Below are 115343 nucleotides of genomic sequence, written 5' to 3' on the forward strand. Positions count from 1 at the left end.
AACCACCCAGGAATACAGCCGAAGCCAGTCCAGCGATGATAAACAGGTTCAGGAACTCAGCCAGGTAGAAGAAACCGAAGCCCATACCCGAGTACTCAGTGTGGTGACCGGCAGTCAACTCACTCTCAGCCTCAGCCATATCAAACGGACCACGGTTAGCCTCGGCATTACCAGCAATCAGGAACACTACAAAGGCGATGATGGCAGGGATATGACCCTGGAAAATCAACCACTTAAAGGCACCTGTCTGAGCCTCAACGATACCACTCATCTGCATGGTACCTGTCAGGATCACAGCGGTAATCAGACAGAGGCAGAGCGACATCTCGTACGAGATCATCTGAACAGCAGCACGCATGGCCGAAACCACCGAGTACTTATTGTTCGAACCCCAACCAGCCAGGAAGATACCTACCACACCAATCGATGAGATAGCAGTTACCAGGAAGATACCTACATTAAAGTCAAGCACTTGGGCACCATTGTTCCAAGGCAGGAAGCTGAAGGTTCCTACCGACGCAATGATTACCAGCAGTGGAGCTACAGCATACAGCAGCTTATCAGCACGATCCACGAAGAAGATCTCCTTCACGAGCATCTTCAGTACATCGGCAAAAATCTGCAGGGTACCGTGGAAACCTACACGGGTAGGTCCCAGTCGGCACTGGAAATAAGCGCATACCCAGCGCTCCATCATAATCATCAGCATGGCAATCAGCGCATATCCAGCCAGGATACCAGCGCCAACCAGCACGCATTCAATCAATATCGACCAGAAATCTCCTAAGCCAAGTGTATCGCGCAGGAGAGCGTCGAACCATGTTGTAAATATAGAAAAGTCGAACATAATCTTTACTTTTTACATTATTACATTTTTACATTTCGACTATCTGTCGATATCAGGAATTACAACGTCAATAGCAGCACAAGTCGCAATCAGGTCGGCAATCTTCTGACCACGCAGCATGGGGTCGAAAGCACCTACCAGCGAGAGTCCCATGGGTCGCATCTTCATGCGGTATGGACTCTTGTCGCCACGCGAGTCGAGATAAACACCAAACTCACCAGCCACACCCTCAACCGAGTAGTACCACTGTCCCTCGGGCACCTTGATGATAGGCTTCTGCTTCACGTAGAAGTCACCCTCAGGGATATTGTCGATGAGCTGCTCGATAATGTTCAAGCTCTGGTACATCTCGTTGATGTGAACCAGGTAGCGGTCCATAGAGTCGCAACCAGTCAGTGTGCACTGCTCCCACTCTACCTTGTCATACATATCATATGGGTGGTTCTTACGCACATCACTCTTCCAACCCGAAGCACGTCCGGCAGGACCGGTCACTGCATACGAGATACAGTCCTCCAGGCTCATTGGTCCGCACTTCTCCAGTCGGTTGTGTGTAATCACGTTATCACCAAACACATCCATGTACTCCTGAATCATGGGTCGCAGGTACTTCACCAGTGCCTTTACGTTCGATACAAAGTTAGGATCGATATCATCCTGCAGTCCACCTATTCTATAATAGTTCTGAATCAGGCGTCCACCGGTGGTCTCCTCCATACAGTTCAGCACATGCTCACGATCGCGCATACCATACAGGAAGGCAGTCAGAGCGCCCAAGTCCTGAGCCACACACGAGGTGTACAGCAGGTGACTGTCCAAACGCTGCAGCTCATCCATAATGGTACGGATGTACTTAATGCGGTCGGTCAGCTCAACCTCCATGGCCTCCTCAATCACACCTACCAATGCATGACGATGCTGCATGGCACCCAGGTAGTTCAGTCGGTCGGTCAGAGCCAGTGTCTGAGGATAGGTCATACCCTCCCACATCTTCTCGATACCACGATGAATATAACCAAAGTGAGGATAGATGCGCTTCACGGTCTCACCGTCCAGCACAGTCTGCAAACGCAGCACACCATGGGTAGCAGGGTGCTGGGGACCAATGTTAATCACATAGTCGTCGGCCTCAAACAGCTTGTTCTGCTTGCACTGCAGCTTACCCTCCTTGTCCAGATAGTACTCCAGACCGTAGTCAGGCTCTACGTCATCCTCCAGGGTGTACTTGTCGTTAAACTCCCAGTCCTTACGGAAGGGGTGACCCTTAAAGTCGGTACGCAGGAACAGGCGACGCATATCCTTATGACCCAGGAACACGATGCCAAAGAAATCGTAAACCTCGCGCTCCAGCAGGTCGGCCACCTTCCAGATATCTGATACAGTAGGGATATAAGGCGTGTCGTTTTGAGTCTGGGCCAGCTGCTTCACAGCACAACGCTCGTGGGTGTTGGTATTCTCAAGGATATACACACAACCCAGACCTTCTTCTCCACCAAAATCCTCACCTACGATAGTTACAAGATAGTCAAAGCCTTTCTTGCTCTTCAAGTTCAGCATCTCCGAGGCGAACTTCTCAAAGTCGAATGATAAAAATTCTAATTTCATGCCTTGTCCTCCCCTTTGTTAGATTGAACATTGACCATTGAACATTGACCATTATTTGCAGCACCACTGACCTCCGAATGGTCAATGGTCAATGGTGAATGGTCAATGGAAAAATCCTCGGGTACATCTGTTACAACGATGGGTTCTCTACGATGATCACCCAGGTTGTTACGGAATGTCAACTCCTCGTTCGATACACCCAGCTCGCGCTCCTCAGCGTCCTGCTTGTGGTTAGCACCTCCAAAGAATTTCTCTACCTTCACCTTACGCTGCAGCTGCATCATACCATACATGATAGCCTCTGGACGTGGGGGACAGCCAGGGATGAACACATCCACGGGCACAATCTCCTCGATACCCTTTACCACATGGTAGCTCGACTTGAAAGGACCACCGCTGATGGCACATCCACCAACAGCTACCACATACTTAGGCTCAGCCATCTGATCGTACAAACGCTTCAGGGCTGGGGCCATCTTGTGGGTGATGGTACCTGCACACATAATCAGGTCGGCCTGTCGTGGTGAGTTACGTGTTACCTCGAAACCAAATCGGGCAAAGTCGTAACGTGAGCAACCACAAGCCATAAACTCAATACCACAGCATGATGTAGCAAAGGTCAGCGACCACAGTGAGTTACTACGTCCCCAGTTAATCAACTGGTCGAGCGAACCTGTCACCACGTTTACGCCACCCTCATGCAGCTCGTCGATAATCTTCTCCAACGACTCGTTGTCGTTCCACTCCTCGTAAGGAATGCTCTTGATGTGGGGCTTTCTTACTTCCATTCGAGATCTCCTTTCCGCCAGGCATAAGCCAAGCCTAATACCAGAACTACTAAGAAGAAGCCGATGCTAAGCAGAGCCATTGCGCCGAACTCCTTCACTACCACAGCCCATGGATACAGAAACACCGTTTCCACATCGAACATGAGGAACAAGATGGCAAAGAGATAGAAACCTACCGAAACAGGCAACCATGAGCTGCCGCGGGTAGGAATACCGCTCTCATACGGCTCACCCTTGACCTTTGCGTAGGACCTTGGTCCCAACAGCTTGGCCAGCACGTAAGCCGCTACCACCAATGTAATAGCCGTCACCAAGACGGTAATTAACAAAGTAAAGTTCATAAAAAGCTAACTATAATTATTTATTAATGTTTTAATTATTCCATTATCAAGTAGTTACTCACCCATCACCTCTGTAATAGGCTCACCCACACAGGCGTTTGGCTGCTGTATGTGCAGCTTCTGGCACACGGTAGGTGCTATATCGGTAATATGCACTTCGCGACTGGTGGCCCCATGCTTCACCTGCCAACCGTAGAACAGCAGGGGGATATGGGCATCGTAGGGATTCCACTCGCCATGAGTGGTGCCGATGGGCGACGAGCCCTTGCCAAATCCGTACCAGCCTGGCTCCAGCATAAAGATGATATCACCCGAACGGTCGTGATGATACCCCTTCAGGGCACGCTCTTTCAGCATCTCAGGCACGGGAGCTGTGGCAGCCTTCTTGAAATCAAAGGCGAAAGCAACATGTGGTGTCTTCAGTAACTCCTCTACCACCACCTCGCGCACTTTCTCCTCGTCGAGCCCCTGCTCACGGATAGCCTCTTTGTCCAGCACCAGACGGTAGTCCAGACAGTCTTTGATGATATTCTTAGTCAGGTGCAGTCGCTCCTGCAAGCGCTTAGCAGCCTCGCCGCTATACATCTCGTCGAACATAAACGGACCTCCGCCCAAACGGTGGTCTTCCATGAACTTAAAGTTATGCGCAGCGCCATGGTCGGCAGTCAGGAATACCAGGTAGTTACCCTCGCCCACCTGTTCGTCGAAAGCCTTCAGCAGTTTGGCGATATCCTTATCCAGCTCCAGGTAAGCCTCGTCGGTATGCTCGCCACGGGTGCCGTACTCATGTCCGATCACATCTGTCTGCGAGAAGCTGATACACAGCATATCCGTCTCTTCGCCCTTACCAAGCTGTTCGCCTTTTAAAGCAGCAATGGCCATATCAGCAGTGATATGACCACACAATGGATACAGTCCGACGTTCTTACCTACCTTCTGTAGCTCTTTGTTTTTCTTCAGCTGGGCGTTATACTCCTTGGCCCATTTAGGCAGTTCCTGCATATACCAGGTGCTGCTGATAAACTGTCCGGCCTTGGTATCAATCCAATAGGCAGCATTGGCACTTCGTCCGGCAGGCAGAATGGCTGCACGGTCCTTGTAGCTCACACCAATCACCTTCGACTTAAAGTCGGTATGCAGTCGCAGCTGGTCGCCAATGGTGTTGGCCAACAGGTTTACGGGCGACGAGGCATCTTTCTTGTTACTACCCACGGTCGTTACGTCGTGATCCTCGCAACTGCTGATCTTCACGCCGTTCTTGTAAAAGGCGTTACCGCAGATGCCATGAAAAGCGGGAGTTGTACCTGTGTAAACGCTGGTATGTCCGATGGCAGTTACGGTGGGCAGATAATTAATAAGGCAGTTATTACATGAGTATCCTTGGTTAATGAGGCGCTTCAGTCCGTCCTCCTGATACTGATTGTAATATCTGCCCAGATAATCCCAACGCATCTGATCAACTACGATTCCTACCACGAGCTTAGGGCGCTCGTTAAACTGCGTTTGTGCCTGACTGTCAACAACATAGCACAACGCCAATGCAACGAATAGTATCAATCTTTTCATAATTGGTTGCAAAGGTAAGAAAAATCCGCCAAAGTTCCAAATTCTCTGGCGGATTTTTTTATCTCTCTATGATTTCTAGACACATGCGCGAATTGTGATACGGACATTTCCAGAAACCGGCTTTGTCATCTTTTGTGTTCAGCAAGCCGTTGGCATGCCTGCTCCAGTACCACTCACCGTGTTCGTAATCAATCAGCTGTTTTTTGATATAATGCCAGCATTTTTCAGCACGATTCAGGGCCTCTTCATCGCCGAAATGCTGCCAGATATTATACCAGCCCACCACGTTCTCGGCCTGTACCCACCAGTGCAGATCATCATCCACATAGCCCGTATCCAGATTAGCCTCGTGTATCAGCGAACCATCGGGTCGCAAACCCTTCGCCGATGCCTGTGCAACCGCTTGTACAATGGGTTCCACCTTGTTCAGCACCTGCTGGTCGCCCAGCACCAGAGCCGCCTCGTGCAACAGCCACGAGCACTCGATATCATGACCGTAACTCTCCAGGTGGCCGGCCCCACGCGTCCAGTCCATTCCAAAGAACAGATCCAGGTGATTGGTCTCCTTGTTCAGTATCTTCTCTGTAAAGATATCTACCAAGTTTCTCAGTGCCCCTTCCACCTCGCTGATGGTCTGTGGCGGCACACTGATACCCACAGGCAGCACAGAGCCGATGGCCGACACATAGTCGCACGACTCCTGCACCTGCGCCTCTTTCAGACATCTCAGCAGGTTAGTATAAGGCTCGATAATATGCAAGTGGGTGTTCTGCGATTTGGGGTAGTTGGCATCCAGGTCCGACAGACGCATATCCGCTATCTCGCCCCACTCGCGCGTGCAGGCCTCGATATAGCCGTTATGTTCCCTGTCGAAGGCATGTTCCTCGATACAGTCATACAGGTCCAGCGCATAGTCCAGTGCCTCTCTGTCGCCCGTTGCTCGGGCATATTCCGTCAGTCCGTAAATCATAAAGCCGATGGCATAAAACTGCTTCTTGGTGTCCAGCGGGTTCCCCTCGCAATCTACGCTCCAGTACACGCCTCCATACTCCTGATCGATAAAATGCTCAATGATATAGTCCTTGGCTCTGGTAGCCGCTTCCAGATACTCCGGATGTTTCAGCACACGGAAAGCCGCCGAGAACGCCCAGAGGATACGGGCATTCAGGATAGCCCCCTTCTCGGCCTCGGGATGCAGTTCGCCGTCATGGGCCATGCGCCCGTAAAAGCCCCCATGCTCATAGTCCATCATCTGGTCGAGCCAGAAACGCAGGATGTTATTCTCCAGCACGTCCTGCATCTCGCGCTTCATCATATCAACACGTTCGTTCATTTCTTAATCGGATAAATCCAAGTCAGTACAATAATCAATCCTGCGATGATAGCAGGGAACAGCGAAAACAGGCTCCATACCATCGAGAGTACCGAACTGGTAATCGAGGCAGGGTCAACCATGGTGTTACCCATCTCATCCGTAATCATACTGGCACCAGCCAGACCTAAGAAGAGGGCTACCAGCGAGCCCGAGATGGCCGTACCGAACTTCTGCGCCATGGTACCCGACGAGAAGATCAAGCCAGTCGATGACGTACCGTTTTTCTCCGTAGCATAGTCGGCCACATCAGCATACATACTCCACAGCAGGGGCGAATACAAGCCGATGCCCACCGATGTGAGCACCACCAGTGCCACCATCACCCAGATATAGGCGGGATCCATGGGCACGAAGAAGAAAGCCACCGAAAAAACTACACAAATCAGCGCAGCCGCCATAAAGGCATTACGCTTCGAGCCAATCAGTTGGGTGAACTTTGGCGACACACCACCGAAAATCATACAAGTCAGCTCGCCAAAGGTCATAAACACGGTGTAGTTGATAATCAGTCCGCTCACCGTTACATCCCCATGCAAGCAGTATTCCAACAGATAGCCAGCCACAGCGTAGCGGAATCCGTTAAAAAAGTTTGTACAAATACCAATCAGTGTCAGGATAATCCAAGGCTTGTTCTTAAACAAGTCGCCAAACTGCTTAAACGAGAATTTCTCGGCGCGTACCGGCTTCAGACGCTCCTTGGTCAGGAAGCCGCAGGCCAGCGTTCCGGCAGCTGCCAGCACACCAAAGAAAGCACCCAGCACCGCATACTGGTGCTGCTCGGTGCCACCCACCAGACGCTGCAGGTAAGGGAACGACAGCAGGGTCACAAATCCCATGGCATAGGCACCCACCATACGGAAACTCGAGAACTGGTTCTTCTCGTTGTCGTCATCCGTCATCACACCCAGCAGCGAGCCATAAGGCACGTTCACGGCAGTGTACATCGCCATCATCAGCAGATACAGACTGTAAGCCCAGATGCGCTTGCCCGTCAGTCCGAAGTCAGGCGTATAGAGCAGCAGGGCAAACACCAGTCCGAAGGGGATAGCGCCAAATATCAGCCAGGGGCGATAGGTGCCCCATTTGCTCTGTGTACGGTCGGCGAGCGATCCCATCAGCGGGTCGGTCACCACATCAAACATACGTGCTATCAGCATCAGTGTCGCAGCATCAGCAAACGTCAGTCCAAACACATTTGTAAAAAACAGCGGGAAGGCAATCGACATAATTTTCCATGTAATACCACCAGCAGCCGCATCGCCCAAGGCGTAACCTATTTTCTCCTTTAAACTAGCCATATAATTAATAATTAATGTTCAATGCTCAATGTTCAACGCTCAATGTTCAATGTCTTTCTGTTTTTGTCTATCAACTTGTTGATGGTCAAAACAGAAGCCGCGGTATAATAGCCATCCTCAGGGGTGTTCATACAGTAATCGATCAGTTTATCGATGGTCGATGTAGCCACGTGCATACGGGTGTCGGCCGAGGCATAGTAGATAAACACCTTACCATCCTCGTCGGCAATCCAACCATTCGCAAAAGCCACGTTCATCACGTCGCCATAATACTCGTTACCCTCAGGCACCAGGAAATAGCCACCAGGACGTGCGATTACCTTTGTGGGGTCGTCGAGGGCAGTCATATACATATACAGCACGTAGCGCAGACCGTCGGCAGTGGCACGCACACCATGCGCCAGGTGCAACCAGCCCTTCGGTGTTTTGATGGGGTGCGGACCCTCACCGTTCTTCACCTCGGTGATGGTGTGGTATTTGCGCTCGTAGATAATCTTTTCTTCCTTAATCTCTGCGTGCGTGATGTCGTCCACCAGCGCCCAACCGATACCGCCGCCGCTACCAGTATCAATAAAACCATCCTGCGGACGGGTGTAGAAAGCGTATTGCCCAGCCACAAACTCAGGGTGTAGCACCACATTACGCTGCTGACTCTTGGTTTTCAGGTCAGGTAGTCTATACCAGGTTTTCAGGTCTTTGGTACGGGCGATGCCAGCAGTGGCTGTGGCAGCACTCAGGTCGCCAGGCTGCGAGTCGTCGTGACGCTCAGCACAGAACACGCCGTATATCCAGCCATCCTCATGCTGTGTCAGTCGCATATCATAAACATTGGTAGCAGGCACCACATCATCCGGCATGGTGATAGGCTCATCCCAGAAACGGAAATTGTCGATACCATTCTCGCTCTCGGCCACGGCAAAGTAACTCTTGCGGTCAGCCCCCTCAACACGCACCACCAGACAGTATTTCCCCTGCCATTTAATGGCACCTGCGTTCAGCGTGGCATTACACATAATACGCTGCATCAGGTAAGGGTTGTCATGCTCATCAAAGTCGTACTTCCACTCCAGGGGCACATGTTCAGCCGTCACCACCGGGTTCTTGTACTTCTCGTAAATACCATTTCCCCACTCCAGGGGTTCGTTCTTTCTCGCAAGCAGCTCCTCATGATGTTTTCTCAGAGCCGCTACCTTCTGTTCAAACTCGCTCATATAATGTTTAATGCTTAATTTTTAATGTTTAATATCATTTAAGAACATCACGTTTTTGGCCTCCTTAAACGCTTTGCGGTAGTCATCCCCACAGGGTGTGCCCGGCACTGGTCCGAACCATTCCTTCTCGTAGTTACGCCACAACAGGAAATAGCTGATGGGATATTTATCCATCTGCGGTTTCAGCACTCTGCTGAACCATGTGGCGTCAGGGATATTCTTAAAGCCACACTCCGTCATCGCCAACAGTTTACCGTTATTCTTGGCAAACTGTGTCAGGAATGTCAGGTCGCTGTTCACGGCCTTGATAAAATCCTGCTCCGAGCCCCACTGATAGGCATCCTCACCTATCAGCGTCACGCGGTCGTTACCCGGGTAGCGCTGCATAAAGCGCTCCAGTGTCCAGCCACCATCCAGATTAGGTGAGTAGCTCCACAGCAGGTTACTGAACCCACGCGCGTTCATTTCATCCTGTAGCAGGTTCCAAAGCGCCATGAATTCACTGTCGCTGCACAGTTTCTGTCCCCACCAGAACCACGAGCCGTTGTTCTCGTGCCAGGGTCGGAAGATGATGGGCACTGGCTGTCCGGTTTCATCCTTCAGACTTTCGAGGAAGTCGGCCAAGCGGGCCATCCACACTTTAAACAAGTCCGCCTTCACACCACCAGGCAGAATGCTCTTCACCACCTTGTTGCTGGTCACATCCCAGGCCGTTCCGCCCGTCAGCGGGTTACGTGGATGCCAACTGATAGTCACCACGCCCCCACGCTTCACATGGGCCAACAGTTCATCGTGTATGCGGGTAAAGGGCACGCTGTCCAGGTTCTTCTCGTCACCCATCTCTATGCCACCCAGCTCAAAGCCCATCACAGCAGGATAGTCGCCAACGGTCAGCTTCACATCGCTCTTTCCATCCTCGTAGGCCCAACCGATACCGTAGAACGGATCGTCCTGATGCCCGGCCATGTAACCTTTCTGTTGCAGACTCGTCAATCTGTCGGCCAACTGCGTCGCAGTCGTCTGTTTCAACTCTTTCAGCAACCAAGCCTCCCAGGTGTCCCACTGCTCCTGATGCCAGAAGTGCCAGGTAGCCTGATAAGGCTTTATCTCCTTCGGACCTTTCACGATATTATAGGTAGCCCAGGCACTGGTAGGTGGCACCACATCATCATTATAGCCAAACGAGAACCAGCCCTTCTGCCCCTCATCAATCAGCCGCGCAAAATTCACCCCATCATAATATCGAGAAGTAGTAATTTTTGTATCATCTAATTCTTCAATTTTTACATTTTTCCATTTTTTAATTTTTGCATTTTCATAAAAGTAGTGCGGCCATCCGCAGGCAGCCCCTTTCAACGAGTTGGTATGATCGCAAAGAGCCGCATGCACAGGTGCATAGCAGGTGATGCGTTTATCCAGTCCAGCTGTCACTAAGGTCAGGAATCCCCCTTGACTCGATCCAGTCACACCAGCCTTCTGTCCGTCCCAGGGTGTGTACTGCTCGATATAGTCCATCGCACGGATACAGCCCATAATCACATGGTGATAGTAGTGCTTTTCGCGGTTGTCCATATTAAACTCCCAGTACCCCTGCAGGGCGCCATTGCCCAGGTTGTCGTACACCCCTTGCTCCATCGTCACAGGAATGCCGTGGATACCAATCTCCAGGGTTATCACACCTTGCGAGGCCGTATATACATCGCCACCATAGGGTCGTACGCCAGCACCAGGCACACGCAACAAGGCCGGATATTTCCCTTCGCGCACAGGCACGCACAATATACCATAGGTACGCGAGCCCCAGCGTTCGTTGTTAAAGCTCACTTCGTACACGTTTACGTCCTTCGTACAACGCTCAGGCAGCAAACGCTTGGTAGGGTTCAGGTCGGTTTTTCGTGCTTCGGCAATGCTCTTTTGCCAGAACTGCTCAAAATCCTGTGGCATCACGGTCGATGGTTGCAGTTTCTCCGGACTAAACGCAGCGCCGCATGCCCCGCGGTAATCCTTGCCATTCACATGGGCAGTCACATCCAGTCGGTAGAATCCCGGTTTCGCCATCGTACCCTGCAGTTTCAGACTACCGTCTTTCAGGGTCACGCTTTTGCGAATGTCCTGATACATCTCAGGTCCCATCGCATAATCTATAGCAACGTTTTTAAGTAATGTACCCTCCTGGCGCACCTCTACAGTAAAGTTCACCTTTTCGCCTGTGTTGTATCGCCAGTCAGCATGGTCAGGTTCAACAGTCACCACCACACTATTTCCACGAATCTGTGCCTGCAGCATCACCGCAGTCGCCACACAAAAAAAGAAAGTAAGCAGTCTTTTCATTTTTTAATTATCGATTGTCGTTTTATTTAATTTTAAGTTTACGGCTGCAAAGTTACGACATCTTTCTTAAACTGCAATACTTTTTTTTGCTCAATCATTACACTTTTCCACCAATCCCCGCTCGTCGGGGCTGTCTGCCCCTTGCCGCTGGGCGTTCCCCGAGTGTTTTAGCATGGTATTAGATAAAGGCCCTATGGGCCGCTGCTCAAAGAGCAGCATAAACAATATAGGCCGAAGTCCCGGCCTACCAAAACATAGCATGGATTTGGGTCTTCCCAAATCCAGGATTTAAGCCCCTTGCCAAAGATTGGCGAGGGGTTTGGAGAGTGGTTTGAAGCCCTCCTTAGGATGAAGGAGGGTTGGGTGGTTGTGAAAAAAGGGGGTGGGGATTGTATCCCCTGGCAGAAATTATCCAAATCGTTTCTCGATAACCTGCCAGTCAATAATCTGCCACAAGGCAGCGAGATGATCGGGCCGACGGTTCTGATAATCGAGATAGTAGGCATGCTCCCAGACATCGAAAGTAAGCAACGGTTTCAAGCCCTTCTGCACAGGGTTGGCCGCATTCGTTTCCTGCGTGATAACCAACTTACCGTCTTTATCAGCAGAGAGCCACACCCATCCAGAACCAAACAACGTAGCCCCGGCTTTCTGGAATGCCTCCTTGAAAGCCTCAAACGAGCCAAAGTCACGAACGATTGCCTCTGCCACCTTTCCGACAGGCTGATTGTCAGCCTTTGGCGCAGTAAACTGTCCGAAGTACAACTCGTGATTCAGTATCTGCCCAGCATTGTTAAGGATACCACCCGTTGCCTGACAAACGATTTCTTCTAATGCCAGGTCGGCCATCGGATTTCCTTCCAGCAAACCATTCAGGTTATTCACATAAGCCGCCAAGTGCTTCCCGTGATGAAAAGCAATCGTTTCGCGACTAATCACCGGCTCCAAGGCCTCAGGCGCATACGGCAGCGCCATTAATTCAAACTTTCCCATATCGTTTCCATTTATTGGTTTCGGTTGCAAATATACGAATTAATTTCTATCCACCAAGAGATTTAAGAAATCTTATAAAAAAATTGAGCCGCAAGCATTTCTGCCTGCAGCTCAATTCCTTTTTCCGCGGATGTCAGGGACCTGTCCCCTAGCAGGGGAATTAGAAGTTGTAGGTGACATCAACGGTTTGACCGGTGGTGGTGAGGGCAACCTTCGAACCGGAGCCTAAGAGTTTGTCACTCAGGTACCAAGCCAGCTCTGCGGCACCGTAGCCTACAGCAGCACCGGCAACTACGTCGTACCAGTGGTGCCTGTCGTTAGCCACGCGCTCTATGCCTACAGCTGTGGCTGCAGCATAACCAGCTATGGGAATCCAAATGCTCTCTTTTCTGAATTCTTTATCAATCGAACGGGCAGCGGCAAACGCCATAGCAGTATGCCCCGATGGGAACGATTTGTTATCCGAATGGTCAGGTCGCTCCTCTTTTACCATCGCCTTCAGCGCTGTTTTGCCAATATACGCCACACCTACCGATGCAATCGTGTTCACAGCAAACCTGGGCCAGTTATGTCCTGCTACAGGCTGTGCATACGCCTTTTTCTTGGTCTCTTCATCACGATAGAACTTGTTTCTGCCCAAGTCATATCTCACACCAAAGTCGATGTCAAAAAAGCCATTACTACCAGCCGACACATCCATGCCCGTGGTACTTACGCCCATACCTTCACTGGTAGATACCTGATACCCAGCTGCACCAAACAGGCTCCATTTATCATTCAGTCGGTAGGTTTCTTCAAGTCCTACGCCCATCAATGGCGATCCCGAGCCCTCCACAAACTGCGTAATAATACCAGCTCTTACATAGCCAGTAGTATGCCATTTCCTTTCGGGATCATAGCCAGTTATCACGTTCGTCAGATTCAGCATGGCATCAATGGCGATGGTAGCCAGTCCACCTTTCTTGTAGTTCTGTCGTGGATCCTCCACAGGTGGCACCCACTCCACGCTGTTATTCGGAATCAGTCCATTCTCCCACTGCACGCGTCCACGCAGTCCGTATTCCGGTGTAAACCATTTTCCCAGTGCACCATTCAGTCCAAACGTCATGCCCTTTGGAATCACCTTACCAAAATTGCAACCGTAAGGGTTCATCAGACTCATATCCATGCCCGCCTGTACAAACCAGTTGTCCCAAATCCCGTTCGAAAGCACCGAAAGGTCATCTTGCATTTTTGCATTTTTCAATGCTTTAATTTTCCCCAGCTCCACTTGTGCGCCAATGCCAAACGTCAGATATCCGTTGCTATTCGATCCTGTACCGGTATCCGCCTTCGACTCCTTTCCCACGAATCCGCTACCAGTCATGATATAAGCAACATCACCATACACGCTCCACCTGTCACTGATGCGATACGTGTTCAGCAGACCGATGCCCGCCAACAGCGAGCCTTTGCTTACACCAAAGTTATAGTTGATGCCAATTCGCGGATACAAACTCGTGTTCCATTTCCTTTCTGGACGATACACGCCAAACAGATTGTGCAGATTCAGCAGCGCATCACCATACACAGCGATGTAACCACCTTTGCGGCGATTCTCACCAGGCTGATAAAATGGTGCCAACCAGTTAGCATGTCCATTCTCCAACAGCGGTAATTTGTTTTCCCAATTAAACTTTCCGCGCACACCCACCTGATGGGTAAACCATTTGCCTACCGCCAAGTCCAGTCCGAACGATTTTCCATTGGGGAACACTTTTGAGAAGTCATATCCGTATGGGTTCTGCAGCGTCATGTCCAGTCCCATCTGCACAAACCAGTTCTCCCAGAACCCCTCCGTTCTCACCGTTCTTGGTTCCTCCCCCGGCTCAAACACCTGTGCCTGGGCACCAATGGTCGTCCATGCCAATATTATCGCAAATACAATCTTCTTTATCATTCGCTAACTGTCAATTATCAATTGTCAATTATCAACTTAATAAGCATTCTTATCATGAATAAATATCGTTTTAGCTGTTAACCAGATAATGCGGATGTCTAGCCAGATGCTCCAGTGCTCCATATACCAGATGTCACGCTTCACGCGACCTTCCATCTGCCACAATTCCTTCGTTTCGCCGCGGAATCCCGTTACCTGTGCCCATCCTGTCAAGCCAGGTTTCACAAAATGGCGCACCATATACTTATCTATCAGTGCCGAGTACTGCTCTGTATGTGCCAGCATGTGCGGACGCGGACCTACAAAACTCATATCGCCCTTCAGCACATTCAAGAACTGCGGCAGCTCGTCGATGTTCGTCTTACGCATGAAGTTGCCGAATGGGAATTTGCGCGGGTCGTTCTTCGTTGCCTGCAGTCGGTCGGCATCCTTATTCACGTGCATCGATCTGAATTTCAGCATCATAAATGTCTTGCCGTCGATACCTGTACGCGCCTGTTTAAAGAAGAGCGGACCTGGGCTCTGAATCTTGATTATCAGCCAGATAAATGGGAACATCAATGCCGTCGGAATCAGGAACACCAGCGAACACACGATATCAAACAGTCGCTTCACTGCTCTGTTACAGATATTCTCCAGAGGATTCTCGTAGGTGGTAAACACCTCCATATCATCCAGCATCTCACGTTTCAGGTTCAAGCCGATATACTCCACGCTCACAGGCACATAGTAAAACCTGATCACCTTATGGTCGCAGAATCTCGAGATACGTTTGATGATATCTCGATCGCGACGCGACAAGCTCACATACATCTCATCCCCCAGCTTCAGCTCCTCAGGGTTCTCTTTCATCAGTCGCATAAAATCCTGCAGCGTGCCCAGATGTGTCAGCGTCTTATTCTTATCCTCCTCTACTGCGGCATTCTCATCGGCCTCTATTCCACTATCTTTTTTGTGCGAGTGCGTCCAGTCGCCCAATGGCTCATCGGCATAATAGCCCAGCACTTTATATCCCATGGTCTGGTCGCTGATCAGTTTCCGGTAAAGGTTCACCAGTTCCGGGTCGTTACCCACCAGCGTCACTATTCTGGTGTTTCTACCCGCCTGGCGGTATAACTTCACAAACCAGCGTTCTGCAAATCGTTTAAAAAGCAGACATACAAAGAAGGCCGTTCCAAGCCAGAACTGCAGCCATCCTACAGGCAGATGGTAGTCAAACACCCTCACCAGCACAAAAGCAAGCACACACTGCAGTGCCGATAGTCCTACTGTTCGTTGCACAACATCTCCACTACTCACCAGTCGTTGATGAATGATGGTACAATATCTCAGTTGGCTCAATATCAGCGCAATATTGTTCACAAGGATAAATATTTCCAAGCCTCTGTCTGGCCAATGCTCAACCCGCCAAGAGTGCCATGCTCCTGCCAATATAATCGCGTTCAGCAACACAAAGTCGCCTATAATCACCAGCCACTTGATTAATTCGTTTGATTGATTATTACTTCTCATTCTTATCCCTAAAAGTTTGCTTTAAGTTATTGGCGGCAAAGGTACTGCTATTTTTGCGAAAAACTAAATTTTCATTAAAGTTTTTCCATTATTTAACCAAACTTCGACTGAATTCACCTAAAAATTGTTTAAATCACACCAAAAAAGCCAAAAATTAAGCGCCTGATGGTAGCCTCAACGCTACTCACCAGGCGCTTGTTATTACTCGTACTGGTTCTTTCGCTTATGATGTCACGAACCTGTCCCTTGGCTTTTTGACTCATCCTTTTTCAACAACTCTATTAATTTATATACCCCAGTGGATGGGTTCTGCAACTCCTTAAGATTCATTGCCCTTGCAGTTGCTGTATCAATATTGCTCTTCAAAAAAGCTTCTTGCGTATCAGTAAAGTCCGTCTTCGAATAATTCCTCCAAACAGTCGCACTCTTCTTTAGTTCTTTAATGAGCGCATCTGTCGAAATAGCACTCTTTTGATCTTTTGCATGAAGCAGTATCCATATCTCGAAACAAGGATTACTAAGCAGCATCTCAGCTTTGCATGCCAATAATTTCTCATTAATAGATGGTACATCCATGTCATACATCAGGAACGTGTGTACCTTATCATATTTTGAGAGCTTGAGTTCCCTAGTGCGATTGTCTACAAGAGACTGCGTAATTTTAGTTCCTTCAATATGCGACACGATTCTAATTGGCGACTTATACCACTTCTTCAGGAGGTTTATATAGCGTTCTTCTGTTTCGCCCTCGCAGATTACAAGAGCAATTTTGCGCATCCGCATGGATGGGGATGGTTCTCTTTTACTTGCCATAGTCAACCTTCCAATAATTGTTTGATACTAGAAACCGATGAATCTACATATGGTACAGCATCAAAACGCCCCTGCAAATAGCCCTTTTCGGCATCCATATTCTCGCGAAAATCCTTAAAGTCGTATAGTGAATATACATCTGTCGCTCCCTCTTCAGTCTTATTCACAAACACAATCTGGTCACGTCTCAACCTCCTTACATCAATTAGGTTCGTATTGTGCGAGGTAAACAGTAATTGACTACTTTCGGAAGCGTGAATCAAATCCAGGATAAAATCAGCAAGGCGAGTATGAAGTCCCATATCAAACTCGTCCATGATAATGCCTTTCTTATTCTTCACAACATCCAGCAAACGGATAAGAATCTGGAACAACTTTCGTGTACCATTAGATTCTTCCATATCCATGTCGAACATAACATCCTTCTGATTGCGGTGGAATGTCTTAAATCTAAGTACATCCACTAACTTATACGACATCTCTGGTTGCCCAGGAATAGCTACAGGGGCAGGTACCTGTTCCTTTCTTGCCTCTATATCAGTAATATCTGTATCGCTTATCTCCAGAGCCTTAAGGATAACCTTTTTGTAAGTATTAAAGCTATCCAGCATCATCATATCATTTACATTCACAAGTCCAAGAAGGAACTGATTCATGAAATAGCGATAAAGCTTTTGAGCAATCTCACGATTCATAGAACTGGCACGACTAAGGAAAAGATTCTTCACGCTCGTATTAGTGGCAACATCCGAAGGCTTTACCATTACGCCGGTACCAAAGCTATATTTCCCCTCGGCGTCACGAACAAAAACTTTTGCCCTCCTACCAACAGGATAATAATACAGACTTTCACTAAGAATACGCTCGCGAGTAAGTTCAAAGGAATATTCGTATTCCACATCCTCACATACAAAATCAATCAAGAATTTGCTTGGTTTATTCTGCCATCCATCAAACTTAAATGGCTCGAAATTAAAGGTCACGCCCTCATTATGTAGGTGCGACTCAAGAATCATTCTACAGCAAAAAGTGATAGCTTTCAGGATATTTGACTTACCTGAAGCATTAGGGCCAAACAGCCCAATCGATTTAAGCACAGGCACACCTTTCCACTCCATAACATTGTGACTCAGCTCTCGAGCAAGTGCTGTATTAATGCTTGCAGCCCTAAAGTCAATCCTGATTCTGTCTCTGATAGAGAAGAAATTCTCAAATTCGATTTTAAGTATCATTACATCATTGATTTTGTAGATTTTCTGCAAAAATACAACTTTAATTTGATTTTTGTACAGTTTTACATAAAAAAGTAGTTACAACACACCTATTTTTAACAACGGTTAATAATTCAACAATATTTTTTATTCATATTGATTCTTACGTTTATACTCTTCCATTAGCGACAAGAGTCTTCTAAACATTTCAAGTCGTTCTGGTTTCATTTTACCAGCATTAAGAGCCTTCCTATTCGCCTTTAGCCAGTTAAGCATATCATGATCTTCAATCCGATGGCGGGATGGATTGCGGTGGTTGCTATCTATGTAATCAACCACCTCATTGTATCTTGTCAACCAACGTTCGTCTTGCGTCATACTTCAAACAATCAACTTCAGACTTCTAGCTAATGCCCCCTTAGCTACGTAGACTTCTGAATTGACCGTTTACTCAACTTTAATTAGCACCCTCTTTATCTGAAGATTTATATAATAGGTAATACTTGTTAATTCGTCGGACTTTAAAAAACACAATTATTATTGTTGGCAATAAACCAATTGCCAATGGAACGCTTAATCCTAATAAAAATGACATAGAACGAAGATTCATCCGCTTATATTGAAATACAGGAACATACCGTTTTCTAAATTCATCAATATTAATTTTTTTCGGTCGTAATTCAAGACAAAAATCTTTTATTGAACGACTATTAAGTTCTATCATATTATCATCAGAAACCATACATGAATATTCCATTCCTGTTTCGCAATCTTTATAAATCACATCATCAGAATTATCGAATAGCAACACGCCTCCATAAAACAAAGACAAAACTATTACATTTGCTAAAACTAACAAATAAAAACGTCTCATCGGGATATAACTACGCAACTCATCCCCTTTTTCAACATCACATGTATTTTGAATACGATGAGAAAAAGTAATCTTGCGATGTAAGTCATTTAAGGAAGACAATTTCTTCTCATTCTCATATTCCACAAGTGCTTGGAGCTTTATATATTCATTAACACGAAATAAACCAAAACACAAAGAGGCATTTCTGTTGGTTTCATTTGTTATCGAGAATTGAGCATCAACACCCTCGGAACAAGAATCTATCTTAACATCTAACCACTTATAACCTTCTGGAAGACACATATGAACCACGTTATTACTTCCTGTCAAATCGGCATCACCATTACAAGAAATGATTCCACTCAGTAATATTACATTATTTCTTATTGGTTTGTCATTCTTAAGGACCTCTATACTATCAAAACCCTTGATCAAGTTCCAATATATATTGATTGTTTCAGAAGGATAATATGTCAACTTGCATGGTCGACGCTTTCTCTTAAACAAATCAATAGATAAAACTCCAAAAACAATTGTCGCAATTAAACCAAGTATTCCAATAATCATTTCCATCTATTCAGATATTAATACTATTAATTTAAAAAAATGCTACTAAATCAAAATGAAAGAACCAGCCCCTAAGGCATCTATAAGTACCTGTATCATATCCGTAAATCCAAACATTCTCATTATTCGTAATACTCGTAGTCCCTTATTGATTTCCGATATCAGAAACTCTCCTCCATCCATCTCCTAAAGAGAGGAAACGGCCATCATTTCTCATAATACCCCTTTTCGCTATACTGAGACCAGCGGAGGTACATCTCTTGATAATGTTCCTTGATAAACTCAGAGATTTTGGAAATCTCACGGTCATTGAGAATGCCGCGATTCTGGAGAACGGTATCACCGTTGTTCTTAACGAAGAATTTTGCTGATCCACCCTCGGTTAGCTTACTGTCACTAGCATGCACATGCATACACTCCACAACACAGAAAGAAGTAAAATACAAGTAATAACCTGCCACTTTAAAATCATAGTACTTCGGCATCGTTCAGTCCTCCATAAATTTAAGATTCTGTTTGAGGTAACGACTGGCTATGGATAGTTCGATATCGTCCATAGTAGTTTCCAGCACCTCACCATCCAAACTGAACACAACAGCCTTATCAGGACTGTTCAGGTTAAGCACATGTATACAATCATCCTTGCGGGTAAATGCATACCCATTAACAATTATATCTGCCCCATCGGCAATGCTCTTAATATCAGGCATAAGCTATACGTACTTTTTTTATTGGTTTTAAAAAGGTTTCTGAATCGATATATAATCCCTCGAGAATTGGCTTCAAGTCAATGTACTCCTCCTCGGGTTCTGCATTATGGATATACTTGGCCAGCACCACCAGATAGCCATTATCCCACTTCACAACATCCACATACCTTTCCAAGCTATATGGTGCTTTGAAACGGATATGATACCCTCCAAAGCAGAAAGCAGTAAAGCCATCCGAATTACTAAGAATAGCTTCATTACTACAACTGGTAGAGTTTTTTGATATCGATGTTGTTACCATAACAATATTAGCCTTTCGTATTATTTTCGTCGCAAAGATAATAATTTATTCTCAAAATTATAGCATCTTATATTCAAAATACGCCAAAATTATATCAAATTATATTAAAAACATCAAAAATTATACTAAAATTATAGTAGGTTATCCCATTTTTAGAAGTTCACTTATATTTCAAACACCCCGCAAAAAAGAAAACCAGCACTCATGCTGCCTTTCCTTTATTCAATTCGTATTGAATCTTCCGTTTGCGCCTTGGCATCCAACGATTTTCTTGCATCATAGAAAGAGAGTATCATTATAACATTTGTAGATTGTTCGTCTCATTCAATACACGCATTCAGAAAAAGTCTGCCAAAAGGCGTTAAGCGAATAAAACTTTCCTCAACATCTATCGATTTAAACTTTTGGGGAACAAGTTCATTTCTTAAATCGTCTAACCCATTTTTCTTATTAATAGCATCATAGTTTTCCCTGTATATCTTATATTCACCAGACATATCTACGAGAAGCCCCAGGCTTATAAGATTATAAATATACGCATTCATATTTTGGGGAAATGTAATTTTCGCATTATCATCCAGCAATGTCAAATGTTCTTTCAGTTTAACAAACCCTTCAGCATCATTCAAATTTGCATTGTAAGAACAATATTCCCAATCTCTTTTATACTGAAAGCATCTCATTATCCTCGCTTCATCTGGAGAGATTCTCTCTATAATTGATACAAAAGATGGGTGTGCAGTATTAACCATATCCACACTTGAAGCATTAGCCAACAAAGTTGTAAACATGTCGGCAATTTCTTCATTTGTTGTGTAAGTAAGCTTCTCAATAATTGGTGTTCCTAATTGGGGATGAACCTTACATCTCTTTTCCTCAGGAATCTTTTCCAATTTTTCTTTATAATCATCAAGATTCTTTTTAAAAGTCATTTTCAACTTCTCATTTTTCAACTTTAAAGGTAACAATATTGCAGTACTAAACTCAAATACAGTACCTAAAGCATTACCAATGGCCCTCACACTTGGCTGTGCCAAATCTTTATAGATCTCTCCCAGAATATTTGGGGTTGCTTTTACTATGTCAACTATTTCATTTTCCATTTTATATTTTATCTCTATTGTTGATTGATTTTTTTACTGAATCTGGTAAGATTTCGTACAACGACTCGATTTCTTTTGGTTCAGAAATCATACGTTCAGTAATCATATTAATAAGGTGCATTAACGTAATTGCAGTATTCATATCATCAACATCGAAAGATATCACACCAGGGTGAACAGCTTTATTACCCACAACACGGACTACATCCAATGCTTGTTGAATGATCTTTGGAAGCCCTTTCATAACAAGAGCACCAATATTATTATTAATATCTCTATCTACTTCTCCAAGCTCATTACATAGTCTATCTATCGCCAAACGCAATAAAGCGCAAGCAGCCCTAGGAGACTTATTATATATAAGTCCAGCTTCATTGTAGAGTTGTTTCACCCTTTCGGGCATATCAACATTAGGTTCTTCAGCAATAATATCAGGATACACATAGGTATTGTTAACCCAGATAATCTTTTTCCCACAGCTAACACATCTTGCTATAGATAGTTGATTACTGTATTCTACTATATTACCGTCCTTTGTAAAGACATTACTAGTATCCTCATTAAAATAATGAGTAGCCCAGGTCATTAATGACAAAGTATGGCAATGAGGACACGTAAAGGATTTCTTCCTTTTCTCTGGTGCGACATATAAATTTCTCATATCACAAATGATTACAATCGCAAATTAAAATCACAAAAAGCATCAAATCATCCCAAACAACTTTTCAGCCAGTCTCTTATTTGCTTCCTTCTGACCTATTGCATCCAAGTCATCATTATAATTTTTCTTTATCCATACCAGTTCGGCATTTATACTCTTGGCATAATTATCCAAAGCCTTACGTCCCCTCCCCTTTGTTCTTGTAACAGTAAAAAGGATATCACAAGGATTCTGCTCAACAAACTGAATATTTGCTTTAACAATATCATCAGTATCTCCAGGAGGACATATATCCACAACGATTCCATGTCTATCAACAGACTCACACATATCCTTATCTTTACCGAACTTCACTTCTGCATCAGAAATATTAATACCATGAAGCAGACTTCTAAGAAATATTCCTAGCGTCTCACTTTTCCCACATTTCCCTCTACCGTATAATCCAATAATCTTCATATATTTTTTGTTTTTTATCATTCTATTTTCCGAAGCAAATTTAAGAAAAAAAACCTATACTTCCAAATTAAATGCGCGAAAAATTGCTAAAATACGGCATAATATCGCTCCATCCGGGGCTTTTACTCTAAAATTTACAGCAAATTAATCTCGATTACAAAGAGAATTCACCTTTTATTATTAAAAAAGCATTATTTTTATCCACAATCGCGAAGAATCTGAAGATTTTTATGTAATTTTGCAAATTGATATGGAATCATGGTTGAAAGACATATTGCACAAGATGCTACTGACAGCAAGTCCGTCAGGCAGCGAAGAGCAAATCACAGCGCTCTTTGCTGAGCAGTTACGTCCCTTTGTAGATGAAGTAACCACCGACGTCAATGGCAACTGCATTGCCCACAAACAGGGCACTGGGCCAAAAGTTATGATCATGGCGCATGCCGATGAGATTGGCTTAATGATTAGTTACATTGATGATCGCGGTTTCCTATATTTCAAAGAAATTGGCGGTATCGACACAAATCTTCTCCCCGGTCAGCGTGTAAATATCATGGGGCAGCAAGGCCTTGTAACAGGCGTTATAGGCAAGAAGCCCATACATCTTCAGGACAAATCCGAGAACACCAAGCAGCTCGAACCAGAAGACCTTTGGATCGATATTGCCGCCAAAGATAAATCAGAAGCACAATCCAAGGTTCAGATTGGTGATGTAGCCACTCTCCAAGGAAATCCTGTACAACTTAATGACACCCTTCTCATGTCCCGATCACTAGATGACAAAATCGGTTTGGCAGTCTTGATGGGTCTGGCACAGAATTTGCAGTCCCTGCAAACAGATAAGGACATCTATTTAGTGGCCTCCGTACAGGAAGAATTAGGTGCACGCGGTGCAAAAATGATAACTGAGGCTATACGCCCAGATATAGGCATTGCCATTGATGTAACCCATGCCACTGACTATCCCACCATGTCACCCACAAAAGATGGTGACATCAGCCTAGGCAAAGGTGCTGTCATCCCTATGGGGCCTAACATGAGTAAAGGTATCAACCAGCAGCTCATCAGCTTGGCAAAATCCAATGGCATCCCCTATCAGATAGAGGCCATTGCCCGCCCCACAGGCACCGATGCCCGCGAGATACAGGTTGCCGGCACTGGCATCCGAACAGGATTGATCAGCATTCCCTGCCGATATATGCACACCCCTTCGGAAGTTGTATCATTGGCAGATGCAGATAGTGCAATAACCCTATTGTCGGCTTATTTGCACACTCGAGAATAGATAACATTATGTCAAACTAAAAAACGATTGAAAAGATGAAAGAGAATTTTTCTATTTCTTTCGATTGGGAAGTTAAGACAGCTGAAGATACAGAGCGCATAGGCGCCATGTACTGCTTCAAGCGCTGCGACGTAAACCAGAACTAATCCCCTGATCAAGGATTAGCTTTACCAGCAGCATTATCCCAATTGGGTTGAGGTGACAGCAGAGACTGGTGTCACCTCAATTATTAAATTTGAACCACATGACATGAGGCAGCATTCTCAACTACAAAGCACCGACCACCTCATCTTTCCTGATGAGATTATTTTCCGACCATGCGATGAAGGATGGTTGGTTATTTCTGTGCTTACTGCCAACTGGTTGGTCATAAAATCTAACTTTCAAAAACATCTTCTACAACAGTTGATTAATGGCCACTCTATTGGCGAAGTCTATACATCTTTGCAAACCCAAGACGAACAGACTCAATTCAAGCAACTTCTGGCTGCTATCACCGCCCGTAGTTTCGCAGGTATCAACACTGCCCCAGTTTCTCAGTACTTAGAGGGTTATCGCATGCTTAACATCTACCTCACCAATGCCTGTAATCTGCGATGCGAGCACTGTTTCATGCGCTCAGGTAAGCCATTAGACAACGAACTACCAAAGACAGAGTGGCTTCGCATCCTTACCGAGTTTCAACACCAGGGAGGTAAAAGTGTAACTTTTTCTGGAGGAGAGCCTCTGATGAACCGCGATTTTAACGACATCCTTATACATGCATCAACACTTGGTTTAGAAACCACAGTGCTATCTAATGGCATCCTTTGGACCGAGGATCGCATTAATCAGCTCGCCCCATATATCAGTCAGATACAGATTAGCATAGATGGTTTCGACGAGGCCTCCAATGCCAAGGTGAGAGGTAAAGGACATTTCGACCGAATTGTGCATAACGTCATACTCTTCGCTAACACAGGTGCCCGCACATCTGTAGCCACCACCTTTACATTCCAGAATCTCCAGTACGATGCAGCCGAGCGTTATCAGCAGATGGTTAGTTACATCAAGAACCAATGTCAGCACTCAGTATTCTTCAAACTCAGCAAGAAGGTACTTCAAGGACGCAACACTCACTACACTGAAGCTCAGAACAAGGAGTTTTTCATGCGTATTATGGAAATTGAGCACGCCTTAGATCCTGATGCCAAGTATAATAACTTCATGGAAGGTCATACCCCTAATCTAATTGAGCGCAACTGTGGCTTTGGCGGTATCTCCATAGGTGCCGATGGCGAGGTGTATTATTGCAATCGCATCTCTGAGGTCGATAGCTATGGTAATATCAATGGCAGACCGATAAAACCATTTATGGAAAAAGGCCATCAGCTCCACCTGCAAACTTCGGTCGATAATCTCATCCCCTGCCGTACTTGCCATCTGCGTTTTATCTGCTGTGGTGGCTGCCGCATTGACGAATGCAACTTCCAAGGCAAGCTTCAAAACCATACTGGAGCACTTCGACAGGTAAAATGTAACGATGACCAAATACACCGTATGGAACGCAAGATGATAGATAGTTATTTATTTTATTACAAATTCTAGACCTATGATATATCGGTTACTTTGCATCTACGAAACATACGGAAACAGCACCATCCCTCAACTCCGTATCGAAGTCAATCTGGATGGCAAGAGTTCCTCTTTGGCACCTTTCCAACGCAAGGTAACACTTAGCGACCTTCTGGCCGATGCATCCACAAATGGGCTCCACCCCTCAGCGCTATGCCAACTAATAAACCATGCAGGCCTTATCAGCCAACCATTCTGTATTGACAGCAGGCTTGTTTGTCACCCGCTTGTTCAGCGCATACTCCAGGATCATCCCTATTCTTATGTTAAAGCCACCCCAAAATCCAGCCTCAAGCGCATCGCTAATCCACCTTCTTTCATCCATCCATCGTCTATCGTTTCAAATCTCGCATCATCCGTTCCATCAGGAGTTCTCTATATAGATAATCCCGCTTCGTGGCACCGCAACATCAAAGTACGTTTTCACTATAACGATGCACTCAGTGATTTCTATCCCACATACTCACCTCTCCCATATCTTTCTAGCTTAGGTTCGCTCATGCAGCGCAACGAACAGGCAGAAATCGAGCTCTTGAATATGTTAGGCGAGGATTACAATTCTGCCACAGCCACATTATCATTTAAGGATACAGATACCGAGAGTCTCGCAGAACTCACTAAAAAAGGCTGGACACTCTACGTATCCAGCCCCAACAAAGCCGCATATAGGCTGTATTACCATCACGAATCATCAGGCATCAACTGGTTCTCTACCGATCAAGATGTTGACCAATCCGAGTTTGCCCATCAACTCCTTGATGGCTATCTCCATCGTCGCAACTATCATGAGTACGATGGACATATAATATTGTTCAAGAAAGAGGATGCCACGATATCTGATGACAAGACATTGGCTCAGCAGTTAGATGCTTCCTTCGATGTACGTCAACTATATGCCGATTCCCTACCACTCACTAATGCCGAGATAAATGACATTAAAACGACTCTTACTAATCAGCTACACGCAACACTGCGCCCCTATCAACTTGATGGAGTTATGTGGTTGCAGCAACAACGTAAAAACAATCATGGTTGCCTCTTAGCTGATGAGATGGGCCTTGGCAAAACCATTCAGATTATTGCCCATCTATGTTGTTTGGGTAATGATAGACAGCACCTGATAATTGCCCCCACCTCTTTAATATATAATTGGCAGAACGAGGTTAGTAGGTTTGCGCCGCAATTATTACAACAGCTCACCTTTGTAAGTTACGATATGCTGCGCATACATCTTTATGAATATCTGCCAGTGTTTTACGATACAATTATAATCGACGAGGCTCAAGTGATAAAGAATCGTCAAACCAAGAAATATCAGGCCATTAGCCAATTACATTGTAAACACAAGATAATCCTTACAGGCACTCCTATCGAGAATTCCATTGATGAGCTTTGGTCGCATTTCATCATGCTCATGCCCCCTATGCAGTCACTCTATCATCACTTGCATGCATTGGGTATTCAAGCTGTGCCCGAGGTATATATCACTCTATCCAGCAAGTTTCTAAAGCCTTTCATACTTCGTAGAGAAAAGCAAATGGTACTACAAGATTTGCCAGACCGTATTGAGAAGACTGTATATATTGAACTTAACGAATCCGAACGAATCAAATATAAACAGGTGCATGCCACTATACTCCAAGCATTCGCTTCAGGAATAAGTGGCCGTATTAGTAGTTTGGCCTTAGAGGGCCTTCTTCGTTTACGCCAGGCTTGCATCGCTCCTAAGTACCAAACAGTTATCGACTATATTGAGACGTTTCGTTCTGAGGGGCGCAAGGTTTTACTTTTCTCTCAATTTGTCAGCGCACTTCACGAGTTAGAGGCACGTTTGTCATCAGCAGACATTCACTTTGTAACTCTATATGGAGACACCCGTAATCGCGACATCCCTGTACGCCAGTTCCAAAGCGATTCTTCTATCACTGTATTCCTTATCAGCCTTAAGGCTGGTGGTTTCGGCCTCAATCTCACCTCTGCCGATCGAGTTATTCTTTTAGACGACTGGTGGAATCCTGCAGTCGAAGACCAAGCCATGGCACGTGCTCATCGCATCGGCCAGAAGAACAATGTTCTTGTTCTCCGATTAGTCTGCAAAGACACTGTCGAAGAAAAAATTCTTCAACTTCAAGCTCAAAAGCGCCAAACCGTCGATCTCTTCAACAACACCTCAGAGAAGCTAACTTTAGAAGAGATTCAAGCCCTGATTACCTAGATTACAAATTCTCCTTCACATAGATTGCCACACTGATTCGTTTATTTTCATCAGCTTTTTCATCAAAACGACAGACTTTACATAGGAACAACTTATTATCATTCCATCCTGCCTCTAAAAACTTCTTAATGTCTATCGCATCATTTTTATTCAGAACGCCAATTTTTTTTGCATCCTCCGGATTTTGAGCTTGAGTGTAAAGTGACACTTCCTTCCCGTCTTCATTAACATCCAATTTGAAAAGAAAATTTGTTCCTAATTCTTTTATTTCCTTTAAAACCTCTAGTGCCTGGAACTGGTTAGTTTTTTCCAAATAACATTCTTTCAAATATATATCCATAATTTCAATAATTAATGTTTAAACCTTTGCTCTAATGACATTTGACGTACACGATCAAGCCAGTCAACGATAGCCCTGGGTGAATTCTTATGATTCTCTGTCTGATTCCATTCTAAAGCCAATGCTAATAAAGAATATTCTCTTTCCAAAGATGTTGAAAACACGCCCTGATCATCAGTATTAATGGACACTGCAATATCGTGACGAGGATAAGGTGTAGAAAGCCCATAGTTAAAAAACTTCACTATAGGATGTTCATCGTAACGTTCTATCTCGCCAATCTTGTAGTTGGATGAAGGATTGCATTCGATGGCAATATGCCTATTTTCAATCTTTTCTAACAATTGTTCCTGTATTTTTTCAAGCAATCTTACCCACTCTTCCCTATAATCTAGAGGAATTGTTAGAGTATCACCAACATTCCCCTTATCTGCATATCTATCAGAATGATATGCATCGTAAAGTCGTTTTGCGCGTTCGTTGCGTAGTGCGACCTCAGTCCATTCATGATGATTGATGGCTGCCTTAACCCAAAGATAATCAATACCAGTCAAACTATTAAGATTCTTTGGTTCTAGATCCACACCAATTTTAGGAGAATGGCCTCTTAACAACCATGATAAGTAATAGTCCCGTATATCATCCGATAGTTCATCTTCATTTTCTTCTGTAAAAAAGGAATCAATGATGCTCTCACCTTCTTCCTCGTGATTCCTGTATATTTCTGTAAAATACTTCAAGAACATAATCTCTAACCACCCACATAGCTGTGTATATCCTGTCAAACGAATGCATTTATGGTAAAGCCAAGCAAGATTATCCAACACGACCTGTTTACTTGCACAGATAGAGAAGCTACGCTTTGTATAATACTTAAGCACATCTGTTCCAAGAACAAGAGCGTGGCCTAATCTGTCTCCATTCTTCAAATTTAGGAATATAAGCGCTTCTTCCACTGCTCTTAATCCATCTGCTATATCCATAAAATCCTCACCTATATGATAAGTAACGTTTAGGTCGTCAGGATAACTATCCACATTATTATCATTCTCGATTTTATGAGATCTAAGAAATCTAAAAGCCTGCGCATACACTTCTGGTCGGCAGAATATCTCAGAATTGGCAGCATCTAAGCCAACCACTTTACCTACCAGACAATTACCGTCTTTCCAATTATCCTTGTTACACCTAAACTGATATATAGCATAAGCCTGTCTTTTTATTTGCTGGCGCAGATCATAATGCCTATATGATTTGTTTTTCCTCTCATCTCGCTGTTTAATAAAATGGAATATAAAATCATAGTTATCAGTATATTTAGGATCTATCTCTTTACATATATCATTAAGCATTTTCACTATACCTGCTTCGGTTTCTTTGGGTACAATTCTAGCCTCCAAATGTCGCTGGTTATTTTTATCCTTTTCCAAAAAGCCTTCTATGGCAGCTTTGTATAGCAGATGATAATATTCATCTTGTATGAAATCTGTTTTCTTCTCTTCATAACTGGCAAAGTTAGCAAAGCCTACACGTTCATTAAGCTGCAGAATGTCATTTCTAAAGTAATTCTTATATGCCAAATATGCAAAGAAAAGAGTCGCAAGGTCCTGCTTTTCATTCGTTTTATCATTAAATAAGGTTTTAAATACCATATACATTAATTTTCTCTCCGAAGCAAGAACTTTGTTTTCAATAGACTCACCACTATAATGACTAATAGGTATATAATCTAGGACGTCTAATTCAGTCAGATTATCTTTAATGTTGGGATTTGTTTTCAACTTATTAAACTCCTCAATACTTTTCACTTGATTGCATTTCCTTGCTTCACTAACTAACCCAAATACATCTACCGGCTCTTGACTCTTAGTTTTATCGTAGGTAACGTTATTCAACTCATTACATAATTGGCCTAATGTAATTATCTCTTTCACACAGCCTACGGCTCCTGCCAAATAATAGCGGATAAGTGCCGCCTTTCGCATCTTCTCATATAAGTCCTTATCGCTATCTCTATATTTATGGAATGGATACTCCTTCTCAAAGTGGCGCTGCATACACCAAATATTATTCATCATGCATTGCCAACTCAAATCGAAATTAAACGACGAACCCTTCAAATGCATATGGAGTTCCGCCATAGGCTTTTCAAAAAGGAAGTTAAGTTCTTTGCTGTTATGGCCCAAGAATGCATCCCAATCAAAACTCTTACGTTCATATTCTATGGCCAAGTCTCTTGAAGCCAAGAAAGAAGTTGTCAGTAAATCCTCCCCGACCAACGTTGTTAGCAGATGCCATCTTAGCAAATAATCATAATTTACAAGAGGATCACCCGTTTTTACCAATAAACATTTGGACGTAAAATAGAGTAGCAAGTTAAATACCGATGGAGTCTCATGAAAGTTGAGAGTCATACAGGATTTGTCTTTCTCCATCCATTTAAATTCTACAATCTGGCCTAGCATTGATATTTGATCAATCGTTCTGCCTGCATCCACTTTTAGCAATCTGTTTACAATCATAGACTCTTCAATTTCAGAATCAATATGCAAAGGATTTAGACAAGCAGATTTATCTTTCCACAAATAGCCAGCTCTTTCTAATATTTCATCTCCGCTTATTTTAACGAATATCGCTTTAATAGCAGTGCTTATATTTTCCATTTCTTTTTCCGTGAAGATTTAGTAATAATTATTATGTATACGGGAATTTATATAAATTTCCCTTTTAAGTTTGCAAATATAATAAAAATCTCATTACCACCAAACAAAATGCGCGAAAAATAACAGAAATGAGGTATATAACCATTCTGCTGACAGATTTGACTGTCTTAATTGAATGAATATCCCCCGATTTTGCGAAATAAAAATTTAGAAATACTATGAGTCTGAAGAAAATTGCGTATATTTGTCGGCAAAAAATAAATGCAGATGATGGAGTTTGAAGAGGTAATCAATGATGAAATTTCTGTGGTAGTAGGTATAGTAACTGCCATATTGGGTATATCGTATCCTTTACTCTTGCAGGTGATTGAGAGAATCGATACAAAATATAATTCGCGTGCCATAATATCCCTACTATGCAGATCCTATCAATACAGATTGTTTGTAGGAATACTCTGCCTAGATGTTATGCTTCTATTTATATCGGTAATCTTACAAGAGTTTGCAGAACTAGAACTGATAGGAAATACACTTAGATATGTTTCTATGGGAGGCTCTCTACTGTTAGTAGTATGCTTCTTCTCTCTTTGCAAAAAGATAATGATGTTTTATCGTGCAGATAAGTTAGCTGCCTATTTTGAAAAAAGCGACCATTATAAGTTCTCTATCATAAGGCTTCTAAATAACAAACATCATAAGCCATGTAGGTTGGCAAGAATTTGGCTAGCAAGGAATCTTCTTCTAGAAATTCCTAAAACGGAATTGGCTGCATGGACAGACTTTATGAAGTATCTTATTTCAACAGATTCTGGTGATTTAATTGTTGATAGCTATCAATATCTTTACTCTCGAATACGCCTCTATCGTTCTTGTTATGACAAAAAAGAACCTATTGTTTACAACAAATACATTAACAAGGCAGTAGTTGCGATTAATTCTGCTATATGTAAATCATCAGAACGTCAATTCTCGTTTACAAACTCTGTAGCTATGTTGTCAGGTTATAGTGGGCAGTATGATGGAAAGATAAATGGTGTTGAACTGAGGAATACCTGTTGGAGATGTCTTATAGAAATGATATATACCGACCGCATGGATTTGCTGTACGATTATTGGGAGTATGCCGACCAAAGATTAAGCCTATTTCTCAAAAGGAAACAAGGCAGTGAGAGTGATGAAAGATACATCGCGAAATATAAGGAGTTCTTTATATTCTTATGTGCGCATTTGTTATATAGCAAAAAGCACGAAGCGTTATCTAGATTGTTGTTTTATAGTCATAACATACCTCCTATGTACGATATGCTACCTAATAATTTTGTTGAGGTATTCAGGTGGTATACCAAACTTTACCAAGATTCTTTTCGTACAGGATTCATATACGAATCTCAGTACACATTCTATGATGACAGAGACCCATTAAGTTCGGGTACTACAAGAAATGCAGCCTTGGACTATCTTGCAGTTCTTACCATGAGATTACTGTATATCCCTCCGATTTATTTCAATGATAATGTTTTTGTTTATAATGAAGAATACGAAAAGACTCCTATAGGTGTGAAGAGCTATATTGATGCGTGTAATGATTTGATTATAAGAGCGGAAGCATTGGATCAAAACATCCTTAATAAATTATTCTCTAAGTCTCAGTATAAAAGCAATATGGTAGTTGTTGATTTCCTGAAAGGATATTTGCAGCATCTGAATTCTCAGGCTCAAATAATAGAGAAAACTCAAGAGATAAGCCCTGATATCATTAAAAAGGACAAGACTATAGTCGCGGCTCATTTGGAGCGATATATTTCCGAGTTTAGTGTATTTCTGACATCAAACACAATAATGCCGGAATTTGATGCGGAGAATGTTACTGATGCTTTCCACAAGTCGATACAAATGAATAGTTGTACTAGCAAGCAGATCTATCCTTCGAATTATTTTAAGGAAGGCCAGATTGTTGGTATAGCCAACTTTGCAGAAGCCATTTCTGATGAGATTAATTATAATTTTGTTAGAGGTATTGATACATGGTTTATGGCACTTGGTGGCAGCCCTATAAATATTTCTAGTCAAAATATGTATGAGGCAATCTATAAACTGTGCCCTGATGTGGATAATGATGTGCTTTTATATTTTGGTTATAAGGAGTCCTTTGTTCATCTAATGGGTAATCATTATAAAGAGGATGGTGGCGTGTCTACTGTTGATGACAGAGTGATATATTTCCTTCCGGATATTATTCCGTTCAATAACAGGCTGATAGTGGTGGATAAACGAAAAATGCCCAAACTGGCATTACGCGAACCAAAAGAAGATACAAGGAGACTTTTCCAATATGAAAGGATATCTGCGAATTATCCTATATATTGGGGATTGGTAGACCTAAAAAATGATTCTGTGTTACGAAAAGAACTATTGAATAAAAACTATGATATTAATGATTTGAAATCACAAAGTTATTTAAGTATATACCTATATGCTGATTTCTACATACCTAGTGATTCCATCAGATGCCATATTGCAATGATTGATTCTTACTCATCAGAGAAAGATGAATTGGATAAAATCAGAAAGATAAAGTTAAATAATTAGATTTTGACAATATTACTTGCTTTATTACGCAAAAAAAACTTATTAATTAAAAAAAATATTGATTAATTTATATAATAATCAAAATAAAAATGTAACTTTGCAGCAAAATTGTAGCAATAATTCATTCATTCTAAGGCTATTATGGGAAAAATGTCTATTGTTGATCCCGCATTAAACAAGGGGTACGGAATGCTTAGCGTTCTAGAGCAGAGTATTTCTCCTGCTGAGGTAAGGCGCTTGGAACGTTTGGGGTATATTGAAAATGCAATATCTCCACAAGGAGCAACATGGCGACTTTCTGCAAAAGGAAAGCGTATGCGTAAGAATCTCATGAAAGGTAATTCGTTTGCCATGCGATGCAGTGATTTCTTCTTCAAGCATGTGTTACGTTATAATGTGAGCTTGGAGTGAAAACGTATTATGTTTTATGGGTGCCCACATTGTCGGAACTAAAGCACCCCTTTTACTGCAGAGAAGAAGTTAATCATAAGTTAGAAGATTCAAAATGTCTTGGTGGTTATCATTTGAAGGGGCGAATAGATTCGTCCCTTGATATTGAGATAGAGTACCGTAGGACGGGAGTCTATGGCCTATGGGAAAAGTTTATAGGCAAAAAGCCTGGTGTTATAAGACTGCATAAAGAGTCGGATATACTCAAAAGGGGATTTGTGCAGTATTCGAGTGAATTGCCAGAAACTGAACTCGATGAAATTCAAAAAGGATTGTGCGGAGTCCTAAAGTCGCCTATCTATCATTTTATAAAAGAATTCTTCCATAACCACACTCACCATCATGCTTCACAAGATAGCTTGTTGCAGGCATACGCAAGCCAGGAAATGGTGGATTTGAATTCTACATATGAAGAAATAACGCTTCACTATATCCATCAGTATCGGGATTTATTGATTGACTTCAATGAAGAGACTTCAGAACAGATTGTCCTTCTAAAAAATCGATTAAACCATGCTCGTCAAGTTAAGCAAAGCATAAATGCATTAGGCGATATCGTTAAGGCCGGCGACGACCTTAAGGGACAATTGGGTTATATGGATTTCCTGATACAGAGACTTGCTAGACCCTATAGCATACCGAAGGGATTGAGAAACGAGATTGAATTATTAAGAAACACAACTCGACAGATATTAGATGATGCAAATACCTCATATAATGTGTCAACGGCAGCCTTGGGGATTAAATACGGCATTCAGGGTATTAGATTTGGATGTTGGGGCATAATTGTTAGCTGTGCGCTTTTTGCAATTTCTACCTATATCACCTGTAGCAACCATACTATTGAGGATGCTGTTGAGAGAGCTAAGCAGGAAATCATTAAGAGAGATAGTACTAATTATAAGCAAGTTACGGATTCAATACGAAACGACGTAAGCAAGGTAAAACACAATATTGATAAACTACAAAAGGAGGTCAGAAAACAAAGAAAGTAATCTTCTGGTGCAAAAAACGGTCGATATCCACTCCACCCAATTAGCTAAATCGGAGCATGTTTTTAGGAACGGCCTCTGTCCTATACAAAAACAGATAACGGCCAAAATTTTCTTCTGTTATTGCTGCCATTGTACTTAAATATTTAATTCGGCAGCCGCTCCAGCTATGCTGGCTTCGCTCGTCAAAGAAAGGTAATCACTTTATTCAGCCCCTGCCGCTCGGCTATGCCGCTTTCATAAAGAAAGAATACGTCTTTTTTTCATGCTTACGCCATTAGGATGAACTAATCAGAAAAGTGAACGGATATCCCCGTTTTGGGTGGGTGGATATCGACCGTTTTTTGCAAATGGACACCAACACACGTCTGGCCATGCTGCAGATACTAGAAGAAAGGTATGAGAGGAAGTCCGTTATCATCGTCTCTCAGCTGCCTATTAATAAATGGTATGACTACATTGGAGATCCCACTCTGGCCGATGCCATCATGGACAGATTGGTGTCAAATGCGAATAAAATTGAATTAAAAGGTGATTCTATGCGTCAGAAAAAGAAAAAATAATTATCTTTGCACCCAGTTAGGCAGAGTCGATGATCATGGTACCGTTTGCAGCGATACGGACGGTACCGATTACAGTGTTACACTTGGTACCGATACAGCGATATCAGCATCTAACTTCTCCCACAATATCTCTTTCCCCGTCCATTTCAAACTTTCCACGTTCCTTAAACCTTATATAGCAGGCATTAAACTTCTCCTTAGGCATCTTCTTTTTCAGCAACTCAAAGAAGTTCAAATCATGTGTAGTCATCACAATCTGTCTATCAAGCGAGAATGCTACATTCCTCAGCAGGTCTATCATCGACAATATATTAATGTCATCCAACGCCTGTATCGGGTCATCTATAAAAACGCACCCTACATCCTGTCCGTCATCTGTCTTCGCAAATAGAGCCTTTGCCATAAATATACAGAACGAAAGAATATTTACCTGGGCTGTACTAAAGTATAACGTCGGGACAATAGTATCGTTCCCTTCCGTCTTATTTCTCATATAGACGTTCAGTCGTGGCTTCGTCAAACTAAAATCACATTCAAACCGTATCTCTTTATATTCTGGATGTGGGTCTATCGTATTATATAATCGCTGAATTTGATCAACTTGGAAAAAATTGGCCACATAGTCTTTGAGATATTGCTGGAGTCTCTCAATTTCATCTGATACAGCCTCATGATTACTCTCACTCTGAGATATTCTTTCCTTCATCTCCTTGATATCTTTCTTCACCTGTTGCTGCTGGTTATATTTCCTCGCAATTCCTAACATCGTCAAATATTCGCCCAGCATTGTCAGTTTCTTCTCAATCAAAGCCGATTCCTGTCGAAGCTTTGTCTTGTTTTCTTCAAACAACTGCACAATATCCCCAGCCGCTGTATCACTCGTAATTTCAGCGACTTTACACTCTTTTTTTAAGAACCGTAGAGTCTTGAAATATCTTTCTGCCAGAATCTCTCTTTCTTTATTCTTTTTATCATACTCTTCTTCTAACGCCACTTCTTTACTCAAATCAGCATGTTGTTCCTCCTTCAACGTCTTGCATTCGGCATTTGCCTCATTGATTTGTTTGTCATATTGGGCTATCGTTTCCTTCAAGTCGTGTATACGCGAACTCCAAAAATGCAGCGTCAAATCATCTGCGGTATCGTTTCCCAAAATCCGCTGATACTCCAGATAATCTTCTTTATTCTGCGTCTCGCTTATTACTTTCTGAGCCTCTATGCGCTTCCCTTCTTTCGCTTTCTTTTTTCTCTCAAGCAATTCAAGCGCCTTATCATTTTCTTCAATAGACTTATCCCTCTCATGGATTTCTTTTGCCAACATCTCCTTACTTTCAGCATACTGTTTCTCAACCTGCTCCTTTGTCAGGTCTTTGAATCTTGAGTACTCCCCATCCACCTGTTCTTGGTTCATTCTGATGACTTTGTCTGCTTCTCGTAAGGCAGCGTTCACCTTTTCTTGCTCCCCATTCAAACGATTCAATTCCTGAACAGCATTTGCCACAGCTTCATCGATGACCTTATCAAATTGTTGATACCATACCTCTCTTTCTTGATGGTCACGTTTATTTGCCTCTTTCAATTCTTCCCTTTTGGCAATAGCTTGTGCAACAGCTTTAGGCACCGCTTTGTTGTCTTCAATACTCCTCAACAGATGTTCCACATTGGCGTAGTCATGGCCGCACAGTGGGCATACGCCTGTCTTCAACTCACTCACCATTTCTCTCGAACGATTCACGAGTTGGCTTACCTGGTTCTGAAATGCAGTCTGCTGATCAATACTTTTGGTCAATTCCGCAATTTCCATGTCACGACCGGAAATTCTCTGGCTCAGAACCACTACGCGTTTCGATTCCTCTTCAAATCCTTCAATCTCAGCATCCACTTTCCTGCCATACACTTTCTGTTGTATGCCGCGTAGGCGGTTCATCTCTTTATTCTTTGTATCAATGCTTACCTTTTTCTCTGCAATTATTCCCGACAGTTCTGTTTTTTCCTTCTGTTTCAGGCTAATCTCTTTCAGGCAGCTTTGATATTTTGCATAGTCTGTATCTAAACATTTTTTCTTATTCTCAACGATATCTAACTGTGCCTTCTGTTTCTTTCGAGTTTCTTCTATACTGCTGCGTTCTTTTTCCAGCTTAGAGATTTGCTCTGCTAATGTAATCAGTTCATTGTCGCATGCGGTTATTTCTTTTTTCTTGGTATCAATCACTGTCCACAACTCCCTATACTGAGGGTACTTTTCCACCAGTTTCTGTAGTCGCGTCAGTCCGTTTACATGGTCCTTCCGTTCATTTCCGAGTTTTTCAACAAGGGCCAACAATTCTTTCAGTCTGACAATTTGATTCAATTGTGTCCGCAGAATGGATATTTGTTTATCAATCTCTCCAATGGCTTTCAAATGCTCCGAAATATGATCCACAGCTATCAGACCATCATACTCTCTTTCAATCTTTTCGCAATTTTCTAGAGCGTCATCTACCTGTCTCTTCGTTGCGTTCTCCTTTCCGGTTTTCTGATCGACTTCCATCGCAAGTTTTGCCAGGTTGTCGGCATCTATCTTCTGCTTCCAGCCTAATTTAACGCCCAAACTATTAAGGTCTGCCGCCATCTTGTCAAGGCGCTCAACTATGTGTTCATCTATATCGTTCTGCAGTTGCTTTTTCAGGTTATTGAGTTCTCTCGTCAGCGCACCTTTCTCTAGGGCCAGAGATTTTAACTTGGTTTTCAATTGCGAATGATAGTCCAACAGGTCTTGCGACTCATGAAAATTTTCCATAAACAACTTAAACCTCGTCTCTGCATTATTTACAGAGAGGAATTCTGAAAACCAGTCCTGCGACAGGATAGCCTCCGAGAAAAACTTATTATGTCCTTCGCCTGTTAGCAGACTCTTCTCCTCATCCTTTGAGATGATTCTGTCCACCACACCGTTCTTGTATCCTTCTATGTCTAGTCTTATATGAATATCCTCTTCAGGCAGTTTCTTGTTGTGTATAAAACTGCTGAATTCCGATAGGCGGTTCTCGTTCTTCATATTCTCACTGAAGTTACTCAACTTCAGGCGGCGAATATTACTAGTCATTCCGAACTCGATGGCGTCAAATAGTGAGGTCTTTCCAAATCCATTGGGCGCATAGACCGACACGAAGTTGGCACAACCCTTGTCTGCAAAACGTTGGTTTACAAACGAGAGTTCCACATCATCAAACAGGCGGAAAGCCTTGATTTTTATTCCCTTTAGTTTCATGTCAGCCTTTATTTATCAGTTTCACTATCTTTGAACTCTTCTTGAAATCTTCCAACTCCATATAAACACTATCATCAAATGAATATTTGATATAGCGGCCTATCACCTCTTCAAAATCACCCATGCGATAATCCTTGGTTGATATGACTATCTTTCGCGACGAGACGGTGTCGTGTTCTATCTTATATTTTAAGGATATATCGTTCGCTGCATCCTCTTCAGCAAGATAGAATAGATAGTGGTTCCAGCGTTCAAACTCGTCTTCTATCATTCGCTGGCGTTCGGCTATGTCATTCCTGATGTCTTGCCATTTATCCCGCAAATCATCATGATTCAATGGCTTCGTGATAAACACATCTACCTTCGACTGGATGTCAAACACATCCTGATCAAACATTTCGTAAAACTCTGTTATATTCATATCTTGCTCGTTATCAAATTTCTGTAGTATTCCATCTTATCACCGTCATAATCCCTGATTTCGTCTGTAAACGCTACCATCGCATCCTTAAAAAAGTGAGCATTCACATATACAAAACCTCCCATGTTCTCTCTGCCGTTCCTCGCTATGTTAAACTCTTGTTTGGGCTCTAATCCTATGGCTATATCCAATATATCCTTACCCCTTACGTCCTGCTTGTATCCCTTGGACTGTATGCCTCCTACCACAAACACTACGTTCACGTCACTCACGGTTCCAAGTACACTCGGGTCTAGTGCACTAGGCGCTGAGTAGATATCAAAGTCTTTTTCAGACTGCACATACTGAAATCGGGGAAACACTTCATCCAGATTGTTGGCAGCATCCAATCCCCATACGGCTTTCAGTGCTACAATGAACTCTCCAAATTTTACCCAATCATCTTTCTGTAGTTCTGAACCCAACAGATAATTATTAGTTTTGCGGCTTTTCTGAAAAGCATCGTAGCATTGCAGTGGTGATAAGTCCAACATTCCTGCTCTATAATGAGACATCATCATGAGTAGAGTTTTCAGTTTCTCTTTGGCTCCAAGATTGTTGTCGAAATTGAACATCTCATTCATGAATACCTCAAAATTACACTGGTATATTGTTGGTAATCCATTCTCTGCTATCACTCGTTCAAAGCAACTCCATGGTATCATCACGTTCTTGCCCAGTTGCTCTTTTTCTTCGCTTGCTGCAAGTTTCATGTGTACGCCCAACAAGTGATGGTTGTCGTCAAATATTCCACCACCCGACATACCATTCAACTCTTCTTGCTTGATATGATTCGGATACTTATATTCCTCAAAGTTATGGTCATACGTTCCTAACCATGTATTAAAGTCATGCAGTTTACAACTATTGGCCTTACCATAGCTGTTCTGGTTGTTTGGATAGCCAGTATGCCAGTGGACAGCACCGTTTTGGCGGATGTTACTTGGCACAAACTGCACTATCTCACTATCATCCTTTTCTACAATGAGAATAGCAGCATCAAGTTCTTCATTATAAATGATTCGTTTAGCCTTGACGGTCTTATTTGTGAATGGGGATGTGGATAGGAAGTCGAAGATTATTTCGTCAACAGTCTTTCCTTTCACCACATGATATGCAGTCAATATATAGAAACAGTCATCAGCCAATGGCTTTATGATTACGCCACTGCCATTGGCTACTCTGACCGTTACTGATTTCATCTCGTCCTGATAATTCATCATTCAAAAGTACCTTAGTCGCTCCGCTAAGTCCGGATAATCCTGTTTATCTTGTTCAGTAAATATCTTCTCTGCCCTTTCAGGATAGTTAAACCACAGTTTGGCATCGGTCTTACCCACTATATACGATATCACTTCTTTATCAGGGTGGCCGAACTTCAAGCCATTAGTTGAGACAATATAATTCTCTGCCACTATCTTCTCTAATAGTTCTGGGGAAAAGTTGTTTTTGCTGCCATGATGCGACAGTTTTAACCATTTACATTTCAGAGGTAGCTCTATTCCTGCTGTATGTTCCAGTGTGTCCATCACTACATCTATGTTGGCATCTCCCAGCAGTAAGCAGTTCTCGCCGTCCTTTGTTTGAAGCAGGAAAGCCATCGAAGCATCATTCTCTGGTGTGCAGGTGCCTCGTTCGTATGGCTCTTTCAATAGCTTTTTGATGTCCTCATCATAACGGTCATTTGTAGTGTTATTCAGTTCGTCACCAATGTCCTCCGCTATTTTGTTATGGGCTTCCGCCGTTGGTGCCAGAGCTATAAGTCTTCCCCATTCAAACTGAAATACTCTTCCTTTGACAATCTTATTTTCAAACGGCACATTGTTTTCTTCCAGTATTTCCTTTAGCGAAGCCACCTGTGCGGAAGTATTCTCCAATCCCTTTCCGATGTTTACTTCTACATCGTCGTTCATCCAAATCTGCTTCACGAACTCCGATGATGGAATTTCTTCATGGTACCACGCCAATACGCCTCCCACATGGTCATCATCTACATGTGTAATGATTAGCAGGTCTATAGCCTTACCTGCTTTTTTCAGTTTTTCCAACTTTTGTTTCAGATTACCATCCTCTGTTCTTCCATATCTACCACGATGGATATAGGTCCTAGGAGTACCACCATCTATCATGATGATATATTCTTTTCCATCATAACAGATTGTTACGAAGATACAGTCTCCGTAATATGCCTTTATCACTTCTATATCAACTGTTATCATACTATTTCCCTGCAGGCTCTTCTTGTCTTGTTTGCCGCTATGTCATAGCGTCCCATTTCATTTCTCTGCCGTTCACGGCTAATTGCTGATATCGCTGTATCGGTACCAAGTGTAACACTGTAATCGGTACCATGCTAGCGCTGCAATCGGTACCGTCCGTATCGCTGCAAACGGTACCATGATCATCGGCTCTGCCTAACTGGGTGCAAAGATAATTATTTTTTCTTTTTCTGACGCATAGAATCACCTTTTAATTCAATTTTATTCGCATTTGACACCAATCTGTCCATGATGGCATCGGCCAGAGTGGGATCTCCTATGTAGTCATACCATTTATTAATAGGCAGCTGAGAGACGATGATAACGGACTTCCTCTCATACCTTTCTTCTAGTATCTGCAGCATGGCCAGACGTGTGTTGGTGTCCATTGGTTGCAGTCCAAAGTCATCGAGTATAAGCAGGTCGTTCCGCTCAAGTGAAGTGATCATTTTCAGGAAGGTACCATCGAGCTTGCTGAGTGCCACCTTCTCTACGAAGCTGTTCATATTGAGGTAAGCCGTCCTGTATCCTAACATACAAGCCTGGCGCCCTAAGGCGCAGGCAATAAAAGATTTTCCACATCCGCACTTGCCCTGTATGAGCAAGTTCTCATGGCGACGTATAAAGGAGCAGTCTGCAAATGCTGCAAGATCGTCCTTCGTAAAGTTACGGTCCGTGCCGCAGATAACGTCCTCTATCAGTGCGGTATATCTTAATCGACTAGTCTTGAGATACATCTCTGTCTTGCGGTTCCTTCTGTCCTGAGCTTCTGCCTCTGCCAGCCTGGCTATAGTTGCTTCCATTGCTGGGCGGTTCTGTACTGGCAGACTGAGGATTGACTCAAAAGCATCTGCCATGCCCTTGAGTTTGAGTTCTCTGAGTTGTATAACGGTTTCTTGTGAGTTCATAATTATAATTTTGATGTTAGATATTAAATGCTTCTGCTCCCCTTACGTAGTCGTTCTGGGGCATCTGTGATACAGGTTCCTGATCGCCTGCCATGTCGAGGTTCTTCTCCAGGATATTCTTTATCATCGTATAGTTGACAGACCTATATCCAGCAAGCCTTTTGCAAGCATTCTCAAGTCTTATACTGCCATATCTGCGATTCAGACTGAGTACGCCATGACATGAGCCATAATTCTGCTCTACATGTCTGCTACGCTTAAGAATCGCCTCCATAGCCTGTCTTGTATAAGGCCCGATTTCTTCCGACTTTTCCAGGAAGTAGGCTGCATTGCACGCCTTTGTACGCATGTATTCCAGATGCTCGGGAGGCATATCTTCATCATGGGTAAAGGGATCCTTGATGCCATAACGGTCGTGCGTACTGATACGTGTATTGCCAGCGTAGACCTCCACAGTGTCGATATCCCATACGACGGTAAGATGTTGTCCTACATACTGATATGGCACGCTATATTTACGGCCTGCCACTTGTACATGATAGTTACCTGACAGCTTGACCTCTTTGCGATAACGGAAGCGGAAAGGAGTATCAGGCAGTTCTCCAAGAGATGGTTTCTCTTCTGCCTCAAAAATGTCAAAACGACTTCTGCCTGTAACTTTCGATGGTTTTGAGTTAAAATCATCCAGCAGTTCTGAAATACGGCTGTTCATGCTGTTCAGGTCACTGATAACCTCATCATGAAGAGGCGCATAGATAGCGTTGTAGATTTTCCTGACTGCACCTTCTACAGAGCCTTTATCGCGAGGTTTCCTTACGCGACACGCTTCAAGCGTTGTGTCGTAGTATGCAGCCCATTCTAGCGCAGCGTCAGTGAAAACAGGTTCGTAACGGTCGTTCTTCTTTACCCATTGCTTCATGTTGTCACTCTTGGCTCTGCGCACTGTCCCTCCAAAATAGCTGAAGGCATCAGATAAACCTCCAAAGAAATACTCCATAGAGGCGTCAGGAAGTGCCTTTGCATAAGCCATTCCACTGAAAGGAAGCGTGCAGACTAACACCACTACGCTGGTGATTTCGCCTGTCAGAGGGTCTGTTAGCCACAAGGCATCACCAGCAAAGTCAATCTGCATCTCTTCACCAGGCATATAGGTGTTATGAAAACTCAAGTTGTGGGCATACTGATAGTCACGGATAGCTTTCTTAAACTGAGTGTAACCATAGCCGTCGGGATGTTCACGCTTATAGTTCTCATGGAGATGCTGTATGGTCAGATAGCGGTTATGGGCCAGATCTGACACATAATCAGGAATCAGACCATCGAGGACAATTCTGGCATCAGATGGTGCTGATTCGGGTCTTGTTGACTTGAGGAACGACTCAAGGTCGACCTCGTTCATGCGGCCTCCATCTGCATACGACAGATGTCTTTCATCAGCCGCCTTCTTGTACTTGGCAAGTACGCCACGTCCCATGTGCAGTTGTCCACAGATTTCGCGGTGTGGGATGCTTGCCGCCAGCATTTGAAATGCTCTTTTTAACTTGCTCATTGTTACATTTTGGTTTGCCATATCTCGCTAAAGGTTTTGTATTTCCTTCGGCAAAGATAGTAATTAAACTTCAATGGCAGAACCGAAATGAACTTTTGGTACCGATTCGAGCGCTACAGCGGTACCGATTGGTGCGCTACGCTGGTACCGTTTGGAGTGCTATGATGGTACCGATTCAAGCGCTGCGGTGGTACCGATACAAGCGCTGCGGTGGTACCGATACAAGCGCTATGATGGTACCGTTTCGCCGATATTATCAGCTAATCTCTCTGTACCGTATGCCCGATATCATCACGTCCTCCCCCATCTTCGCCCAAACACCAAAGAACACAAAGCTCAAAATCCCATTTTATAGTGAGTCATCGCCTCTATCGCATAAACGCGAGCCACCCCTTTGCATAGTAATTTTCCGCAAGGTGGATCTTAAGAGATTAAGATTCAACACTTTACGATACATTTTTAGTTTATTCACATTTATGTACTCAGGGTGATTTCAGATGTCGACATCCCTTTCCGTTGGCAAATATACGAAATATATCTGTAACGCCAAACAAAAACAAGAAAAAATAGAATTATTACCAAATATCTCAAAAATAACAAACCGCTAACCAAGCGTTTCTACTTAGTTAACGGTTACCTTTCAATTTCTGGGTTCACTTCATACCTATCTCTTGGCAAGAGGCAACGCTTCTTTCAACAAGCGCCTTTTCTCTTCATCGTATACCATTGAAATCTTACCAACCGGTTTTCCTCGGCCTTTTACATTTTCAAACAATTCTATCACAACATCTTCGGGCGAATAAATAATAAAGGCTCCTAACAATGTTCCATATACACATTTCAATTCCTTTCTAACAGGTTTTGGAGACACAAGAGACTTTAATCGAACTCTATCCTCATCGCGGTTTTTGAGGTTTTTCTTTTTCTTCATTTCAACAGCCAGGTAATTTGGCGCTTCACCTCTGCTTTGTATCAAAAGATCGCTCACCATATCTTTTGGCAGATGTTTACTATTCTCGTATCTCTTAATTTCTCCATTACCCATACGATTATATTCTACATCTGCATAATACTTAGCAAAAAATGGTTTTTCTTTTCTCGCATCATATCTACGCATAATGTTCTCCATATGAAGAGCCAATCTGGCGCAGATATTTCGTTCCGACACATCAAATTTGATATTCTCATAATCAAACTCATAAAGATACTGCAATGCTGGTATCAATACCTCATCAAGAATAATCTCTTGTACGCTCTGTTCTCTAATTTTTCTTTCTTCCATAATTTTGATTTTTAGTTATTGAATATCAATTATTCCTCACCTTTGCTTTTGTTAAGCAGGCCCCACTTGATTGATTGTATGAGAGTCATCCAAGTGGAGGCCTGCGTTATAACGAACTTTTTATATTGATATCTCACGACATCTCGTACCTTGATGCCACGAACCCGTCCCCTATCAGGATGGCGTGGTTACTGGGTTTATCTAAGTATTCCCATATCGCCACCTTTGGCAATTGAACCCTGTAAGCTTACAGAGTTCAACATATTCTACAGAGATTGCCCATCAAAAGGAACAAAATCTATATCATTAAAGTCACTGATAACGATCCTTACATTGGGAGTATCAGAGTGTTCTTCCACAAAAGTGTTATGACCTTTTGTTCCAACATATTCTCTAACAGCATTGTCCATCACAGCATTGATTGCCGCAATATTACTAGGATCACATGGCACATTAGCCCTAAAAACTGCAATCTTAAAACATTTGCCACTTTCTTGTTTGATAACAGTTTCAAATACATCAATTTTCTCCATAGTTGTACAGTTTTAGTTAATAATTATTGTAATATAAAAAGCCGATTATATTGCTTTTTGTTTGTGAATTTCTTCGATTCTTTTTCAAGGTTATTACATTTTACTTCTCCTCCTTAAAATACAACTTATAGTATTTCATTCCTTTTTCTTCATCATAGCCTTTTTCCAGGAGATTCTCCCCACCTCGGATGCTGATGCCAAAATTATCATCCAGCTTGATGTTTGTCATATTGCCGAACGAGAGCTTCTTTAATGCCAGTGGTTCCGTTTTAAAATGGTCCACCACGCCATTACCATCCTCTGTGATTGCATCTTGATTATACTTCAAAAAGCCCTGCGCGGTCTTTTCATCATCAAAAACACAGCCAACCATCTCTTTCAAGTCAAAATCGCCTCTTTTCAGAAAGTCCGTCAACCTATTGAGCATCATTGCCCTTTCATTCTTATCTACACTCTCTGTTAGCGACTTCACATAATCCTTACATACATTAATGGCCCTTTTCGTCTGATTATAACCATCATTTCTTGGAACCACATGCAAGAAGTCATCAATCCAGTATTTAGCTTCAGCACCACGTTTTGTCCTATCTACAACAGCCACAACATAACCATGTTCTTTTTCTATATTAAATATCAAGCAGCCTTTATCCAGTTTTTGCACATTTACCCCCATATCAAAATCAACAGACACATCGTCCTTTTCGTGCTTCACCTTCAAAAAACGTTCTTTATTCTCTGCTTTAAACAATCCTATCGCATCCACTAGTTTATGGTCTACTTCGCAGTTTTTAAACAGTACCACAAAAAAATCACCTCCATTAATTTTTGGATGATTACTATGCTCATATAAACATCCTGCGATATCTATCGACTTCTCTACCAGAGTATTGTTGTCATCAAAGATAGCAGAAACATGAGAATAAACCTCATTCATCTTTAACTCAGCCTCATGGTAGAAGTGGCAGAGAGCCTCAAGTTTAAATGGAGATAGGAAATAATATTTTAGCATATTCTCCATCGCATCATCTATATACAACGAGTGGGAAGAGGTCTTTATCCCCTCTTCCGCCACTCTATTACCAACATAATGCACTATAGCGTTTGCTATTTTTATATTCTCATTCATATTTATTAAGATGATTTTTTAATACTCCAATTACCGCTTCCTTAATATCTTTCCACAAGCCATCCTCCTCATTCTTGGTCATTTCTATATCCTGTCTTACGCAAAAATGAACAGTCTGCCCATAAGTAAAAAGATTCACAACCGTAGAACACAATAGAAGCATTGAAAACAGCCCAAAGAACAGAAGTGTAATATATATAAAGAAGTTTAATATTAAACAAACACATTCATTATCCACTGTCAGTTTCTGTTTCACAATCAAGTGAACACAAAACGCCAGTATCAAAGTAAAACATTGTATCAAAACCGATGATGCAAACACACAACTTGTGGTCTGAAAAAAACTCAGTTTCTGTTTGGTGCTCTTTAATGGTTCCGACATACGTCCAATCAATTTCAAATCCGAAACGCCAATAATAAGCGCATACCCAGCAAGACTAAATCCTAGCAAACTAGGAAATGTTGATAGTACGGTCGAGGCTAAATCATCTATATACTCAAATATCCGATTAGCCTCCCTGTTAAAAAAGAGCAAACATCCCCCAAACAGACAAGTTAAAATCAAACCAAACTTAAACACAAAAGACTTTCGTATTTTGTCGATAGTATATCCATTACGGAATATCCCATCAATACTCACTTTGTGTCTCGTTCTCAGATCATTATCATCATCCATTACCATTATTTCTAAATAAGTTCACCACTTGCGTCACTATATTCTTACGTAGAAGTGTCTCCTTGCATCTAATTGCAAGTGTTTTGGGGTGCCAATCTGTAACAATCTTAGATGATACACCATCTTTTATAATTGAGGCCGTAACCTTTCCATAATGCTGAGCCAATCCGATAGCACCTTTAAGAATTCTCACATTAACATCTATGTTACCGGTATTATCTGGAGTACCTTCTATTTTCAATCGTTTCATATGAGCAGCCTTCATCTGGTCATCCATAAATTCCATCGCTTCATCGCCATTGTCCTGATTACTATACGATACGTCAATCTCAAGTTTCTTTACGATATCAGCCTGGAATATCTGTTCAAAGTCCGACTCATCCTGTTCTTTTGTCACCAAGAAATCCTCCCCTTCTTCTATAACCTGTGCTACAGCCTCATTTAAGAACTTCTCTACAGCATTTGCGCTGAAGCCACTTTTCATCACAAAAGCCATTCGGTGTGCACCTGGTACAAAGAAGAAATCAGATTCCTTCAGATTGGGGAATGTATTTCTTGGAAGGTCAACACTCTCCACCTCCATATTCTCCAGATTAATCCAATCCTTGCCATCGATCACAGTATATGTTGAGATGCTTCCATACAATACGTCCCAGTTTCTGCCATTCACTTCAACCACATTATTAAACAGCGTACGTAAAATCATATGCCTATCCCCTCTAATTGGGATCGAAACCTTTTCCTGGTTTATCTTCTTAATAATGTCAGTATAAGCAGCATCACCAGTACGGCTGTCCGACATCAACTTTACGTTAATCATCTGAACTTTATAGTTCAGTTCTCTAATTTTTCTTTCTTCCATAATTTTGATTTTTAGTTATTGTACATAGATTATTCCTCCCAGGTTTTGCTTTTGTTAAGCAGGCCCCACTTGAGTGATTGTATGAGAGTTATCCAAGTGGAGGCATGCGTTATGACAAACTTTTTATATTGATATCTCACGACATCTCGTACCTTTGATGTCACGTACCCGTCCCCTGGCAGGGAGGCAGGGCGACATCCTAAATGCTGTTTACTCCAAGCACTGCTGCTTGTTGTCCTCATACCAATCTGCTAATGCTTCTTCGAATGTCCATTTCATTTGATAACCCGACGAAGCCATTTTCTTGCCACAGATGTTGGTTGAGATCTGCAGTTTCTTTACTCTTGCGGGACAGATGCCCATGGGGCTACCTACCATCTTAGCACAAACTGCCATTGGCATAATGATACTATTGGGGATATATGGCACTGATTGCGACAGGCCTGTTACCTTTTTCATTGCCTTTACTATCTGCTCGATGGTATAGGCTGGTTCAAAGGTGCAGTTATAGATGTCAAACGATGTCTTACGCTCCTCTACATTCCATAGGATAAAGCGCACCAACTCTTTTACATACACACAGGCCTTGATGGTATCCTTACGACCAGGATAGGCAAATGTATGTTTGCGGATGCCCCAATACAGTCGAGAGAAGTTGCCGTTTTCGCCACGACCGAATACCACACCTGGGCGAACGATTGTTAGTTTTCTGCCTTCACCCCCCTTCTGCCATGCCATATGAATCTTCTCTGCCACCAGTTTCGATATACCATAAGGTGTGTTTGGTGTAGGCAGCGTATCCTCAGTCTTCAGTTGTTCAGAGGCGCCATATGGTGCTATGCTCGATGTAAACACCATATTCTTAATGCCATATTTCTCAGCAAATGCACACACGTTCTCAGCTCCACGGATATTCGTTTCAAAATACTCTATATCCTCGTGACCAGGTGTACGATGCACAGCTGCGAAGTTAAATATCACATCCTCTGCTGTCGGCGTAAAAGACAGTTCTCCTATTGGTTTCCTGATATCGCACTCTATATAAGTTGATCCCAGCTGCTCACCATCCCTAACCGCAGACTTATAGTTCTTCACTACAGGGTTAGGAGTTCCAGGCTTTACTATATCCAGATTCCACACCTTGGCCTCTGGATGTACTTCGTTCAAAAGATTCGTCAGATGGGTACCAATAAAACCGGTACCGCCAGTAATAATATAATTCATGATTTAAACTCCTTGTATTTTTGCTCTACAAATTCTTTAATTTCTCTCTTAAAACGTTCTTCTGAAAAACCCTCAGCCCACTCTCTACAAACTCGTGGTGAGAAAGGCTGCTCACCCATACTCTCAAAATGCTTCACTGCCTCCATAATTGCCTCTGGCGTTTGCTCTTTAAAGAATAATCCTGTTTTACCATCACTTACAGTCTCCAGCGAGCCACCGTGACCATAAGCTATTACCGGTGTTCCGCAGCTCTCTGCTTCAATGGGTATCATACCAAAATCCTCGTCTGGTGCAAACACAAATGCTTTGGCATGCTGCATTTTCTCTTTTAATACATCAAAGGGCTGATAGCCCATTACTGTTACATTAGGGCCTGCAAGCTTTTTGTATTCTTCCAAATTAGGGCCACCACCTATAACCACCAATTTCTTGTCTGGCATCTGATTAAATGCCTCTATAACAGCATCGATCTTTTTATATGCCACCAACCGACTACTGGTTAGGTAATAGTCTTGTTTATCCTCACATAGTTCAAATCGTGAGATATCAATGTTAGGGTGTATCGTCACAGAATCTCTACGGTAAGTCTCCTTAATTCGACGACCTACGTAGTCAGAGTTACTGATATAATAGTCCACACGGAAACTGCTCAGCATATCCCATTTTCTGATTCTATGCAACAGGTATCTTACCAACCAACTCTTTAAGCCCTCGGTCAAGTTCGACTCTTCCAGATACTCATTATACATATCCCAAACATAGCGTATCGGAGAGTGAACATAACTGATATGCAGTTGATCCTCCTTGGTTAAAACACCTTTTGCCACACAATGCGATGAAGAGATAACAACATCATACCCGCGGAGATCAAACTGCTCAATAGCAAACGGGAACAACGGCAGATAAGCACGATGTTTCTTTGCACCAAATGGCATCTTCTGTATAAAAGATGTATGTACCTTTTCCCAAGGGATGCCCAATTCATCACAAATCTCTTTTTTGGCTACAAGCGTAAATATATCTGCATCAGGGAATACGTCATATATCGCCTTCACCACTTTATCAGACCCACCAACCGTAACGAGCCATTCTTGTATGATTGCTACTTTCATAATACCATTAATTGATTAACTTCTCATATTCATCCATCAATGCATTTAGCATCTTCTCTTCTGTAAAATTGCTCTTAAAGAAATCCATAGATGCAGCAGACATTGCCTTATAACACTCCCTATCGGCCATAATGTTTTTTATAAGCTTTATTGCCTCTGTCTCGTTTTCAAATAAAAAGCCGTTATATCCATCTTTAACTACTTCGTTGTTTCCTTTTACATTAGAAGCCACTATTGGCAATCCCACTGATGCAGCTTCAATCAATCCATAAGGTAGCCCCTCAAATCGCGATGTAGATAAATACAAATCCGATGATAATAGATATTTCATAGGTTCAGTTGTAAACCCGACAAAGTCAATTGGTACATTTTCCTCTTTCGCCAGTTGTTCCAATCTCGTCTTATCCTCGCCATCGCCAACCCACACAAATCGTACATCCTTTGAACCAGCCCAATGTTTAGCAATCCTATACATACTATCCATATTCTTCTGATAGTCAAAACGAGATAATGTTACTATTGTCAATGGGCTGTGCAAAGCTTCATATTTATTATCGTATTGCGGAGCAGGGATACCATTGTATATAACAACGGTATTATTACTTCTGGAAAACCTTCTGTCAAGAGCCATTTGCTTCTCGCCATTTGAAACACAAACATACAAATCAGCCAAAGGCGACAGCAATACACCAACTATTTTTGACAAATAGAATTTTAGTATTGAACTATATACATCCGATATACCATGATATGTATGTACTACTTTCACTTTTGGATACAATACTTTCAGCATTCTGCTATACATCCCAGCTCCATTACCATGCGAGTGTATAATGTCTATTTTATTAGCCTTAACAAATCTCTTAAGCTCCAGCAAAGCCTTAACTGAGAAACTCCTGTACGGAATAAAAATTGTGCCCTTTATTCGCTTATCTGTCTTCCATAGTTCAGCATACGGATCGCCAACTTTAGGATAAGACATGTAAATTTCAACATCTGTTGGTAGATTCTTTACCAATTGATCTACATGCCGAGGTCCTCCGCCAAAGTCAGAGCGAACGGTAACAAATAGTATTTTCATATCATTATTCGATTCCTATTATTTATATCTAGAGTACCTCCCCCCAATATACAAACCACTAGCAGAAAAGAAAGTCCATAAAATAAAAACAGCTATAACTCAACTTGCATTTTTTTTATATCCCCGTCATTAACATTTCCTTTCAAGCGGCCTAGGAACCTTCTTCCTGATTCTTTATAATCAAAGAAAACTCGAGATAGGGGTGTTTGCCAGAAATACATAACAAAAGCCGCAATGAACTTCCTCTTAGAAAGTCCTTTCAGGTTAAACAGTGGCCCTAAACGATTCATCCAATACTTTGTACTAATACCGTTTTCTTTCAAGAATCTGTTAACCGTTTCTACTACAAAAATGCGTGCCTCAACAATATCCAAGGTTAGTCTTGTGCATATTGAGCCTCGCCTCACAGTACAACAATAAACCGCATCAGGGCAAAATTTAACCTTTTCTGCAAAGACCCCAGCGCACGCAGCAAAGAATGCATCATTAGAAGCAGCAACTTCCTGAAATTGAATTTTATGTTTTCTAATCATTTCGTGACGAAACATTTTCCCCCATACAGTATGATGACAATAACGTAGTATATTCTCGTCATAACGTTCCTTAAACATACTAACAATATTTTCCCTATTTTCAACAGGGGCAAGAGTGTCAGACAAAACAGAATTTGTATCAAACACTATCAAATCAGCATCCGAACGGGTATATTCATCAATAAAGTCAGAAAGACCTTTATTAAAGAAATCATCGGAATCTGCAAAGAGTATCCATTCTCCTTCTGCATGTCTTAAACCTACATTTCTGGCACCGCCCCCCCCCAAATCCTCTTTTGAAAACACATGGAATACGTTTTTCCTGCCTTTACCAGGAAAGTTATCGAAGTCTACAGAATTACGATCACTGTTATCATCGACAATTACAATCTTGATATCATCCCTATTGGGAATTGAATCAATACAACGTTGAAGCAATGATGGAACGTTCTTGTGGGGTATAATAATTGTTATCTTGTACATTTCCTAAAAACATATAATCTCGGACATAACGCATACAAATTTTGTATAAGAAAAACTCTCAATGCCTTGCAAACACCTAGGTGTCTCTTGCAAAATAAAAAAGACATTATTGCAGAGTATTTTTTAGAATAGAGTAAGTTTATCCTTTCGTGAAGCCTATATTTCGAATTAAGAAACGGTTCTATATCATGATCATGCCGTTCAGTAATTCCAACAAAATTAGTAGACAAAAAAACATTAAAGCCTTTTTTCAATGCTCTACACCCGTAGTCCCAATCTCCAAATGAATGTGAAAATGTACCATCTATAATACCAATACGCCTCACTACTATAGCAGGAATAAGTACGAGATTTCCATTCATTAAGAAAATAGGTAGCATATTCCCATTAGGGGATAATAATCGGTTATCTTGGTCTCGACCACCATATGAAGCTTTGCCTTCCATGTCACAAAAGGCCCCACTAATAACAGAGCCTCCACCTGATTTATAATAAGACTCGAACATAGTCACCAAGGCCCCTTCATATAAATCAGCATCATCATTAAACCAGAGAAAAAAATCATAAATTACACCTGATTCTATTGCCTCTTTCCAGGCCAAACGCATGCCGCCACTCCAAAATAAACTACCATTCCCTTGAATAATATGAACTGTCGGAAAACCATTAGCTACAGCTTCACTCGTACCATCTGTGCAACCATCATCTACCATATAGATGTCAAAACTATAATCACCACCCAAGTAATCAATCGCATTGAATAACGATTGAAGTCCTTTGAGCGTAACCTCTCGTCTATTGAAGACTGTTAACAATACAGCAATTTCGTTTCTCTTCATGCTCAAGACTTTAATAGAAATCGTATTATTTTGGCAAGCGAATCTTTATTTTATTCATTAATTCTTCTCTTTCTCTATCACGTTCTTTCTTTGCATTTTTATTAACAACATAAGAGAAGATTTCACTAAAACTCATTTTGAGAAGTTTTTTTATCTGCTTTTTTTTATTCATTAAATAAAAAGACATATTATAAGGGAACATCGGCTGATGAAAAATTTCAAAAGAAGCCATATCCAAGTCGAAAGACATCTCACGCAAATGCCTATCAGAAATATTCCGACCAGCGATAAATCCCGCTTCTCGAAATGTATTTAAATGCCTTGGTTTATATGCTGAAGGATGTTTGATAGCACAATAGTTTCCATATGTTTCAAATTCAGAAAAGGTTGGCAAAGGTGTACTGTAGTCTCCCGCTGCCATTATTTTTTCCACCCAGTCATCTCCTGCAACATCTGAAGAATCGATTGCCTGTAACAACTCACGCATATATTCCGAAGAGAACATCATCGATTCTGAAATAAATGAATTGTCAACAACTTTTCCTATGCCCAACAATTTCTCCATCGCAACAAAGTAATTGGGATTATATTCCGATTTCGGGTTATAAAGGATACTTTCCTCATCAAAATAAGATATTGGAGCCAAAGGCAATGTATCACTATCCCAACTAAGATAGAATTTTCCACATAATGAAGAAACAGAAAAACCCATTTTAAGAAATTGTTGGAAATACCATCCTGTCCTATTCACCCTATCAGGAGCGTATTTCACTAACAATTGTTTGACTCTGTCAAATGATAAATTGGGAATAAGATGATCTTCATCTATTATTTGACATTGTTCATATAAACTCAGTTTTTTCCCTACATAAGTTATATTTTTATTAGCAGTAATAATATATATATTGTTTATATTAACCAAGCAACGATTTATATATGAGACGACACGTGATATAAAACTAATATCATCTGGCCCCAGCGGTATAATAACGTCAAATATAACTTGAGAATCTTTTTGCTTACACATACTTTTTACATATTAAAATATTGACAAAATATCAAATATCACCTTTTATATAAAGGAATTGATGGCAATAAAGAGTTAAACCATTTTTCTATTTGTTTATCAGACAAATATCTAAATCGCTTTGAATAACACATCGCAATTAGCAACCATAAATCAACATCATAAATAAGAAAGTTATTAACATCTTCAATCCAACCAAAAGACCATCTAAAAGCTACAAAACAACCTATCATTGGAACTATTTTATTTCTCGACTTATATAATGCCAAGTATGAACCTCTCATATATATTAGCGAGAAAAGGATTAGTCCAATAATCCCGCACCATAAGAAAATATTTGCAAGTACCATCTCATTTTTATGACGTTCACCTTTATTAAAAGGATTATAACTATTATAACCATATTCAATCAATACCCAGCTGTAATTAACCTTAAATCCACGAGCCGGGCTGCACCCCCAAAGAATCTGGTTATTATCTTTCATCGATTGTATAATATCCACGTATAAGAGGCTACGTGTATCCTTAAATTCATATTCTCTACTTTTATTATTATCTATAGATACCCAAGCATATGACCGACCTGTTAATGCATCCCATGTATCTGAAAAAGCAAATAGAAAGATAAATGCAACCAATAAATAACCAATCAAATGAGAAACCTTTAATATCCGTTGATAATATATATATGATCTAAAACATAACCCTAATCCGATTGTCAACGCGACAAGTCCTTTAACAAATTGAGCACGAGCTTCAACAGCATTGACAAGCATATAAACCACACCAACAATTATTATAACATACTTTATCTTCCCTTTATATAAAGGAAATGTACAAAATAACACAAGAAGCGGTGAGAAATAAAACTGAGTAAATTGGCAAGAGCTCCCGAACAAGACAAAATATAATAATATGGCATATGAATACCAACATCTAAAAATAGAGCCTGCAACCTTCGGATTATAAAACAAATATATATAAAGAGGCATCATCATGCCTATAGTTCCTACTGCCAATTGTTTATATTCACGTTCATTATCAGCCACTATAAAACCTCTAATTACCTCAAAAAACACCCAAATAAACCATATCTTAATTATTAACGGTTGTTCTCTTTTAGGGCACAGTGTATCTTTAAATATGACGATTAAAATAATTATGGGGATTTGAACTGCAAATTGAACAGCCAAAGACGCCTCTCCTCTAATATTTAATGCCGATATTAGCGAAAGGAGAAGTATCAATATTTCGAAATAATAAACGAGTTTTCTATTTCTCATAAAACCAATTTTACCAATAACACCGTTATTCTATAGAAATGCAATACAAAAACTCACTGCTTTAGTATCTTATAATATACATTCATAACATCATTCACAATTGTATTTGGATTGTGTCTATTGATTGCGACCTTACGTCCTTCTGTTCCTATTCGTGTAGCCAAGTTCTTATCTGAGAATATATCTGAAACGTATGATGCAGACATATAAGGATCATTGGCTGGGAGTAAAATTCCATTCTCCATATGCTTGATTAGAGAAGACACCCCACCAACGTGATTTGCTATTACAGGTATACCCAACACTTGAGCCTCACAGACGGTATTTGGACTATTTTCAATATAGGAGGGGTGCACAAAAACGTCTGCGTCAGTCACTGCGTCTACTAATCCTACCGCATTAATAATGCCACAAATACATATATTTACATCTTTGGCTTTAATGCCACACAACTTTTCCCAGACCTTCATGTCTTTCACACCATAGACCTTCCATTCAAAGTCAGCAGCAATATCTTCTTTCAATATTTTTGCAGTCCTCAATATGACATCTCCGCCTTTATAAATCGGTGCAGATATTACACTTACAATAATCTTTTTACTCCTGTCATGATAAGTCCAGATCTTGGGAGAATGATAAATCTCAGGTCTTAACATCTCACTACAATAGAAATACTTGCTGTCTGGAGACAGAATCGCAGAAACTCTTTTATCCATCTCTGTTCGTCCCATCAAAAATTTACAAGAATTGAGTATGCTTTTTTCTGTGGAACACCGATGCTGAATATATGCTCTCTCATTCCAATGTTTGGGACACATTCTAATATACTTTCCCCATGACATATTTTGTGGCAACCATGCTCCATAAAGGAAGTTCATTATCCCCTGAAGGTGGAGAACAACTGGTATTTTAGTTACAGATGCAACCATCCCCCCCGTGTGTTCGGAGCCAAAGACATGAATAATATCCGGTTGAAATTTGTCTACGATTTGTCTCATTACAAGTATCTGACTTTTCAATTTCCGTTGATAGCCAATACTTTTAAGCTTAATGGTAGGAATGCCATAAATCTTTACGCCCCCTATTTGGTCTTCAAAATAATCCTTCCAAGGTATAGCCATCGCCAAATCCATTTCTGGGTGTTTCGCTATTAATTCTCTAGCTAATGCGCCAGTCCAGCCTCCACCATTATATTTATTATCAGAAGCATATATTGCTCCATTACCAGGAAACCAAAGAACTTTCATAAATTATAAGAACAAAACCAATTTATTATACAATTTCCATATTATATAGGACATAATCCATGTTAAAAGAAGCCATGCTATAACACTATTAATTCCCGCGTAAACTATTAGAGTATAGCAAATCCGAGCATGTAATAAATAGAAAAAATAGCTCATACCTCCTAAAAGCATAATGCTTTGACCTTTAACAACAAAGTGTCTATTAATTATTGCCCCCCCCAACAATAAACTTATGGCCATGAAGGAACCGAACAACATTATTTTGCTTTCCATTAATAAAGTTGTACAAAGCATAAAAGACATCAGCAGAGGAACCCACTTGTTCCTATATGTTTTCCATTTTGCAATAACATGACTTACAAAAAATATCCAACAATATCTAAAGAAGTGCCCTTCTGGTCTACCAAAATAATAGAATGCCCAAACATAATAAAGACACATCAGGATGAAGAGGTATGTGGTTTGATTAAACCTAGTGTATCGCTCCAGCAACAGTGATAAATAAAATAAACTGTAAAATATTATAATGCATAGCACATACCAATCTTTCCATCCAAGCATATGAGGCCATATATTGTTTAGGCTATCTAATGATAGATGATGAAGATAATAGATGTCTTTAGACACCCATAGTTGTTCAAACTCGTCAAGCGAATATACTGATGGTAAAAATGCATACCCTATAGTGCATATTATACAACAAAACAACAATGGCAAGTAAACTTTCTTTATTCTTCTTAGCCAAATAAAAATAATATTTTCATTGTCTTTCATCGTTTTCAAAGACAACCCATATCCAGAAAAAAACATAAACCATACCAATGCAATAGTTGCTAAAAAATGCTGAATTGCCCAGGAGACCCCCAAAGGCTGTTCCGTAACAAAACGTCGCTGCCCCCAATGTCCCATTAATATCATGACACATGCCATGCCTTTCATGGCCTGTGACATATTGATATCTATAGTGAATTCGCCTTGCAATGCCACTGTTCGCTTTGAGAGCGAACAAATAAGAAGCACTGCAAATACAGCAATAATCAGCAGATATTCTATATCATAGAATGTAAATGTATACATAATATTGATATACAAATGGAATTAAGTGTTTTTATATCTGCGGGTTAAATTATCACCCACGTTTTCCCATGAATAGTTTTTCTGAATGAAAGTAGCCAAAGGAGTATTAGTCTCACTACTCATCGTTCGGATAATAGATGATAGTGATGCTTCAACCTTCATAGGACATAGCGACACGTATTGCTCTGGAATATAACTATTATCTTGGAAATCCGACGAAATTACGATATTACATCCACATGCAGAAGCTTCTAAAAGTGAATTATTTGCCGTATACCGTTTTAACGGCAAAAACAGAACTGAGCAACGTTGATATAAGTCACGAAGCTCATCGTCTGATATCCCTGAAAGACACTGGATGCGAGAATCCTTCGTTAGGCATTCCACTCTTTTAGGCATTGCTACCACAACTATCTTCAGTTCACTATCCTGCTTGAGCAATTGTTGATAGACTTTGTCTGCAAACTCATAGTCGCGAAGCCAATTGCCAACTGTTAACAGCATTCGCTCTTTCTTAATCATAGAGTCAGGACAATAGAAGTCTGTTCTGATGCCATGTGGGATAAACGTTACAATACCGTTACTGACAAGTTCACGGAAACCGTCAAGTTCGCTTTTCCCCACAAGAACAACTTCATCCATTGATTTCAGTCTCTTTTTCCAAAGGTTATTCTGAAACCATTCCAAGGGCTGATGTAATGTGCATACTATTTTATTACCTTTACGGATAAAAGGTTTAATGTTGTAATAGATGTTTTCACCGTATATAAAATGAAATGTTACATCGTTTCTTTTTATGCCAAGAATGATACATTTCAAAAGGAACCATGGTATTACAGGGCGAGATGTAAATTTCCATACAACATGCCTGAATATCCTATCGAAAATATTCTTAGGTTTTCTGCTAACATGTTCAATGAAACTACTACAGTCTATCTTAACATCATAATCAACATAGTCAGCTATCTGATGATAGCCTGCATGTGTTCCTTTATGATGCTCAAACGGAAATCCTATGTATACTAATTTTCTCATATATATTTAGTTTTTACCGGTAAACTGTCAATTTTGACGTCCTGGCATGAAAACCACCATTGACTATTTGTCGAAACTGCTTGCGTTCGCATTGTCCTCATTCTTAAAACGAGACCTCATCGTTTCTTTAGTACGCTTCGCTCGTCGAAGAAAGGTATCATTTTCCCACTTCATACACAAGACGTCAAAATTGACAGTTTACATTATTTCTGCGAAAAATTCAGGAATCGCGTCAACTTACTAGTAATATTTCTTCTTAAATATAACAAAACTGTCTTTCTTTCGATTGTATTGAGGCCGATTATATATATAGCAAGAATGCTAGTAAAAAAACATGCAACACAATTGATCACTAACCTTGTAATACTTTCCCCTACCATATAACGTATAGATATTGGGATAATAGCTACAACGCCTGTTGTAAAAAAACATCTTATAACAACGTCAATGATGTACTCCTTAAAAGGAAATCCCGTTTTATCATTAACAACATAAAACCTCACAAATATTAGAGAAAATGATATGACAAAAGCAATAACAAAGCAGGTTATCGCCGGCATTCCATGATAAAATGCGAACCATGATAGTGGGAACAACAAACTGTTTACCGCAGACGTTATTATTTGGTATTTTTTTATATCCCCATGTGCCATCTGTATATAGTACAAAATATTGGATATCACAGTTGTTAAACTTGCTGCTATAGTCCAGCGTACGAACGGCACAGATTGATCAGGTGGGTTTTTTAGCCATATTTTCAAAATTATATCCGTTTCTGCCATAATCGGAAACGCGAGTACAAATGTTAAAAAAAAAGCAAATTTAGAACTCATGCATGTTAGATTGAATGATGAATTTATTTCTCCAGAGGCGTATGACTTCGTTATCTGAGGTTGTGCCGCCATCACAAAGTTCGTAACAAATTGTTGTATTACGTTATTCACTTGCACCGCTATACCGCGTGCAGCGTTCACGGCAACTCCGAAATATACATTGATGAGTAGATTAATTCCTTGATTATTAATATATACCATACCGTTTCCCATAAAATTCCATCCTACGAAAGATAACATTTCTTTTAAAAGTGGTATATCTATCGAAAACTGGTATTTGCATTCATCAAAATGCTTAGTACAATAATGTCCATATACTATACGAACTAACAAGGCTACAATTAGAAGAAGAACAGAATATGTTTTTAATTTATCGAAAGGTGATATGTATAAAGAGTATGTGATAAGTAATCTTAATAATGCTTCTAATATCGAAATGTAAGCGAATGCGGACATCTTTTCATGCGCTATTATTAACGAATTATACGGAACACTTATTAGTCCAATAATAGAAGCAATAATGGAGCAATGTAAAACCCAGAATGCCGCATTTATTCTGGCAGGATCTACATTCATCTTATAGTTTAAAAACCAATATCCTATTAATTCCGCAAGTATTAGAACTAATATTGACATTCCCATTTGAGCATTAACACTAATAGAAAACAAGTTTTTAAGTCGATTTAAATCACAACTTCCTATTGAGACTTGGAAAAACCTGCTTATCGCATTTGCTAACGAGCCCGATAGAATTGAAAACATAACAACAAAACCACTGACCACGTTATATATTCCGAAATCCTCCACCCCAAGTACTTGTAAAATAATTCTACTCGTAAACAAGCCAATAAACATCAACAGGAACATCCTAAAGTATAGCAAAAGGGTGTTTTTGGCTAATCTCCTAGTGTTAGAATTTTCACCCATATCAATTTAATTGTAGGCTGTCCTTGATATTATTGACAATATTTCTCGAAGCTGAATATCCATTTTCTGGTTTAATATACTTATTTAGAACCGCTTCACGAATTGTCATCATATCGTCTTTACCATCACAAACAATATCTTGTAAAAATTTCTCTATATCCACTTTTTTATAAGCATGATAGTGGGCATTATAGGCATCGGTGCCATCTTCCGCTGTTTCCACATTTAATTTTCCTGAAAAAGCGATATATAGACAAGGCTTTTTAGTAAACATATAGTCAAGTAAAAAAGAACCGCAATCGTGTATTAAAGCATCTGAACTTTTAAAAATTTCATACGCATTCCCTTCATTTATAGAAGTGTTTGGCATTGACCTCCAACGATTATAATAATCATCGGCTTTTTGTTGCCCCCATTCTTGACATAAAGCAGGGTATAAATGAGGATGGGGTTTGAATACAAATTCTATCTCTTTCTCATATTTTTTAACCAAATCGATCATATATTCGTATATATCAAGAAAACAAGACAAATGAAGCCACCCTTTAGAAGCTATTGAATGGTGAGGCGCCCATATTACATGTTTTTTGTTTGAGCTTTTCCAGTGATATTCTTTGCATTTGCAATATGAATCATACCCTGTATATCCCAAGTAATACAAATTGTTATAACTTGGATTGAACTCTTTAGCAACCCTAACAGAAACTGAAGTTGGCATAAAATTTTTCCATGCAATTAAATTAAGTACAGATAAATAATTATGCTTAGTATAAGAAATCAAGTACCCATATGGAGTATAGCACAATAGAGAATCCTTGAGTTTGTCATAATAGTACTCCTTGCAGCATATCCTTGTATATGGTTGTGAGTAGAAGGCGATGTCAATATTGTATATTGAAACATCTTGACCTATGTTCAAATATTTATTTTTTAGTTTAACATAAGGGAATCTATTATCCTTACAATACATTTCCATAGCAGACACTTCATTTAGAAGATTTTTTATATTACCCTTTCGTGGTGCTATAAAGAAAATAGGATTAAAATATGGGTCTTCTTGCATAATTCGAAATACCTCTTCATATTTAAACATAGGTACGGACATACAGAAGAATGCCACATTAATTTGTTTTTTATGACGAATCCTTTCATATACTCTAGATAAATCTCTCTTTTCAAAAAGAGTTATGACAGCTTCGTCAGAAGGATATTCTTCTCTATTGCAGAAGGAATTCAATTTATTAACAAGTTTGTTAACAATCTTATAGGCAAGCGATTTCATATAAATATCTACATTTGTTTAATCTGTTCTTTAAGCCAAGAAGAACTTATACCCTCCGTTCGCCCAAGAACTACATGTTCCTTTCCGTGATTTTTACACCATTTGATTGCATCCTGGAAGCCTGAGTGTATCTGGTCTGGTCCCGTAACAAAAATATCAAAATCTGCGACTTTTACAATTTCATCGACGCCTTCGTATGTAATAACGTCATCTACAAACCTAATCGATTTTACCATATACATACGTTCTTCTGTCGAATACACAAGCTTCGCTTGCGGCTTATACTTCAGAACCACTTCCGATTTTTGTACAGCAACCGTCAATGAATCACCCAGTGCTTGTGCTCTCTTAAACAAATTAACATGACCTATATGAATCATGTCATAAACGCCAACAGTTAATACTTTTTTGCCACTTTTTTTTGTAATTTCAGAATCCATCAGGATTCTATTTTTTTTATTACTATTCATATTTAATTTATCTGTTGTTATTAAATCAACTCCTTGACAGAACATCTTGTCTGCTTCACTTTTTTCATTAATTGTAGCACATTTCATTATGAACCCTAGAGATTTTCCATACTCAATAATAGCTTTATAGTCTTTATCAACAAAACCAGGAAACCACTCTGAGGAAATAATTAAAGAGGCTACTTTCTTTTTCTTTTTTAATTCATCTAATTTAGCAAAACTCCATGTATGGTCTATCTGATAGATAAGACTGTTATCAATCGATGATATAGAATAGAAATCAGAAGGTGACACTTCCCAAATAACCATATTGAGCATTTGGTATCTTTTCACCAGCTCATAAAGAATTTTATATTTTCGTCTACCAAGAAACTTCTTCTCAAGATCTAGTTCTATACATATTGAGTTCTCTTTACACAACGATAACAATTCTTCGAGTGTTGTTACTTTAATCGTCCTTTTATCTGTTATGCTAAAATTATATTTTATAATTTCTGAAAAATCTATAGAATCGATCTTAATATTAACAGAATTACCAAAGTCATCTTTAGCAAAATTGAGAAGATTATCATCATGACATAATACTGGCACATTGTCTTTTGTAAACATTACATCACATTCAACAATTTTAAAACCTTCATTTATTAAATAGTCATATAAAGACAGAGAATTATTTGGGTACTCACAACTCTCAAATCTTCCATGTGCAACGTACTGTTTCTTATAAAAAATATCTGATGGTGTTCCGCCATTACTTAGAGGTGGACATACTTTAGATATAAAAAGAGATGTTACTTTATGAAGAGTAAATGTAAATCTTTTAGACAACCATAAAAAGATTATATACATTTCTTTTAAAGATTTCCTTATTATCATAAGAAGACAACTATATTAGACAAACTCTAGCTATACATTAAAATTCTAAACGGCGGATCATAATCTTTGCTGATTAACATCCTGACAGCCATTCTGACCGCTCTCGGCACAAATTCGTGCATCAGTGAATTCATTAATTCATGTAAACTGTCAATTTTGACGTCCAGACTTGAAAACCACCTCCAAAGATGGAAGAGTAACTTGATGTAAGAAGGAAGATGTAAGACGTAAGAGACTATTGATGGAAGAAGGAAGAGGGAACTGATGACCGTAGGGAATCTGTGTCTGAAGCGTTATTGTTCAACCTCAAATTGAGGTTTTGCTAAATTATACTCAAAGTTTAATCCTTGACCAAATAGGTCTTTCAACCATACAACATATTCATTTATTGCATTGGAACAGGCTCTTTATGGATCAACGGCTCTTTTACAAGGCTCAAAGCCTTCGTTTTAAGTTCCATTGTTTGTTGCATGTAATAAGAGTTGTGTATATCATTTTTGTCAGCTTCTTCAACACAATTTTGCGATTGCCTTAAAGTAATTGCTGCATTGTGAGCCACTGTTACTATCTCGGCAACCAACAAGGAACAGTTATCTACCAAATTTGATATTACATTTTCTTTTTCAAAGCCCTCATACTCTGCAAAGAGTATATGGAACTCATGCGTCATTTCCAGAATAGTATCATTAGTCCTATCAATCAAAGCATAAAGTGCTTTGTATTCAGACGCGCTATGCGCATAGAGTTGTAAGCTATTTTGCCCGTTTGATATCTTCTCTGCATAGTAGAGAAGGTTAAATAGGTGGCGCTTACGCTCCACTATATAGTCTTTCTTACGTTTTGTAGTAAAAGATATTTCGTTCTTTACTGTCTCAATTTGCTTTGTTATATCCTCTTTTGTGGCATAGTTCTTACCTTTTTCGGCTTCGTAAGCCATTTTTCGTTCTGTGGACAAATCTGCCATACGCTTAGCATGGCGCTCTAAAAATACACATAGAACACCTATGCAAAGGGTTACAATAAGAGATATAATTTCTAAAATTGTCATGCTATCACCGATAAACTATCTTATCTCTTCATAGTAGTGATAAACACGGCTTTTTATAATCTGAATGTGCCAGCAAGGCTCTTTTAGATTACTTCTCGCCTATCCTAGTATAGACAAACCCCAGTTCCTCCAGTTCCTGACGATCGTAGATATTACGACCATCAACAACTACATTGCCAGTCATTACTTTCTTGATGACATTCCACGAAGGCATGCGGAACTGGCGCCACTCGGTCATCAGGGCAAACACATCAGCACCATCGGCAGCATCGTACATATTAGTACAATAAGTAACTACATCACCAATGCGGCGTTTACATTCGTCCATCGCAATGGGGTCGAATACTCTAACCGTTGCACCATCTCTCAGCAGTTTATCAATAACCACCAAAGCAGGTGCCTCGCGCATATCGTCGGTTTCGGGCTTAAAGGCTAAACCAAGGATAGCTATCGTTTTACCTTGAACTTCACCTACTGCCTTGATAATCTTATCATATACTATCGATTTCTGCTTTTCGTTAACACGTTCTACAGCCTCGATCACCTCCATGTGGTAGCCATTATCCATACCGGTATGTACCAAAGCCTTAACATCCTTTGGGAAACAGCTGCCGCCATAGCCACAACCAGCATAAAGGAACTTGGAACCAATACGAGAGTCGGTACCGATGCCCTTACGAACACTATCCACATTGGCGCCAACACGCTCACAAAGGTTGGCAATATCGTTCATAAAGCTGATTCGTGTAGCCAACATGGCATTGGCTGCATACTTGGTCATCTCGGCTGATGGTATATCCATAAAGATAACACGGAAGTTATTAATGAGGAATGGCTTATAAAGGCGAGTCATCACCTCCTTGGCCTTCTCGCTCTCGGTACCTACTACCACGCGATCGGGACTCATAAAATCCTTAATAGCTGCACCCTCTTTTAAGAACTCGGGGTTGCTGGCTACATCGAAGGGGACATTGACTCCTCGTTTATCCAACTCTTCCTGAATGACAGCCTTAACCTTCTTAGCGGTACCAACAGGTACGGTTGACTTGGTGACCAGAATGGTATACTTATTGATATTCTGACCAAACTGACGGGCTACAGCCAGTACATATTTCAGATCGGCTGAGCCATCCTCATCAGGAGGTGTACCAACAGCCGAGAATACTACTTCTACATCGTCGAGCACCTCGGTAAGGTCGGTAGTAAACTTAAGGCGTTCGAAACCCACATTACGTTTAACGAGTTCTTCGAGTCCAGGCTCATAGATAGGCATAATGCCATCCTTAAGCTTCTGTATCTTCTGCGCATCAACATCCACACAAGTAACATGTGCGCCCATCTCAGCAAAACAAGTTCCCGTTACCAGGCCCACATAGCCTGTTCCTACTATTGCAATATTCATGATTAAACTTTGTTTTTATTTCAATTTATTGTTATTGGTGCCTCTTTACGCTTTTATATTCTCAATTTGATTTTATTCTGCAGAAAACTCTCTGATTCTTTGTTCCTCACTACGTTTGCAAAGGAGTATCTGGCCATTCTTCTCGCTGAAGATATAGCCATCAAGTCCTTGGAGCACCACTTTCTTGGCATCTTCGGCATGAACTACACAATTATTGCACTCGTATAGCTTTACATTGCCAACTGCTCCGTTGTTATTATCATCCTTCTGCAGTTTATCATGCAATGAGGCCCAGTTGCCAAGGTCGCTCCAGCCGAAATCTGCAGGATGGGTATATACCAATTCATCGGCAGCAGCAGGTTCCATTACTGCAAAGTCGATAGAGATCTTTTCGCACTGTGGAAATATGTTTGCGACATCGCCTGTAGTTGTAATTATTTCCATGTCGGCAGCAATGTTAGGCTTATATTTGGTAATACAATTGGTAATGGTTTCGATATTCCATACAAAGATGCCTGCATTCCAAAGAAAATTGCCTGCCTGCAAATATTTCTCGGCTGTATCATGGTCTGGCTTTTCTTTAAAAGCATTCACAACACAGATTTCGTTGTCAACGACCGCAGAAGTTTCAACATAGCCATAGCCTGTTTCGGGTCGTGAGGGCTTGATGCCAATAGTTACGATGGCATTCTTCTTGGCAGTGAATGCCAAAGCATTTGTTATTACACGTCGGAACTCCTCTGGATTCATTACCACTGCATCGGCTGGGGTTACAACCACATTAGCTGTAGGATCTACCTGTTTAATGCTCCAACAAGCCCACGCAATGCAAGGGGCGGTATTACGAGCTGCCGGCTCTGCCAAAATATGATCAGCAGGAATATCGGGCAGTTGCTGTTTAACGATATCAACGTATTTGGCATTTGTTACCACCCAGAAGTTCTGCATAGAGCAGATGCCTTTGAATCGGTCAACCGTTAATTGAATAAGGGTGCGACCACAACCAAGTATATCAATAAACTGCTTGGGCAGCTCTGGTGTACTCAAAGGCCAAAAGCGACTACCAACGCCACCAGCCATGATTACGATGTGAGTATTCATTATATAATTTTATTTTTATTGTTCCATCTGTCATAGGGACAGGTGTATGACATATTTGTAGTTATAGTGCTTAGGATTATAATATACGAACTAATAATCCATTCGGGATTAATTAGCCCCGCTTAATAATCCGGGGCGGATTATCACACCTCGTATAATAATCGCAGGGGGATTAAAATTCTTGTTGAGATTCCTTAGCGCGGATTAAAATATTTAAACTTAATAGAAATGACATCATACGTTTTCAATCTTCAAAAAAATGTTGAGATATTCATAGACTTTTCATTTTAATGCAGCAATAGCATCTACAACCTTTTGACGTACTACTTTTCTCTCCTCACAATCAACGCCACATCCAGCATAACAATTAACTAACAAGGCAAATAAACTATCCTTAGAAATGGAAGGAACTTTATTTCCATTAATTTTGGAAGACATTTTTTTTAGAACATTTAGCACAAAAGATGTTTGGAAATGACCTTTTGTAATTTGCCTCAGATTTCTACTATCATTATTTATCAATAACCTTGCTTTATCGATTTGATCTTTTGTAAAGTATGGCGATATTGAATTAATTATTTTATCTCTTTTGCTTACAGAAATTTTTACCGAGTGATCTGACTCCAAAATAGGTATACAAGAATCACCACATACAGAGCACCCAATGCCAAATACATTATTTGCTATGTCATATATAACCATTTCCTTAGCCTCATTGAAAAATTCATCATAGCATTGAAGGATCTCATCTATGTGGTCTTCCAATGATCGAGCAAGTTTTTTTAAGCACGCATTTACATTATAAGGACAATACATTACACATTCTATAGAATGGCTCAATGTACAAACAATCAATGGATGATTTTTAATATTCCCTGTATATGATGAGTAATCAGAATCTTTAGCAACAATACATTTTAAACCATGATTTAATATATCATTTTCATAATCTTCAAGATTCTTACAACCATCAACTTTCCTTATCTCAAATAAATTATTATCAAAATACTGAGCCCAAAATACTATATCATCATCCCCTTCTACGTAAACTATGCCAATCTTGTTATAAAAACGAGCCTCAATATTCTGTGCAGGTATTGATAGACTAAAGCCTTCGTTATTCGACATAAGTTGTTGCGTTTTGCATATTAATTAACTTCTTCGGATGATTAGCAGCAATTTCCGGAGCGTGGGTAGCAAAAATAATTTGAGCGTTAGGATTTAAACTTCTTATACTATTCACAAGGTTCCTTTGCCATTCTATATGAAGAGACAACTCAGGTTCATCAGCAATGAATACATAAGGTTTCTTCTGTTGCAGAAGTGTCTCTGTCAAAAGAATCAACAACTGCTTCTCACCAGATGATAACGCATTCATATCCAAGCTACGCTCATTTTTGTTTCCTATCTTAACAATTGGGATTAGACGACTTGACATAGAATCGAACTCAATATGCTTATCCTTAAAATATTGTTCAACAATATCAACATACATTTTAATTGGCTCTAAAATCTGCGCACGTTCTGTTTGATATTCTGCTGATAATTTTAGAATCGCAGCAGTTCTATTCATCAAAGAAATAGACAACATCTCTTCTGCAGACAAAGAATCATCTCTATTATCAATCTTATTTATAACGTCTTTAATTCTCTCAGCATGTACTTTAATATCTTGCGTATGCATTCTAGCGTCACCAAAATAGCTAAAAACCCGATGTAACTCTGTTACAATATTCTCAGTAGTATACCCTTTTAATGTCTGAAATTGTTCATATGTAGGAATATTATCATATGCTTTATTGTACAACATCATAGAAACGATTTCTTCATTAAATTTTCTTGTTCGTTCATTTACCTTTGTTTCAAGTTGCAAACGATAAGAGACAATCTGAGTCATTAAAAGATTCAGCTTTAAATCCACATCGGTTCTATTGGTATCAAGAAGCTTTCTATCAGGTTTTTCAGAATTCTCACTGATTCTGTTAATTGACAACCAAGATACATTAACCAATTCTTCAAGTCTTTCCCTAAGATGTTGGTACAAATTTCGCGAAGTAGACCTTGCACGAAAAAAGAACCTACCATCTGATCTCATATCTATAACCTCTCCATCAGGGAAAATATAACGATATGATGGTGTTACTAAATCATCCATTATACGCTGGATCATTATTGTTTTTTCCTCTTCATCATGAATAGTTATTTCAACTTCGGAAAAAACTATATCATCAATTGCGCCCAAATCCAAATTCAGCAAAGCCTCAACTATACGCAAAAAAGTCGTTTTACCAGATCCATTTCCACCTATGAGAATATTCACATCCTCAAAAAAATCTATGCGAATATGCTTCACATCCCATAACCCCCGTATGCTAACGGATTTGATAATATTTTTCATTATTTGCTATTTAGTTTTAATTTTATATATGGTTTGTCTACTATTTCCTTTTCAGTAAATAAGAATACTACCAATTGAAAAACGTCTATTACGTCGCCAAGTATTGCTTTCTATATTACAGTTCATATCAAAATAAAAATCAAGTTTCTATAAAGAATAACTTCATGAGGTTCCTGGCGCACCTGAACCGCTGTTTTCTCAATTTAATGGGTATATTTTTATATTTACCGTTAAAAAACTTAAATAATCCTTATCTCATTTAACAATGATGACGAGTATACTAGTCATCATGCTTCGTGGCTGAAGTGGTACTTTCGCGGGCGCGAATGCGCGATAAATTGGGGCTTTTTGCCCCGGAAAGTAACATCAAAATTTTTAAGTCACAATGAAAAAATTCAATGCAAAGATTCCCGTTTTGGGAGAGGGTATGGCAAAATTTGCCATGCAGCAGTTATTAACTCAAATCAGACATCAGCATGGGCTGACCAGATTTATTCAACGAAATGGTGTGAACGGCAGATGGCTGCGTGCCGATGAGCCTTACGACATCCATATTTCAAGATTTTTCCAAATTGTACGTATCAAAGCACACTATCAAACCGAAGATGAATTCCTAGATGATTGGAACGAACTCGGAGAGGCTATTCTGGATGAAGCACGTGAGTACTACAAGAATCTCTATCAGAAGATGAACGACTAACCTACAACATGCCATGGACCCAATAACTAATGAACTGGCTCATGCCGGCGAACAACCCAGCGTTACACCAGAGATTCTGGAACTGGAGAATAATCGTATCACCTCTACTAAAGTACTGGCTCCTATGGAGTTCCTGTTTTCGCTGTTTAACGAACCTTGTTTTCCACGACGTGAGCTAGTGGCCTTTACTGGTCGCGCCAAGAGCGGTAAGACATTCGTGATGTCGATGCTGATGGTGCTTTGTGTGATGGCAGAAGTCTTGTCTTTCCGTAGGCTTACGGAGAGCAAGCTTCGGCTTTTATGGTACGACACGGAACAGAGTGACAACTCTACTCAGGACATCCTGAAAAACCGTATCATGCCCCTTTATGAGCGTGTCAACAAAAATGGGGCTCCTTTCCCCGAGGATATGTTTGACATTTTCAATGTTCGTAATCTGGATCGAGAGAAGCGCGAGGCCTATCTCATTGCTGCTATCAATTACTACAAACCCGACTTAGTGATTCTGGACGGTATCCGCGACTTGGTGGGCGACATCAACGACGGCACGGTGGCACAGGAGCTCATCGAAAAACTGATGCACGTGGCTCAGGAAAAAGATTGCTGTATTGTATGTGTGCTGCACCAGAACAAGAGTGGCGAGAGTCGCGACCCGCGAGGCTGGTTAGGAACCGAGCTGCTGAACAAGGCCTTCGACGTGTTTGCTACCGAGAAACTGATGCCGCAGCGTATCTTTAAGCTTGAACAGCTTTACACCCGCAAGTACGATATCGAGCAGGATCTGTATTTCACTGTGGGCGATGATGGATTGCCTTGCATTACCGAGGCGCCTCCTATGGCCTATCAATCGCTGCAGGATGATGATGAGCAGGAGCGCCCACCACTTAACGGCGATTACATAGTGCGACACCTAGACGGTAGCTGGGAGATGGATGTGCAACGTTTGTTTACCGATGCCTTCCAAGGCCATGATTCGCTTACTGGGGCTGCACTGCGCTATGCGGTGATGAACTTAGGTCAGATAGCCACTCGCAATCTCTACATCAAATGCCTTAACAAGGCCATGAGTCTGGATATGATGTTGAAGAGCCACGACAACCAAAATCATGTGATTTATCGACTTAAATCAGCTCCACCTGTAAAGCCTGTTGCAGAACAGATTGAGATATGGTAAAAACCTAACCCCTTTTGAGGCCTCCCCCAAGATTGGAGTACTCCTTAACAGGAGTACGTAAATCTTTAGGGGGAAAGGGCCTCTCCGATCGCCCCCCAAATCATTATGAAGTTGAAAGATCTATTTAAAGACTCGCTCAGAAACCTCGGCCTGTATATGCCAACGCCACCTTTATGGGTGCGGTCGTTATCGGCCAGGAGCTGCTTTTGCCGGGCGGTGGTTGCCAACGGGATGCTTACCAAGCGGCAGATGGTGCATGCATCACTGCGCTATCGGTTAGGCCGATCGAAGAATGATGCCGTCATCTACTGGCAGATCGACCAGATGGGCCGGGTGCATGATGGGAAGTTGATGTGGTATGGTGCCGACTGCCATCGGTTGAAGAACCGCAATGCCACGTGGGCGATGTATCTGCTGAAGAAGCACTTCAAGCTGCCACAGGGCAGTTTTCAGAGCAATCACGTTTTCTTCGGTTTGCATCTGGTTCGGGAACCATGCACGGTTTGTATCGTAGAGGCCGAGAAATCGGCGGTTATCTTATCGGAGCTGTATCCGCAGTATGTGTGGCTGGCGGCAGGCGGACTGTTTGAGTTGCAGCCTCAGAAGTTCTGGGCCTTGCAGCACTGCCAGATTATCTTGTTGCCTGATACCGATGAGGAGCTGAGAGCTTACACACAGTGGTACGGAGTGGCGCAGCAGGTAATGCAATCGTTTTTATGGCCTAAACAGAACCGTATCTACGTATCCGACTTTTTAGAGCGCCATGCCTCGGCCGACCAGAAACGGCGGAAAATCGACCTTGTGGATTATATCCAGGAATCAACTTAGTTTCGCTCCGTAATCAATTTACTTTTTATCTAAAATCAAGTTACTTTTCAACCACAATCAATATGGTAAATTACTACAATAAGCATTTATTTATCAGCAAGACCAAACTGGCCGAACTGGCTGGTGTATCAGACCGTACCTTTTCTCGTTATCTCAGTAGTCGCCAGCATATCCTCGAAGCAATGGGAGTAAGCCGTAAAGCTCAACTGCTACCACCACAGGCCGTGAAGTATGTTTGTGAAGATTACTGCATCGATCTACCACCGGAGCTGCAGGATCAGCGTGTACTGCAGAGTCATCAGCTTTATCAGAAGGTGGTGCGTGAGTTGCAACTGACTACCTTTTTTGACGGCAAGTGGACGAAAATCACAGAAATTCCACCTGATTTCTAATTATTTTTCTCGAAGTCCGCCAAAGTCCGCCAATGCCATCTTAAAAAGCCGTACCTTCGCAGTGTCATTCCGGATGGCACTAATGTTTAATCTTTAATGTTTAATCTAAATTATGGTACGTTACATTTTGCAGCAAATCAAAATCACCGGCAACAAGTGTTTTGGTAAGTGGTTCGCCAAGAACGTGGTTGAAGAGACTATCGACCTGGATGCTTTGGCCGAACACATGAGTCATCACAATTCGCCTTACTCGAAGGGCGTTATCAAGGGTCTGCTCACCGACATGATTGGTTGTATCAAAGAGCTCCTGCTGGAGGGTAAGAACGTGAAGATCGACGACCTGGCCATTTTCTCGCTTGGTATCAAGAACAAGGAGATGGCGGAGAAGGAAGAGGACTTCACTGTATCTAAGAACATCAGCGGTGTGAAGTTGAAGGCCCGTGCCACTGGCGACCTGATGAGTAAGAGTCTTAACCTGGAGGCTACCCTGAAGAAGGCTACCTTTATCAATGGCAAGCTGGCTACTGAGCCAAGTAATGGCGGCGGTGGTAATACCAGTGGCGGAGGTTCTAATACGCCAAGCGGCGGTGGTAACACCGGTGGTGGCGGTAACCATGAGCCTGTCGGTGACTAAATTTTAGGCACGGGCTACACGGATTAACACGGATTAATTTCCTATAGTCCTGTAGTCCGTTGCTAAAAACTAACTCTTAACCCTTAAAATTGTATTCTATATGGTGAAAGTAAACTGGACCAAAGTTGCTAAGGTCCTTAAATTTGTCGCAACAGTTATTACCTCAGTTCTCGGATCCATAGCCGTACAGTCATGCGCTCAGTAAACTTGATTGTTATTCACTGCAGCGCTACCCGCTGCAACAGGCGTTTCACTGTCGATATGCTCAAGGCTTGTCATAATGCCCGGTTCGGCAACAAGGGTATTGGTTACCACTATTACATTGAGCGTGATGGGCATCTGTATCAGACGCGTGATGAAAGCCTTGTGGGCATGCATGCCAGGCATTACAATGCGCACTCGATTGGCATCTGCTATGAAGGGGGCCTTAACGAGCGTGGCCAGGCTGCTGATACTCGTACGCCGGAACAGCGTGCAGCGTTAATTGCCTTATTGAGGAGCCTCAAGGAGGATTATCCTCAGGCCGAGATTCTGGGCCATCGGGAACTCGAAGGGGTTCACAAAGAGTGTCCATCTTTTGATTGTCAGGAGTACCGAGATTACTTCTCGGGCTCTTCTGTCAGAGGGACAGCCTCTTGACATCTTCAGGGATTTGTTTCTGACACAGGGACAGGTCCCTGACACCTTATTAATAAATATAGAAGGTTTTCAACACCTTCAAGTTTCCCTGATTGTCCTTTTCTCTGGCGCAGAGAAAAGAACTAAAAGAGACATTCACCCTTCCAAGGCCTCCCCTCAAGGGGAGGATGCAAAGTCAGGATTTGGGAAAACCGCAAATCCCTCCTACCTTTTTGGCAGGCCGGGACTTCGGCCTATATTGTTTATAGCTGCTCTATGAGCAGCGGCCCAAAGGGCCTACCCTAATACCATGCTAAAACACCGAGGGGTTATGCCGCGCGGCTGGGGGCGAGCAGCCACCCAAAGAGCGAGGGTGGGTGGAGCGAGCTTTATGCGAGCGGGGGGATAACCCTATTTTACTACTTGTGCAATCTCTTTCTTGAAGAGATCACGAGCATTGTGATGCACATTACCTAGATAAAATTCATCGAAAGCTCGCTTCAAACTTTCCTTTACCATCTCCTGTTGAGACAGCACGTTTCTATTCTTCATCGATTGAGCGATATTTGATATTTGCAAGTTTTTATCTTTTATTCGTTCATTTCTTCTGACATCAGAAGAAAAAGAACCAAAGAAGACTGCTACCCCCAAGGCCCCCTTCAAAGGGGGATGCAAAGTCAGGATTTGGGAAAACCGCAAATCCCTCCTACCTTTTTGGCAGGCCGGGACGACGGCCTATATTGTTTATTGGGGCTAGCCTATGGTATAGACGAAGATGACAGCGAGGGCCATGAGGAGGGCGATGATGATCAGGGTGATCTTTAGAACCTTCTCGATGACTTTTTTGCGCTGGATGTTGGCGAGGCTGCGCTGTTTGAACAGGCTGGAGCCGTCCTTTTTATGATGGGAATGGTGATGCTCAGACATTAAAGATTAAACATTAAACATTAAACATTAAACATTCTTGCGACCCTTCTTGCGTCCCTTCGGTAGCAAGCGACCAGAGGTCGAGCGCGGTGGCAAGCGATCAAAGATCGAGTTCTTTACTTCAGGATATTGTAGAGTAACGAGGTGAGGGAGATGAGGATGCTGGTGGCGGAGAACCAGAGGGTGGTGGTTTGACCTACCTTTGAGTTCTGGGCCTTGACATTGTTGGGCTCTACATACACCACGTCGTTCTGCTGCAGATAATAATAAGGTGAGTTAACGATGTTGGCATCGTTGAGGTTCAACGTTACAATCTGCTTTTTACCTGTGGCGTCCTCACGAATAAGCTTTACCTTATCGCGCACACCATAGATAGTAAGGTCGCCAGCCTGGGCCAAAGCCTCGAGGATGGTAATCTTCTCACGTGATACCTGGAAGCTACCGGGACGAGCTACCTCGCCTAATACTGATACCGAATAACTCGACATGCGTACGGTAACAATAGGATTCTCGGTCTCGGCCATATAAGGACGAATCTTCTCGGCAATCATCTTCTCGCACTCCGACTTGGTAAGTCCACCTACCTTCAGGCGACCAATAATGGGATAATTGATATAGCCCTCGTTATCTACCAGATATGGCATCAGGGTACCACCACCACTTGCCATGGTACGGCCCTGCGAGTACTCGTTCTGTAACAGCAGATTGAAAGGTATCGAAGCCTCGGAGGTAGTGGTATTTACCGATATGGTAAGCTGATCCTTTGGCATGATGCGAGCATCATACAGGAAACGTGAATTATCGAAGTTAATACTGTCGCTGTTCTGCAAATAAGCAACATTTTTCACTGTTCCACAAGAACTGAGCAGCAAAGCTGCTGACAAAATTAAAAAATTTAAGAATTGAAATTTTTTCATTTTGTTACATTAAACATTAAAGATTAAACATGAAACATTAAAACTGCCACCAGTGCTTCTTTTTTGGGGGAAGGGAGTGGTGGATGGAAGATTGTGAAACCAACTCATCGACTACATCGTTCCAGGTGTGGCGATGCTTAATCATACGATAGATGGTGCCCCAGTCGGGGAGGCCACCTAAGTTGCGATCGTCGATAAAAACGTCGACTTTGAGTTTGCGCGAGAAATGGGGATTATTATCGGTGGTTTCTTCGGGGTAGTCGCGATTAACGGCATAGAACTCGAGGCCACGCTGGCGACAATATTCTACTGCCTCATCGAGCAAATGACCCTCACGAACCGACCACAGAATGATACGATGACCATCCTGGCGCAACATTTTCAGGGTATCGATGGCGAAAGGAATCTCCTCGCCTATCTCAGGGTACTTATGGGTTACAATTGTACCGTCGAAATCAACTGCGATTAGCATACATTAAACATTAAACATGAAACATTAAACATTAAAGATTAAACATTAAAGATTAAACATTAAAGATTAAACATTATTGTTTAATTGAATCGTCGTTCTTATTAGAATAATGAGATTCGGCGTAGTTGCCGTATGAGCCGTAGTTGCCGTAACCGTAGTTACCGTACTTGCCGTAGCCATAGCGACCGTAACCGTAGCGGCCGTACTTACCGTACTTGCCATAGCCATAGTAGTAGCCGTACTTCTTCTTCGACATATCCACACCATTCAGAATCACACAGGTGTTGGTGAGTTTCTCTTCGGCTACCAAGGTATTCAGCAAACCGATATTGCTCTTCGGGGTGTAGTCGGCACGGCAAACATAACAGTTCACATTACTGTAACGGGCAACCTGCAGGGTATCGGAAACCAAACCAACTGGAGCGGTATCCATAATCACATAGTCGTACTGCTGTTTGAGCAGCTCGATGATGTCGTGCATATTCTGACGGGCCAACAGCTCGGTGGGGTTTGGAGGTGTAGGACCAGCCAGGAGCAGATCGAGGTTCTCGTTAACACCTGATGGGCAGATGGTACTGCGCAGATCGGCGAGCGTAACGGCATCCTTAACCAGCAGCTGACTGACACCAACGGTACGGTCCTTTACACCGAACAGGCGGCCCAGGGCTGGCTTACGGATATCGAGACCGCAAAGCACTACCTTTTTACCCAGCAGGGCGAACGATACCGCCAGGTTGGCAGCGAGGAAGGTTTTACCCTCACCTGATGTGCTGGAGGTGAAGAGAATCACCTGATCGTTCTCCTTCATCATAAACTGGATATTGGTACGCATCGAGCGGAATATCTCGTCAATCTGATTGTTCTTATTGGCCTGTACCACAATGCCGGCAGCGGTCTTTACCGAGTCGCTGGCCACGGGCACATCGGCTACGATAGGCAGCTTAGTGAGGCGTGCAAGTTCGTCGTGACCCTCGATACGGAAGCTGAGCAGCTGGATGAGGTAGAGCACAACGAAAGGTACACCCATACCGGCTACCAGGGCAGCAAGCAGGATGATGGCCTTTTTAGGACTAACCTGACCCTCGGACAGAGGCTCATCGATGAGTTTTCCCTTATCGGCAGTGGCTGCCAGTGAGATAGAGTTCTCCTCGCGCTTCTGCAACAGCAACAGATACAGGCCTGATTTTACCTCCTGCTGGCGACCAATCTGGGTAAGTACACGCTCCTGTTCGGGGGTATTACCGATACGACCCTCGTACTTGGCCAACTGGCGCTGCAGACTTTGGCGCTGGATATCAACCGAGCGGCGTGCCTGCAACAGGGCAGTACGGATAGAGGTCTGGAGATCGTCGAGTGTAGCTGTGAGTGTCTGTACCTGGGGTGCCTGTTCGCTAACGGTTTTGAGCAAGCGGTTACGCTCCTGTACAGCCTGGTTGAACGAGGCAATCAGCGAGGTAGAGGCATTATCCTGCATACCTACGTTTGAGGGGATAATCTTATACTGATTAGCGGGATTATCGACATACTCGCGCAGGTAGTCCATCAGGTGCAGCTGGGCATTGGCCTCGGTAAGCTTGGCCTCGTACTGCGAGCTCTGATTCAGACTCTGGGTGGCATCCATATTCAGCTGGGTTACCGCATTGCGCTTCTTATAGTTCTCGAGGGCACTCTCGGTGGTACCCAGTTCGGCATCAATCTTCTGCAAACGGGCATTGATAAACTCCTCGGTCTTCATCGCAATCTCGTTCTTATCCACATTGGCCTGGCGGTTATAGCACACTGCCAACTGGCGCAGGTAGGCCAAACCACGACGGGTATTCTGATCGGTGAGTGTGAGCTCGGCAATCGAGGTGAGCTTTGAGGTGGGTGCCACAGTGATGGCCTTGGCATAGCCGGTGGCTACAACCATCGGGGGCAGGATATTTACCACATAGCGGTCGCCATTCTCCATAGGCTCTTTACCGCTCTGGGTAAAGGCCAACACACCATAGTCGGTACGGAGGGTGGCAGGCAGCTTGGCAAACTGCTGTGAGAATTTGCCTGTAGGTTTGCCCTGATAGAAGGTTCCACCCTGCACCTCGTAGCCATCATCATGACGAGTGATGGAGAGCTGGATGGATTTGGCACCTTCGAGCAGGCCCTTATCCCACTGTGCCAGCGACACAGAATCGATATCAACACTCACGGGCTGGGTGTTGTAAACCAGCACCTTTGAGAGATGGCCGGCCTTGTAATACTGGGTATAGAGCTTGAGATCCATCACGGCATCGCGAGCCAATACACGCGACTGGAGAATCTCAACCTCGTTCTCGATACCAGCCGAATTACTCATAAATCCGAAGTCCTGCATGTTGGCCAGCATCTGGTTGGCCGAACTGCGGCGACGACTATCATCGTCCTTAATCAGCATCTTGGCCGATACCTGGTAGTTCTTGGTGGCATAGCGCAGGTAGATGAGTGCGCCGCACACGCAGATGAACATTGACAGCAGGAACCACTGCCAGTTGAGCACCAGCATCGCAAAAAGGTTCTGGAAAGAAAACATAGACTGTTCGTCCTGAAGATCGGTCAAATCCTGACCTTCGTCGATCAATTTTGATTCGTCAATCATATTTTGCTGTTCTAAATTATATTATGCTATTGTTTTAAAATGTGATATTCTCGTCGGGAAGCCAGTCGGTATTGAGCAGGAACGAGAAGTTGGAGGTTCCTGGTGTGAACACCGCACCGGTGGCCTTGGTGATTTGATTACGCTTGAAATGTACCTTAGGTAACGTTTTACTGATGAGTACCGACTGGTTGGCATCGAGCGCCTCGATGGTTACCGGCATGGTTTCTTCGTTAGCACTCAGGAACACAATGCTGTACACAAAGATGGTGCCATCATCGTCATCGGGTACTACCCTATTGGTGACCGAAAAGCCTTTATCGTCGGTGGCCAGTCCGGTGGTAGGATTGAAGCTCTTGCTGCCTGCGCCGTAGGTGGTGCGAAGGGTGGTGGCAGCTGATGGTGCCTGATCGGTTGAAAGCAACTGGAACTGTGCCATCACACGATTCATCACCGGACTGATATCCACTGGTGCCGTGCCAGTTACCGTGATGCTCTGTGTGCAGCAGAATGTTTCGCGTGCACGTTCGCTGGTATAGGCAGCCTGCGTAGGACTGGTTATGGTGAACTCGTCGCCTTTACTTCTGCTGCGCGCCACGACTACCATGGTGTAGGTGCCTATGGGCAGACTGCACTCAAACTCGCCAAAGGTGGTGTAGGTGGTAGCATCGTCCTTTATCTGAGTGGCGGCATACACCTGCTTGTTGCCGGCGGCAAAGATGGCGATATCGATAGCCTTAACCGCCGTGTAGTTGTTTGGATCGTCGCCAGCACGCGTTTGGGCATCAGGAAAATTCTCGTTGGAGAATGAGAAATCACTTACATGTACACGCACTGGGGTTTTCACCTCGTCTTGGTTGTTCTCTTCTGCAGCCTTCTGGCTACAACTTTGAGCCAACAGGATTATTCCTGCCAGCATGATTGATTTAATTCTCATTTTTTAAGTTATAGGTTTATTTATAACGTTATTGAAATTCTATGGTCTGCTCACCTTCCCACTCGGCATTGATACCGATGATGATGGTGATGGTTGAGCCATCGGAGCCCGAGAAATACGGACCTGTGAGTTTGGTAATCATGCGCTGCTTGAGCGGCACATCAAACTCGCGATCTTTCACGATGGTCTCGTTGTCGTTGTAGGCTGTAACCTGCAGATGCAGCGTACCCTCGGTGTCGTGAAGAAAGGTGTACAGATCAAAACTGCATGACTGTTGACCTGGTTCGACTGCGAAGGTCTCCTTCTGGGTGCTGTTAACAGAGCCTAAGCCTGTAGCAGCATCAAATGCACCCGAGCCACCTTTATACTGGAACCGCATCTGCGTGACTCCCTCGGGGATGGCATCGGTAAACACTACCCGGCAGAGCGACACGATACGGTGCAAATCGGCATCGATAGTGGTTTCCTTGTCGTCGGTTACCTGGATAATGGCATTATGCAGAAAGGTGTCGGAATAGCCATCCTTGTTGTCAAACCGAATCTTCTGAGGATTGGTCATGGTGGGATTGCCACTACTGCTGTGACCCACTACCACTACCTGATAGGTACCTGGATCTATCCGGAAGGCTACCGTGCCATAACTGGCATCGCCTGTTTTTTGGTTGACTTGCTTAATGAGCTTGCCCGCCGTATCGTAGACAGCGAAATTGAGTCGCTGACAGTAGTCGGTAATAGATGTGCGCGTGAATGGTGTTGCAAACGACTGTTGCTCGATCTGGAATACTGATACTACCAGATTGCCATCGGCGTCGCCACCTATAACGTCTTGTTCAGGGATGAGCGGATGCTCGCAAGATGTAATGATTAATAAGATAAGGTAAAATGGAAGAATTAATCGCCTCATTTTTTGATATCTAGTGAATCTCCTCCTTCCGTGCTGACTAGCATAATATGTTTAAAGTCAGTACGTTATCAAATATTTAAGTTTTCTTAATACTATGGTTTTCGGGATAGAATTGAAATCGATTTCCCTTTTCCGCGGACAAAGGTAAGCCAAATTTGCGAGATGACCAAATAAAAATGCAAAAAAAGACAATTATTGCGTGATTTCTTCGGCTATTTCGTTTTTTTATGCTATCTTTGACTCAAGAATGAGTCGAAGGTACTCCCGTTCGAAAAAAACCAAATAAAATTTGTTTTTCTGCTCACTTATTCGTACCTTTGCACACGAAATAAGATTAAGATGGCAGAAACTGATAATAATGTAGAAAAATGGTATGTGCTGGGATGCTTGAGTGTACACCACGAAGAGAAAGTGAGGGATGCACTGAGAAAGGCAGGATTCCGCAGTCACGTACCTATGAAATATGAGGTAAAAACCGTGCGCCGCCAGGAGCAGCGTACGATGGTGCCTGCCATCACGGGATTGATTTTTGTGCGTGCTACCGAGGAGGCGCTGAAGGAGTATATCCGACATAAGTCGCGCGAAAGCATCTACATGCGCAAATCAACCTTCTCGAACAAGCAGGACTATCTGACGGTGCCTGATTATGCCATGGAGCGATTCATCGAATTCACCAATATCCGACAGGAAAAGATTACCTACTTTAAGCCCGAGGAGCTGAACCTGAAAGAGGGCGAGAAGATTCGTATCAAAGGTGGTATCTATGATGGTTACGAGGGAACCATCCTGCGCTTTAAAGGTAAGCGCAACAAGCACCTGGTGGTACAGATACCGGGGGTGATTATCGCCGCCGTAGAGTTGGAGCCCGAACTGGTGGAGCCCCTGAACAACCCGATAGAACGAGAGATTAGGGAGCGCCCATCGAAAGATGTGGATGGGGATAAGAAATACCTGTTGGAGCTGGCCGAGTGGCTGTTGGAGAACCAGGCGGATAAGGATGTGCCCAAGATGGAGTTCAACTTGAAACTGTATGAGTTGAAGCGCACCCGCGCGCGCCTGCTGAAGTTTAAAGGCTTTACCCCAACCACCGAAGCAGAGCTGGCCCTGCCGATGTATCTTGCAGCGCTTATCCTCGAAGAGGATGTAGAGGCCTATCGCCAGCGCCTTGAAAAGGCCACAGAGCGCCTGAAGGACACCAGCAAGCTGAAAGCGCGCTGCCAGAAGGCGATGGAGATTAAACATTCTTGCGACCCTTCGGTAGCAAGCGAGCATAGCTCGAGCGAAAGATTAAACATTAAAGATTAAAGATTAAACATTAAAGATTAAACATTATAATATATAATTTTAACTGATTATGGAAATGATTAAGCTTGACATTACGAAGGCTGCATGCTTTTTGAAGGAAGGTGCAGTGGAGAGTTTTGAACCAAAGGTAGCTGAGGCACAGAAGGCTCTTGAGGCTGGTACCTGTCCTGGCAACGACTTCCTGGGTTGGTTGCACCTGCCCAGCAGCATTACACCAGCATTCCTGGATGAGTTGCAGGCTTGCGCTGACACCCTGCGCGCTAACTGCGACGCTATCGTAGTAGCCGGTATCGGTGGTTCGTACCTGGGTGCACGTGCTGTGATCGAGGCCCTGAGCAACGCATTCAGCTGGTTGGTTAACGATCCTAAGAACCCCACCATCCTGTTCGCAGGTAACAACATCGGTGAGGACTATCTGTTCGAACTCACAGAGTACCTGAAGGGTAAGAAGTTTGGTGTGATCAACATCTCGAAGAGTGGTACTACCACCGAGACTGCCCTCACCTTCCGTCTGCTGAAGAAGCAGTGCGAGGCCCAGCGTGGTAAGGAAGAGGCTAAGAAGGTGATCGTAGCCGTTACCGACGCCAAGAAGGGTGCTGCCCGTACCTGCGCCGACAAGGAGGGTTACAAGAGCTTTATCATCCCCGATAACGTTGGTGGTCGCTTCTCAGTACTCACTCCAGTAGGATTGCTGCCTATCGCCTGCGCTGGTTTCAGCATCAAGGATCTGGTGGCTGGTGCCCAGGAGATGGAGAAGGCTTGCGCCCCAACCGTACCATTTGCCGAGAACCCCGCAGCCCAGTATGCTGCCGTACGTAACGGTTTGTACCAGAGCGGTAAGAAGATTGAGATTATGGTGAACTTCCAGCCTAAGCTGCACTTCTTCTCTGAGTGGTGGAAGCAGCTCTACGGCGAGAGCGAGGGTAAGGACGGTAAGGGTATCTTCCCTGCCAGCGTTGACTTCACTACCGACCTGCACTCGATGGGTCAGTGGATTCAGGAAGGTGAGCGCACTATCTTCGAGACTGTTATCTCTGTAGAGGAGCCCGAGAAGAAGCTGCTGTTCCCCAACGACGAGGAGAACCTGGACGGCCTGAACTTCCTGGCTGGCAAGCGTGTGGATGAGGTGAACAAGATGGCTGAGCTGGGTACACAGCTGGCTCACGTGGATGGTGGTGTGCCCAACATGCGCATCAGCGTTCCTAAGTTGAACGAGTACTACATCGGACAACTCATCTACTTCTTCGAGATTGCCTGTGGTATCAGTGGTAATGTACTGGGTGTTAACCCATTCAACCAGCCTGGTGTAGAGGCTTACAAGAAGAACATGTTTGCCCTGCTGGATAAGCCTGGCTACGAGGCAGAGAGCGCCGCAATCAAAGCCAGACTCGCAAAATAAAGTATTTAGCAACGGATAACAGGACTATAAGATTTTTGATTTAATCCTAAAGTCCTGTAGTCCGTTGCAAAAAATAATTAGATGATTAGAGCAGTATTATTTGACATGGATGGCGTATTGTATGATTCGATGAAGAATCACGCAGTGGCCTGGGTCCAGTCGATGAAGAAGTTCGGAATCAATATGACAGCCGATGATGCCTACGCCACTGAGGGAGCTCGTGGCGTAGACACCATTCGCTATATGGTAAAGCAACAGCAAGGTCGCGAGATTACCGAGGCAGAATCGCAGCTGATGTACGATGAGAAGACACGTATCTTTCACTCGATGCCAGAGGCGCCGATCATGCCGGGGATTTTATCGCTCATGGAGCAGATACATGCAGCTGGTATTACCATTGGCATCGTAACAGGCTCTGGACAGCGCCCCTTGATTAATCGCATCCTGCGTGATTTTGGCAAATACGTTACCATCGATAACATCACCACAGCCTACGATGTAAAACGAGGCAAGCCCAATCCCGATCCCTATCTCATGGGATTGCAAAAGGCAGGCAATCTGCAACCGAGCGAAGCGATGGTAGTAGAAAACGCCCCCTTAGGTGTCCGCGCTGGTGTAGCTGCCGGTATTTACACCATCGCCGTCAACACCGGTCCCCTTCCCGATCAAGTCCTCCTTGATTCAGGCGCCAACATCCTTTTTCCTACTATGCAAGCCTTAAGCGATTCTTGGAAGGATCTTCCCCCTGTCAAGGGACAGGTCCCTGTCATCTAACCCTGCCAGGGGACAGGTACCTGACATCTGCTGCCCTCCAACCTTTCCCCAAAATTCCCTTTTTCACAACCACCCAACCCTCCTTCATCCTAAGGAGGGCTTCAAACCACTCTCCAAACCCCTCGCCAATCTTTGGCAAGGGGCTTAAATTCTGGATTTGGGAAAACCCAAATCCATCCTATGTTTTGGCAGGCCGGGACTTCGGCCTATATTGCTTATGGCTGCTCCTTGAGCAGCGGCCCATAGGGCCTTTATCTAATACCATGCTAAAACACCGAGGGTATTTGGGGCGAGCAGCCCCTAATATATAAAGAAAATGTGCACTTTTTCTGGAAAAATGATGAGATTGTTTGGGATTTTTATTATTTTTGCAGCGCAAATAAAGAGCTAAGTTTAAATCATAAAACAGAAAATATGCCTAGACAATCACGAAAGGAGTCGGGAACGGGTATTTACCATGTGATGATACGTGGTATCAACCACCAAAAGATATTTAATGATGAAGAGGACTATTTCCAATTCATCGCGACACTCGACAGAATGCGTTTTCGTTACGACGACGAAGGGGCACCATGCGGGAGCAATTGTACTTATTATGCCTATTGCTTGATGTCGAACCATCTGCATCTGCTGATACGTGAGCGCGGAGAGACCGTGGGTGAGACTATCAAGCGCATTGCCGGTAGCTATGTGTTCTATTATAACCGCAAGTACGGTCGCGACGGGCACCTGTTCAAGGATCGATTCAAATCAGAGCCGGTTAACGATATGGGGTACTTTACCACTCTACTCCGTTACATCCACCAAAACCCAGTGAAAGCAAAGCTTGTTGAGCGGGTTAGGGACTACGCCTATAGCAGTTGGGGAGAGTTTGACGGAACTGTAGAGCCGGTGTTTCAAATCTGCGATACGACAACAGTATTGAAGAGAATTCCATTTGACGAACTGAAGGAATGGGTTGACGAGCCGCTGGAGGATGACGTACCTTGTCTGGAAATGGAAGACACGCCGAGGGAGAGACCGTCGGACGATCAAATTATGCTATTGATTAAGGAGCATACCGGTGTTACGAATAGTACTGCATTCCAGCAATTGCAAGATGGTATCAAACGGGAAGTGTTGAAGTTTCTGAAATCAAAAGGAGCCTCTTATCGTCAGTTAGAGCGGTTAACAGGTGTAGGCCGCGGCCTTATCCAAGGCCTGTAGCCCATGACAGGGGACAGGTTCCTGACAGTTCTTCCACATGACAGGGGACAGGTACTCCCTTAACGTTCTACCAATTCCTGCTCTATGAACTGTTGGGGTGTGTAGATTTTCACTTGTCCATCTGTCGACTCCTTATAGTCTGAAATATTAAATGAGACCAAAGCCTCACATCCAACCTTCTGAGCTACTTGATACTGACAACTGTCTTCCAAGTCTTTATACCTTTTATCAGAAACACCTTGTAAAAGGCTATTCTTATCATGCTCTGCAATATCAAACATCTGAAGTATCTTATTCATGATAATCCGAAGACTCTGCAAACACACCTCGCCAACGAGCCCTTGTTCTTTATGTAAGTATTTCAGAATAATGAAATGTATGGTATAGAAAGCTCCTACAGACATGAACATCTGAGCGCCTCTGTTATGGAGTTCTTTTAATAGTTTCTCCGCCACCTCATACTTCTCACGATGCATGAAGTATTCTAGAATGATATTGGTATCAATAAAGACTTTCATATCAGATTCCGTATTTATCGGTTAGAGCCTCTTCAAGAAGTTCATCTGCACTGACACTGCTATCTGCCATAAAGCCACCCAATTTTAAGAAACCCTCAGAATCGTTCTCAAGAGCATTTATCTTCTGTGTGAACTTTTTAGCATCAACAGCTTTTGCTGCTAAGGCTGCCTTTTCCTGTTCTAAAAGTCTTTTGGTAAGTGCAACTCTTACAGCCTTGCTTTGTCCCTGTATTAATGTCCAAAGCGCATCAACAGGAGACACTTCTACTTGATTATATGTTGTTACCATAATCGTAAATTAAATAAATCTGCTGCAAATATAAAACAAATAGTTGAAACTTGCAAGTTTTTCTTTTGAAAAACTCAACTAATACCTGAAAACACCGAGGGGGATGCCGCGCGGCTGGGGGCGGGCTGCCACCAAAGAGCGAGGGTGGGTGGAGCGAGCGTCCAGCAAGCGAGGGAATCGGATGACAGGGACCTGTCCCCTGGCAGGGGCTACTCGAAATGAAGAACTACGTTCTTATAGCCTAAGCTCTTAAACAGATTTGAAACCTGGATTTCGGCATTAACCTCAGCTGTCTTAACATTTTCTTTGGTGAGGCAATGGGTTAGCATCTGGCGGTGGGCCTTTTGGTAGAGGGCCTGGTGGGCTTGTGGGGTCCATTTGCCACTCTCGTAGAAGGACTTGGTTTTGGCTTCGTCGATGAAGTCTTTGTCCAGGAGGGTGACCTTGGGTAAGGTTACCTGGAGGGTGTCGCTTTGGACGCGTATCGCGTCCTCGCTTAGGTTTTGCATGTTGATGCCCAGACGGAGGGTGCCGTAATAGATGCGGACCAACTCATCGTCGGAGAAGAAACCCTTACGGACGGTGTCGACCATCTCTTCGGCAGAGATAGAGAGGAACTCCCACTCACCAATATCCCTGATGCTCTGGATTTGCGTGGGGGTGGGCTCAATCTTGTCGTTAGAACCAATCTCGATATAGTTGCTCTTCAGGACGCTCTTAACCCAGAAGAAAATCGCGATAACAGCGATGACTATAACTGCACCTATGATGATATTAATCTTCTTCATAACTCTAATCTTCAAAGCGTATTAAGCCTTGATACTTGTGACGGAAATCCAAGTCCTTACGGAAGGCGATGGTGATATTCTGCTCCTCGTAGCCCAACTGGGTGAGCATGGGAACGAGGACCTTAGCGGCGTTGGCACGGGCGGTTTCTTCGATACCCATATCGGGGATGCTCTGCAGGATGGCCTCCCTACCCTGCTGCTGATAGTTGGCCAACTCCTCGTCGCTAAAATGCGCACGCGTGAGACCGACGTACTGCTTGACGTTCTGCTGATCAATCTTAGAACTGGTCATCACCACCTGTGGATCGGGGAGGATGATGGTAATCTGATTACCGCTGCGCTCGATGTTCTGTTCGGAGAACTCGGAGAAATCGATATACGCCTTGATTTTGGCATCCATGGGGATGGCAATCTTTCTGTCGGCCAGGGGCACCTTGAGGTTGAACTGCTTGCTCATCAACTGGCCTTTGAGGCGCAAGGCATCGTCGTGGGTGATAATCTTATGTACGCGATACTCGGCGGTGTAGAGTTTGGAGCATTTTTGGACTTGGAGAATGAGCATGGGGACGGTATCGATACTTCTGCCAGGGGACAGGTTCCTGGCATCTGAATCAGCTGCCAGGAACCTGTCCCCTGGCAGAACTGGCAGAAGAAGCTGGCAGCGTGTCAGCAAACCGAACAATACCAACACCAGCAGCGCGGCAGTTGCAATCAGAATGTTACGACGCTGTTTCATTACTCTAGATCCTGATCGCGAGAGATGCCTACCTCGCCGAAGTTGCTGACGGTGACGATTAATGGGATGTACTCATCGGTCTGGGGATGGCACACGCTGGCAGCGAAGAACAGTTGGTTGCCCTCAGCCTTGTCGAACACAAAACCTTCGAGGATACCGGTCTTACGATAGTCGTCGTCCAGACAACCCTCGAAAGCGGCCTTGGTAAAGGTCTTGGTGCAGAACACACTGCCATCGGTACGGATGACCTTGAGGGTGATGCGGTTGTCGACGAACTTCTGTCCGTTCTCGTCCTTCACCATACGCAAAGAATCGTCGGCTGTGCGCGACACCTCAACCTGGTACTGCTTACCCAACCACTGCACATCCTTTACATCTTTATAATCCTGCATACGGATGGGAGCCTGAGGTTTGGGCGCCTCGGTATGCTGTACGATGATATCATCGTGCTGCTTTTTCTGACCGCAACTTGCTAACAAGCAAGGCACTGCTATAAGGGCTAAAATCAAATTCTTATTCATAACACTTTCTTTATTGACGGTGCAAAGATAAGCAATTTTAGGCACGGATGGCACGGATTACACGGATTTTTTTATTATAAAGGAAAAAAAAAGCAAAAATATTTGGTAATTATAGAAAAGTTTGTACTTTTGCAGAAAAGAATACCGACTAACCTAAGATTTATGAATATAGGACGAATCCTTTTGGCTGCAGCGCTATTACTTGGAACGAGTGCCAGCCACGCAAACATAGATTATAAGAAAGACGCGAAATACATAGAACTTCGCGACTCCATGAGCCATGCATTTAACGATGGCGACAGTGCCCGATTCTATACACATCTGACGAACCTGCAGAACTATCTGCTGGAAAATAATGACCTGCACGGCTACTACACGCAGCGGTGCAATGACATTATCTTTGAGATGAACCGCCAGAAGATTTTCGAGGCGTACACCAAAGCCCAGGAGCTGTCGAAGGAGTTGCGCGAAAAGAAGTTGACCAAGGAGATGTATATGGCCGTGAACATGATGGGTCATATCAACCGCTATTGTGGTAACAAGGAGGCTGCCAAGAAATGTTGGTACGAGGTGGTAGAGATGATGGAGAAGAACGGCTACTACGAAAGCATCCCGCCCATCTACATGAATATCATCAATGTGGCCATAGACGATGACGCTCAGGAGGCATTAGACCTGATGGACAAGGCCAAGGAGATAGCCAAGAAATACTCGCCCGAACGTGTGTTCGACATCGAGACCCGAAAGACACTGACCTACTATAACGAAGGTAAGATAGACCAGTTCCTAAAGGGTTACAAGGTGTATAAGGAGGGCGAGCGGAAAGGTCTGTCGTCGGTTCACGGACGAAGCATGGAGGCCTACTATCTGGCTGCTACAGGTAAGGTTGACGAGGCCATCGAATATGCCAAACGCGAGTTGGGTGACGAGGGTGCCGATGCCATCCCGCTGATTTACGAGCGTGCTGGCAGATGGGAGGAGGCCTACAAATCGTTTAAGAAGGAATCGCTGGCCAGCGACTCGATAGATAATGTGGTGCTGACCAATAGTATGCAGGGTATCCAGGAACAGGTAGAGCTGTACGAAGCCGAGAAGAAAGCGGCTACCGTACGTACCACCGCCCTGATGGGTGCTATCCTGCTACTGACACTGCTGATTATCGCCCTGGTATATATCGTGCAGATACGCAAAAAGCACCTGAAGGAACTGCGCAAGGCGTATAAAAAGGCCATGGAGTCGGAGAAGATGAAGACAGCGTTTATTCAGAACGTGAGTCATGAGGTGCGCACGCCGCTGAACATCATCACGGGTTTTGCCCAGGTGATAGCCGATCCTGATTTGGCTGCTGATCCCGAAGAGCGCAAGCATATATCGACCATGATGCAGAAGAGTACCCGTCAGGTGACCATCCTCATCGACGAGATTATCGGCCTCTCGCTGATTGAGAGTACCGAAAAGATGAGCAAGGACGATGTGACGAACATCAACAACCTGTTGCGTGGATTACAGACAGAGTACAAGGAATACGTGACCGACGAGACCGACATCAAACTGGAGACAGAGCTGGCCGACGACCTTACGCTGAAGACCAACGAGAACATGCTGCGCCGTATATTTGCCTGCTTATTGGACAATGCCGTGAAATATACCGAGAAGGGCTGCATTACCATCCATGCCAAACAGGAGGGTGACCAGCTGCAGATGATGGTAACCGATACCGGCTATGGCATACCCGCTGAAGAGGCGGAGCATATCTTTGACCGCTTTGTGAAGTTGGATAACTTTAAGGAAGGTATCGGACTGGGTCTGCCACTGAGTCGCAGACTGGCCGAACAGTTGGGTGGAAAAGTAGAACTGGACACCACCTATACAGATGGCGCCCAGTTTATTGTTACACTGCCAATAAGCGAATAAACCTATTAGCCAAGGTATTTCATCAAGATGCGTGCATAACCACTGTCGTGCAGTTTGGTGATGCTCTTTTCGCGAATCTGACGTACACGCTCACGCGTGAGTCCCATCTCGGCGCCAATCTCCTCGAGACCACGCTCCTGACAGCCAATACCGAAGCACTCCTTGACAATCTTGAGTTCACGATCCTTCAGTACGTTACGCAGTACATTGTCCAGATCGGATGTGAGCGACTCGTAATCCACCAGCTTGTCGGTACGGGTATCCTCGCCACTGCTCAGCATGTCGGCCATTGAGTTGTCGTCGTCCTCACCGAAAGGTGCGTCGATACTCATGTGGTGACTATCGGCCTTGGCAGTCTGCTCAATCTTCGACTCCTCAATCTGTGTGAGCTCAGCCAGCTCGGTAACAGATGGGCGGCGCTGGTGCTGCTGCTCGAACTTATTGATTTCCTGATTAATCTTGCTCAGAGCGCCACTCTGGTTCAGGGGCAAGCGCACAATACGACTCTGCTCGGCAATGGCCTGCAGAATGCTCTGACGAATCCACCATACGGCATAAGAGATAAACTTAAATCCGCGTGTCTCATCAAACTTCTCGGCTGCCTTTACCAGTCCTATATTTCCCTCGTCGATCAGGTCGGTGAGTGTCAATCCCTGATGCTGGTACTGTTTTGCTACAGACACCACGAAGCGCAGATTGGCTGTTACCAGGCGTTCCTTCGCCTTCTCGCCCTCAGGACCGCCACGACGGATGGCCTGAGCCAGCTCAATCTCTTCATCAATAGTGACAAGGGGTTGACGACCGATTTCTACAAGATACTTGTCGAGTGCCTCACTTGATCGGTTGGTAATACTTTTTTGAATCTTTAATTGCCTCATATTTATATCGTTACTCTGAAAAAGTCTGCAAAAGTACAAAAAAAAGCGATACGTTGCAACCAACATATCGCTTTTTTAGACTATTTTAACAAGATAACTTGTGTATTGCTATCTCACAGATTACAACTTGATGGTGATAGCCTTTCCGTTGTAAGAAACGAGCTTACCCGATGGGTTGTCGAGGTTGAGCGGCTGGGGATGCTCTTTTGATATCAGTACAATATTGAACTGACGATTCTTGAGCATGCCAGCGAACTGACCCTTGCGCGCACCAAACGAAACGGTGCGGGTGGCATCGTCGTAGGTGATGTCGATGGTGGCATACTTGCCCTTCTCGTAATTGTAGTTGGTGCCCTCGTCTTCGTAGAGTTGGAACGAGCCATCCTGACCGGCATAGACGTAGAGATGGATGAGCTCGGCGGGCTTCTCGTCGCTCCACTCCATCTCAGGACCGAAGGGGATGATGGCGCCAGCGCGCACATACACTGGTATCTGCTCGTAGGGAGCATCTACCACGAGCCTGCGGCCCGAAGATGAAACATTAAACATTAAAGATGAAACATTAGGTTTGGCATCGATGATCATCTCGCCGGTGTATAAGTCATACCAACTGCACTGGGCGGGGAAATAGACACTGCGGTTGCGGGCTTTGTAGTAGCCTACGGGACAGGCCATGAGAGCGGGACCGAACATCCACTGGTTGCCGATGTTCTCTACTTCGCGATCGCCATTAAAGTCCATCACCAAGGGGCGCATCAGGGTGTAATCCTTGAAGTGGGCCCAACCAGCCAGTGAATAGAGGTACGGCATGAGGCGGTAACGCAGTTTATCGTAGTAAACAAACGACTTATAGGCGGGGTGCTCCTCAGGGGCAATGTTCCAGATTTCGCGCAATGGCCACTGACCATGCGAACGGAACAAAGGAATAAAGGTACCGAACTGGTTCCAGCGGGTCTGCAGCTCGCGCCACTCCTTCAGGTCCTCGTTCTCTACCTTGGTGCGATCGTACAACTGCTGGGCAGCCACATAACGGTTCTCGACACAGAAGCCACCCTGGTCCATACCCCAGAAAGGAATACCAGAGATAGAATAGTTCAAACCAGCCGTCATCTGGGCACGCATATCCTCCCAACGGGTACCGATATCACCGCTCCAGGTAGCGGTAGAATAACGCTGCTCGCCAGCAAATCCGCTACGTGTCAACAGGAATACTCTTGGCTCGTTAAGTTTACCCTTCCAAACAGAACGCTGACCATTGTAGATAGCATCGGCATTCACGGTTGAGTAGGCATTGAAATATTCGGTTGATGTGCCTAAGGCAGTGGGGCCGCTCAGGGCTTTGCGGTACCACATGGGGGTGCAGTCGCGTACATTGGGCTCTGAGGCGTCCATCCACCAAGCGTCGACGCCCTTACCAAGGGCGGAATACAGATTCTCATCCATCTGGCGCCAGAACATTTTTCTTGCACCGGGGTCGTAGGCGTCGTAGAAGCCATTGGTGTAGCCGGGGCCTACCCAGTCGTGGATATCATCGGTGGGGCTCTGGATATACATCCAACCCTTGGCATCGAGCTCCTTGTAGTTGTCGGTATTGCAATAGAACTTAGGCCATACCGAAATCATAAAGCGACCATGCATCTGGTGTACGTTGTCGAGCATCTGCTGGGGATTGGGATAGCGCGATGCCTCGAACTGGTGACTTCCCCACTGATCCTCGGGCCAGTAGTTCCAGTCCTGTACGATATTATCGATGGGGATATGACGCTTGCGGAACTCAGCGAGGGTACCCTCTATCTCATCCTGTGTCTTGTAACGCTCACGACTCTGCCAGAAGCCTAACACCCACTTGGGATAGAGCGACGCCTTACCAGTGAGGGTGCGATAACCGCTGACCACCTGATCGAGGTTGTCGCCAGCGATGAAGTAGTAGTCCATATCCTTGGCCATCTCGCTCCAGATGCTGAGCTGCTCACGCTCCTGCTTACTACGGGGCTCAGCCACACGCAGTCCGCAGTAAGCCTCACCACCATCGGGGCGCCACTCGATACGCAACTGCACACGCTTGCCTGGCTGCAATTCGGTTGAGAACTTATAGGCATTGGGGTTCCAAGCGGTACGCCAGCGCTCTGGGACAACCTCGTTGCCGCCGATGTAGACCTTTACGTAGCCGGAGTAATACAGAATGAACTGGTACAATGGACTATTTGACAATTTACCATTTGACAATTGGGGTTCGATGAAGCCTTCGTAAGTGACGGTGGCGCCCATGAGATTGATATCTTTGGGGAAGTTTTTGATGCCGCCATTGTCGGTTTGCTGGGCAATGAGCGATTTCTCGGGCGTACCATATTCATAATAGATAGAGTCCTCGTCACGGACCAGTTTTTTACCACGGGCATCGATATAGGTGCCGGTGAGATGCCCCTCCTTACCACTCTTATCGTAGAGTTTGAAGGCACGATTGAGTTGCAGGTAATCGTTGGGGTTACCAAAACGACAGTAGCTGTAAGAATCCCACAGCAGACCATAGTTCTTATTAGAGAGTACGAAAGGAATGCTGACCTTGGTGTTATACTGGAACAGATCCTCGTTCTTTCCCTTCATGTTAAACTCCTCGCTCTGGTGCTGACCCAGGCCATAGAAAGCCTCATCGTCGGGACTGTCGAACTTCATCTGCCACGACAGACCATGCTTCTGTTCCTCGGGAACGGTATAGCCCGTCTTCATACCCAACTCGCGCTCAGGTACGGTAAAGTCCCAGAACTTCTTGCCTTCCTGGGCCTCTTTGAGCAGCTGTTTGCCAGAGGCATCGAAGAAGGTAATCTGACCGGTGGCCTTCTGTACCACTGCCTTTACCTTCTGTGTTCTGACCACCACGTTATCGCCCTCGTCGGTAATGGTGTAAGAGCCTTTGGCAGGTGCTGCCACAGGTACCCTGATGAGCGAGGCAGGCTTAACAGGCAACGCATCCTTACTGGTGGCACGCACACGGATAATCTGGTTGTTAATCACCTCAAGGTAAACTACCTTGGCCTGACCACCATCAGGCGTAATAGTCACATTGTTTCCATTGGTCTGCACCACAGCTGCCATCATGGTTGAGGATAGCAGCAAGCCAGACACTAAAATCTTAATTCGTTTCATTTTTTATTATTGGTTGTAATATAATGTTTAATCTTTAATGTTTAATCTTTAATGTTTAATCATCATCAAGCATCACCGCTTCTTCGGGCAGTTGCTCTACGGGCAGGGTGATGGTGAAGATAGAACCGCCACTGGGGTTGTTCTCGGCAGTGATGGTACCACCATGCATCTCGACAATGGCCTTGACGAAGAACAGACTGATGCCCGAGTCGTCGTCGCTCACCATGGGATCGAAGATGGTCTCCTCGCCACCCTCGGGGATACCCACGCCATTATCCGAGATACGGATAGAGCCGGAGGTAGAGGTTTTATCGACAAACACCTTGATGCGGCAGTCGGTTGGTGAGAACAGGGCACAGCTGTTGAGCAGCATCTGTACGGCCTGTGCCATCTGCTCGCGGTCGAAATCGACGGTGAGGTCGTTGGCCAATGGGAAGAACGAGAACTTGACATGTTTTCCAAGCGGTGCCTTGAACTGGGCGCACTGCTCTTTCATGAAGTGCTGCAGGTCGTGAGGTTTCTTCACCGTTTCCTCGATGCTCCATGCCTCGTTGTAGAGTTCCTCGGCCTGAGCCTTCTGATCGTTCTCCTGCTGCTGTTGCAGCTCGGCACGCATCTCGGCCATCCACTGTTTCTTCATCACCTCCATGCGCAGGTAGTCGCGCTCGGTCTTCTCGGCCTGACGCTTGAGGAAGAACCTACGCCAGATGAACACACCTAAGAGTACCAGCCCCAGGAAGATGACCATAATCCAACGGTTACGCAACAGCGGCGGGGTGATGGTAATCTTCAGGATAGCCTCGTTCTCGCCCATGGTGCCATCGGCATTGAGCATGCGCACATGCAGGATATAGTCGCCATGGTGCAACGACATATAGGTAATGTTAGGATCGTTCTCCTCGGTCTTAATCCACTTATCACTGAAGCCCTCGAGCTGATAGACGAAGCGCGACTCGTTGTGCATCTCGCCCTTGTCGGTGGCCAACTGGATGGTGAACTGATTCTCGTAGTGGCGCAGGATGAGTTCCTTGCTGACGTTGAGGTCCTCCTCGAGGATGACGCGACCATCGTAGGCCTCGCCTATACCCAACTGCTGTCCGAAGAGCTTCAGACCGCTGAAGATAGGTGTTTCGTTGTTGTCGATATTGGTAACCAGCTTGGGGTTGATGACATCCACGCCATTCACACCACCTACCAGCACCAGACCGTCCTGGGTGATGCAGATAGAACGCTGGTTGTAAGGGCCCTGCTGCAGACCATCCTTGGTGCTGAAGCTGCGCACATTGAAGGTCCATTGGCCCTGGTCGTCTTTCTTAGCTACCACGTTGGATACGCCATACTCGGTAACCACCCACATGGTGTGCTGCTTATCCTCGGCAATACCCACCACGCTCGAACCAATCAGTCCGCTGTTCATATCCAGCAAGGTCTGCGTATTGTTCTTCCAATCCACAATGCAGCAGCCTGAGGTTGAGCCCTGCCATACCAGACCACGACTATCCTCGAAGACACAGGTAGAAGAAGGCATGGCAGCCTGCTGACCTTCGACGGTAGGAATCTTCATGTTGGCCACCTTACCACTCACGGGGTTGATGAGCGAGTAGTATTGTGAGTGACCCACCATGAGCCAGCCCTTGGCATTCCAGGTGGCTGTGGTCATAAAGTCCTCGGGCATGGTAGAGTTATGTGAGTTGATGGTGCGGAACTGACCTGTTTTGGTAGAGAGGCGCTGCACGCCACTACCCAGGGTACCCATCCAGATGTCGCCCCACTTATCCTCGGTAACCGACCAGATGTTGTTATTGATCAATTTTCCGCTGGTATTCGCCATGGTGTAGTTCCTGGCCTGTCCGTTGGAAAGGTGAATGAGTCCACCATTATAGGTTCCGAACCATACCGAGCCATCCTTGGCACCATAGCTTGATACCATCACATCGCTGGCAAAGCCGCAGCGCGCCTTATCGTACACCTCGATCTCGCCAGTGGCAGGCAGGTATTTGATGATACCACGGTTGTCGGTACCAAACCACCAGTTGCCGGCAGCATCCACACAGGTGGTGTTCACGTCGCCCACCTCTAAGGTGTTGAAGCCCAACAACTTTTCGATATACTGGTTCAGGCCATTACGATAACAGCCAATCCACATGTTGCCCGAGCGGTCGAGCATCAACTTTTTCGCAGTGTTCTCGCTGATAGAGGTGGCGTCGTACTTGTTATGGACGAAGTTCTTGACCTCACCACGCTTCATGTCGATGACAAAGATACCCATGTGGTCGGTAGCCAGCCACATCCAACCGCGCTGGTCCATGCACACATCCCACACCTCGAGACCGGCAGGAAGCGGGGGTACACCATACTGTGCCAGATAATCGTTGAGATGAGCATACCATTTCTTATCCTTCTGGTCGTACACAAACACATGGCCCACGTTCAGCACCCAGTAGTTGCTATGCTTATCCACATAGCAGTTATAAGCCTGACTCGACTGTCCGCCATTCAGCTTCATAAAGTCGTCGCGCTGGATAATCTCGCCCTTCTCGCCATCGATAATCATCAGGTCGCCATCGGTAGAGGTGACCAGCAGCTTATCGTTCCACTCGGCAAAGTTAGAGAAGTTGTACTCCTTGGGTATCTCGTTCTGCTCGTAGCCATATTTGATGAGCTTATAGCTCTTTTTACGCGGGTTATAGCAATACAGGCCCTCGTCGTAGGTCTTCACCCAGAAACGCTTTTGCGAATCGACAAAGAAACGGTCGATATTACCTTTGATACCCCATTGCGACAACACTGATTTAGGGTTGCGATTTACCTGCTCGGTAAAGGGGTTGAACAGACTGTAGTTCATGCCCTGCTTGAGCCACAGCATACCGTCGGCATCCTCCCAGATCTGGTCCACCAGGTTGTTACGCAGCGAGGTGGTATCGGTGGCATTGGAGTAATAGATGCGGAAACGGTAGCCATCGTAACGGTTCAAGCCGTACGAGGTGCCAATCCAGATAAAGCCACGCGAATCCTGGAACAGGTAGTTGATCTGTGAGTTTGACAGACCGTCGCGGGCATCCATACGACGGAACTTCATGTCGGGGATGACGGCTGTTGCCGCACTTGCTGTGAGGCAGAACAGACAGAGGATATAGGTAAGTAGACGTTTCATATATATACTATCAAAAGGATTTTTATTTCTTAGCCGATGTTTCGCGGATGACCAGCTTCTGCGGCACAATCTTCTTGTAGATATGGCTGTCGCCATTGATATTCTTCAACAGCAGTTTGCAGGTCTCGGTACCCATCTCGTAGCTCTGATCGACAATGGCCGAGAGGCGTGGGGTGACATAGCCCGCATGCACATCGTCGGTAAAACCAATGAGCGCCACATCGTCGGGGATACGCAGGCCCAGCTGCTTGATAGCTGTAAAAGCTGCAAACGTGATGATATCGTTGAAGGCCAAAATGGCATCAGGACGGTTGGGCATCTGCAACAGACGGGTAGCCGCCTCCAGGGCCCAGTCGAAATCAATCTTTTCGCATACCACCAGGTCGCGCTCGATGGGGATACGGTTCTCGCGCAGAGCCTCTAAATAGCCATGCTTACGGCGCACCACCATATCCAGGTGGTTAGGACCGCCGATAAAGGCGATGCGCTTGCTACCGGTATCGATGAGGTGCTGGGTGGCCTGCTGGGCAGCAATGTCGCCATTGGCGGTGACACACGAGAATTTATCCGACAAACAGGTGCGCCCGAAGAACACCATGGGTATCTGCATGTTGTAGATCTCCTCGAAGTGACTGTAGTCGCGTGTATCCTGTGCCAGACAGGCAATGATGCCCTCGACATGCAGGTTGATGAAGTTATCGATGGCTTTTACCTCGAGCTCGCTATCCTCGTGGGTGTTGGCGCTGATGACCGAGTAACCGGCCTTGCGGGCCTCGTCCTCGATACCATCGAGCACAGCCGAATAGTAGTGCGTAACCAGGTTAGGCACTACCACACCGATGACTCTTGGTGCCTCTTTACGTAAACTCTGCGCAAAGGGGTTGGGACGGTAATTCATCTTACGCGCCAGCTCCTTCACCTTCTCCTGCATGGCCGCACCAATCTCGGGCGAGCTACGCAAGGCACGACTGACAGTAGCTATACTGACGCCCAATTCCTGAGCGATATCCTTGAGTGAGGTTCTACGTTTATTTGTTACCATTTCTACATTCGTATCATGTGACGTTGCAAAGGTACACATTTTTTTGAAAATCGCAAACGTTTACGTGTGATTTTTTGCGTTAATGTATTGATTTCGAGTATTTTTCTTCGTACCTTTGCACCAGCAAAATCAGAAATGAGTAATGAATAGTTGATAATAAGTTAGTTAGAAAATGGAAAAGCAAGACTGTCGGGATGACACTCTTGCTTTTTATTTTTATACGTGTTTTAAACCGTTTTTAGAACGTGGCTCGCACCATGAAACGCACGCCATGCTTGTGGGCGGTGGGCAGCTCGTTGTAGTTTAATCGGCGTACATACTCTACATGAATAATCTTGAAGATATTGTGCAAACCTAAGCTGAGCTCCATATAGGGGCGCTTGGGATCGATGACATAGCTACCCTCGGGGAAATACATGAGGATAGGATTGCCGATGTTGTGATCCTTGTAGGGATTGTTCTTATCACTGAGTTCGCCCCACAGTACACGGAAGCCAATCCACTCACGCCACTTGAGCTTACGCAACAGGGGGATGCGGTTGAGAATCTTACCGTTCATATCCCAGTTGACCTGTCCCGACAGGAATCGGTCGGTTGGGAACTCCATGTTGTTGATGGCCTCGAAGGTGTAGTCCTGCACGATATACGAGAGGTTGGTCTCAGGCATAATGAGCAAGGGGAAAGGCACCTTCTCCCACTGGATACCACCTTTGATATTGAAGTCCATCTTTCCCCACGACTTGAGCCAGAAGCGCTTATAGATAGAGCCCTCGGTATAGTTGTAGCTATACTGACCGCCCAGCACATCCTTCAAGCCCAGGGTATGACTGACGGTAAACACAGGGGCATCGAGGTTGATAGGCAGGCGGCGCTGCTTGGTGTTGATAAAGGTCTCGCCAGGAGCAAAACGCAACTCTGCACGGAGCTCCGTGGTGCGGATCTTCTGACTGGGTGTATAAGCAGAGGCATCAGCACCTGTGGGAATGGGATTGCTCCAGTTGGTCCAGGTGGAACGATCACTGCTGTACGACATGGGGATGAAGTACAGACCACCAGCAGCCTCGTTCTCCTCGAGTTTCATGGAGAGTGTGGTACGGAAGCCCCAGTCCTCCTCGCGTTCGAAGGTGACCGACTGGCGGTTGTAGAACATCATCTTATCTACCTTGCTCCACTTAAAGGCGGTAAACACATTATCCTTATCGGTGTGCATGAACTTATCGGATGGCGACATCACATCGTAGGTAGATGAGAAGGTGAGCGTGCGCTGCGGGAACTCGCGGGGCAGGTACTCCTTCTTATTGAACGACCAGATGACATCGCCCTTGTAATACCACTTCTTAGAGTTCCAACCACGGGCCACGTAGCCACGGAAGAACAGGTTGGAATCGAGGTTAGCGGTGCTCTGGGCAGAGATACGCGTACGAATACCATCGATGATATTCTTGGTAATCATGGTGTTGATAGGACCGATATCCACCTTGCTGGGGTGCTTCTTGGTACCTGTCTCCACAAAGTTCTCGACCAGAGCCTTCAAACCGAACAGTACCCACTTAAAGCCCTTGACATTCTGCATGCCATTGACAAACTGATCCATCTGACTCTCAGCCTTGGTCAACTCTACCTGGCGATACTGGTTCCAGAACTCATCGCTACGCATCATGGCGTTCACATCCTTCACCTCTTTCTTCGTACCCTTAAACAGCTGTTTGGGCAGTTCGTCGAAGGCGTAATCGTTGATACGGGTGTTACGGATGACAGCAAACTTCTGCAGAAAGTTGGCCAGCTTGAGTTCGGTAAACATATCATCCACGCTCAGCACCCAGTCGCCATCGGGCAACTGCGTGAACTCCTGCACCACCTGCATGTTCTCCACGAAGTTTACATCGCTCTTCTTAGGGATGGTCATCTCGCAGCGCTTCACCTGCCAACTGCTGTCGGCCAGGATATACAGGTCGCCACGGAAGCCAAAGTCCTGCTGGTTGTTGGGCAGGAAGTGCAGATGGTAGCACAGGTCCTTGTCAACCATGAGCGTGTCCTCGATATAATAGCGGTAGAAGCCAATGGCATCCTTGCCGATAGGCGAGGTGAAGGGGTACTGCAACATACGTATCTGATCGTCGTAGATGTTCACATCGGTGAACACATCCTTCATGATGGTGTTCAGGATATCACCCGTCTGGAACAGGTCGTTGATACCCTGGGTGTTGATACCCTTGATGATGATCTTCTCGTCGTGTGGCTTCTTGCGATAGATCTTCTGCGAAACCGTCTCATCCACGCTGATGGGCAGGATGAGTTTGTTGTTATATGGGCATGCCTCAATCTGGTCGATAAGCCACTGTTTCTTCTTATACTTGGGCGAATCGAGCACCTCGGGCTTGAAATCATTGAGTGCCAGTGTAATCTTCTGGTACTTGTTGTACTGATAATAATCGCGGTTGTCGAGATCGGTCTGCTTCTTGGCAGCTATCACCTTACGCATCATCTCAACAGCCGGGTTGTTCTTACGACTGTAGCGACCACGCTTGGTTTTGATGGTGACCTCTTTCAACATCTTATTATCGGTCTTGAGCGCAATCTTGATGACGTTCTTGATACCCGAGTTAATCTGTACCGTGTGGGATACGTAGCCTACCGACGTAAAGGTGAGTTGCCAGCCATTATGACGGACAATCGAAAAGTTGCCATCGATATCAGAAGCCACTCCTACCCCATGACCCAGGTACTGGGCACTGGCAAAGGGGATGGGCTCGCCGGTCTTGGCATCCACAATCTGTCCGCTGATGGTGTGCTGCGCATATGCAGTGAATAGTGAACAGTGCATAGTGAATAGTATCACTATCACCCTCAGTATCCACTGTGTTTTCCAATCAATATTTCTCTTCATTATTTTCTAAAATCTGTGTTAAGTCTGTTATTACTTTCCCGGCGGGGGACTCATCAACGGGATCGTTAGTCCAACCTTCGCCTTTGAACCATACAGTGTGACATCCCGCCTTACCGGCTGGGATGATGTCTTTATCCATACTATCGCCAACTACCACCACTTCATCAGGCTGCATGCCCAGGGCCTCAACGCCCAAAGTAAAAATCTGTGGGTCGGGCTTGCGAACGCCTACCACGGCGCTCTCGATGATGGTATCGAAAATGCCATCCAACTTAAACTCCTTGAGCACGGTGGCGATGTTACCATAGAAATTGCTGACCAGCACCATGGGGTACTGCTGTTTGAGTTGCAGCAACACCTCGCGACTTTTGGCAGTCTCTTTCACAGTTGCCTCGTACAAGCTGTCTGTGAGAGGTTTTAGATAAGAAGAGACAGAAGAAACATAGTTCTGTTCCTTTAAGAACTCCAGCTGGATGCGGATTTTGGTTTCTATCGTTTTGTAGAACGTAAAATCGGGCTGGATGATAGGATTCTTACCCAATGTGCGCTCGGCATGCACATAGGCATCGCGAAAAGCCTCCTCGCTCACAGGCATCTGCTGGCGCTCGTAAGCATGCCAAATTACCTTTCCCCAGTGCTGTCCACCGGTATCCAAGGTCCCACCGTAATCAAATATATAACCCTTGAGCATTTAAAAATGTAAAAAATATAAAATGTAAAAATGTAAAAATTATAATTTAGCACAGAGGGCCTCGTGCTTGTGGTGCATGTACATATACATGGCCTGGAAGACGGTAATCTCTACCAGGGGATATACCCAAGGGCAATTGAGCAGACAGGTGACATAGATGGTGATGGCACGTGCATTGAACGTGAGCAGGTTGGTGTACTTCATCAAAGGACGACTACCTGCTAACAGGCGCTCACGAATAGCCTCAGAAGGCTGCTGCTTCCAAGCGGCAAAGAACTTCTGGAAGTTAGGTGTGCGCTGCTCCTGACTCTTACAGTAGTTGGCATAATTATAAAAGAACACGCGCGAGAGCACATCGCTCTTAGGCAACGACTCGTAGTGCGCACGCTGCTGCTTATAGTTATCCAACTCGCTACCATCCTTACCCAACAGGAAGAAGAGGTGGATCTGACGGTAGTAGTCGGCCAGAGAGCTCTGCTTGGCATGCAGACCGATACCAGCAGCGGCACACAGCAGGAAGCCCCAGAAGCGCCACTCGATATCGGTGCCAGGAATGGTCTGATACCACAAGCGGGCCACAATACCCAAATAGATAGAGGTGAACCACAAATCGCCCGAGAAACCATCGAGCATACGACCAATCAGGGTTTTCTTACCAGTGATACGTGCCATCTGACCGTCGGTAGAGTCGCAGAAGTTAGCGAACATCAGCAACAGTACACCATAGATGTTATGCAGCAGGTCGGTGTAATGAAACATCCAACCAGCGCCCACGCCTAAGAATATCGATACAATGGTAATGACATTGGGGTGGATATCCAGTTTGTTCCACAACAATGCAAATACCAGTCCTATAGGACGTGTGAAATGCACGTCCAACCACTCTTCAGTATCCTCCGATTTAAATGATAATTTCAGTAATTCCTTAAATGTTGCCATTATATTATTTGACTATTTTACTATTATACTATTTTACAATTGTCAATTAGTGCGGCAATCGCACTTGCCGCATCTTGTCGGCAGCGCGAAAAGCTGGGCCAGTCGTTGAAATCAATGACACAGTAGCTGCCATCCTCGCGGATGATGCAGTCGCCACCATATACGCTGATGCCTACAGCCTGTGCCAGCTTCTCGGCATCGGCCTGCAGCGCCTCTACCACAAAGGGATAATGACGGGCGGTACCATTACGCAGTTCGTCGTTGAACTTGGTGTCGCCATCATCTGTGGGATAGTAATAGCGGAAGAAGCCCGTACCAGCCACACCATAGAACTTAACCAGATCGCCAGGCACGTGGGCACTGACGGTATAGGCCGTGATGCCACGCTGCTGGAAGGCAGCTATCTTCTCGTTCAGCTCGGTCTGATTAGCCGCAAACTGCACATCGCTCTTATCCTGTGCAGCCGCATCGCCACGCTTCAGCCAGTAGCCATGAGCCCCCTGGCGTGGTGGCATAGGCGTGCCAATCTGTTGCATGAGCGCCTCTAACTGGCAGCGCGCGCAGTTTGCAATGCCTGTAGAGGAATTGATGGCAGGGAAATCGCGCAGTTTGTCGAGTGTCAGTGGCAGGCGTCCCATCGTAAAAATACGGTGGTAACCGGCAGGATTAAACGGCTGCTCCTCGCTCACCATCTCTACCTCGTAACCAGCCGCACAAAGCTTAGCGCCTACTGCCTCGAGTATCGCCTTGTCTTTCTCAACCGAATTAGGTGAGAACACCTCCGCCTGCTGTACCAATAGTATCTTCAATTCTAAATGTTTAATCTTTAATGTTTAATGTTTAATGTCCAAAAAGGTTTCTGCCTTTTCGATGTCGCTCGCATGGTCGATATCCAGCACCTTTGAGAAGGGGTAAGCCTTGAGCAGCAAGCCATCGGCCACCAGGGCACGCTGGAAGTTGCGCATACGACTCTCGCCACGCTCGATACAACGCTGCAATACAGGGATGGCCTTAGGTGTTAAGCCATAGATGCCACCACTGATATACTTAGGCAGCTCACAGGTATCGAAGAAGCCTGTTATCTGCAGGGCATCGTTGGTACCCACATACAGAGGTTTCTCGTCGTCGATATAATCGGTAACGCCCATCAAGCCATCCACCTCGCCTGTCTGTGCCAGCAACTCAAAAGTCTTGGCATAGGTAGCAAACTCTTTTTCACGGAAGATGGTATCTACGGTGGTGAGCACAAAGGGCTCGTCGGTGAGCCACTGACTCAGTTCCCAGGCACTGTGCATAGAGCTGGGGGTACTCTTCACGATAAACTTCAGGGGCACTTGCTTTGCCTCTGCTATCTCCTTCAGATGCGCAGCCACAGCCGTCATCTGTTCATTACAAATCACACATATTTCGCTGGCGCCATTGGCCATAAACACACGTATCAAACGGTCGATCAGATGTTCGCCACCCACTTCTACCAGGGGCTTTGGCGCCTGTACGCCTTCTTGTGCCAATCGCGATCCCTCGCCAGCAGCTATAATTGCATATTTCATCCTGAATCGTCAAAAATTACTAGTTTTCGGCGGCAAAGGTACGCATTTTTACCGAATTACGAAAACTTTGGCTATATATTTAGGTTTTATTTACTATAAAACCATAAAAAAAGGTGGGGTTTTAACGCCCCACCTTGAGATTATCGGTATCGATGTCGCCTGAGCCACTTTTATGTTTGTTCATGGATTGAACAGTGCCTCGGAGGTCGATATCACCCGAGCCCATGAGCTGGGCATCGACTGAGCCACAGCCTTTTGCAAACTCTACATTCACATCACCAGAGCCACGCAGGGTGATACGGGTAGAGGCGGCATTCTGCTGGCGCAGGTTGATATCACCCGAGCCAATCAATGTCACATCAGTCTCGCGGGTATCGAGGTTGCGGATAGAGGCATCGCCTGAGCCTACTACCTCGAGATTGCAGCGATCGCACAGCAAAGACGAGAACTGGATGTCGCCAGAGCCCTTTAAGTTGATGGTGATATTATCGGTATCCACGGTTCTCTCGCTGATAAAATCACCTGAGCCAGCCAAGGAAACAGATACGAGATCGGGTGAAGTAACGTACACAGCCAGCGTGTAATCGCCACCGAAATTGATGTTGAACATGCCTATCTTACCACGATTGCGGATGGTGAGTTTGCCATCAGACACTTCAGTGATGATGTTATCAACAATATCCTTAGGACCTTTGACCTTGACCGAGAACGAGTCGGCCTGCTGGTAGTAAACAGTGGGTGAGCCATACACCTCGATTCCCTCGAAACCACGTAATGAACGACTCTCGGTAACCTTTGGACCGAAATCACCAAACTTAAACGACATATTTTCGCGACTGCAGCTGCAAGAAGTCAGCAGAAACGCAATGAAAACGAAAAATAAATACTTTATTTTCATTAAACATTAAAGATTTAACATGAAACATTAAATTAACTTTCTCTGACTGTTAGACGGAGTAAACAGCAGAAAAGTTGCAAGGGGGCGAAACTTTTTTTTAGCTTAATGGCAGCTCGACCCAGAAACGCGAGCCATTATCAAGCACAGAATCGACACCAATGCTACCACCTAAGCTCTCGACATGACTCTTGGCTACCGACAGGCCTAAGCCAGTGCCAGGCACATACTCATCGACCTTGAAGAAACGTTCGAAGATGCGCTCCTGATGCTCCTCGGCAATACCCTTACCTGTATCGAGCACCCACAGCAGGAGCTTGTCGCCTTGCTGCAAGTCGAAGCCCAAGGTGATAGAACCCTGTGCGGTGAACTTGACGGCATTCTGCATGAGGTTGTTGACAATCTCCTTGAACTTGGTGATATCGGTGTTCATCAGAATCTCGGGATAAGGGAACTGGGTGGCCAGAACCACGGTGCTGCCATCTACCATGGTGCGGTAGTAATCGGCAATCTCCTGCAGCACAGGCACGATATTGGTCTGCGACTTGACCAGACTCTTGGCCTCGGCCTCGACCTTCGACATGCTGACCAGTCCATCGATAATATTAAGCAGCTTATAGTTATTTTTCTGGATTTCGGAGATGAGTTGGTTACGATCCTCCTCGCTCTCAACTACCGGCAGCAAGTCGGCAAAACCTACAATGGCATTGAGCGGCGTACGGATTTCGTGACCCATGTTTGCCAGGAAAGCGGTCTTCAAGCGGTCGCTCTCCTCGGCCTTGTTACGGGCAGCAATCAGGTCGGCCTCCATCTGCTTCTGCGCATCGATACGCATAGAGGTTCCTACGATACGGGTAGGATTGCCATCCACATCGCGGGCAGCAATGGTACCATAACTCTCCTCCCAATAGTACAGGGCACCCTTACCCAGTTTTACACGATACACCTCGTGATAAGAAGGCGAGGCACCGGTACAGATTTTATCGATGGCCATCCACACACGCTGGGCATCGGCCCTATCGATGACATTGGTGAGATCTTCGATAGGGAATTCGGGCGGACCCACCAAGCCACCTTTGTTATCACGGAAATCGGCATCTACATAAAGCATCTTGGTAGGCACATCGATATGCCACGTACTGAGCTTCATGGCCTTGAGCACAAACTCGGACTCGACATTGTTCTGGCGCACCTTTTCGAGCTCGACCAACTCGGTCTGGAGCTTACGACCAGCGCGACGCTGAACAAAAATCATGATGAACAGCCACAAGAACAACAACGCACCGCCCAACCAAAGGGCCGGAACGAGGTACGGACTTTCCGATTGCGTGTATAGTAGCAAATTATACATCTTGGGTTTTGAATTAATGTGGCAAAAGTAAGGAAATTATTTGGAAAACGAGCATTTTTTGGCCGTTTTTTATAAAAAACGAAGATTTTTTGTTAGATTAACAGTAAAAAAGCGCATTTTTGGGCGAACTTTCATTACCTTTGCACGCTGTAAACTATTAGAAATGGAGCAAAAGTTTGAATTGATCGCCAAAACGTTTATGGGACTGGAACCTGTACTGGCGAAAGAGCTGACCCAAATGGGGGCTAACGATGTTGAAATCGGTAGACGAATGGTTTCGTTTACGGGTGATAAGGAAATGATGTATCGTGCCAACTTTCAGTTGCACACGGCTATCAGAATTCTGAAGCCAATACGCCATTTTAGAGCTAAGAGCGCAGACGATGTGTACGAAGAGATCAAGAAGATTGACTGGACTGAATATCTGGGTACCGACAAGACCTTTACGGTTGACTCGGTAGTCTTCTCTGAAGAATTCCGTCACTCAAAGTTTGTTTCGTATAAAGTAAAGGATGCGATTGTTGACCAATTCCGCGAGAAGACGGGCAAGCGCCCCAATATATCGGTGGCCAACCCTGACATCCGACTGAACATGCACATTGCTGAAGACAAATGTACGCTGAGTCTCGACTCGAGCGGTGAGAGTCTGCATCGTCGTGGCTACCGCCAGGAGAGTGTAGAGGCACCACTGAACGAGGTGCTGGCAGCTGGTATGATTCTGCTGAGCGGATGGCAGGCCGATACTGATTTTATCGACCCCATGTGTGGTAGCGGTACCCTGCTGATTGAGGCTGCCCTGATAGCCAAGAACATGGCACCAGGATTGTTCCGCAAGGAGTTTGCCTTTGAGAAGTGGCCTGACTTTGATGCCGACCTGTTTGATGAGATTTACAACGACGAGAGTCAGGAGCGTGAGTTTAACCACAAGATTTACGGCTACGACATCGACATGAAGGCTGTGAACACCGCCCGCATGAATGTGAAGGCAGCCGGACTGAGCGATATCATCACCGTAGAGCAGCAGGACTTCAAGAACTTTACACAACCTGCCAACAAGAGCATCATGATATCGAACCCACCTTATGGTGAGCGTATCTCGACGCCCGACCTGTTGGGTACCTACAAGATGATTGGTGAGCGACTGAAGCACCAGTTCAAGGGCAACGACGCCTGGATACTGAGCTACCGCGAGGAGTGCTTCGACCAGATTGGTTTGAAGCCCAGCATCAAGATTCCCCTTTACAACGGCAGTCTGGAGTGCGAGTTCCGTAAGTACCAGATGTTTGACGGTAAGCTGAAGGACTTCCGCTCGGAAGGTGGCGTGGTGAAGACCGAAGAGGAGAAGCGCCAGATGGCCGAGAAGCACCGCTTTAAGAAGGAGCGCGAGTTTAAGAAGCGCCTGGAAGAGAAAGAGGAGAACGAGGAGGCCGATATTCTGAACTTTACTTTCCACAAGCACGATCTGGGTAGAAACCGCGGCGGACATGAGAGCTTTGACCGCAGTGGTAAGGACCGCAAAGAGCGTAAGGAGTTTAGCAAAGGCGACCGCAAGGAGTTTGGTAAGGGCAAGGACCATAAGGACTTTAAGCGTGGCGGCAAGCGCGACTTTAGCAAAGGCAAGGACTTTGGAAAGAAGAGGAGATTTGACGATGATGAAGATTAAACTGATGGTGGCCGCACTGGCCATGATGATGACTGCCACAACCATGAGCGCTCAGGATAAGAAACTGTTTACACTCGAAGACCTGAACTTCGGCGGTAACAACTATGCCAACCTGCGTCCACAGAACATGTGGCTGACATGGTGGGGCGAGCAGCTGATACAGCAGGATGTAGAGGCCTGCTACACCATCAACACCAAGACAGGTAAGAAAACCCTGCTGTTTACACTCGACGACATCAACAAGTGGGCAGGCAGTGATGATACCAAGTACGTGCGCCACCTGATGAACGCCACATTCCCCTACCCCAACAAACCTATCGTGAAGTTGGGTAACAGGAAGGCGGTGATACTGCTCGACTTCAAGGCCAAGCAGATTATCTGGCAGGACAGCATAGCCGGACAGCAGGCCTACGACTGGAACGCCACCTCGCGTGCCACAGCCTATGTGGAGAACCACCAGCTGTATGTGGTGGATGGTGCCGGTAAGAAGCACCAGCTGAGCACAGACGGCAGCCGAGAGATTGTGTACGGTCAGAGTGTGCATCGTAATGAATTCGGTATCGACAAGGGTACCTTCTGGAGCCCTGATGGTAGCAAGCTGGCTTTCTATCGCATGGACCAGAGCATGGTAACCGACTACCCACAGGTAGATATCTTCCCACGTAACGCCAGTTACGAGCCCGACAAGTACCCCATGGCTGGTATGACCAGTCATAAGGTGACCGTGGGTGTGTTTGACGTGAAGAGTGGTAAGACCGTATATCTGCAGGCTGGTGACCCAACCGACCGTTATTTCACCAACATCAGTTGGGCTCCCGATGCCCAAACGGTGTATATGCTGGAGCTGAACCGCAAGCAGAACGACTGCCGATTGGTATCGTACGATGCCAACACAGGCGCCAAGATAGCCGAGTTGTATCGTGAGACATCGGAGAAATATGTGGAGCCACAGCACCCCATCGAGTTCCTGCCTTGGGATGCCAGCAAATTCGTGATGCAGAGTCAGAAGGATGGCTACAACCACCTGTACCTGATGGATAAGAGCGGTAAGCAGCTGAAGCAGATTACCAGTGGCAAATGGGTAGTGATGGAGGTGTTAGGCTTTAACCTGAAGGACAAAGCAGTGATTATCGCCTCGAACGAGTTGAGCCCCCTGCAGCGTAACCTCTGGGCTGTAAACATCAGCACTGGCAAGCGCACCCTGCTGGATAACGGTAAGGGCGTGCATCGTGGTGAGCTGTCGGCAACAGGTGCCCTGTTGTTCAACAAATATCAGGAACCCACCGTTCCTAATAATATTGAAGTAACCAGCACCCACCACCCATCACCCATCACCTTATTGAAAGCCGCTGACCCCTGGGCAGCCTTCGAGCAGCCCATCTATGAGAACGGTAGCATCAAGGCCGCTGATGGCACTACCGATTTATATTATAGAATGGTGAAGCCACACGACTTTGACCCCAATAAGAAATACCCCACTGTGGTGTATGTGTATGGCGGACCTCACGCCCACAACGTAGACGCCTCGTGGCACTGGGCCAGCAGATCGTGGGAGACCTACATGGCACAGAAGGGCTACATCTGCTTTATTATCGACAACCGTGGCTCGGAGAATCGCGGACGTGACTTTGAGCAGGCTACCTGGCATCAGTTAGGACAGGTAGAGATGCAGGACCAGATGAAGGGTGTGGAGTTTCTGAAGCAGCAGTCATACGTGGATACAAACCGACTGGGTGTACACGGCTGGAGCTTTGGTGGATTCATGACCATCAGTCTGATGACCAACTACCCCGACGTGTTTAAGGTAGGTGTAGCAGGCGGTCCGGTGATTGACTGGAAATGGTATGAGGTGATGTATGGCGAGCGCTATATGGGTACCCCACAGGATAACCCCGAGGGTTATGCCAAGAGCAGTCTGATCAGCAAGGCCAAGAACCTGAAGGGCAAACTGCAGATTATCACGGGTTATAACGATAACACCGTGGTGCCACAGCACTGCCTGAGTTTCCTGGATGCCTGCATCAAGGCCGGCACACAGCCCGACTTCTTTGCCTACCCAGGCGAGGAGCATAACATGCGTGGTCATGCCTCAGTGCACCTGCACGAGCGCATCACCCAATATTTTGAGGATTACTTGAAATAACAAATTGTCAAATCGTAAATAGTCAAATCGTCAAATATGAAAATCTTACTGTTAGGAAGTGGCGGACGTGAGCACGCCTTAGCTTGGAAAATTGCTCAGAGTGATAAATGCGAAAAGCTTTACATTGCCCCAGGTAATGCCGGAACCAGCAACTGCGGAGAAAACGTAAACATGAAGGCCGACGACTTTGAGGCCATCAAGCAGTTCGTAGTTGAAAAGGGCATTCAGATGGTAGTGGTAGGTCCTGAGGATCCATTGGTAAAGGGTATCTACGACGACCTGAAGGCTGATGAGCGTACCAAGAACGTACCAGTGATCGGTCCCTCAAAGGCAGGTGCCGTGCTCGAAGGATCGAAGGATTTTGCCAAGGCCTTTATGGAGCGTCACCACATCCCCACAGCCCGCTATCAGACCTTTGATGGCGAACACCTGGAAGAGGGACTGAAATTCCTGGAGACACTCGAAGCCCCCTATGTGCTGAAGGCTGATGGTCTGTGCGCTGGTAAGGGTGTGCTGATTCTGCCTACACTCGACGAGGCTAAGAAAGAGCTGAAGGAGATGCTGGGCGGTATGTTCGGTAATGCTTCGAGTCGCGTGGTGATCGAGGAGTTCATGAGTGGTATCGAGTGCTCGGTATTCGTGCTGACAGACGGTAAGAACTACAAAATTCTGCCCGAGGCCAAGGACTACAAGCGTATTGGCGAGCACGATACTGGTTTGAACACCGGTGGTATGGGTAGCGTGAGCCCCGTGCCTTTTGCCACTAAGGAGTGGATGCAGAAGGTAGAGGATCGCATTATCCGTCCAACCGTAGAGGGTCTGGCAGCTGATGGCATCGACTACAAGGGCTTTATCTTCTTCGGACTGATTAACCGCACCAACACCCCTAGCAAGGAGGCTGAGCCATACGTGATTGAGTATAACTGCCGTATGGGCGACCCAGAGACTGAGAGCGTGATGCTGCGCCTGAAGAGCGACCTGGTTGACCTGTTTGAGGGTGTGGCCGAGGGGAACCTCGACCAGCGTGCCATCGCCTTTGATGAGCGTGCAGCCGTGTGCGTGATGCTGGTATCGGGTGGTTATCCACAGGAATACAAGAAGGGCTACCCCATCACAGGCATCGAGGATGTGGAGGGCAGCATTGTATTCCACGCTGGTACAGCCCTGAAGGATGGCGAAGTAGTGACCAATGGCGGACGCGTGATTGCCGTATCATCATATGGTAAGGACAAGGCCGAGGCCCTGCAGAAGTCGTTCGAGGAGGCACAGAAGATTCAGTTTACTGACAAATATTTCCGTCGTGACATCGGAGCGGACTTGTAGTGAATAGTGAAAAGTGAATAGTGAAAAGATTTCAGAATAAAATAGCTGAGAGCCGTCGCACGTTGCCGATTACCATCCTGTATGGTGTCGGCATCTGGCTTTTGGCGGGGTTGGTACATCAGGGTTGGTGGTTCCAGTTCCTGTGTTTCTTTGCATCGGTATATGCCATGATTCACCTGAACAACATCAACATGCTGATACGTATCTACAGTCGCTCGGTTTCGGTATTTTATATTCTGTTGGCTTGTTCGGCCACCTGGATGTTCGGATCCATCCTAGGTACGGTGCAGGTGCTCAGCATGGTAATAGGCTTGTTGCTGCTGTGCTCGTGCTATCAGGACCAGAAAAGCGTGGGACGCACGTTCTACCTATATATGCTCATCAGCATTGTGAGTCTGTTGGAACCGCACTTCCTGTTGTATGTGCCCATCTTCCTGTTGCTGATGGCCACCACCATCTACTCGTTGAGCTGGCGAACCTTTTTCGCAGCACTCATCGGACTTGTTACACCCTACTGGCTCTATACCGGTTGGCGACTCTACATCTACAGATACCAGCCTGAGATGGCTTTCGACAATCTGAACCGCTTTACCGAGGTACAGTGGAGCACCGACTATAGCGCTGTAAACACTCAGCAGTGGGCGTATCTGGCTTTGTTGGTAGTGCTGTTTATCGTGGGTACCATCCACTTCTGGATGAACAGTTACAAGGATAAGATACGTGTGCGCCAGATATACAACAGTATGATGATGCTCACCATCTACACCCTGCTACTGATGGCTGTGCAGCCTCAGCAGTACGACACGTTTATTGGTATGCTCACCATCGTGGTGTCGCCCATCGTGGCCCACTTCTTTACGCTTACCAATAGCCGACTGAGCAACCTGTTCTTTATCGTAACCATGGCCACAATCCTATTCCTAACAGGCATGAACCTATGGATTTCATCATCAGCTTTCTAACCCAATACGGCTACTGGGGCATGCTGTTGGCTGCCTTCCTGGCTGGCAGTTTCTTTCCATTCTCGAGCGAGGCTGTGATGGTGGGACTGATGGCCACAGGACTTGACCCATGGAGCCTGATGATATACGGTACCATCGGCAACGTGCTGGGCAGCGTGTTCAACTACGGTGTGGGACGTATGGGTAAGATAGAATGGATAGAGAAATACCTGCATGTAAAGAAAGAAGACCTTGACAAAGCCCACCGCTTTCTGGCAGGTCATGGTGCATGGATGGGGTTCTTTGCCTTTCTGCCTGTGTTAGGCAGTGCCATCACCATCGCTTTGGGACTGATGCGATCGAACGTGGTGATTACGTTCATAGCCATTACCCTAGGCAAATTATTCCGTTATGTGGTATTAATCTATGGTGCAGGATTGTTTATGTAAGTTAATTCTCAATTATCAATTGTAAATTATCAATTATATTTATTACCTTTGCACCACCAAACGCGAATTTTAACGTTAAAGTAAAAAAATAATTTGTAATGAAACAATTTAGATTAGTAGACAACACGTTGGGCTGGCTGACATTCCTGATTGCGGCCTTTGTCTATTGTTCTACCATCGAGCCGACAGCCTCGTTCTGGGACTGTCCCGAATTTATTACCACTGGTTATAAACTGGAGATTGGTCACCCACCTGGGGCACCTTTCTTTATGTTGACAGCAAACCTGTTCTCGCATTTTGCCAGCGATGCCACCCAGGTGGCCCGTATGGTAAATACCATGAGCGCCCTGCTGTCGGCTACGTGTATCCTGTTCCTGTTCTGGACCATCACACACCTGACACGCCGACTGCTGATTAGCAACTGGAGCGAGCTCAGTATGCCCAAACTGATTGCCATCGAGGCATCAGGCATGGTAGGTGCCTTGATCTACACCTTCAGCGATACCTTCTGGTTCTCGGCTGTTGAGGGTGAGGTTTATGCCTACTCATCGGCCTTTACCGCTGTGGTATTCTGGCTCATACTGAAATGGGAGGATCAGGCCGACGAGCCTCATAGTGATCGCTGGCTGATTCTGATTATGTATATGACAGGTCTCTCGATTGGTGTACACCTGCTGAACCTGCTGTGTGTGCCTGCCATTGTGCTGGTATATTACTACCGTCGTTTCCCCGATGCCAACCTGAAGGGTTCGCTCATCGCACTGGCAGTATCAGTAGTGATCCTGGCTGCTGTGCTATATGGCGTAGTACCTGGTATCATCACTGTGGGTGGCTGGTTTGAGCTGTTCTTTGTGAACACCCTGGGCATGCCATTCAATACGGGTGAGATTATCTACCTGATTCTGTTGGTATCGTGCGTCATATGGGCAGTTTACGAGACCCAGACACAGAAGCACTCGCTGACTATCCAGAACCTGGCATTCCTGCTGTCGGTAGGTATGTTGGGTATCCCCTTCTACGGTTGGGGCTGGTCGGCCTTCCTGATTGGCGTGGTAGTACTGGCAGTACTGTGGTTCCTGTTGAAATACACCCGCGAGAAAGAGTTGCTCATCACAGCCCGCATGAAGAACACCATGCTGCTGTGTATGCTGATGCTGATGATTGGTTACTCGAGCTACGCGCTGATTGTCATCCGTTCGTCGGCTAACCCACCTATGGACCAGAACTCACCTGAGGACATCTTTACGCTGGGTGATTACCTGGGACGTGAGCAGTACGGACAGCGTCCGTTGTTCTACGGACCCGCCTACACCTCACAGGTAGCTCTGGAACAGGACGGCAACTACTGCAAGCCTGTGATGAGTAAGGGTAAGCCCGTATATCAGCGTAAGGAAAAGGCTACTGCTGATGAGAAGGACTCGTACTTTGTAGTACGCACCAAGGATGAATACAAGTATGCACAGAATATGCTGTTCCCACGTATGTACGATGCCGGTCATGCTGCCGCTTACGAATCGTGGATGGGTGGTGTTGATGGCTCGCAGGTGCCTTACGACCGCTGTGGCGAACAGATGATGGTGAAGGTGCCCTCACAGTTGGAGAACCTACGTTTCTTCCTGAGCTATCAGTGTAACTTTATGTACTGGCGCTACTTTATGTGGAACTTTGCCGGACGACAGAATGATATCCAGGGCAACGGTGAGCTGGAGCATGGTAACTGGATTACCGGTTTCTCGTTTATCGATGATGCACGCCTGGGCGACCAGAGCATGCTGCCTACAGAGCTGAAGGAGAACAAGGGACATAACGTATTCTACTGCATGCCACTGATACTTGGTTTGCTGGGCTTGTTCTGGCAGGCTTGGTACACCCGCAAGCGTAAGACCGTGGTGAACGGCGTAGAGAAGACCGTTGAAGAGCCTATCGGCATTCAGCAGTTCTGGGTGGTATTCTTCCTGTTCTTTATGACAGGACTGGCCATCGTAATCTATCTTAACCAGACACCTATGCAGCCACGTGAGCGCGACTATGCCTACGCTGGTTCGTTCTATGCCTTTGCCATCTGGTGTGGTATGGGTGTAGCTGCCATCATCGACTGGCTGAACCGCAAGCTGAAGAAGGAGAACCTGGTAGTGGCCGCTGTGATTGGCGTTGCTTGTCTGCTGGTGCCCATCCAGATGGCCAGTCAGACTTGGGACGATCACGATCGCTCGGGTCGTTACTGCTGTCGCGACTTCGGTCAGAACTACCTCATGACCTTGCAGGAAGAGGGTAACCCCATTATCTTTACCAATGGTGATAACGACACCTTCCCATTGTGGTACAACCAGGATACTGAGGGATTCCGTACCG

General features: G+C 44.4%; 98 protein-coding genes (2 of these 98 running past the window's edge). 23 read left to right on the forward strand and 75 right to left on the reverse strand.

Annotated features, from left to right (window positions below; genetic code table 11):
• From nuoH to PRU_RS08985, 22 genes are all read right to left on the reverse strand, one after another.
• Positions 1 to 847, reverse strand: the 5' portion of a protein-coding gene (gene nuoH, locus PRU_RS08880; RefSeq protein ID WP_013064661.1) for an NADH-quinone oxidoreductase subunit NuoH. It extends 242 nt beyond the left edge of the window; only the first 847 of its 1089 coding nucleotides appear in the window; its start codon is at positions 845 to 847; its stop codon lies off the left edge, out of view.
• A 39-nt stretch (positions 848 to 886) separates the two neighbouring features.
• Positions 887 to 2452 (reverse strand): NADH-quinone oxidoreductase subunit D-related protein, encoded by a 1566-nt coding sequence (locus PRU_RS08885; protein WP_013063171.1) that lies wholly within the window; start codon positions 2450 to 2452, stop codon positions 887 to 889.
• Complete coding sequence (locus PRU_RS08890) at positions 2449 to 3240, reverse strand: NADH-quinone oxidoreductase subunit B (RefSeq protein ID WP_013065348.1); 792 nt, start codon at positions 3238 to 3240, stop codon at positions 2449 to 2451. The genes PRU_RS08885 and PRU_RS08890 overlap by 4 nt, the downstream gene beginning before the upstream one ends.
• Entirely contained in the window at positions 3231 to 3581 is a 351-nt protein-coding gene (locus PRU_RS08895) for an NADH-quinone oxidoreductase subunit A (RefSeq protein WP_013064738.1), read from the reverse strand. The genes PRU_RS08890 and PRU_RS08895 overlap by 10 nt, the downstream gene beginning before the upstream one ends.
• Positions 3582 to 3635: 54 nt before the next feature.
• Positions 3636 to 5147: an alkaline phosphatase family protein gene (locus tag PRU_RS08900; RefSeq protein ID WP_013064119.1), complete on the reverse strand. Its 1512-nt coding sequence runs from the start codon at positions 5145 to 5147 to the stop codon at positions 3636 to 3638.
• Between the two features lie 58 nt (positions 5148 to 5205).
• On the reverse strand, positions 5206 to 6480 hold the full coding sequence (locus PRU_RS08905) for an AGE family epimerase/isomerase (protein WP_013065572.1): 1275 nt from the start codon (positions 6478 to 6480) through the stop codon (positions 5206 to 5208).
• Complete coding sequence (locus PRU_RS08910) at positions 6477 to 7820, reverse strand: MFS transporter (protein WP_013064389.1); 1344 nt, start codon at positions 7818 to 7820, stop codon at positions 6477 to 6479. The genes PRU_RS08905 and PRU_RS08910 overlap by 4 nt, the downstream gene beginning before the upstream one ends.
• Before the next feature lie 32 nt (positions 7821 to 7852).
• Positions 7853 to 9031, reverse strand: a complete 1179-nt coding sequence (locus PRU_RS08915) for a glycoside hydrolase family 130 protein (RefSeq protein WP_013063762.1) — start codon at positions 9029 to 9031, stop codon at positions 7853 to 7855.
• Positions 9032 to 9052: 21 nt separating this feature from the next.
• Positions 9053 to 11362, reverse strand: a complete 2310-nt coding sequence (locus tag PRU_RS16445; protein WP_080517187.1) for a glycosyl hydrolase — start codon at positions 11360 to 11362, stop codon at positions 9053 to 9055.
• A 408-nt stretch (positions 11363 to 11770) separates the two neighbouring features.
• A complete protein-coding gene (locus PRU_RS08925) occupies positions 11771 to 12355 on the reverse strand; it encodes a superoxide dismutase (protein ID WP_013065663.1) in 585 nt (194 codons plus the stop codon).
• A gap of 160 nt (positions 12356 to 12515) precedes the next feature.
• On the reverse strand, positions 12516 to 14294 hold the full coding sequence (locus tag PRU_RS15350; protein ID WP_013064322.1) for a phosphatase PAP2 family protein: 1779 nt from the start codon (positions 14292 to 14294) through the stop codon (positions 12516 to 12518).
• Between the two features lie 36 nt (positions 14295 to 14330).
• Positions 14331 to 15806, reverse strand: coding sequence for an exopolysaccharide biosynthesis polyprenyl glycosylphosphotransferase (locus PRU_RS08935; protein WP_013064763.1), 1476 nt, complete (start codon positions 15804 to 15806; stop codon positions 14331 to 14333).
• 231 nt (positions 15807 to 16037) lie between these two features.
• The gene (locus PRU_RS08940; RefSeq protein WP_041386003.1) at positions 16038 to 16619 is read right to left on the reverse strand and encodes an RloB family protein; all 582 of its coding nucleotides are present in this window, start codon (positions 16617 to 16619) and stop codon (positions 16038 to 16040) included.
• Between the two features lie 2 nt (positions 16620 to 16621).
• Complete coding sequence (locus PRU_RS08945; RefSeq protein WP_224083042.1) at positions 16622 to 17737, reverse strand: AAA family ATPase; 1116 nt, start codon at positions 17735 to 17737, stop codon at positions 16622 to 16624.
• Between the two features lie 240 nt (positions 17738 to 17977).
• On the reverse strand, positions 17978 to 18208 hold the full coding sequence (locus tag PRU_RS08950; RefSeq protein ID WP_041386004.1) for a helicase associated domain-containing protein: 231 nt from the start codon (positions 18206 to 18208) through the stop codon (positions 17978 to 17980).
• 79 nt (positions 18209 to 18287) lie between these two features.
• A complete protein-coding gene (locus PRU_RS08955) occupies positions 18288 to 19259 on the reverse strand; it encodes a hypothetical protein (RefSeq protein WP_013064627.1) in 972 nt (323 codons plus the stop codon).
• Positions 19260 to 19459: 200 nt separating this feature from the next.
• On the reverse strand, positions 19460 to 19738 hold the full coding sequence (locus PRU_RS08960; protein ID WP_041386006.1) for a DUF4160 domain-containing protein: 279 nt from the start codon (positions 19736 to 19738) through the stop codon (positions 19460 to 19462).
• A 3-nt stretch (positions 19739 to 19741) separates the two neighbouring features.
• Positions 19742 to 19963 (reverse strand): DUF7723 family protein, encoded by a 222-nt coding sequence (locus tag PRU_RS08965; protein WP_013065395.1) that lies wholly within the window; start codon positions 19961 to 19963, stop codon positions 19742 to 19744.
• Positions 19956 to 20264 carry a DUF7724 family protein gene (locus PRU_RS08970; protein WP_013063041.1) on the reverse strand — a complete coding sequence of 103 codons (309 nt, stop codon included), beginning with the start codon at positions 20262 to 20264 and terminating at the stop codon, positions 19956 to 19958. Before PRU_RS08970 ends, PRU_RS08965 begins: the two co-directional genes overlap by 8 nt.
• 320 nt (positions 20265 to 20584) lie before the next feature.
• Positions 20585 to 21367 (reverse strand): DUF4393 domain-containing protein, encoded by a 783-nt coding sequence (locus tag PRU_RS08975; protein ID WP_013063796.1) that lies wholly within the window; start codon positions 21365 to 21367, stop codon positions 20585 to 20587.
• A 1-nt stretch (position 21368) separates the two neighbouring features.
• On the reverse strand, positions 21369 to 22028 hold the full coding sequence (locus PRU_RS08980; RefSeq protein ID WP_041386008.1) for a DUF4145 domain-containing protein: 660 nt from the start codon (positions 22026 to 22028) through the stop codon (positions 21369 to 21371).
• A gap of 42 nt (positions 22029 to 22070) precedes the next feature.
• Positions 22071 to 22487 (reverse strand): hypothetical protein, encoded by a 417-nt coding sequence (locus PRU_RS08985; protein WP_143040035.1) that lies wholly within the window; start codon positions 22485 to 22487, stop codon positions 22071 to 22073.
• Between the two features lie 283 nt (positions 22488 to 22770).
• On the opposite strand from PRU_RS08985, the gene PRU_RS08990 reads away from it, so the two are divergent.
• From PRU_RS08990 to PRU_RS09000, 3 genes are all read left to right on the forward strand, one after another.
• Positions 22771 to 23772 carry a M42 family metallopeptidase gene (locus PRU_RS08990; protein ID WP_177168137.1) on the forward strand — a complete coding sequence of 334 codons (1002 nt, stop codon included), beginning with the start codon at positions 22771 to 22773 and terminating at the stop codon, positions 23770 to 23772.
• 249 nt (positions 23773 to 24021) lie between these two features.
• A complete protein-coding gene (locus PRU_RS08995; protein WP_013063352.1) occupies positions 24022 to 25359 on the forward strand; it encodes a radical SAM/SPASM domain-containing protein in 1338 nt (445 codons plus the stop codon).
• Positions 25360 to 25363: 4 nt separating this feature from the next.
• Positions 25364 to 27601 (forward strand): DEAD/DEAH box helicase, encoded by a 2238-nt coding sequence (locus PRU_RS09000; RefSeq protein WP_080517188.1) that lies wholly within the window; start codon positions 25364 to 25366, stop codon positions 27599 to 27601.
• A gap of 1 nt (position 27602) precedes the next feature.
• Here PRU_RS09000 and PRU_RS09005 read toward each other — a convergent pair whose 3' ends face one another.
• Positions 27603 to 27941 carry a hypothetical protein gene (locus PRU_RS09005; protein WP_041386013.1) on the reverse strand — a complete coding sequence of 113 codons (339 nt, stop codon included), beginning with the start codon at positions 27939 to 27941 and terminating at the stop codon, positions 27603 to 27605.
• A gap of 11 nt (positions 27942 to 27952) precedes the next feature.
• Positions 27953 to 30604, reverse strand: a complete 2652-nt coding sequence (locus tag PRU_RS09010) for an amidohydrolase family protein (protein ID WP_041386015.1) — start codon at positions 30602 to 30604, stop codon at positions 27953 to 27955.
• Between the two features lie 267 nt (positions 30605 to 30871).
• Between PRU_RS09010 and PRU_RS09015 the strand changes: the two genes are divergently transcribed.
• From PRU_RS09015 to PRU_RS09030, 3 genes are all read left to right on the forward strand, one after another.
• Positions 30872 to 33193 carry a hypothetical protein gene (locus PRU_RS09015; RefSeq protein ID WP_013065721.1) on the forward strand — a complete coding sequence of 774 codons (2322 nt, stop codon included), beginning with the start codon at positions 30872 to 30874 and terminating at the stop codon, positions 33191 to 33193.
• Between the two features lie 440 nt (positions 33194 to 33633).
• The gene (locus PRU_RS09025) at positions 33634 to 34638 is read left to right on the forward strand and encodes a hypothetical protein (protein WP_148214890.1); all 1005 of its coding nucleotides are present in this window, start codon (positions 33634 to 33636) and stop codon (positions 34636 to 34638) included.
• A gap of 296 nt (positions 34639 to 34934) precedes the next feature.
• Entirely contained in the window at positions 34935 to 35198 is a 264-nt protein-coding gene (locus PRU_RS09030) for an ATP-binding protein (protein ID WP_013063740.1), read from the forward strand.
• A 103-nt stretch (positions 35199 to 35301) separates the two neighbouring features.
• On the opposite strand, the gene PRU_RS09035 is transcribed toward PRU_RS09030, so the two are convergent.
• The 29 genes from PRU_RS09035 to PRU_RS09170 form a co-directional block, all read right to left on the reverse strand.
• Positions 35302 to 38448, reverse strand: coding sequence for a hypothetical protein (locus PRU_RS09035; RefSeq protein WP_013064595.1), 3147 nt, complete (start codon positions 38446 to 38448; stop codon positions 35302 to 35304).
• A 1-nt stretch (position 38449) separates the two neighbouring features.
• The gene (locus PRU_RS09040; RefSeq protein ID WP_041386022.1) at positions 38450 to 38869 is read right to left on the reverse strand and encodes an ABC-three component system middle component 1; all 420 of its coding nucleotides are present in this window, start codon (positions 38867 to 38869) and stop codon (positions 38450 to 38452) included.
• Positions 38866 to 40131 carry a S1 family peptidase gene (locus PRU_RS09045; protein WP_013063933.1) on the reverse strand — a complete coding sequence of 422 codons (1266 nt, stop codon included), beginning with the start codon at positions 40129 to 40131 and terminating at the stop codon, positions 38866 to 38868. The genes PRU_RS09040 and PRU_RS09045 overlap by 4 nt, the downstream gene beginning before the upstream one ends.
• Positions 40132 to 41127 carry a ComEC/Rec2 family competence protein gene (locus PRU_RS09050; RefSeq protein ID WP_013064406.1) on the reverse strand — a complete coding sequence of 332 codons (996 nt, stop codon included), beginning with the start codon at positions 41125 to 41127 and terminating at the stop codon, positions 40132 to 40134.
• 215 nt (positions 41128 to 41342) lie between these two features.
• Complete coding sequence (gene istB, locus PRU_RS09055; RefSeq protein ID WP_013065176.1) at positions 41343 to 42074, reverse strand: IS21-like element helper ATPase IstB; 732 nt, start codon at positions 42072 to 42074, stop codon at positions 41343 to 41345.
• Between the two features lie 16 nt (positions 42075 to 42090).
• Positions 42091 to 43623 carry an IS21 family transposase gene (gene istA / locus PRU_RS09060; protein WP_177168189.1) on the reverse strand — a complete coding sequence of 511 codons (1533 nt, stop codon included), beginning with the start codon at positions 43621 to 43623 and terminating at the stop codon, positions 42091 to 42093.
• A 664-nt stretch (positions 43624 to 44287) separates the two neighbouring features.
• Complete coding sequence (locus PRU_RS09065) at positions 44288 to 44905, reverse strand: hypothetical protein (RefSeq protein WP_013063442.1); 618 nt, start codon at positions 44903 to 44905, stop codon at positions 44288 to 44290.
• 266 nt (positions 44906 to 45171) lie between these two features.
• A complete protein-coding gene (locus tag PRU_RS09070; protein WP_041386024.1) occupies positions 45172 to 45438 on the reverse strand; it encodes a hypothetical protein in 267 nt (88 codons plus the stop codon).
• A 100-nt stretch (positions 45439 to 45538) separates the two neighbouring features.
• Positions 45539 to 46564 carry a nucleoid-associated protein gene (locus PRU_RS09075; protein WP_013063245.1) on the reverse strand — a complete coding sequence of 342 codons (1026 nt, stop codon included), beginning with the start codon at positions 46562 to 46564 and terminating at the stop codon, positions 45539 to 45541.
• Positions 46557 to 47240, reverse strand: coding sequence for a hypothetical protein (locus tag PRU_RS09080; RefSeq protein ID WP_013064003.1), 684 nt, complete (start codon positions 47238 to 47240; stop codon positions 46557 to 46559). The genes PRU_RS09075 and PRU_RS09080 overlap by 8 nt, the downstream gene beginning before the upstream one ends.
• Positions 47233 to 48102 carry a DUF4747 family protein gene (locus PRU_RS09085; protein ID WP_013065373.1) on the reverse strand — a complete coding sequence of 290 codons (870 nt, stop codon included), beginning with the start codon at positions 48100 to 48102 and terminating at the stop codon, positions 47233 to 47235. Before PRU_RS09085 ends, PRU_RS09080 begins: the two co-directional genes overlap by 8 nt.
• Before the next feature lie 210 nt (positions 48103 to 48312).
• A complete protein-coding gene (locus PRU_RS09090; RefSeq protein ID WP_013063999.1) occupies positions 48313 to 49326 on the reverse strand; it encodes an NAD-dependent epimerase/dehydratase family protein in 1014 nt (337 codons plus the stop codon).
• Positions 49323 to 50438 carry a glycosyltransferase gene (locus PRU_RS09095; protein ID WP_013065681.1) on the reverse strand — a complete coding sequence of 372 codons (1116 nt, stop codon included), beginning with the start codon at positions 50436 to 50438 and terminating at the stop codon, positions 49323 to 49325. Before PRU_RS09095 ends, PRU_RS09090 begins: the two co-directional genes overlap by 4 nt.
• 7 nt (positions 50439 to 50445) lie before the next feature.
• Positions 50446 to 51519, reverse strand: coding sequence for a glycosyltransferase (locus tag PRU_RS09100; RefSeq protein ID WP_013065201.1), 1074 nt, complete (start codon positions 51517 to 51519; stop codon positions 50446 to 50448).
• A gap of 92 nt (positions 51520 to 51611) precedes the next feature.
• The gene (locus tag PRU_RS09105; RefSeq protein WP_013064161.1) at positions 51612 to 52535 is read right to left on the reverse strand and encodes a glycosyltransferase family 2 protein; all 924 of its coding nucleotides are present in this window, start codon (positions 52533 to 52535) and stop codon (positions 51612 to 51614) included.
• The gene (locus PRU_RS09110) at positions 52523 to 53374 is read right to left on the reverse strand and encodes a glycosyltransferase family 2 protein (protein ID WP_013064910.1); all 852 of its coding nucleotides are present in this window, start codon (positions 53372 to 53374) and stop codon (positions 52523 to 52525) included. Before PRU_RS09110 ends, PRU_RS09105 begins: the two co-directional genes overlap by 13 nt.
• A gap of 25 nt (positions 53375 to 53399) precedes the next feature.
• Positions 53400 to 54401: a DUF6492 family protein gene (locus PRU_RS09115; protein ID WP_013063632.1), complete on the reverse strand. Its 1002-nt coding sequence runs from the start codon at positions 54399 to 54401 to the stop codon at positions 53400 to 53402.
• Between the two features lie 38 nt (positions 54402 to 54439).
• Positions 54440 to 55684, reverse strand: a complete 1245-nt coding sequence (locus PRU_RS09120; RefSeq protein ID WP_041386028.1) for a hypothetical protein — start codon at positions 55682 to 55684, stop codon at positions 54440 to 54442.
• 53 nt (positions 55685 to 55737) lie between these two features.
• Positions 55738 to 56931, reverse strand: coding sequence for a glycosyltransferase family 4 protein (locus PRU_RS09125; protein WP_013063703.1), 1194 nt, complete (start codon positions 56929 to 56931; stop codon positions 55738 to 55740).
• Between the two features lie 3 nt (positions 56932 to 56934).
• Entirely contained in the window at positions 56935 to 58008 is a 1074-nt protein-coding gene (locus PRU_RS15355) for an acyltransferase family protein (protein WP_148214891.1), read from the reverse strand.
• Between the two features lie 21 nt (positions 58009 to 58029).
• On the reverse strand, positions 58030 to 59043 hold the full coding sequence (locus PRU_RS09130) for a glycosyltransferase (protein ID WP_013065305.1): 1014 nt from the start codon (positions 59041 to 59043) through the stop codon (positions 58030 to 58032).
• Between the two features lie 203 nt (positions 59044 to 59246).
• Positions 59247 to 60803 (reverse strand): lipopolysaccharide biosynthesis protein, encoded by a 1557-nt coding sequence (locus tag PRU_RS09135; protein WP_013065141.1) that lies wholly within the window; start codon positions 60801 to 60803, stop codon positions 59247 to 59249.
• A gap of 1 nt (position 60804) precedes the next feature.
• Entirely contained in the window at positions 60805 to 62085 is a 1281-nt protein-coding gene (locus tag PRU_RS09140) for a CDP-glycerol glycerophosphotransferase family protein (protein ID WP_013064321.1), read from the reverse strand.
• An 8-nt stretch (positions 62086 to 62093) separates the two neighbouring features.
• Positions 62094 to 63431 carry a glycerophosphodiester phosphodiesterase family protein gene (locus tag PRU_RS15360; RefSeq protein WP_080517189.1) on the reverse strand — a complete coding sequence of 446 codons (1338 nt, stop codon included), beginning with the start codon at positions 63429 to 63431 and terminating at the stop codon, positions 62094 to 62096.
• A 385-nt stretch (positions 63432 to 63816) separates the two neighbouring features.
• Entirely contained in the window at positions 63817 to 64479 is a 663-nt protein-coding gene (locus tag PRU_RS09150) for a hypothetical protein (protein WP_013064021.1), read from the reverse strand.
• 88 nt (positions 64480 to 64567) lie between these two features.
• Complete coding sequence (locus PRU_RS09155) at positions 64568 to 65881, reverse strand: UDP-glucose dehydrogenase family protein (RefSeq protein WP_013063491.1); 1314 nt, start codon at positions 65879 to 65881, stop codon at positions 64568 to 64570.
• A 72-nt stretch (positions 65882 to 65953) separates the two neighbouring features.
• The gene (locus PRU_RS09160) at positions 65954 to 66982 is read right to left on the reverse strand and encodes a mannose-1-phosphate guanylyltransferase (protein WP_013063380.1); all 1029 of its coding nucleotides are present in this window, start codon (positions 66980 to 66982) and stop codon (positions 65954 to 65956) included.
• Positions 66983 to 67264: 282 nt separating this feature from the next.
• A complete protein-coding gene (locus PRU_RS09165) occupies positions 67265 to 68110 on the reverse strand; it encodes a DUF4435 domain-containing protein (RefSeq protein ID WP_041386030.1) in 846 nt (281 codons plus the stop codon).
• Entirely contained in the window at positions 68100 to 69380 is a 1281-nt protein-coding gene (locus PRU_RS09170) for an AAA family ATPase (RefSeq protein WP_013063901.1), read from the reverse strand. Before PRU_RS09170 ends, PRU_RS09165 begins: the two co-directional genes overlap by 11 nt.
• 385 nt (positions 69381 to 69765) lie before the next feature.
• On the opposite strand from PRU_RS09170, the gene PRU_RS09175 reads away from it, so the two are divergent.
• From PRU_RS09175 to PRU_RS15715, 6 genes are all read left to right on the forward strand, one after another.
• On the forward strand, positions 69766 to 70080 hold the full coding sequence (locus PRU_RS09175) for a hypothetical protein (protein WP_041386031.1): 315 nt from the start codon (positions 69766 to 69768) through the stop codon (positions 70078 to 70080).
• A gap of 13 nt (positions 70081 to 70093) precedes the next feature.
• Positions 70094 to 71254, forward strand: a complete 1161-nt coding sequence (locus PRU_RS09180) for an AAA family ATPase (RefSeq protein WP_013063309.1) — start codon at positions 70094 to 70096, stop codon at positions 71252 to 71254.
• 105 nt (positions 71255 to 71359) lie between these two features.
• Positions 71360 to 72082 (forward strand): DUF6371 domain-containing protein, encoded by a 723-nt coding sequence (locus PRU_RS09185; RefSeq protein ID WP_013064379.1) that lies wholly within the window; start codon positions 71360 to 71362, stop codon positions 72080 to 72082.
• Positions 72083 to 72144: 62 nt separating this feature from the next.
• Positions 72145 to 72474: a hypothetical protein gene (locus PRU_RS09190; RefSeq protein WP_013063763.1), complete on the forward strand. Its 330-nt coding sequence runs from the start codon at positions 72145 to 72147 to the stop codon at positions 72472 to 72474.
• A 112-nt stretch (positions 72475 to 72586) separates the two neighbouring features.
• Entirely contained in the window at positions 72587 to 73108 is a 522-nt protein-coding gene (locus PRU_RS09195) for an HU family DNA-binding protein (RefSeq protein ID WP_013063182.1), read from the forward strand.
• A gap of 192 nt (positions 73109 to 73300) precedes the next feature.
• Positions 73301 to 73747 (forward strand): N-acetylmuramoyl-L-alanine amidase, encoded by a 447-nt coding sequence (locus tag PRU_RS15715; protein ID WP_013065698.1) that lies wholly within the window; start codon positions 73301 to 73303, stop codon positions 73745 to 73747.
• A 732-nt stretch (positions 73748 to 74479) separates the two neighbouring features.
• Here the strand turns inward: PRU_RS15715 and PRU_RS16090 are convergent.
• The 6 genes from PRU_RS16090 to PRU_RS09235 form a co-directional block, all read right to left on the reverse strand.
• Positions 74480 to 74653: a hypothetical protein gene (locus tag PRU_RS16090; RefSeq protein WP_177168136.1), complete on the reverse strand. Its 174-nt coding sequence runs from the start codon at positions 74651 to 74653 to the stop codon at positions 74480 to 74482.
• A gap of 116 nt (positions 74654 to 74769) precedes the next feature.
• Positions 74770 to 75570: a polysaccharide biosynthesis/export family protein gene (locus PRU_RS09215; RefSeq protein ID WP_013064033.1), complete on the reverse strand. Its 801-nt coding sequence runs from the start codon at positions 75568 to 75570 to the stop codon at positions 74770 to 74772.
• Between the two features lie 37 nt (positions 75571 to 75607).
• Positions 75608 to 76042 (reverse strand): BT0820 family HAD-type phosphatase, encoded by a 435-nt coding sequence (locus tag PRU_RS09220; RefSeq protein WP_013063649.1) that lies wholly within the window; start codon positions 76040 to 76042, stop codon positions 75608 to 75610.
• A 73-nt stretch (positions 76043 to 76115) separates the two neighbouring features.
• Complete coding sequence (locus PRU_RS09225) at positions 76116 to 78653, reverse strand: GumC family protein (protein ID WP_013063051.1); 2538 nt, start codon at positions 78651 to 78653, stop codon at positions 76116 to 76118.
• A 34-nt stretch (positions 78654 to 78687) separates the two neighbouring features.
• Complete coding sequence (locus tag PRU_RS09230) at positions 78688 to 79587, reverse strand: FimB/Mfa2 family fimbrial subunit (protein WP_143040033.1); 900 nt, start codon at positions 79585 to 79587, stop codon at positions 78688 to 78690.
• A gap of 28 nt (positions 79588 to 79615) precedes the next feature.
• Positions 79616 to 80491: a FimB/Mfa2 family fimbrial subunit gene (locus tag PRU_RS09235; RefSeq protein ID WP_013064605.1), complete on the reverse strand. Its 876-nt coding sequence runs from the start codon at positions 80489 to 80491 to the stop codon at positions 79616 to 79618.
• A 339-nt stretch (positions 80492 to 80830) separates the two neighbouring features.
• Between PRU_RS09235 and PRU_RS15365 the strand changes: the two genes are divergently transcribed.
• From PRU_RS15365 to PRU_RS09255, 4 genes are all read left to right on the forward strand, one after another.
• A complete protein-coding gene (locus PRU_RS15365) occupies positions 80831 to 81796 on the forward strand; it encodes a UpxY family transcription antiterminator (protein ID WP_013063958.1) in 966 nt (321 codons plus the stop codon).
• A 49-nt stretch (positions 81797 to 81845) separates the two neighbouring features.
• Positions 81846 to 83195, forward strand: a complete 1350-nt coding sequence (locus PRU_RS09245; protein ID WP_013064534.1) for a glucose-6-phosphate isomerase — start codon at positions 81846 to 81848, stop codon at positions 83193 to 83195.
• Positions 83196 to 83276: 81 nt separating this feature from the next.
• On the forward strand, positions 83277 to 83969 hold the full coding sequence (locus PRU_RS09250) for an HAD family hydrolase (RefSeq protein ID WP_013063354.1): 693 nt from the start codon (positions 83277 to 83279) through the stop codon (positions 83967 to 83969).
• 318 nt (positions 83970 to 84287) lie between these two features.
• A complete protein-coding gene (locus tag PRU_RS09255; RefSeq protein ID WP_080517190.1) occupies positions 84288 to 85175 on the forward strand; it encodes a transposase in 888 nt (295 codons plus the stop codon).
• Between the two features lie 59 nt (positions 85176 to 85234).
• Here the strand turns inward: PRU_RS09255 and PRU_RS09260 are convergent, their stop codons facing one another.
• The 5 genes from PRU_RS09260 to PRU_RS09280 all read right to left on the reverse strand — a co-directional run bounded on the left by PRU_RS09260 (position 85235) and on the right by PRU_RS09280 (position 88027).
• The gene (locus tag PRU_RS09260) at positions 85235 to 85693 is read right to left on the reverse strand and encodes a type II toxin-antitoxin system VapC family toxin (protein ID WP_028907714.1); all 459 of its coding nucleotides are present in this window, start codon (positions 85691 to 85693) and stop codon (positions 85235 to 85237) included.
• Position 85694: 1 nt separating this feature from the next.
• On the reverse strand, positions 85695 to 85982 hold the full coding sequence (locus PRU_RS09265) for a hypothetical protein (RefSeq protein ID WP_028907713.1): 288 nt from the start codon (positions 85980 to 85982) through the stop codon (positions 85695 to 85697).
• Positions 85983 to 86191: 209 nt separating this feature from the next.
• Positions 86192 to 86770, reverse strand: coding sequence for a DUF4230 domain-containing protein (locus PRU_RS09270; protein WP_041386040.1), 579 nt, complete (start codon positions 86768 to 86770; stop codon positions 86192 to 86194).
• A gap of 4 nt (positions 86771 to 86774) precedes the next feature.
• Entirely contained in the window at positions 86775 to 87506 is a 732-nt protein-coding gene (locus tag PRU_RS09275) for a DUF4230 domain-containing protein (RefSeq protein WP_013063407.1), read from the reverse strand.
• A complete protein-coding gene (locus tag PRU_RS09280) occupies positions 87506 to 88027 on the reverse strand; it encodes a DUF4738 domain-containing protein (RefSeq protein WP_049769128.1) in 522 nt (173 codons plus the stop codon). Before PRU_RS09280 ends, PRU_RS09275 begins: the two co-directional genes overlap by 1 nt.
• A gap of 162 nt (positions 88028 to 88189) precedes the next feature.
• Between PRU_RS09280 and PRU_RS09285 the strand changes: the two genes are divergently transcribed.
• Positions 88190 to 89941 (forward strand): ATP-binding protein, encoded by a 1752-nt coding sequence (locus PRU_RS09285; protein WP_080517191.1) that lies wholly within the window; start codon positions 88190 to 88192, stop codon positions 89939 to 89941.
• Between the two features lie 5 nt (positions 89942 to 89946).
• Here the strand turns inward: PRU_RS09285 and PRU_RS09290 are convergent, their stop codons facing one another.
• The 11 genes from PRU_RS09290 to PRU_RS09340 all read right to left on the reverse strand — a co-directional run bounded on the left by PRU_RS09290 (position 89947) and on the right by PRU_RS09340 (position 106376).
• The gene (locus PRU_RS09290) at positions 89947 to 90819 is read right to left on the reverse strand and encodes a sigma-70 family RNA polymerase sigma factor (RefSeq protein WP_013064420.1); all 873 of its coding nucleotides are present in this window, start codon (positions 90817 to 90819) and stop codon (positions 89947 to 89949) included.
• A 120-nt stretch (positions 90820 to 90939) separates the two neighbouring features.
• Positions 90940 to 93963, reverse strand: coding sequence for a glycoside hydrolase family 31 protein (locus PRU_RS09295; RefSeq protein WP_013063174.1), 3024 nt, complete (start codon positions 93961 to 93963; stop codon positions 90940 to 90942).
• 55 nt (positions 93964 to 94018) lie between these two features.
• A complete protein-coding gene (locus PRU_RS09300) occupies positions 94019 to 97117 on the reverse strand; it encodes a ligand-binding sensor domain-containing protein (RefSeq protein WP_013065184.1) in 3099 nt (1032 codons plus the stop codon).
• Positions 97118 to 97139: 22 nt separating this feature from the next.
• Positions 97140 to 98159 carry a LacI family DNA-binding transcriptional regulator gene (locus PRU_RS09305; protein ID WP_013065421.1) on the reverse strand — a complete coding sequence of 340 codons (1020 nt, stop codon included), beginning with the start codon at positions 98157 to 98159 and terminating at the stop codon, positions 97140 to 97142.
• A 238-nt stretch (positions 98160 to 98397) separates the two neighbouring features.
• The gene (locus tag PRU_RS09310; RefSeq protein ID WP_013064794.1) at positions 98398 to 101046 is read right to left on the reverse strand and encodes a DUF5686 and carboxypeptidase-like regulatory domain-containing protein; all 2649 of its coding nucleotides are present in this window, start codon (positions 101044 to 101046) and stop codon (positions 98398 to 98400) included.
• On the reverse strand, positions 101030 to 101737 hold the full coding sequence (locus PRU_RS09315; RefSeq protein WP_013063505.1) for an HAD family hydrolase: 708 nt from the start codon (positions 101735 to 101737) through the stop codon (positions 101030 to 101032). Before PRU_RS09315 ends, PRU_RS09310 begins: the two co-directional genes overlap by 17 nt.
• A gap of 39 nt (positions 101738 to 101776) precedes the next feature.
• Complete coding sequence (locus PRU_RS09320; protein ID WP_013065537.1) at positions 101777 to 102676, reverse strand: CDP-alcohol phosphatidyltransferase family protein; 900 nt, start codon at positions 102674 to 102676, stop codon at positions 101777 to 101779.
• 23 nt (positions 102677 to 102699) lie between these two features.
• The gene (locus tag PRU_RS09325; protein WP_041386046.1) at positions 102700 to 103485 is read right to left on the reverse strand and encodes an ATP-grasp domain-containing protein; all 786 of its coding nucleotides are present in this window, start codon (positions 103483 to 103485) and stop codon (positions 102700 to 102702) included.
• A 24-nt stretch (positions 103486 to 103509) separates the two neighbouring features.
• Positions 103510 to 104226: a sugar phosphate nucleotidyltransferase gene (locus PRU_RS09330; RefSeq protein ID WP_013064142.1), complete on the reverse strand. Its 717-nt coding sequence runs from the start codon at positions 104224 to 104226 to the stop codon at positions 103510 to 103512.
• Between the two features lie 121 nt (positions 104227 to 104347).
• The gene (locus tag PRU_RS09335) at positions 104348 to 105052 is read right to left on the reverse strand and encodes a head GIN domain-containing protein (RefSeq protein ID WP_049769129.1); all 705 of its coding nucleotides are present in this window, start codon (positions 105050 to 105052) and stop codon (positions 104348 to 104350) included.
• 169 nt (positions 105053 to 105221) lie between these two features.
• The gene (locus tag PRU_RS09340; RefSeq protein ID WP_013063465.1) at positions 105222 to 106376 is read right to left on the reverse strand and encodes a sensor histidine kinase; all 1155 of its coding nucleotides are present in this window, start codon (positions 106374 to 106376) and stop codon (positions 105222 to 105224) included.
• Between the two features lie 259 nt (positions 106377 to 106635).
• Here PRU_RS09340 and PRU_RS09345 point away from each other — a divergent pair, with 259 nt between their 5' ends.
• The 6 genes from PRU_RS09345 to PRU_RS09370 all read left to right on the forward strand — a co-directional run.
• Positions 106636 to 108135 carry a THUMP domain-containing class I SAM-dependent RNA methyltransferase gene (locus PRU_RS09345; RefSeq protein WP_013065162.1) on the forward strand — a complete coding sequence of 500 codons (1500 nt, stop codon included), beginning with the start codon at positions 106636 to 106638 and terminating at the stop codon, positions 108133 to 108135.
• On the forward strand, positions 108125 to 110278 hold the full coding sequence (locus PRU_RS09350; RefSeq protein WP_041386771.1) for a S9 family peptidase: 2154 nt from the start codon (positions 108125 to 108127) through the stop codon (positions 110276 to 110278). Before PRU_RS09345 ends, PRU_RS09350 begins: the two co-directional genes overlap by 11 nt.
• 36 nt (positions 110279 to 110314) lie before the next feature.
• The gene (purD, locus tag PRU_RS09355; RefSeq protein WP_013063155.1) at positions 110315 to 111601 is read left to right on the forward strand and encodes a phosphoribosylamine--glycine ligase; all 1287 of its coding nucleotides are present in this window, start codon (positions 110315 to 110317) and stop codon (positions 111599 to 111601) included.
• Positions 111602 to 111621: 20 nt separating this feature from the next.
• The gene (locus PRU_RS09360) at positions 111622 to 112563 is read left to right on the forward strand and encodes a hypothetical protein (RefSeq protein ID WP_013064817.1); all 942 of its coding nucleotides are present in this window, start codon (positions 111622 to 111624) and stop codon (positions 112561 to 112563) included.
• Positions 112539 to 112991, forward strand: a complete 453-nt coding sequence (locus PRU_RS09365; RefSeq protein ID WP_013064215.1) for a YqaA family protein — start codon at positions 112539 to 112541, stop codon at positions 112989 to 112991. The genes PRU_RS09360 and PRU_RS09365 overlap by 25 nt, the downstream gene beginning before the upstream one ends.
• A 98-nt stretch (positions 112992 to 113089) precedes the next feature.
• On the forward strand, positions 113090 to 115343 hold the 5' portion of the coding sequence (locus tag PRU_RS09370; RefSeq protein WP_013063283.1) for a DUF2723 domain-containing protein. 1112 nt of this gene lie beyond the right edge of the window; only the first 2254 of its 3366 coding nucleotides appear in the window; the start codon lies at positions 113090 to 113092; the stop codon falls past the right edge of the window.

The sequence above is a fragment of the Xylanibacter ruminicola 23 genome, from assembly GCF_000025925.1.
GTDB classification, from domain to species: Bacteria; Bacteroidota; Bacteroidia; order Bacteroidales; family Bacteroidaceae; genus Prevotella; species Prevotella ruminicola.

Bases quoted from the DNA above. Each gene is read 5' to 3' on its own strand.
- PRU_RS09250 (WP_013063354.1), top strand. From the start codon at position 83,277: ATGATTAGAGCAGTATTATTTGACATGGATGGCGTATTGTATGATTCG.
- PRU_RS09260 (WP_028907714.1), bottom strand. From the start codon at position 85,693: ATGAAAGTCTTTATTGATACCAATATCATTCTAGAATACTTCATGCAT.
- PRU_RS09290 (WP_013064420.1), bottom strand. From the start codon at position 90,819: ATGAGGCAATTAAAGATTCAAAAAAGTATTACCAACCGATCAAGTGAG.
- PRU_RS16090 (WP_177168136.1), bottom strand. From the start codon at position 74,653: ATGTCTGAGCATCACCATTCCCATCATAAAAAGGACGGCTCCAGCCTG.
- PRU_RS08975 (WP_013063796.1), bottom strand. From the start codon at position 21,367: ATGGAAAATGAAATAGTTGACATAGTAAAAGCAACCCCAAATATTCTG.
- PRU_RS09165 (WP_041386030.1), bottom strand. From the start codon at position 68,110: ATGTCGAATAACGAAGGCTTTAGTCTATCAATACCTGCACAGAATATT.
- PRU_RS09280 (WP_049769128.1), bottom strand. From the start codon at position 88,027: ATGAATAAGAATTTGATTTTAGCCCTTATAGCAGTGCCTTGCTTGTTA.
- PRU_RS09295 (WP_013063174.1), bottom strand. From the start codon at position 93,963: ATGAAACGAATTAAGATTTTAGTGTCTGGCTTGCTGCTATCCTCAACC.
- PRU_RS09040 (WP_041386022.1), bottom strand. From the start codon at position 38,869: ATGAATATAACAGAGTTTTACGAAATGTTTGATCAGGATGTGTTTGAC.
- PRU_RS08990 (WP_177168137.1), top strand. From the start codon at position 22,771: ATGCTACTGACAGCAAGTCCGTCAGGCAGCGAAGAGCAAATCACAGCG.
- PRU_RS08890 (WP_013065348.1), bottom strand. From the start codon at position 3,240: ATGGAAGTAAGAAAGCCCCACATCAAGAGCATTCCTTACGAGGAGTGG.
- purD (WP_013063155.1), top strand. From the start codon at position 110,315: ATGAAAATCTTACTGTTAGGAAGTGGCGGACGTGAGCACGCCTTAGCT.
- PRU_RS08900 (WP_013064119.1), bottom strand. From the start codon at position 5,147: ATGAAAAGATTGATACTATTCGTTGCATTGGCGTTGTGCTATGTTGTT.
- PRU_RS09070 (WP_041386024.1), bottom strand. From the start codon at position 45,438: ATGGAGAAAATTGATGTATTTGAAACTGTTATCAAACAAGAAAGTGGC.
- PRU_RS09365 (WP_013064215.1), top strand. From the start codon at position 112,539: ATGGATTTCATCATCAGCTTTCTAACCCAATACGGCTACTGGGGCATG.
- PRU_RS09105 (WP_013064161.1), bottom strand. From the start codon at position 52,535: ATGTACAAGATAACAATTATTATACCCCACAAGAACGTTCCATCATTG.
- PRU_RS09115 (WP_013063632.1), bottom strand. From the start codon at position 54,401: ATGTGTAAGCAAAAAGATTCTCAAGTTATATTTGACGTTATTATACCG.
- PRU_RS08995 (WP_013063352.1), top strand. From the start codon at position 24,022: ATGAGGCAGCATTCTCAACTACAAAGCACCGACCACCTCATCTTTCCT.
- PRU_RS08885 (WP_013063171.1), bottom strand. From the start codon at position 2,452: ATGAAATTAGAATTTTTATCATTCGACTTTGAGAAGTTCGCCTCGGAG.
- PRU_RS09050 (WP_013064406.1), bottom strand. From the start codon at position 41,127: ATGATAACAGTTGATATAGAAGTGATAAAGGCATATTACGGAGACTGT.
- PRU_RS08960 (WP_041386006.1), bottom strand. From the start codon at position 19,738: ATGCCGAAGTACTATGATTTTAAAGTGGCAGGTTATTACTTGTATTTT.
- PRU_RS09330 (WP_013064142.1), bottom strand. From the start codon at position 104,226: ATGAAATATGCAATTATAGCTGCTGGCGAGGGATCGCGATTGGCACAA.
- PRU_RS09005 (WP_041386013.1), bottom strand. From the start codon at position 27,941: ATGGATATATATTTGAAAGAATGTTATTTGGAAAAAACTAACCAGTTC.
- PRU_RS08955 (WP_013064627.1), bottom strand. From the start codon at position 19,259: ATGGAAATGATTATTGGAATACTTGGTTTAATTGCGACAATTGTTTTT.
- PRU_RS09010 (WP_041386015.1), bottom strand. From the start codon at position 30,604: ATGGAAAATATAAGCACTGCTATTAAAGCGATATTCGTTAAAATAAGC.
- PRU_RS09285 (WP_080517191.1), top strand. From the start codon at position 88,190: ATGAATATAGGACGAATCCTTTTGGCTGCAGCGCTATTACTTGGAACG.
- istB (WP_013065176.1), bottom strand. From the start codon at position 42,074: ATGAACTCACAAGAAACCGTTATACAACTCAGAGAACTCAAACTCAAG.
- PRU_RS09170 (WP_013063901.1), bottom strand. From the start codon at position 69,380: ATGAAAAATATTATCAAATCCGTTAGCATACGGGGGTTATGGGATGTG.
- PRU_RS09195 (WP_013063182.1), top strand. From the start codon at position 72,587: ATGGTACGTTACATTTTGCAGCAAATCAAAATCACCGGCAACAAGTGT.
- PRU_RS09275 (WP_013063407.1), bottom strand. From the start codon at position 87,506: ATGAAACAGCGTCGTAACATTCTGATTGCAACTGCCGCGCTGCTGGTG.
- PRU_RS09095 (WP_013065681.1), bottom strand. From the start codon at position 50,438: ATGAAAGTAGCAATCATACAAGAATGGCTCGTTACGGTTGGTGGGTCT.
- PRU_RS09300 (WP_013065184.1), bottom strand. From the start codon at position 97,117: ATGAAACGTCTACTTACCTATATCCTCTGTCTGTTCTGCCTCACAGCA.
- PRU_RS16445 (WP_080517187.1), bottom strand. From the start codon at position 11,362: ATGAAAAGACTGCTTACTTTCTTTTTTTGTGTGGCGACTGCGGTGATG.
- PRU_RS09220 (WP_013063649.1), bottom strand. From the start codon at position 76,042: ATGCTAATCGCAGTTGATTTCGACGGTACAATTGTAACCCATAAGTAC.
- PRU_RS09110 (WP_013064910.1), bottom strand. From the start codon at position 53,374: ATGAAGAGAAACGAAATTGCTGTATTGTTAACAGTCTTCAATAGACGA.
- PRU_RS08980 (WP_041386008.1), bottom strand. From the start codon at position 22,028: ATGAGAAATTTATATGTCGCACCAGAGAAAAGGAAGAAATCCTTTACG.
- PRU_RS09080 (WP_013064003.1), bottom strand. From the start codon at position 47,240: ATGGATGATGATAATGATCTGAGAACGAGACACAAAGTGAGTATTGAT.
- PRU_RS09085 (WP_013065373.1), bottom strand. From the start codon at position 48,102: ATGGAAGAAAGAAAAATTAGAGAACTGAACTATAAAGTTCAGATGATT.
- PRU_RS09305 (WP_013065421.1), bottom strand. From the start codon at position 98,159: ATGGTAACAAATAAACGTAGAACCTCACTCAAGGATATCGCTCAGGAA.
- PRU_RS09245 (WP_013064534.1), top strand. From the start codon at position 81,846: ATGGAAATGATTAAGCTTGACATTACGAAGGCTGCATGCTTTTTGAAG.
- PRU_RS09075 (WP_013063245.1), bottom strand. From the start codon at position 46,564: ATGAATGAGAATATAAAAATAGCAAACGCTATAGTGCATTATGTTGGT.
- PRU_RS09270 (WP_041386040.1), bottom strand. From the start codon at position 86,770: ATGAAGAAGATTAATATCATCATAGGTGCAGTTATAGTCATCGCTGTT.
- PRU_RS08895 (WP_013064738.1), bottom strand. From the start codon at position 3,581: ATGAACTTTACTTTGTTAATTACCGTCTTGGTGACGGCTATTACATTG.
- PRU_RS08970 (WP_013063041.1), bottom strand. From the start codon at position 20,264: ATGGTAACAACATCGATATCAAAAAACTCTACCAGTTGTAGTAATGAA.
- PRU_RS09345 (WP_013065162.1), top strand. From the start codon at position 106,636: ATGGAGCAAAAGTTTGAATTGATCGCCAAAACGTTTATGGGACTGGAA.
- PRU_RS15355 (WP_148214891.1), bottom strand. From the start codon at position 58,008: ATGTATACATTTACATTCTATGATATAGAATATCTGCTGATTATTGCT.
- PRU_RS15350 (WP_013064322.1), bottom strand. From the start codon at position 14,294: ATGATAAAGAAGATTGTATTTGCGATAATATTGGCATGGACGACCATT.
- PRU_RS09155 (WP_013063491.1), bottom strand. From the start codon at position 65,881: ATGAATATTGCAATAGTAGGAACAGGCTATGTGGGCCTGGTAACGGGA.
- PRU_RS09225 (WP_013063051.1), bottom strand. From the start codon at position 78,653: ATGATTGACGAATCAAAATTGATCGACGAAGGTCAGGATTTGACCGAT.
- istA (WP_177168189.1), bottom strand. From the start codon at position 43,623: ATGAGCAAGTTAAAAAGAGCATTTCAAATGCTGGCGGCAAGCATCCCA.
- PRU_RS09265 (WP_028907713.1), bottom strand. From the start codon at position 85,982: ATGGTAACAACATATAATCAAGTAGAAGTGTCTCCTGTTGATGCGCTT.
- PRU_RS08935 (WP_013064763.1), bottom strand. From the start codon at position 15,806: ATGAGAAGTAATAATCAATCAAACGAATTAATCAAGTGGCTGGTGATT.
- PRU_RS09320 (WP_013065537.1), bottom strand. From the start codon at position 102,676: ATGGCAACATTTAAGGAATTACTGAAATTATCATTTAAATCGGAGGAT.
- PRU_RS09130 (WP_013065305.1), bottom strand. From the start codon at position 59,043: ATGAGAAAATTAGTATACATAGGATTTCCGTTTGAGCATCATAAAGGA.
- PRU_RS09340 (WP_013063465.1), bottom strand. From the start codon at position 106,376: ATGATTTTTGTTCAGCGTCGCGCTGGTCGTAAGCTCCAGACCGAGTTG.
- PRU_RS09230 (WP_143040033.1), bottom strand. From the start codon at position 79,587: ATGAGAATTAAATCAATCATGCTGGCAGGAATAATCCTGTTGGCTCAA.
- PRU_RS09190 (WP_013063763.1), top strand. From the start codon at position 72,145: ATGGTAAATTACTACAATAAGCATTTATTTATCAGCAAGACCAAACTG.
- PRU_RS09150 (WP_013064021.1), bottom strand. From the start codon at position 64,479: ATGACAATTTTAGAAATTATATCTCTTATTGTAACCCTTTGCATAGGT.
- PRU_RS09315 (WP_013063505.1), bottom strand. From the start codon at position 101,737: ATGCTCAAGGGTTATATATTTGATTACGGTGGGACCTTGGATACCGGT.
- PRU_RS08985 (WP_143040035.1), bottom strand. From the start codon at position 22,487: ATGAAGATTATTGGATTATACGGTAGAGGGAAATGTGGGAAAAGTGAG.
- PRU_RS08915 (WP_013063762.1), bottom strand. From the start codon at position 9,031: ATGAGCGAGTTTGAACAGAAGGTAGCGGCTCTGAGAAAACATCATGAG.
- PRU_RS09160 (WP_013063380.1), bottom strand. From the start codon at position 66,982: ATGAATACTCACATCGTAATCATGGCTGGTGGCGTTGGTAGTCGCTTT.
- PRU_RS09120 (WP_041386028.1), bottom strand. From the start codon at position 55,684: ATGAGAAATAGAAAACTCGTTTATTATTTCGAAATATTGATACTTCTC.
- PRU_RS08945 (WP_224083042.1), bottom strand. From the start codon at position 17,737: ATGGAGTGGAAAGGTGTGCCTGTGCTTAAATCGATTGGGCTGTTTGGC.
- PRU_RS09065 (WP_013063442.1), bottom strand. From the start codon at position 44,905: ATGGAAGAAAGAAAAATTAGAGAACAGAGCGTACAAGAGATTATTCTT.
- PRU_RS15365 (WP_013063958.1), top strand. From the start codon at position 80,831: ATGGCAGAAACTGATAATAATGTAGAAAAATGGTATGTGCTGGGATGC.
- PRU_RS08965 (WP_013065395.1), bottom strand. From the start codon at position 19,963: ATGCCTGATATTAAGAGCATTGCCGATGGGGCAGATATAATTGTTAAT.
- PRU_RS09180 (WP_013063309.1), top strand. From the start codon at position 70,094: ATGGACCCAATAACTAATGAACTGGCTCATGCCGGCGAACAACCCAGC.
- PRU_RS09035 (WP_013064595.1), bottom strand. From the start codon at position 38,448: ATGAAACTAAAGGGAATAAAAATCAAGGCTTTCCGCCTGTTTGATGAT.
- PRU_RS09235 (WP_013064605.1), bottom strand. From the start codon at position 80,491: ATGAGGCGATTAATTCTTCCATTTTACCTTATCTTATTAATCATTACA.
- PRU_RS09175 (WP_041386031.1), top strand. From the start codon at position 69,766: ATGAAAAAATTCAATGCAAAGATTCCCGTTTTGGGAGAGGGTATGGCA.
- PRU_RS09015 (WP_013065721.1), top strand. From the start codon at position 30,872: ATGATGGAGTTTGAAGAGGTAATCAATGATGAAATTTCTGTGGTAGTA.
- PRU_RS09000 (WP_080517188.1), top strand. From the start codon at position 25,364: ATGATATATCGGTTACTTTGCATCTACGAAACATACGGAAACAGCACC.
- PRU_RS15715 (WP_013065698.1), top strand. From the start codon at position 73,301: ATGCGCTCAGTAAACTTGATTGTTATTCACTGCAGCGCTACCCGCTGC.
- PRU_RS08950 (WP_041386004.1), bottom strand. From the start codon at position 18,208: ATGACGCAAGACGAACGTTGGTTGACAAGATACAATGAGGTGGTTGAT.
- PRU_RS09335 (WP_049769129.1), bottom strand. From the start codon at position 105,052: ATGTCGTTTAAGTTTGGTGATTTCGGTCCAAAGGTTACCGAGAGTCGT.
- PRU_RS08905 (WP_013065572.1), bottom strand. From the start codon at position 6,480: ATGAACGAACGTGTTGATATGATGAAGCGCGAGATGCAGGACGTGCTG.
- PRU_RS15360 (WP_080517189.1), bottom strand. From the start codon at position 63,431: ATGATAATAAGGAAATCTTTAAAAGAAATGTATATAATCTTTTTATGG.
- PRU_RS09350 (WP_041386771.1), top strand. From the start codon at position 108,125: ATGAAGATTAAACTGATGGTGGCCGCACTGGCCATGATGATGACTGCC.
- PRU_RS08910 (WP_013064389.1), bottom strand. From the start codon at position 7,820: ATGGCTAGTTTAAAGGAGAAAATAGGTTACGCCTTGGGCGATGCGGCT.
- PRU_RS09125 (WP_013063703.1), bottom strand. From the start codon at position 56,931: ATGAAAGTTCTTTGGTTTCCTGGTAATGGAGCAATATATGCTTCTGAT.
- PRU_RS09090 (WP_013063999.1), bottom strand. From the start codon at position 49,326: ATGAATTATATTATTACTGGCGGTACCGGTTTTATTGGTACCCATCTG.
- PRU_RS09135 (WP_013065141.1), bottom strand. From the start codon at position 60,803: ATGGGTGAAAATTCTAACACTAGGAGATTAGCCAAAAACACCCTTTTG.
- PRU_RS08940 (WP_041386003.1), bottom strand. From the start codon at position 16,619: ATGGCAAGTAAAAGAGAACCATCCCCATCCATGCGGATGCGCAAAATT.
- PRU_RS09100 (WP_013065201.1), bottom strand. From the start codon at position 51,519: ATGAAAATACTATTTGTTACCGTTCGCTCTGACTTTGGCGGAGGACCT.
- PRU_RS09215 (WP_013064033.1), bottom strand. From the start codon at position 75,570: ATGAAAAAATTTCAATTCTTAAATTTTTTAATTTTGTCAGCAGCTTTG.
- PRU_RS09140 (WP_013064321.1), bottom strand. From the start codon at position 62,085: ATGAAATCGCTTGCCTATAAGATTGTTAACAAACTTGTTAATAAATTG.
- PRU_RS09045 (WP_013063933.1), bottom strand. From the start codon at position 40,131: ATGATGAATTATCAGGACGAGATGAAATCAGTAACGGTCAGAGTAGCC.
- PRU_RS09310 (WP_013064794.1), bottom strand. From the start codon at position 101,046: ATGAAGAGAAATATTGATTGGAAAACACAGTGGATACTGAGGGTGATA.
- PRU_RS08925 (WP_013065663.1), bottom strand. From the start codon at position 12,355: ATGGGAAAGTTTGAATTAATGGCGCTGCCGTATGCGCCTGAGGCCTTG.
- PRU_RS09185 (WP_013064379.1), top strand. From the start codon at position 71,360: ATGAAGTTGAAAGATCTATTTAAAGACTCGCTCAGAAACCTCGGCCTG.